The sequence below is a fragment of the Paraburkholderia nodosa genome, from assembly GCF_001718195.1.
Taxonomy (GTDB): Bacteria; Pseudomonadota; Gammaproteobacteria; order Burkholderiales; family Burkholderiaceae; genus Paraburkholderia; species Paraburkholderia nodosa_A.
This window is the reverse complement of sequence record NZ_MCNV01000028.1, coordinates 1-92,280: the sequence shown is the minus strand read 5'-3', so window position 1 is coordinate 92,280 and position 92,280 is coordinate 1. Positions and strand designations below refer to the sequence as shown.

The following is a 92,280-nucleotide window of genomic DNA, read 5'->3' as shown; positions in this document are numbered from 1 at the left end:
CGAGCGGCTTCGATCGTCACGTCAAATTTAGATCTGAGCGAATGGGGCGACGCGTTTCCCGACAACCGCATCCTGGGCGCCGCGACGCTGGACCGGCTACGCCACGGCGCCTATCGCGTCGTGATCGAGGGCGAGAGCTTCCGCAAGCCCAAACCGATGCCGGCGAGCAGTGAAAACGCGGTTGCCAAATCGGGCAAAAAACGGCATTCTTGAAGCCGTTCGAATCTGCGCTTTACCCCCGTTTCTGCTGGCTCCATTACGCCGCCCATCCCCGGCTCGATTACGCCGCCCCGTGACAAGGGCCACCTTTGCCTTGAACGCTGGTGAGTGGGTCCGTCGGTTTCGTTTCGTCATCTTCTGGTTCCTTGTTGCCGGCCATTATGGCCGACTCACGCCCCAGCTTTCCACTCAACGTACTGTCCGAATTCTCGAAGCCACCTCTATACAACAAGCAGGCGCTTCCATTGAAATGGAAGTACACCGATCCATCGCGGCGAATCCGGTGCAATTCAACACAACAACGCGACGAAATCGCCGCCGATGTTAAGCGGTTGGTTGTTACCACTTCTTTTGCCAGTCCTGACAAAAATACCGGGAGTCGGAGGCAGAACCGCCGCCAGACCCTCGCCGAGGCCTTGCATTAACCATTCAATTCGGCAGGTCACTTGGCGACCCACCTGGCGTCGCACCAGTTTCCCGGCGTTCAGGCTCCTCTATCCGTGCCGAGCCCCCGTCCAAGCGCTGCAACAACGTGCTCGGCGACTTGCTTCTATCGACCCTCGTGGCCTTAGAGACCTATCTTACGGCCCTCTCTACGCACGCAAAGTCCAGCAGTCCAAGCGACAAAACCAAGCGCTCATTTCACTGGCACGGCGACGCTACGACGTCCTGTTCGCCATGCGACGGGACCTTTTCCGAACACAAGTCAGCCCTTAACGCTTGATGAACCGCATAGGGGGGCATCCCAACATGAAAACCAAGACATCGATCTACTGGCGACGCATCTTGTCGAGATCGAATAGATTCAGGGTTGACCCGCCCTGACTTGGGCCTACCGGCTTCTGCGGCACGACCGGGTCGTCGTCGTCCTTCATCAGGTTGTTGTCCTGACGATACGCGCCCTGCACACCTTGAATATAGTCGTAGCGGTTCGACGTGACAGCCTGCGCCTTATCCCGATCGTCGATGATGACCGGACGCAGGAATATCATCAGATTCGTCTTTTCGCGGCTCTTCTGCTCCGAACGGAACAGCTGGCCGATCCACGGCACGTCGCCTAGCAGCGGCACCTTGCTGTTGCCGTTCGCGTACCCATCTTTTATCAGGCCGCCGAGCACGATGATCTCGCCATCATCGGCCAGCACCGTCGACTGCACCGAGCGCTTGTTGATTGTCACGCCGCCCTGATTGTTCGTCGATGCCGAATCGACGGACGAAGCTTCGGCATAGATTTGCAGCTTTATGATGCCACCGTCGGTGATCTGCGGCTTCACGTGCAACACGATCCCGACATCCTGTCGATCGAACGTGTTGAATGCGGTCACGGACGTTGCGGCATTCGCGGTCGGCGTGGCGTATGAACCCGTCACTACAGGCACGTTCGAGCCAACGACGATCTTCGCCTCTTCGTTATTGAGCGCGATGAGGTTAGGTGTCGATAGGACGTTCGCGTCGCTCGACTGCGACAGCGCCTGCAACAGCCCCCCGAGACCGAACACGTCGCCGAAGCGGTGCAGCAGGCCTACGTTCAGGCCGTTGTTCAGCAGGTCCGCGCCCTTCGTCGCGAGCGCTGCGGCGGGGGCGTTCGCGATGATCGCCCCCTGCGCAGTCAGGTTCACGATGCCCTGGCTGCCGTTGGAATTGAAGTTGGAGCTGCCGTAGAGACCGTTGTTTCCACCATTCGAAAGCAGCGCACCCTGCCACTGGATGCCGAGGTCCGCGTTTGTCGTCGCCGACAGTTCGACGATTAACGCCTCGATATATATTTGCGCGCGGCGGACGTCAAGCTGATCGATCACGCTGCGCAGATTGCCGTAGACGGCGTCCGACGCGGTAATGATCAACGAATTCGTCTCCGGATCGGCCTGGATCATCCCGCCGGGCTGGTTCTCTTCACTGTCACCGCCTTCCTTTTCGCCAAGAAACGCCGCGTTGTTACCTTGACTGCCGTTGTTGCCGCCGCCTGCAAGTCCATTGCTTCCCATCGACGAGAATGACGAACCGCCCAAGGATCCGCCTGGCAGTGGGGGCTGGCCCGGCGTGCCCGCCGACGAGTCCATGTTTCCTTGGTTGAACGAGTTCGCGGCACCACCGCCCCCTGTGGACATCAAATCATTGCCGCCCTTGCCGAGCATGCCGCGCAGCGTCTTCGCAAGACGCCTGGCATCCGCGCCCCGCAGTTGCACAACGTGGATGTTACCGGGCCGCCCGGTTGCCGCATCAAGCTGCTTCGCCAGCGACTTCGCCCCCGCGAGGCGCACTGCGTTCGACGCTCGCAGCATTAGCGAATTCGTGCGCGGATCGGCCTGCACCAAGACTTTCAGCGTCGCATCCGTATTGCCGATCGACCCAAGGTCGAGCATCTTGGTCATCTGCGTCGCAACGTCGGTCGCATTCGCGTTCTTCAGTTCCACTACCTGCACCTGCTGGCCGGCCGCAGAATCGACGCCCGCGATGATCTGCGCAATGCGGCGGACGTTATCAGCGTAGTCCGTGACGACGATCGTATTATTCGATGGATAGGCCGCAACCATATTGCTCGGCGAGATAAGCGGACGCAGCACTGGCAGGAGGTTGTTCGCCGATTCGTTCCTGAGGCGAAAGATCTGGGTGACGACCTGATCGCCGTGTGCCGAAGGCGCATTTCCAATGTACGTCGGCACACCCTCCACTTTCGCGTCCGCTTCGGGCACGACCTTGAGCACACCGTGATCCTGCACCAGCGAGAAACCCTGCATTCGCAGCGCAGACTGCAGAGTTTTCAATGCTTGATCCTCGGAAACAGGGTGCTCAGAGACGAGATTCAGCCGCCCTTCGACGCGCGGGTCAACAATGATCGTCTTCCCTGTCGCCGCGCCGACCGCCTTGGCGACCTGATCGATGCCGGCATCGACGAAATTGAGCATCACATCTGCCTGCGCGGTATGGGCGGTAATCAATCCAGCCAGCAGTAATGCGGTTGCGATGCGACGTAAAGCCATACGGTTTGTTCTTGTTAGGTTAACAGTCTATGTGGATTTGCCGGCAGTTGAATCAACACGCACAGCGCATTTACGTTGTGGACAGCTGCCGCTTTGTTCGCAAGTCGTCGTCAAACTTCAGCAGGACCGCATGAGGGGAAACACGATCGCTACGCATGCAACGGTGGGAAGCAATCAGTTGCACGGCAGGCCATGGCCGCCACATTGCAGAAGAACGAACGGCGTGGCGATGAACAGCGACGTCAAGAGGCCTTGGCAGACCATGGAACAGCGCGCCCATCCGCCTCATCATCACGATGCAGTTGAGGCAGCCGAGCTGCTGAGCCGATTCCGACCACCAGCTCGGTGAACGAGGTGGTCAAATATCCTGACCGTCGCTACACGGAGCCGCCCTACGACGCAGATGGCGACTGCTATTGCGAGACCGCCCTAGCACACTTTGACCGGTTCGAAGTAGACAGGGCCATCCTTGCGAGGACACACGGACAGTGGCAATCCAGCGCGGCCGCCGCATCACGCTCTCGAGCTCCAAGCTCGCGAACAAAAAAGGCATCGGAGGCGCGCTGAACTAGCTTGTCACGGGCCGCGACAACTCCGCGCACGCTGGATTCGACAGATCGCCGTGTGCGACCAGCGCAAACCCTGTGGCAATGCAATTCGCGTGGACGGCGTCCAACTCCGCGCTCGCACCTAGCCCCGTGGCAACGATGTACGAATCGTAACAGCGCGGGTTCGTTCCGTATAAGTCGCTATTTTTTTTGGATGCATCAAGCACATTTATGAGTCGTGATTTGTGCCAAAAGCGAGCTTACGTTGGCAAGGGCGGTTAGGTTAGGGAACTTAAGGAAAAGCCGAAATAGGTGATCACGGCCACCGGTATTCCATCCGCCGTTGGCGCAATAAGAGGTGTTAACAGAATGACTTTTGCTGGTGTCGCCAACATATGATGCAGCAGCGGAAAGCCTTGTGGATGGAAGCGAGCTGTTCGAAGCGGATGCGCGGTCGGCGGAAGTTGTGAAGCCGCGAGATGGTCCGCTCAACAACCCAGCGTGTTTTGCCTAGCCCACTACTATGTAGGCAGACCACGTCGAGCGATTTCGGTTGCAATGCCGGCAGCATGCAGTGGACGTCGATATTTGTCGTGGTCGTAGCCTCTGTCGCCCTGAACGAACCGAGGCTTTGATATGGTCTGCCATGCTTGGCCGGAAATGCCTCGACCAGCGCTTGAAGTTGAGTGACGTCATTGCGGTTCGCGACGGTCAGAATCACCGCGAGCGGGATACCCTGCGCTTCGGTGATGGGATGGTGCTTTGAACCGGGTCGCGCGCGGTCTGTGGGATTTGGTCCTGTTTTTGACCTGAGCCCACAGCGCGGATTGAACAGGAATCGACGATGACGCGAGGCCAGTCGATTTGCTCGGCTGCGCGCAATCGCCCAAGCAGCACCTCGTGCAAATGCTCCCACACGCCAGCGGCTTGCCAGTCACGTAGGCGCCGCCAGCAACGCATGCCGCTGCCGCACCCCATCTCTCGAGGTAGCAGGTCCCAACGCAGGCCTGTCTGTAAGACGAAGAGAATGCCGGTGAGCACCGCACGATTGTCGAGCGGCTTGCGCCCCGGATAACGGGTTCGCCGTGGTTTGAGAGGGGGCAGCAGCGGTTCGATGAGTGCCCACAGTTCGTCGTCGAGTATTGGCTTGGCCATGTCCTTTATATGGACGCCGCCCTTTTGCGAAGGGCTTTGAGTGTTCTGACGTAACAGGAACGGCTGCAGCTTTATATCTGGCCTTTGCAGCTAGTGTTTCACTGCGGGCCCCTATGGATTCCGCTGACTCGCGCCTCATTTTCGTCGCGGGCTTTTAGCCCGAAAGGACATTCAGGTTTGGCGAGTCCCGGTCCGACATGTTTTGCCATCACTCTCAAGTGCCAGCGCAACCTTTTGACGTCCCATCCTCCGACTACAGAGCTGATTTCATGTGCGTTCGAAAATCGCTCAAACTGGCCTGGCGCCCACATATCCACTCCGATAGGAACAACCATGTGCGAGGATGGCCCAAATGGTACGGGCCATCTTGTCCGCCAGTGCAACGATCACGACGTTCAGTGGCCGGCGCTTCTTCATCTGCTCGATTGCGCGGTTTGCGAAGTACGCGAGAAACTCCGCCCGTTTGATCGGCTTGTTGACGATTTCGCCGGTCTCTTCGTCCACGTGGTGTACCTGAAAGACTTTTTTTGCGATATCGACACCAACTGGCATAGGCTTCACCCGTCAGCATTGGTGAAGCTCAATACTCAGTCCATTCGCTCCGCCGCGTGAACTCCTCCCCCCCGCCGGGCCACCATTGGAGGGTAAAACTCTCTAAAGGGTTTTCCGCATCCTGCCACGTGCATTCCTTATCCGAAGCAGCAGCCAACACCGCCGCCCCGACCAGCGCAGCGACCATCAGAGCACCACACAGCACCCTCTTTAGCTTCTTCATAACTGCCCCCGTCGGTCAACGTTAATATCCCTAATGGTCTTCGTTTCATATCACTCTCCGTACTGCCCACCAAATCACATACATTACGCGATTCTTCCTGCAACCGACAGGGAAACGAATCAAATATACCTACGTCAATCGGAGTCGCCACTGATCCGCACATTCATTCCGGCCCAAAGCAACTGGAATATTCCGCACATTCCCCGCAGCTTGAGGCCCGGCAGACGTTCAACGCCTCGGTCCCGCAAAGTTCCTTGTAGAGAAACTTCTTCCACCTCATGCCGTGAACGTTCTTTTCAGCAAGCGCCGGAAACCAGTACTCGAGAAGCGCCGACAATTCGCCGCGCGAAGAAAGGCGCAACTCCTGCCACAGATGTTTTTTGCCTGCGCAAGCGTAGACCAGCGCGTGAGAAATGCAATTGATCTCGGTCGTTGTGCCTGCCCCCGGATTGGCGTGTGTCTTTAACAACATTACAAGATCGATGTCGTCATAAGACGGTCCTAGCTGTGAATCTGCAGCCGACGCGCCAAAGTAAAGACCCAGAGAACTCTCGGCATCAGGGAACCAGCGAGCAAGCATCCAGTGTGTCTCCGCTGCATCCAGTCCGGGGATAGGCAATCTTTCCGTACCGCCTTCGTCGAGCGCCGCCGCGAGCACACCGGCGACCGCAAGCACCGTCAAGTCGTCCGGGCTTTCCGCATGGCGCATTAACACCGCGTAGTAATCCATAGGAATTCTCGCTTGCTCACACTTGAGCCGCAGCATGTGTGTAGCACCCTTTCGGGCATATCTTCGCACATGCCGTGCAGCCAACGCAGAGACCTCGATGCGCAATTGTCATGACCTTCTTTTCATGCTCGTCCTCCTCTTCATCGTCATCATCCAGTGGAACATGATCGCCAGCTTCATCGATGCCTAACAGTTGAAGTACGCCGCGAGAACAAACCCGGAAGCATCGCCCGCAACCGATGCACTTTTGTTCGTCGAGTGAATCAACAAAGTGAGGTATCCAAGCCTCTCCGCTTGGGAGTATCACACTAAAAGGATGGCTCATTTGAAGGTCCGGAGTTTAATCGGAAGCCGAAACTGCGGTCTGACGTGCCTGCATCAACGCCGCATGCGCGTCGTGACAGCGTTGCGCGACTACCATTATCTGCTCCCAACCCGTTGGTAGATCTTCTGACAGATCATGCAGATCCATCTTGGCCTGCGTGGCCAACGCGTTGAGTTTTTTCAGGCGCGTCTTAAGTTCCCGCGAGTCGTTGCACATCATGTCCTCCTTATCGGACGACGCACTACAGGCGTCACTGGCAACAAGAACCGTCATACTAGGGAGATCGGTTTTAGCCAGGGGGCAACTCGTCATCCCCCGCAAAATCGTACGATGTGCCACGTTCCCTGGTGAGCTTCTTGCGCAACCACGGAGGCGGCGTGCCTTTCAGAACCCTGCTCAGCTTGATTAGAATCTCTTCGATCGGCAATGGCTGCGGCACCTTCACTGGATGGACCTTAAGCGCTACTACGCGCGCAGCCGCCGTACCGCCTATGGCCGCGACATACAAGATCGCGCAGTCGCGGATCACTTCGAGCTTCGGCGCAAGTTTCTCATCATCACCGTCCTGCATCAGCTTGTCGCCGAAATCAAAAATCTGTAAAAGTGAATGTCCTTCCGTCGTCACGTCGTATACCGCAATGCCTTTCGCCCAGCCAAAATGAGCGTCGACGTGCACTTTGTCCTGTGTCGCAAAGGCGATCTTCATGCGCTGGTCTCCTCATCAAGTTCAAGTTACGGCATGTAACACCCTTCTCTTAAACCTAACCCTGAACCGAAACATCAAGGCCGCCCGATGATTGCGGCAGTTTCCAGTCGCCGGGATGAGGTTGCGAGATCCTCTCGAACATAAGATTGGCAATCTCGAAAATAAGATTCATTGTGCCGCGATAACCTATCTGGCAACGATGGGCGTTGCCGACGCGGTCAAACACCGGAAAGCCCGCGCGCATCAGCGGCTTTCCGAGGCGACCGGCCATCTGCCTGCCGTGCGAATGCGTGATCAGCAGGTCGCAGTTACTCGCGCCTCGTTCCATGTCCTCCAAGTCCCCCAATATGACTTCGCTTGCCGGCAACAGCGCATGCGATGCCGAAGCAGTGGTACTGATGCAAACAGATAGTTCCGCACCCATTTCACGGAGCAGCGAACCGATCGAAAGCAGCATGTCCGGCTCCGCACCAATCGCCACTTTTAGACCACCCGTGTAAAAATGGCTGTCGAGCATCGCATCCAGTAGTTGGCTGCGCTGCCGGCGATACCGGGCCGGGACTGCACGCCCCGAAAGTTGTGCAAGACGTTGCAAGAACCGGTCGTTCGGCTCCAGCCCCGTTAGCCGCTCGAGGATCTCGAACGGCACGCCGGCAATTGCTTCGAGCGTCTCGGCGGCGTCGCGCGTTTGCTCACCAACGCCAATTGTGAATGACGACGCCCCCGCCGCACGGATCTGATCAATCGTCGTTCCGCCCAGCGTCGTCCCACGCCACGCAGAATCAAGGTGGCCGTCGAGGGAGCCGGAAACATCTGGAAGCACAATCGGCTCCAGCCCGAATGCGCAAATAATCTCCCGAAGCTCGTCGATGTCACCAGGCGATAGATGACTGCCCGGCACCAGATTGATCTGCTGAGGTATCGTCGGCAACGGCTTCACCAGTGTCTCGACGATCGCGGTCACCGCGCGCCTGTAGCCGTCCTCAAAGGCACCAATATAGTCCGGTGTCGATACGAGGATGAGTTCAGTATCGTCCAGTTCGCGCTTGCGTTTTCGCACCATCGCAAGGTGCCCCTCCACATCTTCGCCGTTCGTCTCAGTCAGGCCAGTCGTGCAGAGCACAATGATCTTAGGCGCCGCGCGCTTGCGAATGTTCAGCAGCGCTGTCTCTACGTTCTCGTATCCGCCGAGAATCGTGGTGACCTCGCTCATCGCCGTTGTTTGCAGCGGAATGGCTTCTTTGAAATGGCGCACCAGTAGTACGAGCGCGAACGACGTACAGCCCTGCGAGCCGTGCATTACCGGCATGCATGCATCAAGCCCCATGGCTGCATACGTCGCGCCGAGCGGTTGACTCATTCTTAGCGGATTAACGGTACAGGCTTTTTCTGACTCGACGACTATCGCCATGATATGTGCTCCACTCCGAAACTCAACTCGATACCGCCGCGCGGAGGTTCCAATCGTATGCCTCACCGTCTGCGCCCCGCGGAATCGGATTGATGTGCGTGGAAGACTTAAGAATCCCCTCGCGATGCACTACCTCTTCGTCGTCCCACGGCGCAGGAATACGCACCTGCTGCCAGACTGGGTTCTGGATTGCGCGGTCGATCTCCTGCACCAATTTAACAATGCCCTCGTAGCCAGCGTACGGATGGTGTCGCTCCTGATTCACGTCGAGCCAGGGCATGCGCGCCTTAAGCGCGACAAACTGCGAGCGCCCGCCAGACAGCATGATGTCCGCCTTCGCATCCCGGAGCATGTTGTACATCTCGCGCGCCGTCAAATTGTCGACCATGCGCGTGTCATTGCCCATGATCTCCTTGATTCTTTCCTTATCCCCATCCGTACTTTTCTTCACACTAGTGCCGACGATCTCGAGCCCGGCCTCCTGCAGCGCCGCGACCACTGACCATGACTTCACGCCGCCCGTGATGAGCAGCACACGTTTGCCATCGAGCCGCTGCCTGTACGGGGCAACGCGCCCCCATACGCGCGCCTCTTCTGCCTTGACAAGGTGCTCGGTGCGCACGATAAGATCGTCCGGCGCACCCTGCTCCACCAGTAGCCTCGCGACCCCGCGCAGCGTGTCGCTCGTGTCGCCAATTCCGTAGAATGAACCCTCGAGGTATGGAATACCGTAGCGCTTCTGCATTTTTGTCGCAACGTTGAGCATGGACTTGGAGCACACCACCAGGTTGACCTTCGCGCGGTGTGCGCTCGCGATCTCGCTGTAGCGGCCGTCTCCCGAGATGCAGGACAGGAGCCGGATGCCGAGCGCCTCGAACAACGGCTTTATCTGCCACAACTCGCCCGAGAGGTTATATTCACCGATAAGATTAATATCGAATGGTGTCTTGTACGCCGGCTCGCGCGTGCCGATGACGTAATCGAGGATCGTCTCCCCTGCGAGCTTGTTGCCGAAGTTTTTGGATCCTGCGAAGCCCGGCGCATTCACCGGTATGATGGGCTTACCGAACTTTGCCGACGCGTGCCTGCATACGGCGTCTATATCATCGCCGATCAATGCGGTCACGCACGTCTGATAGACGAACACGGCAGGCGGATCGTACTTTTCGAAAATTTCACGCAGACTCCTGAAAAGCCGCCTCTCACCGCCGTAAATTACATCGAGTTCATTGATATCGGTTGTGAACGCGGTGCGGTAGAGAGTCGGCCCAGACGATGCCGAATGGCGGTTGTCCCAAGAGTTTCCTTCACATGCAATAGGCCCGTGCACCAAGTGTGCAACGTCGACCACGGGCTGCAATGCGATCCGCGCGCCGTCGAATGCGCATCCGCCAGCGGCCGCCCCCGGCGAAACCTGCTTCGAACAGCCTTGCTTGCGCTCCTTTTCGCTCTTCGCGAGGTTCTTTGCGCAACCCGGTTCGTTGAAGATCTCGACAGCGCTCGTCTTTAGCCACATCGTAGAGTCCTGACAATAGAAGTCCACGACTACAGGCAAATTGCGTACCACCATCGTAGCCCAAGCTAACAGTCATAGTGACGCTATGCCGAAGCCGGATTTGTCGTCCTTGTTACCTGCGTTGAAGGAGTTGAACCAATCACTACAATGTTGCGACACGCGAGAGCCTGCCGGTAGCCTTCTCGCCCAGTCTCTCCAAATGCATCCGCGCAACCGCCGCTGCCTTCAGAAGCGGCGCAGCTTGATCCCGTGCTTACGCAGTGCGTAGCCGATCTGCCGCGGCGTGATATGTAGGAGTCGTGCGGCCTTCGCTTGCACCCATCCACAGCGCTCCATTGCCCACACAAGCTGTTCCCGCTCGCTGCCCGGCATGTCGCTACCGCTTGGCGTATCGAAGCTACGCCCATTCCAATCACCGGCACTTACACTCGCCAGGGCATTCGGCACTTCACTGTTTGTAGCGTCCAACGTGCGGGCAGCACGCACAGCGTCTTCTCGTTCGATGTAATGTAGCTCTTTGGTGAGGCACCGGCCTCTCTCACACAGAAAGGAAAATCGATCTATCGTGTCGTGATCCGCCATGGTCGCGGTACGCTCAACGCAATTTTCCAGCTCGCGCACATTGCCAGGCCAGTAGCAGCTGGAAAGAACCCGAAACGCTTGTTCATTGAAATGCAAAGATCGACGATTGTCGCGGTTAAAGCGATCCAAAAAGTGCTGCGCCATTGCCGGAATGTCCTCACGGCGTTCGCGCAACGGCGGCAAAAGGATACTAACGACGTTGATGCGGTAGTAGAGATCCGCACGAAATTCCCCCGCCTTCACCATTTGTTCGAGGTTGCGGTTCGTGGCAACGATCAGCCTCACGTCGACTCTTACCGGGGTGGTGCCACCCACCCGCTCGAACTCTCGTTCCTGCAAAACTCGCAACAATTTGGCTTGGAACGAAGGCGAGATGTCGCCGATCTCGTCGAGGAAAAGTGTCCCACCGTGCGCCAGTTCAAAACGCCCTTTGCGTTGATATTGCGCACCGGTAAACGCTCCCTTCTCATGGCCGAATAATTCGCTTTCTAGCAGTGTTTCAGTGAGCGCCGCACAGTTCACCGATATGAACGGCCGGCCCTTGCGGGGCGATAACCCATAAATCGCGCGCGCGATCAGCTCCTTTCCAGTTCCGCTCTCGCCGCGCAAAAGCACCGTCGTCCGCGCTGGCGCTACTTGATGAACTTGCGAAAAGACGCGTTGCATGGCGGCAGATTCTCCGAGCACATTGTCGATACGAGACGAAGTCTGGTCTGCGTTGACCGCTCGTCTCATCTCCTGTCGCGCGGTTTGGCCCATCTGTCCCGACGCACGATCAAGCAGAAGTGCCTGGCCCATCGGCGCCGCGACGACCTTCATGAGTTGGAGGTCGCTCGCAAAGGCGCGCTGTCCGTCCGTGTTCTCGCAGAACGCAACAAGTACGCCGAGCGGCCGCCCTTCATACCTGATCGGCGCCCCGAGCAGTGCCACATGCTCACCTTCCAATCCGTCGAAGATATCGATGCTGTCCACGAAGAGTGGTTCATCACGCAGTCTCGCCACCACGACGGCTGAGTCGTTTGTGTGTATTCGCCCCAATACCCCGTCATTGGGCAAGAAACGCAGACGTTCACGCCAGCCCGCTGACAACCCCGTGCCACACAGGCCGCCCAGATGGCCGTCTGGCTCAGTGACCGCAATAAACGCGGAGCGCCATCCACACGCATATGAGAGGTAATGCAAAGATCTCTCCAACGTCCTTTCGGTATCTCGTGACGAGGTCAACGTCTTTACTACTTTGTAGACCACATCAAAATTGAGATGACTCTCATTGACATCGAGCTGCGACATAGATCTGAACTCCGGAAATTGCACGTTAGCGCCGCGGGACCCGGGTCCCAACACAATGAATGGCGGCGCTACATTTGCGCAAGCCACGGTGAATTCTTATCGCAACGGGCACGAAAGCCGACAAAACAGACAGAGACGCGACAATCGGAGTCGCGGTGTCAGAAATACGACAAAAACACGAGGTATCTTTGTGCGCAGATGGGATACTACCGAAAGAAAGCGTTGGTTTTACGACAAATTTAGATTTGTGCGGCAGTCTATGTTTAAATGCATGAGTCGCACTTGATTTGTGGGGAAATAGCATGACTGCGCGTGAATTAGAGAACGCGCTTCACGTAGCGTTGATGCTGGATTCAAAAGACAGGACGTTATCGTCTGAACCTCCATTTGGCGCGCCGAAGTTCGGCCCTTCGACGCGTTTTACCTCAGAGGCTCATTAGTTTGAAGCACGCAGTGGCAAGCCTGATGACGCTCCGTCGTGTACACCGTCTCCAAGAGTACTCAATTGCAGCGAACGGAAGAGAAAACGCTGAAGTGCGTTGGCCGCAGACGAGCGGTCTTCTAATCGCCCAGGACTAAAGAGACCGAATTCCGCCACCGGCGGCAGCGGCAACCCTACTGCGCTGGGATCGATCGCACGCATCGTATCGCGGCGCACCTGCCAATCCAGAAGTAGCGCAACGCCGAGCCCAGCTTCAACGGCTGACTGAACCGCAGAGAGGCTCGTGCTTTTGCAGGCCACGCGCCAAGCGATACCTGCTTCAAGCAACGTGGCAAAATAGCTCTCCTGCCACCTGCATGCACCGCCGAATGCAACAATCGACAGCGGACCGTCTCCGAGATCATCATTGCGCGTGCGCGCAGCCGCCCAGCGAAGGGGATGTCGCCAGGTGACGAGCGGTTCCGCGGGGATCTGGGCTGGATCACCAATCGCGAAATCGAGTGTGTTGCTCATGAGCCGCTGCGATAAGGCCGGACTCGCATCAACGACGATCTCCAGGGCTACATCAGGAAACAATGTCGAAAATTGCCGCAGTGCATGGCGGAGGTGACTCATCGCGATGTCCTCGGGAAGTCCAATTTTCACGGTACCCGCAACTTCACCCGAAGTAAGAGCGGAACGCGCCGCAAGGCCAATTTCGAGCAGCTTGTGTGCATACGGCAACAGAACATTGCCCGCAGAGGTCGGCTTCACGCCGCGCGGTGAACGCTCAAGGAGGCGCTGGCCGACTTCGTCTTCGAGCCGCCGGAGGGCCATGCTGACGGCAGCCTGTGTACGATGCAGCTCCATGGCAGCATTGCTCACACTGCCGGCTTCCACTACCGTCACGAACGTACGCAGTAGTGTGCTGTCGAGATCGCGAATCATCAATTTCCCTCATGCAAACATAAACATTATCAGCTTATACCACGCATACCGCTGCAGTTAGTATCCTTCCGTCGCCCAAGTCGAGAGCATGGGTGAGCAAAAAACGAATGGGAATGGAGCCTAGATACCTGTTACAAAAAGCATTCGCTGTGTTTAAGGAAACGATTGGGTCAGTTGTCGGTTGACAGCAATCATTTCGATGCGATGGCGTTTGCCAAAGCAGACCGCTCTGCAAAGAGCGACCCAATTTGGGGCCACCCGAGAGCGGTCGGCCTTCAACGCCCTCTCGTTGCACGGCGTCCGGTGCGCTGCTTCGAGGCCAAGCGTGGGGACTTTCGCGAAGCTAGCGAGCCACCATTGCTTCGTGCCACGAGCAGTTCGTGTCTCCGGTTTATTCGCCGCTGACCCGCTACGCAGCGCGCCGCGTTCGCTCCTTCTCATCCTATCTGGAGATCACATGAATACACCCAACGATCGGGTTCGCTTCGAGGAGCTTGCCAAGCATGCCATGGACCAGGCACTCGCAATTTCGCCGGAAACCGCTGCGTTCCACTGCGGCGACTGGATCGACAGTGAGTACTATCGGCGCCATCTCGTCGAAACCGTGTTGCGCATCCGGCTCAACAACGAGGTAGGCGCATTCGCGCTTTACAAGATAGGCAGCCAGGACAACTCGCTCGCGCAGATGCTGGCGCAACACCTCGCACAAGAGTATGGGCAAGAATGCCTTCTTCTGCATGACCTCGAGAGGTTCGGCCTGACCGCAGCAAGCGTGGACAGCATTAGACCATTCAATAGCACAGACAAGCTAATCGGATATCTCTACCTCAGCATTGTCCGCGATGGCCCGCTCCCTACGATGCTCTTGAACTGGTTGCAGGCATGGTATTCGGGCCGCTACAACAAGGTCATCGCGGAATCAGCCGCGCGCGCATTCGGGCACGATCACGTAAAGGGTACACTCAGCCACATTGAGTACGCCGAATCGCGCAGCTTGGAAGACTCCACATGGATCGCTCTGAAGCTCGCGATCGGTGGCTGGGGCGGAATGGAGAAAGCAGAAATCTATTTGAACAACTTTGTCGGAATGATTCACGAGTATTTCGAAGAGTTGCGTGTGGCGACCCTACCCCGGCCGGAAACCGGCACTGAACAGGCAGCGATCAAATGACCGCCATCATCGTGATAGAGCCGCGCTCGTCCGGGACCGCACTGGTCGCCTCAGCCGTGCGCCTTGGCGTGGCCACCCACGTATTTTCGGCCAAAAGCGATGAGCCCCCCCTGTCACGCGAACTGCAGGCCGCCGCGGTGTCGTACACGATGGTGGACACTGCCTCGCCGAACGCCGTGGCGGCCGCCGCATGCGCCATCGGCGTCGATGCGATCGTACCCGGTTGCGAATACGCAACCGGCGTAGCAGCTGAATCAGCGGCGCTCCTTGGTCTTCCCCATTTGCAGCCGGAAGCGGCAGCACTCACGCGTGATAAATATCGCAGCCGCATGCATCTCGCCGCCGCCGGACTGGCGGTTCCTGAGTTCGCCCTCATCGCACATCGTCGCGACGTCATAACAGCCGCTTTACACGTAGGTTTTCCAGCCGTCCTCAAGCCTGTCCGCGGCGGCATGCATGTGAGGTACGTCAATTCTCTTTCCCAGTTGCAACTTGCGGTCGAGTGTGCCATGCATCACGGCGTTGTCGATATCGGCCACAAGGCCGGCAACGTGTTGCTCCTTGAACAGTATCTGAAGGGCCCAGAGTACTGCATCGAAGGCTACGTCAGCAGCCAGCACGGACCCCGCGTCGTCGCAGTAACCGAAAATCTTTTGGGCGCAGAGCAGAATTTCGCAAAATTGGGCCACTTTGTCGAAGCCTCTTTGAGCGCGGACCAAGGAGCCGCGCTCGTCAATTACGTCGAGCACACCGCGGCGCAGATTGGACTGACCCTCGGTGTTTTCCACGCCAAAGTGCGCATAACACGCGACGGTCCGGTGCTGATCAAGATCGCGGCCTGCCTCGGAGGTGATCGCACCTATCGGCTCATCGAACTCAGCAGGTCAATCTCTCTGCCGGAATTAGCGATACGCAGCCACCTCGGCGATCCTGATCCAGCCCCCGACGTCGATGCAAGACCTGCCCTGTGTGTCAGCGGCGTGCGGTTCTTCGCACCGGTAGGCGACGCGGCCGCCGTCGAACGCGTTCGCGCCATACCAGTTTTCCAGGAGGTGGTGGTCCATTCTCAATCGGCGGCTCAGTCCCGCGACGAGCGGCCGTGTCGGCCATGTGTTGTTCATCGCGCCTGATCGGTCGACCTTGATTTGCGCCTTGCTGAAGCGCTGAGAGCGCTCGGATCCGGCCGCGCCTGTAACGATATCTGAACGGTTTGCCCTTCATGACAACCAACAAACACGCCCCGCGTAGCCGCATAGTCGTGCTTAACCGATGGTCCGACGGCTTTGCAGCTTACCATCGCTACATCGATCACGCGACGAATAACGTCGCTTACATCTGCACGCCGAACGGCGCGGCTGCGCTCGACGCCTCTCAAACCGCGCATGTCGAAGAGCTAGCAGACATCCTTGATGAAGATGCGCTGCATAAGGCCATGAGCTCCTGTCAATCGGCGCTCGGCGGCATCGACAGGCTGATCGCATTGTCCGAATTCGACCTTCTGAAGGCCGCGCGACTGCGCAATTCGTTCAATATCCCTGGCGATCTGCCAGATACCGTCGTCCGCTTTCGTGACAAGACCGCTATGAAGCATACCGTTGCTGCCGCGGGCCTGCGTGTGCCACGCGTTGCAGCGTTGGAAGATGTGGCCTTTGCGAAAGCAAATTCGTCCCCTGTGATGCGCTTTCCGATCATGGTAAAGCCACGTACCGGCGCGGCAGGCCTAGACGTACCGCGCATCGACACCCGTGCGCGATTGGATATGTTGTGGCCGACACTACCGCTGGTTGAGTACGAGTGCGAGGAGTACATCGAAGGACCCGTCTATCACGTTGACGGTTTCGTGCGAGACGACACATGGGTAATTGCGCGCGCGTCCCGCTACATCAACAACCGTCTTCAGTTTGCACAAGGAAAACCCCTAGGCTCGGTGATGCTCGACCCGGGGCCGCTCAATGATGCGGTGCTTGAATTCGCGGCGGCATGCCTGAAAGCGCTCGCCTTGAGCAATGGACCGTTTCATCTCGAGATAATCGGAGCTTGCGACGGATTCTATTTTCTGGATGTCGGTGCCCGTGTCGGCAGCGGGGAAATTCCCTTTCTCTTCCATGAATTGTACGGCGTCGACCTCTTCGACCTCTGGGTCACTCACCAATCAGGTGACGAAGCGCGGTACGCCGCACGGGCGCAGGCGGCGTTAATCGCGTCAACCTCTATCACACGCGGTGGATTCCTGATGCTGCCAGAGCCAGTCGGCAAGATATTCGTCGACGCACAATTGCCGAACACTATCCCGGGGCTTTACGAAGCTGTGCTCCCGGCGAGACGTCACTTATTCAACGGTTCCAGCTGCTCGGGCAACATCCTCGCACGCTTCCGCTATCGCGGCGCATCGGAGGAAGAAGTCGACAGGGCAATTCGCGCGACGTTGCGCGATTTCCGCTACACGCTGGCAGAGAGTGTGGGCTCGCCGAATAGCAGTACACATGACATCACGCTACGCAAGACTTTGCGCCTCCTCCAGCAATAGCTCGCGCATCCAGATACTTGCAGGATCACCGCTATGCAGCGCAGGCCATTGGATAGCCTCAGTAAAAGTCGATAGCGGAAGCGGTACTTCGGCGATCCGCAGAGGAGAGGCTTCCCCGAGATGCCTAGCGAGCCTCAAAGGGATCGTCGCAATGCGACGGGTACCCGTTAGCACCGACGGAATGAGGTGAAAGGTCGGGACGACGACCTCTTCGCGCCGTTTGAGACCGAGATCCAGTAGGAAAAACTCTTCGATCGAAGGCCTGCGTGCCCGCCCGAACCTCACCGTCACGTGTCCCATGGACATATACCGGTCGAGCGGAAGCTGCTCCGACAACTGCTTGTTGGCAGGACAGCCGACACACACAAGCTTCTCGTCGAAGAGCGGCGCTTTCGGGTGAGTATCCGGCAGGAATAGATCGGGCAGAATCAAAAAATCGACGTCGCCACGCCGCAGCAAATCCCCAGGCTCGTCATCTGGGAAAAGCAATTCGAAACTGACCGCGGGAGCTTCGCGTGCAACGCGCTTAATGACCTTCTGGAAATAGACGAGCGTCATGAAATCAGATAGGCAGACCCTGAACCGGCGATCCGACTTGGCCGGCTGGAAAACGTCGCGCGAGATGATGGAAAGCTGGATATGCGATAGAGCCTCCCGCACCGGTCCGGCAAGCTCTATCGCTCGTGATGTGGGCACGAATTCTCGGCCTCTCATCACGAAGAGGTCGTCGCGAAAATAGTCTCGCAACCGCGACACCGCTGCGCTCATGGCAGGCTGACTCAAATTGATGTCGCGTGCCGCGAGCGTGACGTTACGCTTCGCCATCAATGCGTCCAACGCGACGAGAAGATTCAGATCGAGGCCTTTGAAGCGCATCTTTAATTATCCGCGTTATGGATGACACATATCGAAACAATCGATTGTACAAATTTATTGAGGTACCGCAAAGTTACGGCAATTCAGCTTGACATGCAAGTCATTAATATGAGTATTCATGTCGTTCTACTGAACGACACTCGACATCAACTCCCAGATATTGATCTGCTACGCCGCATTTCGCGTTGCGACTGGGGACGGTTCCAGGGTAGACGGTGACTCATCAAAAGATGAGTGAAAGACCATGAGAAGACTCAGCGATTGGGAAATGCCGCAATTTATTGCGGAAGTGCTAAACGAGCGTAAGCGTAACGGTGAGCGTAAGGTTTACCTTACCTTTGACGACGGACCGCACCCGATATGGACGCCGAAAGTACTAGATCTGCTGGCGCGGCAACAGGTACCGGCAACCTTCTGCGTACTCGGTGCCTACGCGGCGGAGTATCCGGAACTTATCCGGCGCATGGTTTCCGAAGGCCACGATGTCGCGAATCACAGTCTCTCCCATCGGGATTTGTCGAAATGTGAGCCAGATCAGATACGGCACGAGATAGCAGAAGCGAACGCGCTTATCCAGCGTGCTTGTCCAGCGGCAGGGGTGCGATATATGCGTGCGCCATATGGCAAATGGACGAACGACGTTATCGCCGAATCCATGAAATCGGGACTAATGCCACTCCACTGGTCGGTAGATCCACGAGACTGGTCCCGTCCGGGCGCCGAGGCGATTGTCGATTCCGTATTGGCATCAGTGCTGCCCGGCTCGATCGTATTACTGCACGACGGGGCTCCTCCCGAAGAGTGCGACTTGCATCATCGCGATGCTTCGCGCGCGCAGACTGTCATTGCACTATCACGCCTGATTCCAGGATTGAAGAAAAGGGGCTTCGTCATCGGTTCACTTCCGTAAGTTCAACGGAAAATCTCGCTTTACGAGTATCTCTGACCCCAAGCTGGTCGACAAGTGGACGATATGCTCCCCTAGAGACGTTTCACCAACAGCTTCAAGTATGCGCGTGGTCCGCGCGCGGACGATCATGGATAGAACTAAGGAAATACTGACCCAGAAGCAGGCGTTGGCTGATCTGACTTTCAGCCGATACCGATGGAAGCGTCCTGGGCGACCTCGCTACCATGAGGTGCGTTACTGGAAATTTCTCTCGTACGCCACAACAGCGTCTTTCCTGCCCCATGGAGAAACGTCAACTCTACAGGCACGAGAATAATTGCCCCTCGAATCATGCATGAACCTGGATGGTATTACCGCGCCTGACTCCCGCGCCATCGCTCACGGCAGGCCTGTACTGAGAATCCCAACGTCTCCTAGCACACTGACCCGATGAACATTCCTGCCGCAATCAACACGACATCTGTCCTACTATACGCGTCACTTTCGGCCATCTATAAAAGCGCGCAGGTTCTTCACACTCTACCGACTAGCGGCGGCCCACCTGCATGCATCAAGGTATTCGACATAGAGTATTTGCCGGACATCGACGTCATCGTCCCGTGCTTTAACGAAAACCCCGAAACGCTGCGGGCGTGTCTCGACTCGATTGGCGCCCAGGATTACGCGGGCGCTATCAAGGTTCACGTAGTCGATGATGGATCCGCCAACCGCGATGCGTTGAACGTGGTGTATCGGGAGCACGAGCATGATCCGCGATTCAAGGTACTGCTTCTTCCACAGAATGTGGGAAAGCGTAAAGCGCAAATCGCCGCGATACGTTCTTCGACCTCAGATCTCATACTTAACGTAGATTCCGACACCACTCTGGCGCCGGACGCAGTAAAGAAACTCGTGCTGACAATGAGCGACCCATCGGTCGGTGCAGCCATGGGTCAATTGGTAGCCAGCAATCGCAGCGACACGTGGCTGACCCGCCTGATCGATATGGAATACTGGCTTGCGTGCAACGAGGAGCGCGCGGCGCAAGCTCGCTTTGGCGCCGTGATGTGCTGCTGCGGACCGTGTGCAATATACCGGCGCACAGCGCTTCTGCTGCTGCTGGACCAGTACGAAACGCAAATGTTCCGGGGCAAGCGCAGCGATTTCGGCGAAGACCGCCATCTGACAATTCTGATGCTCGCGGCGGGCTATCGGACGGAGTACGTTCGAGATGCAGTCGCCGCGACCGTGGTTCCGGATAGGCTGCGACCATACCTGCGCCAGCAACTGCGCTGGGCGCGCAGTACCTATCGCGACACGCTGCTCGCCCTTCGCCTTTTGCCTCGTCTTGACCGCTACCTAACTCTTGATGTGGTAGCGCAGAACATTGGCTCTCTGCTGCTGGCCATTTCAATGATCTCTGGCTTTCTGCAGATCGCGCTCACAGCCACTGCTCCTTGGCAGGCATGCTTCGTTATTGCTTCAATGACGATGGTCCGTTGCTCCGTTGCGGCCATTCGCGCTCGCGAGCTTCGATTTCTCGGATTTTCAGTGCACACACTCATAAATCTTTTGCTCCTGCTTCCTGTAAAGGCATACGCTCTATGTACATTGGACAACAGTGACTGGCTCTCCCGCAGTTCTGCCGTCCAAGACCGCGACGAGCACCATGTTCCCAAAAGCGAGTAATGCGTAGCATCGCGCGCTACGGAATCTTCCTTAAACAGTGGTCTGTATACATTTCCGGCTCCATGTCTAATGCAGCGATCACCTTCTCCAGCGTAAGGAAATCTTATGGCGGTAAGCTTGCCGTCGACGGATTGTCCTTCCGTGTAGAGCCGGGCGAGTGCTTCGGTCTGCTCGGGCCTAATGGTGCCGGCAAAAGCACTACCACGCGAATGGTGCTGGGTATGGCGCTGCCTGACGCAGGCGTGATTACCGTCCTCGGAGAACCGGTGCCAGCGCGGGCACGCCTGGCGCGGAGGCGCATTGGTGTCGTTCCGCAATTCGACAACTTGGAGCCAGGTTTTAGTGTGAGCGAGAACCTGAAACTCTTCGGGCGCTACTTTGGGATGAGCAAAGGCGAAATCGAGGCGGTCGTTCCATCCTTGCTGCACTTCGCACGTCTTGAGGACAGGGCTCACGCACGCGTCACAGAGTTATCGGGCGGGATGAAGCGCCGCCTAACCATTGCACGCGCGCTCATCAACGATCCGCAACTTATTGTCATGGACGAACCGGCAACCGGGCTAGATCCGCATGCGCGCCACCTCATCTGGGATCGTTTGCGCTGTTTACTCGCACGCGGCAAAACAATTCTTCTCACTACCCATTTCATGGAAGAGGCAGAGCGATTGTGCGATCGGCTATGTGTAATCGACAGGGGACGCAGCATTGCTGAGGGTGCACCTAATGCATTAATCCAGGAGCAGATTGGAAGTCACGTTATCGAGATATACGGCGGCAACCCACATGAACTCAAAGCGCTGCTCATGCCGTTTGCGCAGCGTACAGAGGTTAGCGGTGATGCACTCTTCTGCTACACGGCCGATCCACAACATGTATGCGCGCGACTGCGTGAGCGTAACGGTCTGCGTATTGTGCAACGTCCCGCGAACCTGGAGGACGTTTTTCTTCGGCTGACCGGACGAGAAATGAAGGATTGAATGATGCGCGAAGTGTTTTTGATTACTCTACCCGGCAACGCCTGGAACTGGCGCACAGTATGGCGGCGCAATTATCTGGCGTGGAGAAAAGCGGCACTTATCTCCCTTCTCGGCAACCTGGCTGACCCGATGATGTACTTGTTCGGTCTCGGCTTCGGCGTCGGAATAATGATAGGTCACATCGATGGCACTCCTTACATTGCATTCCTGGCGGCTGGAATGGTTGCGACAAGCGCCATGACCTCAGCGACTTTCGAAACGATTTACGCTGCCTTCGCTCGCATGCAAGTTCAGCGCATGTGGGAAGCCGTGCTCTGTACCCAACTAACAATTGGCGATGTCATTCTTGGCGAATTGGCATGGGCCGCTACAAAAGCCCTTCTCGCGGGCTCCGCCGTGATGGTAGTTGCGGCGACGCTCGGTTACGCGGCGTTTTCGAGCATCGTATCTGTGATCCCTGTCGTTTTTCTGACTGGCCTCGCTTTCGCGAGCGTGGCAATGGTACTCGTTGCGATCGCGCCGAGTTATGACTATTTCGTTTTCTACCAGACGCTTGTGCTTACGCCCATGTTGTTCCTGAGTGGTGTCGTCTTCCCTGTGGGCCAACTGCCCGGCGCGCTTCAAGACCTTGCACAGTTCCTGCCGCTTGCCCACTCCGTTGAATTGATCCGTCCGGCGATGCTTGCACGTCCGGTCGGCGGAATGGGGCTGCATCTGGGCGTGCTTTGTGTCTACACAATACTGCCGTTCTTCCTGTCTGCGACACTGGTCCGCCACCGGCTGATGTCTTGATGCCGACGGCGTTGCGCCTCAGCAGCAGTCTTGTGACAAGCGTCAGACTGGGGCTACACCCGAACCACCGCTTTCAACCTAATGAAATGCACGCCATGACCCACTTGATGCCGAAAACTCAGCCATTCGTGATTCTCGGGATGCCCAGAACCGGCACTCACTATCTGGAAGAACTGCTGAATGCTCATCCGAGCGTCTTGAGCAATGGCGAGTTGCTCAACACCTATGACACCAATTGGCCTGATACCAACCGGCTCAGGTGCAGCAATCTGGAACTTCTCGAGCTTGCCTATCTTCGCTATCCGGTCCAAAAGGGAAAGGCACACGCCACGCATATCGGTTGCAAGATCAATCAGCCGCAATTTCTGGAACGCCCAGGATTCTTTGAGGAATTGGCACGGTGGCCATGCCTGAAGGCAATGCTTGTAGTCCGCAGGAATACGCTGGAATCGCTGCGATCTCTGGTGCAAGCGAGACAAAGTGGTGAATGGCTGAAGTACGGTTCGGACAATGGATCAGCTCCGCCTCCTCAGGTCGCGTTGACCATTGAATTATGCGAAGCCTACTTCAAAGCTGCAGACGATTTTCATCGTCAAGTCGTCGACTCTTTCGCGCCAGAGAATCTGCTTTCAATAGACTATGAAAACCTCCTCGATGATCCCGCCGGATGCATGGAAGCGGTACAGACGTACCTTGGGACTTCCATGCATCCCTGCTCTCACAGGACAGTTCTTCAAAGGCAGGAAGTACGGCCTCTGGAGCAGACCGTACTCAACTTCGACGAGTTGAAATGTCACTTCAGTGGCGGGAAGCATGAGAGATTTTTTGAAACAGCGAGAGGTGGACTTTCCTGTAATGGCAGGATCCATGTTCGCCCATGTTCATTTCCATAGAAGCAGCACCAAATCTATCCTTCAAACAAGTCTGCTATCGAAAGACTAATTTTACGATCTTGCGTTCCCTACTGGCGCAACATCCCGAACGCGAGGCTTCCACCTCCTGGGTAATCGCACGCCACTGGTTGCGCGTAGACGCAATTGAACAAGGTATCTTTCCATGTCTTCAAAGGTGCAGTGGAAACTGTGCTGGGAAAATGAGCTCCAGCTTTCCGATCATCTCGAATTGGCCCAGTTTTTTCGGACGACGTATGGCCCGACCGGACCGTTCAATGCTAAGCCGTTCGATGGCGGTCGAAGTTGGGCCGGGGCGAGGCCCGAACTCCGCGCAATTGCCTACGATTCGCAAGGTGTGGCGGCGCACATGGGTTCGTTGCGCCGCTTCATCAAGGTTGGCACAACCGATGTGCTGGTGGCGGAACTGGGTCTGTATGGAGTGCGGCCAGACCTCGAGGGGCTCGGAATTAGCCAATCCATTCGCGCGATGTATCCTGTATTGCAGGGGCTTCGCGTGCCATTCGCATTTGGCACCGTCCGCCATGCTTTGAAGAACCACTTCACGAGGTTGTGTCGACATGGAATGGGAACGATCATTCCAGGAGTTCGCGTCCGTTCAACGCTTCCCAACGTTCACCTCGATTTGCCGGCAACACGTGTTGAAGATGTACTGGCGGTGATTTTGCCAATTGATAGGGCTATGAGTGAGTGGCCGCACGGGACTGAAATCGAACGCAATGGCCCTGAGCTATGACTCGCCTGCATCTGTACCGGACATGCGGTCAGCGGCTCGATCTGTCCTGCAACGAGATTAGAACGCACACTCTCGGGTAACTAAATTGAAAACCGTAACGCATTTTGACTTGCTGCGACGGGAGTTGGACGCGGACGACCCGTGGCAACTGGACAGTAATCCGTTCGAGCATGAGCGTCATATGCACATGCTTCGATTATCCCTCTCTAAAGGCCCCGTTGCCCATGCCCTTGAGGTTGGTTGTGCGGGGGGCGCGTTCACAGAGAAATTGGCGCCATACTGTGGGCGGCTCACCGTGATGGATGTGATGCCGCAAGCGCTTGCGAGAACACGCAAGCGCTTAAATTACCCGCCGAACGTGAACTGGATCGTTGCAGACGTCCAGCACTTTTCTAGCGCAGAGCGGTTCGAACTGATCGTAGTCGCGGAGGTTTTCTACTATCTCGCCGACATCGCCGAAGTGCGAGATGCTATCCGCAATCTGGCATGCGTACTCGCGCCTGAGGGCCAGTTGATATTCGGTTCAGCACGTGACGCCAATTGTCGACGCTGGGGACATATTGCTGGTGCCGAAACGGTGCTGAAGATGCTAAACGAACGGTTCACCGAGATTGAGCGAGTCGAGTGCGTCGGCCAGTCGTCCAACGAGGATTGCCTGCTCGCACGCTTCCAGAACGCAGTGCATTTTTCCCATCAATCAGATTTACCTCGCTAGGGTGAAAGATACCATGCGCATCTGTGGCCTCAAGCTGACACACGACGGAGCGATCGCCGTTGTCGAAGATGGAAAGCTCCTTTTTTGCATCGAACAGGAGAAGCGGGACAACAATCCGAGATATCACGCTATATGGAACCTCGATGCAATTGAAACCGCATTAGCCGAGCACGGTCTACAGACAGACGACATCGACGAATTTGTGATAGACGGCTGGGACGGCGAAGTGACGTCAAAGTTCCAGGCGCTGAGCGGCCCCACCCCAATCGTCCTCGAGGGTGCCCCCTATACGGAACGAAGAAACGGCGATCTTCTGGCTTCGGTCGACGGCACTGGGCTGCTGATCGGCGGCAAGTCATATCGATACAGGAGCTACCCTCACGTGTCCGGCCATGTCGCCGCCGCATACTGCACGAGTCCATTCGCACAACTAGGGCAACCTGCGTTATGCCTAGTGTGGGATGGCGGCATGGTGCCACGGTTGTATCATGTAGGACGCGACGACGTGCGGCTCATTGACCAGCTGTTCCCCATCATCGGTCAAATGTATGCAGCGGCCGGACATCATTTCGGGCCGTACGCAAAGGCGGCGGGTGCTGAGTGGGACCTGGGAGTGGCTGGCAAGCTAATGGCGTACATCGCGCTGGGGTCAGTCGACGAAGACATCATTGATATATTTCGTCACCTTTACCTGGAACGCTTCGCAGGCGACACAGAACTCGCGCGAAACTATCGCCAGAATCTCCACCTTCCGAGTACATCGCTCGCAGCGATACGCGATTTCTTCCACGCATGCGTGCCGGACCTGCAAGCTAAACCTCCCGAAGACGTACTCGCCTCTTTCCATACTTTCCTTGAACGCCTACTCGTCCGCGAAATGGAGAAGGCCCTGCGGCAGCATTGTATTCCCGGGCCGCGCAACCTGTGCATATCCGGCGGATGCGGGCTCAATATCAAATGGAACAGTGCATTACGCACAAGTGGCTTGTTCGATGCTACCTGGATTCCGCCCTTTCCGAACGACAGCGGTTCGGCGATCGGTACCGCATGCTGCGCGATAGCCGCGAACGAGGGCTTCATGCCGTTAGAGTGGTCGGTATATAGCGGCCCCGCAATGAAAACGGGCACCCGAGTGCCCGGCTGGTCTGCGTCGCCTTGTTCCTTAGCTGAACTTGCACATATTCTCGCCGAAAATAGACCCGTCGTTTTCCTTGCCGGACGCGCCGAGCTGGGCCCACGAGCACTTGGGGCGAGAAGTATTCTCGCCGCTGCGACTTCGCCGAGCATGAAGGCTCTTCTCAACGATGTCAAGCATCGGGAATATTTCCGTCCTGTGGCACCTATATGTCTTGAAGACCGGGCGCCTGCTGTATTTCTCCCCGGCACTCCAGACCCCTACATGCTGTTCGATCATCAAACACGCGACGAATGGCGGGACAAGATACCTGCCGTCGTGCATCTCGACGGTTCTGCGCGGTTGCAGACCATTGCAAGGTCATCCGAACACCCTGTTGCGCAGCTGCTAATCGAATACGAGAAGCTCACAGGCCTTCCCTTGCTGTGCAACACCAGCGCCAACCACCTGGGACGAGGCTTTTTTCCCGATGCTGCGTCGGCGTGTGAATGGGGACGTGTCGAACACGTTTGGTGCAATGGTCTTCTATTTACCAAGACATGCAGAGACGAGATTTCGGCGTCAGTCGATGAGCCGGTCTCTTTTGGACTCGCATGACTTTGGATCTTCACCGCAATGCCGCAACAAGTGAGCGCTAGCTCATGCCCCGACCGGACCGATCTAAGTAGGCAAGTATGGCGAATGAGCCTTCCACTTCAGAGTTGTATGCGCACGGCTTCCGGGTTCCCCCGGAGGCAAGAGCACGCTTGCTTCGGCAAACGCCGGCCATTCTCTGGTTTACCGGCCTATCAGCCGCGGGAAAGTCGGCTATTGCTGACACCGTGGAGGCGCGTCTCCATACAGCTGGCCGACTCACCTACATTCTTGACGGCGACTCCGTCAGGCTCGGTCTATGCAAAGACCTTGGCTTTACCGATGCAGACCGTCACGAGAACGTACGGCGCGTCGCAGAGGTCGCAAAATTAATGGCCGACGCCGGCATCGTAGTTTTGGTATGTCTCATCTCGCCGTTCCGCCGCGATAGGGAACTCGCCCGCTCTACGGCGGGCCGCCGTAACTTCGCCGAAATCCATGTCCACGCGAGTTTAGCCGCGGCGGAAGCCCGTGACCCTAAAGGGTTGTATCGGCTGGCAAGGCGCGGCGCAATCCAGCGCTTCACCGGCATCGACTCCCCGTATGAGGCGCCGACGGATCCGGACGTCTTCATCGACACATGTTGCAAGTCCATCGACGAAGGTGCCGATATGGTCCTGAATTGGCTCCGCAGTTCAGACCGTTGCCATCATTCGTGATTGCATACACGCTCGCAGCAACACCGTTGAAACTGGAGGAGTTCTGCATCCAACAATTGAGAACACCCATCGCTCGCAAGCCAGGTAGATAGATGAATGACGAGGTCCAATGCGGCTCCGGTCGTGCACGTTTGCATCCGCAATCCAGCGCGATAGCTTTTCACTGCACAACAGGCCGGGTTGTCACGCGTGCCGCAGTAATCGCTGTAGTGTTTCCACTCCTCGGCTCGCTGGCCGGCTGCACGGTCGGCCCCGAATACCACACGCCAGCGCCACCCGCGATTCAGCATTACACAGCAACGCCTTTACCTGATCGCACGGCTTCGTCGCAGGGCGAGGCGGGTCTCGAGCAGCGGTTTGCGGCCGGCGGCGACCTGCCCGCTCAATGGTGGACGCTCTATCGCTGCGAGCCGCTCAACACGCTGATAAGCGGAGCACTTAAAAATAGCCCAACGATCGCAGCAGCCAGTGCCGCGCTACGCCAGGCCGCCGAGAATATGAGCGCACAAGCAGGCAGCGCACTCTCCCCGTCTGTCGATATCAAGCTCAACGCGATACGGGAGAAGCTGAACGGCGCGACGTTGGGGCAGCCCAACATCAACAAAATACTGACTCTATACAACACGTCGGTAAGTGTTTCGTATGATCTGGATCTGTTTGGTGCAGTTCGGCGCGAGCTCGAATCGCAGGGCGCGCAGGTCGATTTTGAGCGCTTTCAGCTGCAAGGCGCCTACCTAGCACTGTCGGCAAACATCGTGACGACTGCCGTCAAGGAAGCGTCGCTGCGTGAGCAGATCAGCGCGACCGAGAACATCGTAGCCGACGAGGAGACGCAGCTTGGCGTTTTGCGCAAGCAATTCGAATTCGGCGGTGCGGACCGGATTGCCGTGCTCTCGCAAGAGACGTTAGTCGCGCAAACACGGGCGACGCTACCGCTGCTGCGGCAGTCGCTCGATCGGACTCGACACCAGCTTGCCGTGCTTTCGGGCAGATTACCGAGCGAAGCAGGTGTGTCCGAATTCACGATGTCGATGTTCACACTACCGCAAACCTTGCCGGTCAGTCTGCCTTCCTCGCTGGTCCGGCAGCGGCCGGATATTTTGGCCGCTGATGCCGTGCTGCACCAGGCGAGCGCCGAGGTCGGTGTCGCCACGGCAAACCTCTATCCACAACTCATGCTCTCCGCGAATTACGGCCCACAGTCTTTAACGCCGGCTGGCATGCTGAAGTATGCCGACATGATCTGGAACATCGGCGCGGGACTCACGCAACCAATATTCCATGGTGGGCAATTGACCGCAAAAAAAAGAGCGGCGGAAGCCGCCTTTGACGAGGCCAACGCGCGATATCGGCAAGTCGTGCTGCTCGCATTCGAAGATGTGGCGGACACGTTGCGCGCACTCGATCACGACGCGGCTGCTCTTGCCGCCCAAACCGACGCCTGGCGCGCGGCTAGCAGTTCACTGGATGTGGCGCGCGGACAGTTTCGAGTCGGCGGAGTCAGCTATCTGTCGCTGCTCGACGCACAGCGCCAATATCAGCAGGCCGTCGTGAATCTCGCGCAGGCGCAAGCAGCTCGCTATGCAGATACAGCTGCTTTATTCCAGGCACTGGGTGGCGGTTGGTGGAATGACACGGCGTATGACGAGAAGGGGCATGCTGGGCATGCAAACGCCGGCGCCCGCTCCCAGTGACTGCTCATGACGATTGCTGCCGCCGCATACGTTTCACGGGTAGCGCGCCAAAGACGCTTGTGCCTCGTGAGTTTGCCGTGCAAGGACACTACGATGACGATGAAAAGACTAACAGGAAAACGGATGACCATCATGCTGATCTGCGTGGGCAGTCTACTCGGCACGCTGATCGGCTTCAATCTTTACAAAGCGCATATGATTAAAAAGTTCATGATGCGCGATGGCATGGCCGCCGCCACGGTCACGTCAGCTGTGGTCAGCTATCAGACTTGGCAGCCGCAGCTTTCCGCCACGGGCAGCCTACGCGCGGTGCGCGGCGTCGACGTGACGACAGAAGTCGCAGGCCTCGTGCGCGAGCTCGAATTCAGTTCCGGTGAGGAGGTGAAGGCCGGACAGGTTCTCCTGCGCCTCAACGCCGACTCTGATCGCGCACAGCTCGCATCGCTAAAAGCTGCCGCGGACCTTTCGCAAACGGTTTACACGCGCGACAAGGCACAGTATGACATACAGGCCATTTCAAAAGCCCAGTTGGATGCCGACACAGCCGAACTGAAGAGCAGACGGGCGCAAGTCGAACAGCAAGCTGCCCTCGTCGCCAAGAAAACCATTCGCGCACCTTTCGCAGGACGCGTGGGGATCACCACCGTTAATCCCGGCCAGTACATCAACCCGGGGGACGCAATTGTTACCCTGCAAGTCGTCGATCCCATTTACGTCGACTTTCACCTACCCCAGGAACAACTGGCGCAACTCGAGGCCGGACAGCACGTCTCCGTAAATACAAGCACATTTGCGAGCCTTAGCTTCGGTGGCCAAGTCCGCGCGATAAATCCGCGCGTGGACAGCACAACCCGCAACGTTCAGATCGAAGCGGTCCTGGACAACCACGAGCGCAAGCTGTTGCCCGGCATGTACGCGAACGTGAAGATAGATGTGGGTAGCGAGCAGCGCTATCTGACCTTGCCGCAAACCGCGATCGCGCACAATGCGTACGGTGCAACGGTATTCGTCATTAGACGGCGCGAGCAAAAAAACGCGCACGGTAAAACAATGCCGGTGGCGCAACAGGTATTCGTGACGCCGGGACCCACGCGCGGGGATCAGGTGGCGATCCTGAGGGGTCTCGACGAAGGCGCGCAGGTCGTCACGAGCGGTCAGCTCAAGCTACAGAACGGCACACCGCTCATCATCAATAATCGTGTGCTGCCTGCGGACAGTCCTGCTCCGACGCCTCAGGAGGAGTGAGAGGCCTCCCAATGAAATTCACCGACATTTTTCTCAACCGGCCAGTCCTCGCGTCAGTACTGAGCGTGCTGATCCTCGTACTAGGCTTGCGTTCGCTCTCCACGCTGAAGGTCAGTGAATATCCTCAAACCCAGACGGGCGTAGTCACGCTTACCACTTCCTATTACGGTGCGAGCGCCGACACAATGGCTGGGTTTATCACGCAGCCGCTAGAAGCCGCCATCGCTCAGGTGCAGGGCATTGACTACATGTCGTCGAAAAGCAGCACGGGCGTGTCGACGATCAACGCGACGCTACGCATGAATTATGATCCGAACCGCGCGCTCACCGAGATCAATACACAGATAGCGTCTGTGCGTAACCAGTTGCCGCGCGAGGCCCAGCAGCCGGTGCTGACGATGCAGGTGGGCCAGACCACCGACGCGATGTATATGGGCTTCTACAGCGACGTGCTGCCGCCCAACAATGTCACCGACTATCTGCTGCGCGTTGTGAAGCCGAAGCTCGACTCCATTCAGGGCGTGCAGACCGCGGAAGTACTGGGCGGTCGCCAGTTCGCATTGCGCGCATGGCTAGATTCAACCAAGCTCGCAGCGCACAATGTCACTGCTTCTGATGTCTACACAGCACTCAACAACAATAACTACCTCGCGACACTCGGCACAACAAAAGGCCAGATGACCAGCGTCAGTCTAAACGCGCGTACCGACGTCCGTTCGGTGGAGGACTTTCAGAAACTGGCTGTCAAACAAAAGAACGGAGTGATCGTGCGTCTCGAGGACGTTGCCAATGTCGTGCTAGGCGCGGACAATTATGATTCCAGCGTCGCATTTGGCGGCAAGCGTTCTGTATTTATCGGAATTAAGGTAGCGCCTGACGCAAACGTGCTCGATGTGGCCAGACGCGTTAAATCCGTGTTTCCCGATCTGCAGAAGCAGTTCCCGACGGGGATGGCTGGTGATATCGTCTACGACGCGACAGACTTCATCAACAGCGCGATTGATGAAGTAGTGAAGACGCTCGTCGAGACGTTGCTGATTGTCACGGCCGTTATCTTCCTCTTCTTCGGTCGTTTGCGCGCCGTCATCGTACCCGTGGTCGCGATGCCGCTTTCGCTGATTGGCACGTTCTCCATGATGCAGTTGCTCGGTTACTCGATCAATCTGTTGACGTTACTCGCGATGGTGCTCGCGATTGGGCTGGTGGTCGACGATGCGATCATCGTCGTCGAGAACGTCGACCGCCACATGAATGAAGGCAAGTCTCCCATGGAAGCCGCGCTAACTGCCGCGCGCGAGCTTGGCGGCCCGATTCTGGCAATGACCGCCGTGCTGATCGCCGCATATCTGCCTATCGGCTTTCAGGGCGGCCTGACAGGCACCCTTTTCACTGAATTTGCGTTCACCCTTGCGAGCGCCGTCGCGGTGTCAGGCGTGATTGCGCTAACCCTGTCGCCGATGATGTGCTCGCGCATTTTCCAAAATGTGCACGAGTCCGGGCGTTTCGCCGTTTTCGTCAATCGACAGCTGGATCGTGTGCATGCCGGCTATGCGCGGCTCTTGCATGCGGCCCTCGACACATCTTCCGTGTTCGTCGTCATGGGAGTTATGCTGCTTTGCGGAACCGTTTATCTCTTTTCGACTTCGCAGGCAGAGCTTGCGCCGCAGGAGGACCAAGGCATCGTCCTATCGCTGATCCAGGGGCCGCCGAATGCCACAGTCCAGCAAATGCAGACATACGCCGATCAGGTGTTAGAAATGTCGAAGCGCTTGCCCGAATATGCCCAGCTGTTTCAGCTAACTGGCCTGCCAACATTGAATCAGGGCTTCGGTGGCGTTCTCTTCAAGACTTGGGACAAGCGGAAAAGAGGCGCAACCGAACTACAGCAGGAGCTCCAGCAGAGGTGGAATGGCATTGCTGGTGCTCGTGTCGCCGCGTTCCAGTTCCCGCCTTTGCCGGGCGCACAGGGTTTCCCCGTGCAATTCGTGATCAGCACGACAGAGCCCTTCGAGAATCTCGACCAGGTGACGAAAGCCGTACTCCAGAAAGCGCGTGCAAGTGGCATGTTTCTCTTTATTGATAGCGATCTAAGGATCGACAAGCCAGAAACGGTCGTCATAGTTGACCGCGACAAAATCGCGTCACTCGGCCTCACGCAAAGCGATGTAGGACAGGCGCTAGGCGCTGCACTCGGCGGTAACTACGCAAACTATTTCTCGATCGCTGGCCGCTCATACAAGGTGATTCCGCAAGTCCAGCAAATAGATCGACTGAATCCGTCACAGGTACTCGACTATTACTTGCGCACGCCGGACGGCAGCATGATTCCGGCATCGACGGTTGCGCACCTGAAGCAAGCAGTCGTCCCTGAATCGATCAATCGGTTCCAGCAACTCAATGCGGCAACGATCTCCGCTGTGATCTCACCTAGCGTCTCCCAGGGCGAAGTTCTCGACTTCCTTCGTCAGTCCACGAACGAAGCAGCTCCGGCAGGTTACAACACCGACTACGCAGGGCTATCGCGCCAGTTCATGCAAGAGTCCGGTAACTCCTCGGTCACGCTCATGTTCGCGACGATTATCGTGTTTCTTGCGCTTTCAGCGCAATTCGAAAGCTTCCGCGATGCCCTGGTCATTTTGGTGTCCGTCCCGATGGCGCTCTTCGGTGCTCTCGTCTTCATCAATGCCGGCTTTTCGACGCTCAATATCTATACGCAGATTGGACTTGTCACGCTCATGGGACTCGTCAGCAAACATGCGATTCTTGTCGTGCAGTTCGCGAACCAGCTTCAGCGCGTGGGCCGCGGCAAGCGAGAAGCCTTGGAGGAAGCGGCAGGTGCACGCTTGCGCCCGATCCTCATGACGACGGTCGCCATGGTGCTCGGCGTACTGCCCTTAGTCGTCGCCTCGGGCGCGGGCGCAGCAGGCCGCAACGCAATGGGTCTGGTGATCTTCACCGGACTATCGATCGGCACTGCGTTCACACTGTTCGTGGTACCGGCGATGTATATGTTGCTGGGTGCAAATCATCAGGGGACGCCAAAAGACCAGTCATAACCTGGTTGTCCAACTGTGCAGTAGCGATGTCTTCGTCTATTCAAAATACACACTCCCCGGCACCCGTGCGTCAGCATGATTGCCGTGCGAGGACGAGCGATGCGCTGCTTGGCATTGGATTTCGTCGAGCACGCCTAACCCACCCTTTTGCAGTTAGGGAAGCCAACGCTGGAAGGTCCACCGGTCGTGCTCCTCGAGCGCTCTTGAGCTCACAGGCAATGAGATGGACAAGAGGACGATGAAGCGTCAAACGCTTGCAATGGCACCTAGATCAAGGTGCTGGCGCCGTGACCCTCGCAAACGCGCGGGCGCGACGAGGTTTCTGACCCGATGAAAAGACCATCGTTGTCAGCGCCCTTAAGGTTGACCCAGAGCACATTGTCGGACCTCAGGTATAGCATCTCCATTTTCACACTATCGGCACAACTATCCATAGCCCGCTTCCAGATTGCTACAGACATCAATTTTACTTGCTTGATTTCGCTACAGCAGATTGCTATCGTCGATTGCATAGACATTCCGGCGCGGCATTTTCTACTGACGAGCAACACGTTATCGGAAACGAAATATAGGATCTCGCCCCGTTCTATCGAGATTCGTGCGTCACTTCCCGCCATCATCGTCTTTCGCGTCGATGCATTGCCATTACAGGAGAGGAATTCATGAAAAACTGCGTCGCATCTTCAAAAGTACCATCGACTACCGTCGATCTACTGTATGACTATGCTCCGTTTTTGGACCGGGGCGCATCTGTAGGGGCCATCGGAACTCTCTCCTCGAATATCGCAAGTCCACGCGTTGCTATTGTGGGAGCTGGCATCAGCGGCCTTCTGGCCGCGAACGAACTGATGCGAGCAGGTGTATGCGACGTCACTGTGTTTGAAGCTCGCGATCGTATTGGCGGCAGGTTGTGGTCACAGGCGTTTGATTCAGAGCACCCACATCTCATCGCCGAAATGGGCGCAATGCGGTTTCCCCCAAGTTCGACCGGTCTTTTTCATTACCTTGACCGGTATGATATTCCCACCACAGCATCGTTCCCCGATCCTGGAGTCGTTGATACGGAACTGCATTATCGCGGCGTCCGCCATATCTGGCCGGCCGGAAATCCACCGCCGCCTCTATTCAGGCGTGTACACGAAGGGTGGAGAGCTCTTTTGCAGGATGGATGCGTGATCAATGGCACAGCTCTCGTCGCGCCAGCCGAAATTACTGCCATGTTAAAATCGCAGCGCTTGAACGAAGCACGCACCGCGTGGCAAACATGGCTGGATTTATTTCGCGACAGCTCGTTCTATGCCGCCATCGTCACCATTTTCACGGGTCCTTGCCCGCCTGGAGGTACCGCTTGGGAAAGGCCGTACGACTTCGAACTGTTTGGGTCCCTTGGGATTGGCTCAGGTGGTTTTCTCCCTGTCTATCAGGCCGGATTCACTGAAATTTTGCGTCTCGTCATTAACGGTTACATGGACGATCAACGCCTCATCTCGTGCGGAATTTCAACACTGGCTGAACGCATTGCAGGCGAGAATATTTATGGCAACACCGTTTCCGAACGAGTTCGCTTCAGCGGCGTCGGTCGCATCTACAAAGAAGGTTCAGAGATCAAGATCGTGACCGACGATAACGAAATTTCGACCTTTGACCGGGTGATCGTCACCAGCAACAACAGGGCGATGCAGATGGTTCATTGCTTGACAGATGATGAAACGTTTCTCAGCCGCGACGTATCCAGAGCAGTCAGAGAAACTCATCTGACCGGATCGTCAAAACTCTTCATGCTCACCCGAGACAAGTTCTGGATAAACAAGAAACTGCCCATAACCATCCAGTCTGACAGCTTCGCACGAGGCGTATACTGCCTTGACTACGAACCTCACAACCCAGATGGTCGGGGTGTGGTTTTGCTCAGCTACACTTGGGAGGACGACGCTCATAAGTTGCTGAGCGTTTCGGACAAAAAAGAGCGATGCGAGTGCTTCGTCGACGACCTGTCAACCTTCCATCCAGAACTTGCGCGTCACCTCGTCCCTGCAGATAAGGACTATGAACGCTGCGTCCTCCATCATGACTGGCTGACCGACCCGCATTCGTCCGGCGCCTTCAAGCTCAACTACCCCGGCGAGGACGTCTATTCGCAGCGTCTCTTTTTTCAATTTCAGACGGCAAACGATCCAGCAAGCGATACAGGACTCTACTTGGCAGGATGCGGCTGTTCTTTCACCGGTGGGTGGGTTGAGGGAGCCGTGCAGACAGCGATCAACAGCGCATGCGCCGTTATACGTAGCGTCGGGGGTGATCTTTTGCCTGGCAACCCTCTTGACGATATACGCAGTGCCTACAGCTACTAATATCGCACTCCCCGACCTCCCACTTGCAAAATTTCATGCATTTTCACAACACTCTTGAATCACTTCGCGACGTCATAAGGTCTGGAGCAGTTACAGCGGAAGAGATCCGGGATCGCGCACTGAACGCAGACGCTAACCAGACACATCTAAACTGCTTCATACGTGCTCGCAGTCCGGAGGCTCACTTCGCGAGGGCGAGGGACAATCTGCGAGGCGCGCCACTCTACGGCATTCCTTTTTCTACAAAAGACAATATTTGCGTCAAGGGACTCCCTGTAACCGCCGGGACACCGGGCATGGTAGATTGTATAGCCACACGCGACGCACTTGTGGTCAGAAAGCTCAAATCCCTCGGTGCCGTCGTCGCCGGCAAGAACAACATGCATGAACTGAGCTTTGGAATCACGTCCGTCAATCCCCATTGGGGAACCGTGGGCAATCCGGCGGCTCCGGGCCATTTGGCCGGCGGAAGCAGCGGCGGCTCCGCCGCAGCTGTGGCAGCCGGTATTGTCCCGATGGCGATCGGAACCGACACTGGCGGCTCGGTGAGGATACCCGCAGCCTTTTGCGGCATAGTCGGTTTCAGACCAACAAGTGGCCGGTGGTCTTCATCCGGGATCATTCCGGTTTCACGCACGAAGGATTCACCGGGCCTCCTGACGCGTTCGGCAAAAGACGCATTGTTTCTATACGACTTGCTGAGCTCCGATAGCCAAAGCCCGTCAAAACAAACAAATACTCGCTGTCGAATCGGTCTTCCAAGCTCCATGTGGAACGACTTGGATGATGATGTTCGGAAGCATTCCTGGCAGGCGATCAGGCGTCTCACTCGTGCAGGCTTTCAGTGCGTCGACCTCGATGACGCTGTTGTTTCAGAATTAAATAAGTTCGGCACTTTTACTATTCCAGTTTACGAATTTTTTACGGACTTTCCGCGCGCACTGCTCTCGTTTGGATGGGGAAGCAGGGTTAATGCTGTGTTCGACAACATCCATGACAAGTGCGTGAGGAGCATCATTCATCAACACCTTGACGGAAGTCTGATTTCCGCGAAAGACTATTCCGCCGCAGTGCAGAACATTAACGACTTGCGGCTACAAATGAATGCGCTGCTCAACGCTCGATGGATCGATTTTCTAGCTTATCCCACTGTCCCGCGCAGCACTCCTCACGTTAGCGATGCACAGCGTCCGGGACTGTTCGCAGACGTAATACGCAACACCGACCTCGCAAGCAATGTCGCAATGCCCTCCATTACCTTGCCTGTGGCGCCGAACGATGCATTACCCGTGGGATTGAGCCTTGATGCCGCACGTGGCCAAGACCGCCGGCTCCTTCTGATGGCGGCCGCTGTGGAGGAGATTCTTGCTTCGTAGCGTACGCGACTCTCAATCGCGCTGGCGCTGGACTTCCAAACGCTCACGCACTGCCAGGAGGTAAACAGTTCATGCAGATTTCGTTGCAAAGAGTTGGCATGCTTTTTGATGCGGGTAGCTTTGTCGAACATGATCCAAGAGCGGACGCCCACTTCCTCTGCGGCGAGGGACTAATCAATTCGGTCAAGTCATTTCTGGTCATGAATCGTGGACAAGACTGTATGTTCAATGGAACCGGACAATGGCGTACTGCCGAGCAAATCATAAGCACTGTGAATCAGGCCCGGGACCAGCGGGCTCCGTTGATATACATTCAGGATCATCCGGGAGAGGTGGGCAGTTTCGATACAACGAAAGTAATTTCATCAGATATGTCGAGATTGCTTTTGTCTCCAGCAGGGATGGGCAGGGTCAGCGCGTCGCTCGCAGAGTTAGCAGAAGCCAATCTGCTGATCTCAGCAATACTAGGACCGACGTCAGGCCCGTTGGCTCTTCCGATCATGCTCGCCGATCTGGTTTTGATGACTGAGAAAGGGGCTCTATGTATGGGCCGTCCGGATATGGTGAAGGCGATGCTGGCTGAGCAGTCGGATCTTCATTCGCTTGGCGGAACAGACGTTCACTGCCGGGGCTCGGGGTCAGTTCAGCTCGCGTTCAAAGATGAACGCCATTTGTTTGAATGCGTAAGAGATTTTCTACGCTGCCTCGTCAAAGGCACACCGTCGACCACGCTTGAATATGAGGAACCCGACGCAGTCGATTTTGAAAATTTGATTCCGTCCAATCATCGCACCCCCTATGACATGCATCATTTGCTGCTTTCTTTTGTGGACAAAGGCAGCTTCACTGAAACAAACGCCGAATACGCACGAGAAGCATTGACGGGCTATGCGCGCATTAAGGGACATTTCGCGGCAATCGTGGCAAACAACCCGCGATTCAACAGCGGCGCCATCCACCGGAAATCCGCGGCCAAGATGGCAAAAATGATAAACATAGCTGCAAAGACCAGCATGCCAATCATCTTCCTTGCCGACGTTCCCGGGTTCATGATAGGCAGGGAAGCTGAAAGTAGCGGCATATTTTTGGCAGCAGCGGAGTTGTTCAGAGCACATGTCAGATGCCACGTACCTAAGCTACTCCTTGTCGTCCGAAAAGCCTACACCGGCGGTGTGTATGCGATGAGCGGCCCCGGATTCGATCCAATAGCCGTGCTGGCGTATCCGCACGCACACATCGGCGTTTTTAGCCCGGACACGATGGGCAAACTGATGTCTGGTGCTGAAGGCGCTATTAAAGACACGATGCGGAAGCTATCTGACGAGATCCAGAATCCTAATCTTTTAAAGGCTGATGGACTGATTACTGACGTAATAGGAGTGGAAGAGACTAGACAAGAGGTTGTCAGATATCTGTTTCCGACGTGACACGGTCCGTTCCTCACGGAAGATTTGAGCGGACGGTCGCGCGCAATGGCGCCTCGAAGAGGACCGTTCTGCGCCATCAAAATCCCTCAGAAAGTTTTAGTAAAATCGAGGCATCTGACGATGCGCAATTAGCCAGACCTGATCGCTTACGCGCACATAGAACCAGACTGCACTATCAGCCGCTAATCGTCGGCGTTGTCACGTTGTCAGTCCGGCACCGGGACTTTGGACATTTCCGCCCCGAGGACACCACGTCGCTGGACCATACAGGCCCCTTCACCGAACGGCCGTTGGCTCTTCCGCACTTGCCCATCCGCTCAACTATGATGTAGGGCGATATCGGTGCATCAGGCAGGGAAGTCAAATCGTTGAATGCCAGCTGTGGTTTCTCGCGTCTCCTAGTGCCCAGATGTCCTTGAGAGACGGACTCGCTGCTGTGGGTTTCGTGCCGCGCCAACCCAACTGTGACGGCATAGGAAGGACGGTCGGCCGCGATGAGATTGCCGTCCTATCCGCAGAAGAGCAGGATCGGTGAACAGTGTGGCAATCAACTCCTGCGGCAAGTCAGCTGTGGCTGAATGCCGCCAGTACTTACGACGGAAGCGAAAACGGCATTTAGAATACGAATGTTTCCTATCCAAACAATTGATTTTCGCAATGGCGCGAAGCGATGCATACTAAAACTTACCGTGCAGTCGTCACGGTTATAGTTTGATATGGTTTGAAGTACTACGGTACTGATGTTGCTTGATCTGCTAGGTGCAACCCGCGCACTACCACCCTCACATCGAATGGCATGCCGAATCGGTATTTATAGGATGCGCCGGACCAAATAGTTTCGGACCGGTGAAGCGACAGCTGTAAGGCGGCTGCCTGACGATTACCGCTTTAATCTAGGCTCGCGCATAGAGCGCCGATTCGCCGGAGCAAATGAATGCACGTTGTCGATATTGATCAGATGGCCCGGTTCTTCGTGAGCTCATTAGAGCTCGTGATGGTGTTCGCTAACGTCTGCGTCGTACTCGAGCTGATCTATCCGGCCTACCGCTACAGTTTTGCGTCATACATTCGAGGCGTGCGGAACTGGATAATCCGCATTGGTTGTGGTGCATTAATCTGGCACCTTTACGCTATGGGGCTGCAGTGGCTAGGGGTGAAACCACTCCTGACAGTCGATTTTGGGGCGTTGTTCCATTCCGGCAACACGATTGTCGGCGTGTTTATGGCGGTTCTTTCTGGCGTCCTGGTTGCAATTGCCGGCGACTTCTTTTACTACTGGATGCACCGCGCACAGCACGCAATTCCGCTCCTGTGGCGCTTGCATGCCACTCATCACTCGATCCGCGAGCTGACCGCGTGGAACTGTAATCATCACATTTCCGAACCGCTTGTTTACGCGGTGTTTGTAGCACTGCCACTCGCGCTAATCCACTTCAATTCCGGTGTCGTGCCCGCGATTGCCATGACGCTAATTAGTTTTCAGGCACATCTTTCTCACTCTAGCACGCGCGTGAATCTCGGGCCGCTCCGATACATCATCGGCGATAACCAGTTTCACCGCATTCACCACTCAATGGAGTCGCATCACCGGCACCAAAACTATGGGTTCTTCACCACCATCTGGGACACGGTTTTTCGCACGGCATACTGGCCGGATAAAGAGGAATGGCCGGAAGTGGGTCTTCGCAACCAACCGGAACCGCATACGGTTCGCGACTACGTTCTGTTCCCGTTTGACCAACGCCGCTGGTTCCGACCGGCGGTCAAAAGTGGCAACAGGATGAGTGAATGATAGTTCCGCAAAGTTACCGCTCATATCCCCTAAAAGCCAAGAGAGACCAATCTCGACTGACATCATCCACTGTATAGGAGACAGCAACCTTATGCCGCGAACGCCATTCCTCGCCGGCTGTGCCGCCACAGTTTTGATGGTTTGCAGTGCAGAAGCACAGGCCGATGGCTGGTCTGCAACTTCGCCCGAAGCCTCGTCCTGCTATCCGGCCGATCTCCTTTTTGCTTCTAGCTCCTACGGTAGCTATACGTTCAACAATGACGTTTGGGCGCCCTGCCAAGGTGTCGCCGCAGGCAAGCAGACGATCTGGGCCAAGAGCAACGTTGACTGGGGCGTCTCTTCAAAACAACCCGACACCGGCCACATCAAGTCTTATCCGCACATCGGATACGCGGTCAACAAGCCACTCAGTTCGCTTAACTCGCTGACCGCTGTCGTCTCATCGACCACGCCTTACGGCGGCGCTTGGGAATCGACCTTCGATATCTGGGCCGGAAACAATGCGCACGAAATCATGGTCTGGCTCAACTATACCGGATTGCCTGATGGCTGCGGCAACGTCAAACCGATTTCCGCGAACTGGACGTTCTCCGGCTGTGCGATCCCAATTCAGAAAGATGTCCCGCTGTCGGGTGGTACCTGGAATGTCTACGTGGGCAGCAACGGCCGTAACACGGTCTATTCGTTTCTTCGCACAACAAAGACCGACCACACCACGCTCGACGTGCTGGCGTTCATGAATTACCTCAAGTCGCGGAATTATTTCGATGACGTCGTGCTTGGTGAGGTTCAGTACGGCTTCGAGATCACGTCGTCGCCTAGTGGTCTGTCTTTCGCGTCCAAAAACTTCGCCGTCACCACCGAGTGATGTGGCCGCCTCCCGTCCTCGCGTAAGCGTACGGTGCAGGCCGTTCTTGACACCGGTGAGTGCTTGAGGATTCTCAGGCGTGGTCGTTCTTGAGATGATCGGCAATTACCCACGGAAGCAGTTCGCCGACGCGACTGACTGGATGATCGGCGATACATGCAATGACGTAGCGCAGAGCTTCGGGGTCGAGTCCGTTCAGCTTGGCCGTGGCGACCAGCGCGTAGATTGCGGCAACCCTTTCGCCGCCACTGCCCGAGCCGAAGTGCAGGAAGTTCCGTTCCAGCGCTACCGTTTTGCGTCTTTGCCCTCATGCGATTTGCACGTTTTGATCAAACCATGCTAATCGCCCCCTTAGCGGGAGATGCCAGAATCGCTCGTGCGCTGGATCAAGTCATGCAGAAGATCGAGGTTTCTTTCCAGCGAACCCTTGACGGTGTCGAGACAAAAGGCGCGGCCCGCGGCCTCAGTGACCGTCTTGTTATAGCGGTCCGATTACCATTCGACGAAGCGGTTCCACACCGTCGTCGGCAGCGGGCCGTCGCGTTCGATGCCAAGATACAGTCTGCTGGCGTGGGCCTATGTCTGACGGCCACATCCGATGCTGGCCATCAAGCGCTGGCCGCCTGATCATGCCACCGACCCGCATACACCATTCTTGACGATTTCTCGCAGACCCGATCGGAAACACGAGCGCCCCGAACCAGGGGACCTACATGCCGTCCTGCTGCGCAAGCGGCAGGACGCCGGCCAGCGCAAGCACGGGCCACACTGCATGCGGAACTTGCGGCTACCGACCGAAGGAGAGCGGCCCGAGAAAGCTGATGGCGACTGCAAGACCGAGTGACACGCACGCGCCGGACGGCTTCGAAGTAGCACAGCGTCATGCCCGCCATCGCACTACCGAGGACGATGGCGGCGACCCAGCGCCGCCGGAGAAGGTTGAAGCGGCGGTCGCACCACGATTGACGGTACCACGCCCGCGAAACAAAGGCGCACCCAAGTCGTGCTGAACGTACCATATTGTGCCATCACGGGCCGCGGCAACGCGGCACCAAGCTGTACGCTGCACATCGACGCGATGGCCATGATAGGCGCGGGCCCACTTGCACTACGATTTACGCGGACGGAATCCGATTCTTCGCTCATACACGGCTCAGTGACGATGAGGCACAAATCCTAGCAGCACCAATTCGCTTTATATAAATGGTTATTTCTTCTGGATACTTCAATCATATTGATGCCCCTTTTAGTCCATTGTATCGTTGAAAAAGCACCTTATTTGGTATCCAATGGAACACATGGAAAAGATGAACTTGACCACGCTTGGACGGTCGAGCGTCGCGCCAGGGAAGTTGCTGCGAGCCATGCTAGTCTGGATGCTTTACAGCGTTCGCTCGGAGCGCCAACTGATGGAGCAGGTGGCTACATACCGCGGAGAGTAATGCATGTTGCATGAGCACGCTGCGGGTTTTCGTGCCAAACGGCACGAAAACAAGACTTTTCATGTAGTCATGCAGAGCACTTTCCAAAATCTTAGTAGTCTTATGACCTCCGCAACTAAAAATCTGACAGATCCCTTCGGGCGTCGCTTGATTGTCTGCGCCGCCCTGTCGGTTATCCCTCGCCCGGTAGCCGGGGCCATTGAGCGTCTAACACGCTGTTGAAGCGTTTCGTCTTACCATAAATTGGCGTTGCAGATTATCTTGCAAAGGTTCACCCTGCGACTGTCAAAAAATCTCACCGTCGATGGCCGGCTCTGCCTCGAACTAGCAGCTGCTTCATCCGCCACTTACGCTTCAGTCAAAAAGGACGCGATCATCCCTGCTCAGGATATCATCCTACCGCGCTCGGAATTCCGAGCGTCTCGCACAGTCCCTGCTCGACGCGTCGCAGCTCCGCGCGGCCCTTGATGGCCGTAGCGGGTTAGCTATTGTGCGTGACAGGACGGCGAATCAGGGAAACGGCCACAGGCACAAACCGAAACCGAGATGAACTCCGCGCGGCGGGCGCCTACGTGCGGCCGCACCTGGCCAGAGACTCGCAACGAGGCTCGACGTAGCGCAGGCCGAGAGAGAGTTAACCAGCGCGAACGGCCCGCAGCGTGCCGGCTGGTGCATCGTCGCTCTCGATGAGGAACAGACTGCGATCCTTGCCAGCGATCCAGGCCGGTTCACGGCCCCGGCCGCTCCACTCGCGGCCAGTGGCCGGGTCTCGGTACTTCGCGAGAACCGGCTTCATGTGGTACGTGCCACGTCGATATCGCCGGAGCTCGTTCGAAGTAATATCCCACTCGGTCATCTTCTCACGAATCTCCCGCAAAACGTTTTGCCGTTCGTCCTGCCTCGCACTCTCAATGCGCCGGTTCAACTTTTGCAACTCGGCGATGAGGTGCTTGTACGTATCGCCTTTCACCTGATTCTGTCCTCCGTGCTAGTCGATGCGATCAGTTCGAACCGGCCGCCTTCGGTGCGGTCGGCTTCCACGTCTGGAATGCCTTGTCTGGCTTTGTCAAGTTAAGCGATGGAGTTTGCCAAACCCCATTAACAATAGGCATCCTTATCAGATAACCATGCAGTTCGTACCAGTCCACTCAAACCAGCAGCGCAGGTGCGCCTGAAGTTCAGCTCTATGGCAGGCTGCGCTCATTTGATGCCGGGGCAACGCCGAAATGCTGACGGATCGGTCCGAAGCGCGTAAGAAACGCCTGCGTTCGGTGTGGATCGCGAAACCCCTGCGTTTGACACTAACGCCCGCGCGTGGGCTGGTGGCTATTCTCGGCGCGGTTGTTGACCCCGGCAGAGGCCTTCACGAAGAGGTGCTTCACACCGACCAGCTCGGTCACTTCCGCTTTGGCTGCCGGGTAGCTCCGCAACTGGTCGGTAACGATCTTCGTGGGCACCGGGGGTGCGAGCAGAGCCCCCCTGAAGAAGCGTTTGGCCGCAGCCTTGTCGCGGCGCTCTTGCAGCAGCACATCTAAGCTCTGCTCCATGTTCGTCCACCGCGCGTCACAGCACGTACGACCCGCCGCGCAGCTTCACAAACATTTCATCGAGATGCCAGGTGGAGCCAGGCTTTGCGCGCGCGGCTTTCCCGCGCCGCGTGGGCCCCGAACCGGTCGCACCAGTTTCGCACCGACTCGTAGCTGACCATCACGCCGCGCTCGAGCAATAACTCCTCCACGTCGCTCAGGCTCAGGTTAAAGCGGTAGTACCAGCGTACCGCGCAGCTGATGATCGCGGCCGGAAAACGCAAACCATAGTACGGCGTTTTGTTCCTCTTCACCCTCTCATTCTAACCGCCTTCGACTTGAAAAAGCCAAACAGACGGCCGCCAGCCATCGTTGTGTCTGCTGGTACACGAGTTGCCACGGCGTATAAATTGGTCGGCAGCACTCGCCACGCCGCCCAAGCGCGAGCCATCCAGCGCAACGCATTGAGCATCTCGCGCAAGATCGGTTGATCGCTATTCAATGCCTCCTTGCTTGCCGTCTCGCTCGTGAATATCTTTATCGGACAGATCGTGACGGCGGGCTTTGTCGCATCGATTATTCAGATCCAGACGACAGAATGGGCTCGCGAGGATATCCTCCACGTGACTAGTTGGAAATTGTGAGCGGAGCGCCACCCCAATTGCTTGCCAATTGGTAAAGGCACCGCTTTCGGCGAATTCGAAGGCCTTTTTTCGGATTCGCTCGCGCCGCTCCATCGTGTCGGTGTCGATCATATTCTTCATAGTCGTCCAGCTTCAGTGCGAATTAAAACTTGAACTGCAACGGCGTGAGGCCCCGTACGGCTTGCGCCAGCCAGCGCATCTCCTCGGCAGTGACCTTGGCGCCCGGCCGAGGACCGGCTCGACGAGCAAGGCGCTTTGTCCGCCGTTGGCGAAGTCGGCCAGCCAACGATAGACGCTGCGTTCGTTCACCCCGCAGGCCGCCACTACACTCGCCACGTCCTGTCGTTCGCCAACGGCTTCACTGCTTGCTGGCGCATTGCCTGCAACCTCACGTGATCCAGTTTCCGGCCATAGGGATGACGTTTGGATTTCATGCTCGTACTGTCTCGTCATTGTGACAATACTTTGAAAATGTTAGTAAACGCGGTGCGCCACGCGCTAACGGCTTGCCGCACGCTTGCGCACCTGCATTCGCAAAGATACTCATGCGACTCGACATCGACGTTGATATGCATCATATGGTTCTTGGGAGACGGGCTCACCCGTAGAATTGGCGTTGTCACGTTAAGGTACGAGATGCAAGAGCGCACAGGACGTACATTCGCTCAGAAATTGGACGGATCTTGGGTGAGCCTAGTGAAGCGATGCCACCCGGCAGAGCGTGCGTCGAGCTGTTTGCGATAGAGTGATGCACGCAGTAAATGTCGCTTGAGCGCGAAGTGCTGGCGAATCGGTCCGAAGCTCGATAAGAACGCTTGTGTGCGACCAGGATCGCGGAAACCACGCATCCGGCGTTCGCGCTCACGCGTAGGTTGATGGCTGTTTTCGGCACCGTCTCGTAACTGACAACGACAGCGCGCTCGAACAGCAGTTCTTCAATATCACACAGGCTAAATTGGAACCAGAAACACCACCGAACCGCGAGACTAATGATTGCCGCTGGGAAGCGGTGGCCGTGATAAAGCGATTTTCTTTTCTTCATCGAGACATCTTACGTTACAGTGCCCTCGCTAGTCCTGATAGTCGGACATTAACGCAGTTGGGTCGACATCGGCGGTTATTCCCTTCGCGTCATGCCCACCCGCATGACGCGCCTTTTTTCGCTACATTTACTCCTTGGCAGCATGCTTTCTGCTGAGGTGTGGCTGGCCTGCCGTTAAGAATCTAAACGCGGGTTAGCATCGCTCGCGCCGGGTTTTGACGGCGCCGCACCGATCGACTTCCAGCATGCAAGCATACAGCTCAACGCCATGTGGATAAGACGATTGTCACGCGCGGTGAACGCGAAACCGTCAACTGGAATATCTGAGCGGTCATCTCTCGGCGATGCAATGATTGCGACATTACTATAACTGAACGACATTTCAATTCTTTTGATATTAATTGCCTTGCGTCTCTACTGAACGCGAGGCAGACTTTCTGAAAGTGTGTATAAAGTATTAGATCCGTCGACGAACAATAGATTTGTCAACCCGAGGCCGAACCGCGAGTGCCTATTTGCGCGGGTCTTGCATTCCAACCACGCTAAGCGCACAGGAGGAAAACCCATGGTCCGGCTCACCAATCCCCCGCCTACAGCCACAATTGATGCTTGCCACATAAACCACAGAAATGAACGCACGCTGCCCGTCACAGAACCAATAGCATATAGACTGCAGCCGGGTAGGCGATTAGCACGAGAACCGCGTAATGCTGGTCAATCATGACGTAAGGCGCAACAACTAACCACCGCCGCACTGAACCTGTCATAGGTGAAGGCATGCTCGCTCATTTAATTAATCAGACACATGCTGAAACTAATGAAGCAAAGTAATGCTCTACACGAGTCAGATCGCCCGGTGCCAAAGGGGCATCAAGCTGAAATTCAAGCCCCCTCTGACGACGAGGGCCTGGAGATCTCGTCAGTTGCAGCCGGTCGGATCCTCGACGCGATTCGCGATCTTGCCCCGGACATGCTCGCGCGCGTAACCGAAATCGAAGCCGGACGATGCATGCCGTCCGACCTTATCGAGAAATTGCGATCGATCGGGGTGTTCCGCGTGTTCGTGCCACGCAGCCGTGGAGGATTAGAGTTAGATTTGCCTTGGGGAATGGAAGTGATCAGCGCGTTGGCTCGGCTCGACGGGTCAGTCGGCTGGACCGCGATGATCGGCATTTCATCGGCAATTATGAGCCCTCGATTGCCGAGACAGACTTACGATCTGATGTATCAGGAGAAGTCGGACATCATCATAGCTAGCGTATCCATGCCTGGAGGCACCGCCGAGAAAGTGCCAGGTGGGTGGCAGATCAGCGGCCGTTGGCCGTTCGCCAGTTGTTGCCGCAACGCCGACTGGATGGCGGGTCTGTGTGTCATGTCGGAAGGAGGAAAGCCACTCCTTGGCCCGGCAGGGGATGCCGGGCCAGCCTTGGTCCGGGGTGTCGCCTTGCCGGCCTCGGCTTGGCATATTGAAGACACTTGGCACGCCTCCGGCCTCAGAGGTACCGGCAGTCACCACATAGCCCTACAGAACGTACTCGCGTCGGAGGCCAATTTTTTCGACTTTCCGGCTGGCGCATCATGCGAACCGGGACCGCTTTATCAAGCTTGGCGGCACCTCCAGTCGGTGCTTATTGGCGCGGTCTGCGTAGGCATCGCGGAGGGCGCGTTGTCGGATGTTGCCGAGCTCGCCCAAAGCGGCAGGCAACAACTTCGAGCGCCGGCTCCTATGCGCGACTCGGAGATGGTCTTGGGCGAGCTGGGCCGAATTGAGGCAGATGTGCGTGCGGCGCGGGCGGCCATGCAGGTTCAGGCGGAGAGTCACTGGCGGCACGCCTTGGCCGGCACGCTGAATGGCCAAGCGCTGTACAGCGAGGGCATACAGACTGGAATCTGGATTGCGACGATCTGTGCCCGCGCAGCGCATGCCTGCTTTACCCTGGCCGGCGGTGTCGCAGTGTATGAATCTTCACCACTTCAGCGGCGGCTGCGCGATCTGCAGGCGGCTGCGCAACACGCCATGGTCCACCAGCGGCACTACGCGGAAGCTGGTCGGATGATGCTGGAGCGGGTCGTATGAACGTCAAGGTCGGACAAATGGCCATAGAACGGATCGGGGAACGGCAGGAGGCTTTAGGAGTGGCAGGCCTGCGTATCAGCCTTCCGCATGTCCATACTCAGCGAATTCCAAGCGCGCCAACCTCCCGATCGGTCGGCTTTCCTCCTATATGGTTAGTTATCCGATCGGCGTTGGCAATGCCAGTTCAACCCCTCGCAAGCACACCGGGGCCGCACCATGATGACCGTTATAAGGCGCAACTAAGATGCAGAGTATCCAGCTCGCCCCAAACTACGAGATTTCACGAGTGATCCACGGAGGCTGGCAACTCGCGAGTGGCCACTGCACGCCCCGAAGCGAAGATCCCGTGGCGGACCTGGTGGCCTTCGCGGATGCCGGAATAACCACCTTCGACTGTGCCGACATCTATACCGGGGTCGAAGAACTGATCGGTCATTTTAGAAGGCGCTATCGCGATCTGCGAGGGGAAGAGGCCCTCGCCCGAATCAAAGTCCATACCAAATTTGTGCCGCATTTAGACATACTACGGCGCATCAGCAAGTCTTATGTCGAGAGGGTGATCGACCAGTCACTGCAACGCCTCAACCAGGAGCGGCTCGACCTCGTACAACTCCACTGGTGGGAATACCGAGAGCCACGTTGGATCGAGGTGGCGCTGTGGCTCGATGATCTTCGCCGCGCCGGCAAGATTGATAAGATCGGCGGCACCAATTTCGACACTTACCATATGCTGGAGATCGTGAACGCAGGAGTGCCGTTTACCTGCATGCAGGTGCAGTATTCGCTGCTCGACGGACGTCCAGAGCGGCGGATGGCTGCGGCGGCAGTCGAGTACGGTATCCCCCTTCTGTGCTATGGAACCGTGGCAGGCGGCTTCCTCGCCGACAGATGGTTCGGCGCACCGGAACCGACATGGGAGCTGGAGAACCGTTCGCTGGTCAAATATAAGCGGATTATCGACGACATCGGCGGTTGGGATCTATTCCAGGCCCTTCTGACAATGCTCCGCCAGATCGCGGACCGGCACGGATCCGACATCGCCACAGTCGCCAGCGCTGCGATGCTCGACCGACCGGGGGTGGCGGCCGTCATCATCGGCGCGCGCGACCGCACTCATCTAGCCTCGAACGTCGCCATCTCAGGTCTCACCTTGACCGCCAAGGATATGGACCTTATCACCGGAGTTCTGGCAGAAGCGACGGAGCTTGAGGGGGATGTCTATGGGCTGGAGCGCGACGACCAAAACGGTAATCGCACCCGCAAACCCTGATTCACCTCAATCTAGGCCGGTATCCGGATATAAGTTGGAGAGAGTTGAATGAGAAACGCTTTACCGCCTAAGCGGGCCTTCGGCATCTTGGACGACGACGATTTGCGCAATTGGACAACAATACGTGGACCGCCTCGGGCTAGCCGAAGCCTGTCAACAGCGAGGCTTTTACGCCTACCCTCTGGCGGAGCACCATTTTACGGCGCATTGACGACGCCGTTCCTGTCGAGCGTCGCACAGCGCGCCGCGTAACTTCGTCTCGGCCCTCTAGTCATGCTGCTTATAGCCTTCGTCATCCGCTACTTGCGCTTGAAGAGATCTGCATGCTTTATCACCTGAACGGTGGTGGGTTCGAAACAGCACAGGCTCGGCTCTCTTCCGATCAAGCGAGGTTACTTCGGGATAGATGTGGACGCGGTGCCAGAACGTTACTTCAAAGCAAGCGAGATTCTAATGGAGGCGATAAAAGGTGGCGCCCTTTCGTATCGGGACCACCGTTTTCAGCTAGACAACGGCCCTTTGACTGATGCCCCATCAAGGTCCGTGCCAACCGCCACCAATGGACCAGAGTCTGCGGGCAGGGCCGCTGCAATCGGCGCAAAATTCGCATCCGCAGCGCCCGCGTCGTCTTTCGCAAGACGGCCCCTGAAATGCGAAAACCCGAGGGCACATCACCAGGGGCCAAGACGAGAGCATAACGGTTGCAAAAGCCGCGTCACTCAATCGAAATTAAGAATTCTCAATGAGGCAATATGGGCTACATCATAAAAACGGATGACAGTGCCAGGCTAAGACTCGGCATCCAAAGCCGGTTATACGAACAGTCCAGTGTCGACCTTATAAGCAGAGCCGGCACGCTTCGCGGAAGGAAGATCCTTGAAGTTGGCTGCGGTAGTGGCGCAATGACACTGAATCTGGCGCGCGCGGTTGGACATCAAGGAACGGTGACGGCTATAGATAACAGTCCGGCGCAGCTAGATGCGTCCCGCGAATTGGTAAGAGAAAATGGTTTCAAGAATGTTCGCTTTTTCGAAGGTGACGTTAATTGCCTAAATCATTTGGATAACTCATATGACTTAGTCTATTGTCGGATGGTGCTCCATCATGTGGCGGATGCTGATCACGCGATTCGTGAAATGGTGAATGCGCTCCGCCCAGATGGCCATTTGCTGTGCGAAGAGCCGGTGATTCATGACGGCTCATTCTCTTTTCCACCGTCTGAAGCAATCGATGAGTTTATAAGAATCTTAAGATCTTGTTTTATCGTGAACGGCCGTGATTACAATATCGCCTTCCGTATGGAGAGTGTTATCAGGAATCTCGGTTTGACAATTGAACATTACCGCTTATATCACCCGTTACTCAATTCAGCCAAAGATAGGTTGCTTTACGCGATGAGCTTGAGTGACCTCGCGCCGCAGATGATCAAAAACGGAATAATCGATCCTTCGTCAGCTTCTGAACTTCATGAGAAACTAGTACACGTGGCGAATTCTGAGACAACAATGACTTGGGCGAGGATGCACAGCGTTCTGGCACGGAATTGTTCAAAGGCTTAGAGACGGCTTCATAAAATTGTTGGGCTTGCTGAAAGGTGTTCCAGCAGATCACCCAACAGCCAGCTTAGAAGGCGCTTTGCAGCTCTGTTAAGGGCTGCGCAGTGGAAGAGAATAAGCAGGGAGAACACGACGAAATGCAAACCAGCCAAGGTTTTGGGCAAACCCTCGTAGTTTCTGGCCAGTCGTCTGAGGCGGTTGAGCCAGCCGAAACTGCGCTCCCCCACCCAACGACGCCGCAACAGTACAAAGCCTTCATTTGCCTCCGGCAACCTGACCACGCGAAGCTCGATGCCTTCATCGCGAGCGGCTTCTGTGGGCTCTTCGCCGGTGTAGCCTTGGTCAGCGAACGCGATTCTCACCGTCTCCCCCGTAGCCTGCTCGACCTGTCGCGCCAGTTCCCGATCTATGCACGCTCCTGTTCACTGGGCGGCGTGACATGCGCGCCCAGTGGTTGCCCAAATGTACGCACGGGCAGGGTATATGAGCTTACTACCCGTCATAGCCTGCGCGTGGACCACGCTACCACTTCGACTGCAGAGCGCGTCCATCGAGAATGCCCCCACTGACCCCGGCGATCGTGCGTCACGCAGATAATCAACCGCAGACACTTACCATTTATTTGAAACAGCCTGCCTGGAACCAGCGCTGCGTCTACTGGTAGACCGTCTCCCAAGGCGGAAAGTCATTGGGGGTTAGTTTCCCCAGTCTGGCCTACCGCCGCAGCCCTCTCCCATAGCATCGGACGCCGGATTTCGACGAAGTAATACGATTGATTCGCGAATTATCAACTTCACAAGTCTAACGGACTCCTAGTGTCTGACTATCAAAGCATTCTTGTTTATTACGACGGATCGGAAGAAAGCCAGCAAGCTCTGAATCGTATTCCCGAGCTGCGCTGGCAAGGAGCGGGTGAACTCCATGTGCTTGCTGTTGCCGACATTTCCACTGCACTCATATCGACAGCTGGGATCGTGACCGACCTTGCTTATTCAACATATTTAAGCAATACATCACAGTTGCTGGACAACGCGCTTTGTCGTCTGAAAAGCAAAGGCATTAGGGCGAGCGGCTACCTTTCTCACGGTACAGTGGTCGACAGTGTCGTGCACTACGCGGAGCGATTGAATGCTGGTTTGATCGTGGCGGGATTTCGCCATCGTCAAGGAATTTCGAGGCTATGGCGTGGCCGCCCTTGGCAATTCGATTTGATCGAGCGTTTGGTTGGCCGAATGGTTGTTATTGTCTCTCAAATCTGACGCCAGCATTGAGGTTCCCTCGGTTTTTCGCCTTCCAGAGTTTTCTGGTTACGCGGCCACATCCTTGGCCTGCTGAGCTTTGATGCAGTCTTGCAGCAACTGAACCGGCGATACAAAGCCGAGCGACGAATGAGGGCGACCGCGGTTGTAAAACACTTCAAAGTATCCGAACAGGTCCACCATCGCTTCCTGATGGGTACGGTATCGCGTAGCATGCCCCCGTTCGTTCTTCAGGCTGTTGAAGAAGCTCTCCGTCGGGGCGTGTCCCAACAGTTTCCCTTGCGGCTCATCGAGCAGCACATACCGTATTGCGCCAGCTTGCGCTGGAAGTCGTCGCTGGCATATTCGCTACCCCTGTCCGAATGGTGCAGCGCGCCGGGCTCGGGCTGGCGTCGGAACCATGCCATTGTCAGCGCGTCCGTCACGATGTCAGCCGTCATGCGCGGCTTGATCGATCAGCTGACAACTTCCCGCTTAAACAGGTCCAGCACGATCGCAAGATACAGCCAGCCCTCATCGGTCTAGATGTACGTGATGTCCGATGTATAGACCTGATTCGGCGCTGTCGGCGTGAAAATCGCGCCCCAGCAGATTTTCCGCGACCGGGAGCTTGTGCTTCGAGTTCGTCGTGACAGGGTAACGTCGCTTGTGCCGAGCCCGCATGCCGTTCTCGCGCATGAGCCGCTCGACCCGCTCCTTGCAGGCCGGAAAGCCGCGTGCGCAAACTTCCTCGGTCATCCGTGGTGAGCCATAGGCGTTCTTGACCGCGGCGTGGATAGACTGGATCAGGGCGAGCAACTGGGCCTCTGTGAGACGCTCGCGCCCGGGCGTGCCGCCGCGCATCCACGTCCGATACCGACAGGACCCGCACAGCGCCGACAGCGGATAGTGCCGGCGATGCGAATCAATCCGGGCATACTTCACAGGAGGTCCTTCACGAACAACGCCGCCGCTTTTTTTTCCGATTTCAAGTTCCATCTGCAGACGCTTGTCCTCAGCCCGCAGGCGTGAGAACTCCATCTGTTCCGGCGTGGCAGCCTTTGTCCCCGGGACATTGAGTGTGCCTGCCTCATCGGCCTTGACCCAGTTGCGCAGCGACTGGTGGGAAATCCCCAGTTCACGAGCAACATCCCGCGCGCTTTGCCCGTTCTTCACTCGCTTTACCGCGATCGTCCTGAACTCAGCGGTGTATGCCTGCTTTGGTACCTTGAACATCGATTCTTTCCTTCCTTCGGGTCGAGTTTACACATGACCTACTGGAAGGCGAAAATTCTGGGGAAGCTCATATATCCTTATGTCTTACTGTGTCACATAATTAGTTGCGCGCTCTATTGCCGCGCAGGAAGAGAGCCATCGTTGCATGAGTCTTTGTCCAAGCAGGATGCGCAACGTAGTGATGGAATCAGGAATGTGGCGTTGAGCGCGCTGGACTGCCCCGCGGGATGTAATCCGGAGGAAGGGCAGGCAGCGCGCGTTCAAGGAAGTTTTTTATCGCGTCCATCTGGTCGCATTCGGAGTCGCTGAGCCATCAGAAACGCATACGAGGCGATACTCAGTGTGGCGTGGTGGTGAAAGCCACGCCAGCCCCTCCCTTCATGATGACCGAGCCCAAATTCCTGTTTCAGGTCCTGATAGTCGCGCTCGATGCGCCAGCGCATCTTGGTCACGAACACAAGCTGCTCAAGTGTCGCTTCCTCGGGGGCGGTAGCGAGAAAGTATTTGAGCGGCTCCGTTTTGCCATCGGGCCATTCGATGAGCAGCCATTCTTCGTCGCGGACGGCGCTTCGCCAATAGTCGCGATGTGCGGGACGAACCCGTACGGCGGCAAAGCGTGAGGATAGTGCTGCGTTGCTGCCTTCCCGCCAGGTTACGGATTGCCAGGCGTTCACGGGTAATTGCATGTCCAGCTCCTTCACGGCGATCGGCTCGTGGCCGGGCGCACGGCGCAACAATGTCGGCGGCTTGCCGCGCCCGCTCCAGGGCTTGGGCGGAAGCGGCTCCATACCGGGCGCCCACACTGAAGTGCCAGGCCGGATCCCTACCGCATACAACAAACCCAGTTCAGTTATGCTTTCCCGAAAAGCGGTTTTATCGCCGTACCCGGCATCTGCGAGCACAATGCCCGGTGCAATGCCGGATGCTATAGCCTCTCGAAGTTGGGCCAGCGCAATCTGTGGTTTCGTCTCGAAGGTGAGATCGTCGGGAGTGCCGGCATAACGCGCTCGTTCACGGTCGTCAATCCATTCCTTGGGGACATACAGCTGCCAGGCAATCGGCAGACTGCCGCGTTGCGTCGCGATCGACAGGCTTACGGCGACCTGACAGTTGTCCTGCTTTCCGAGCTGCCCGCCGTACTGACGTGCCACCTCGACCGAATGACGTCCCTTCTTTGGAAAACCGGTGTCGTCAATAATCCAGTAATAACCGTTCTCTTCGGCTGCGTGTGCGTCTAACGCAGGCATCACCCATTCTCGTACCCGCTGCAAGACCGCACGGTCAGACCAGTCTGCCCTGGCTACAAAGTGGTGGAGAGACTAGTGCTTCGCACTCGCGTGAAGTGGGTCAATGTGCGCGGCCATTGGCTCGACACTCTTGCGCGACAGGGGCAAAACCAAGCCCGAACAGTAGCCGCTGAGGCCGGCATGGCGATCGGCATGCCCTAACGCCTGCCCAAGATGATTCGGATATGTCTCAAATTCGTCGACATCTTCTCTCATCGATCGCCCGAAGTCTATAGTATTCAATGCGACCAGGTATCGCTTTGCCGCAAACAGATTTTGTGACACAGTAAGACTTCTATGGTGCAATGGAAGTCAAGCCCTTTCGCGATCCGTTTTCCCGTCAGTTATCTCCCGAGCGCGACAGGTGGTTATCCACGGCCGGCCGGCGGGGTCGTCTGTTACGACCACGACGCTGGCCGTGGACAACCTGCTCGATCAGATGTTTTGCAATCCTCCATATCAAGCGAGAACAGTAGTGAGGTCGGGGTGTCTGAAGTCCGGGCACTTGACCGGACCAACTTCTATCCGTTCCGGCACGAGACCGGGCACCACATACCGCATGCGCAAGGCGCTGGAACCGCCCCTTATGGACGCGCCCCATCTAGAACTACGGTCACCTGCGAAGATGACCCGCTTACTGTCCGGGCGCGCCGAACCTTCAAACGCTGCTGCCGCTCGACGTTGGCTACTCAGGTCGCTGTCACCTTCTTCGCAGGGGCTTGAGGGTTGCCCCGAGGGGAATCTCGCCGAATGCGCCATAGCGCGACCGCCAGACGTCTGGCAAGTGCCACAATGCCGATGCGTCGCATACGCTTGTCGCCGCCTGCAAAGCGCTCGTTGAACCAATCGCTTAGCTGGCTGCTGGGCTGGAAGCGCAACCAGTTCCACCATCAGCCATCGCGCTCGCTTGTTGCCGATCTTGCTGATGCCCTGCTCAACTTCACTGGTGCCGCTGGCATAGGGCGTCGGGGCTAAGCCCAGGCAGCCGGCCACTTCACGGCGGTTGTGAAACTGCCGCCAACCAAACAGTTCCCTGATCAGGACCCAGGCACTGCCGGTGCCGATACCCGCAAGGAGCGCGAGCCGCGCAATCGCGGGTTGCGCACCGCTGCGCACTTCGCGCTGCTGCTGTACCTCGAGCGCCCTGATCTGGCCTGGCAGCGAGCAACAGCCGTTCGAATTCGCGTTCGATCTCGGAGCGCAGGGCAGGCAACAGCTGTGCAGTGTGCTGCGTCCACCAGTGCGCCCACGCGCGGCCACCGATTCGCTCGGGCCGCAGGTTGTGGAGTACAGCAGCGAGCGGATGCGGTTGCTATGGGCAGTGCGCTCCTGCCTCAGGCGAGCGAGTTCACGGTGTACCCGCCGCTCATCTTCCTGTTCGGGGGTGGGGATACGTGCGACCGCCCAAGCCCGGCGCTCACCACCGTAGTAACGCATCAGCATCGACAGAAGCTTGTCGCTGTCGAGACGGTCGGTCTTGACGCGACGTCTGCGCCGGTTCACTTCGATACTGGCTGAATCCACCACCAGGTTCGTGATCTGATGTGCTTCCAGGCAGCGGCGAAGCCAGAAGCCGTCACGCCCGGCTTCATAACAGCTGCGCACCGGGGCATCGATGGTCAGATGACAGCGCGCTTTGGCTTTTGAAATCGCCGTAAAGACCGCGGCCGTATCGCCAGCGGCCACTGTGCAGCGGCTCGGGAGTGCACTCCATCGCCCAGCGAGAGCTTCCAGTTCTTGTCACCCAGTTCAAAGGCGACGTACAGCGATCCGGTGATGGTTGTATCCTGCCCATGAAGGGCCGTGCGAGGCGCATTCATTTGCGTACCACCTCGGAAAACGGGTGTCGGAATCCTCGTTTTACTCCAGGAGGCTTACTTCCGCGGCCCTTCCATAGTATCTAGCAGGCTGTTGAAATACACCTCACTGATGCACGGGATGCCTTTCCAAAGAGTCGCTGCGTCGGTTGGGTTTGTGTCGATTTGTTACCGGGCGCTCCCGCGCAAGCCCACTCCTGCCGAGAAGCGTGCGGTCGGTTCCGTCACTTCACAAGACGTGCATTCTAGCGCTCCGATCTTACCGCGACAAAACCATTTACCTGCAGAACAAGCTTTTTCTGGATCGCGAATCATCGATATGATTGATGCGCTCAAAAATATTAATGGCTCATACGAAGCGGATCTGCGCTGTTAGGATTCTCCCGTCGTTGCCACGAAGCCGAGTATGAGCGAAGATTTAGATGCCGTCCAAGCGAATCGTATCGACACCGGGCTTGAGCCAGTTAACGGCGATGCGTTTGATGCTAACGCCCTTGGTTCTGAGCCGTCTTCGCAACGTTTTTCCAGCGTGCTCGCGCCTGCCATGGCTATCGCATCGATGTGCAGCAGCGTGCAGCTTGGTGCTGCATTGTCGCGACCCGTGATGATCCGATACGGTACGCTCAGCACGACTTGGCTGCGTCTTTGTTTCGCGGGATTGGTACTCGCGATCGCGATGCGACCGCCGCTCCATGCCTACTCCCGACAGCGCTGGATCGCCGCTCTCGTTCTCGGTAGCGCCATGGCCGGCATGATGCTGTGCTACTTCGAAGCCGTGCAACGCGTGCCCCTTGGTCTCGGAGTCGCCATCAGCTTCATTGGCCCCCTCTTCGTCGCGATGGCCGACATCCGCAAATTCCGGATGCTAGTGTGGTGTGGCCCATGGTGGCGATGGTCGGCGTCGTCCTGATTGCGCGGCAGGGCGGCATATGGACCACCTCGCTCGCCGCGCTGGTCTTTCCGATTGGGGCTGCGCTCGGCTGCGCAACCTACATCGTGATGATGAAACGAGTCGGCACGCTGTTCGATGGCCTGCAGGGGCTCTCAATGTCGCTGATCGTCGCGGCCCTTGTCACCACGCCGTTTGGTCTTGCGCAAAGCGGTGGCCATCTGCCCCGCCGCTCAACTGATTGACGCCGCATATCTCGCGGTACTCGTGCCGCTCCTGCCCTACGTACTCGAAATGTTCGCGCTGCGGCGCATGACGGCGTCCGCGTTCGGCATTCTGATGAGCGTCGAACCCGCCATTGCCGCCGCAATCGGTTTTATCGTCCTCGGTCAGCCTATGACGGGCTTGCAAAGCATCGGCACGTTGCTCGTGGTCTGCGCCAGTACAGCCTGCTGTCGCCAAAAATAGGCCAGTGTTGCCGGCAATTGGATCGTCGTCTCGCACTGCATTTTCTTCCAAGTCTTCGAATGTTGCCGAGACACTAACTAGGGATGGTTCGCTTCGTCGTTGTATGTGTCGCGCTCGCGATGCTGTTTCCCTTCATGTAGTTTTACTGGAGACTGAAAATGGCCCACCAAGATCGTGCCCGTTTCGAACCGGTTGCAGACTGTGAAATGCAGGCGCTCTTTTCCGCCTCGCCCGACACCGCCGCGTTTCACCGCGGCGAACGGATCGACCGCGAATACTATCGGCGGCATCTCGTCGAGACAGTGCTGCGCATCCGCCTGAACAATGAAATCGATGCATTCGCGCTCTACAAGATTGGCTTCAAGGACAATCAACTCGCGCAGATCCTCTCGCAATACCTCGCCGAGCAATACGGCCACGAAGGACTCTTTCTGCGCGACATCAAAAAATTTGACCTCACCGCCGAACGGATTGACACCATTCAGCCGCTCCACTCGACCAGCAAGCTGATCAATTACTTGTATCTCAGCATCGAACGCGATGGCCCGTTGCCGACGATGGTGTGGAACTGGTTCGTCGAATGGTATTCGGGCCGCTACAATAAGACGATCACCGAGGCTGCGGGTCGAGCCTTCGGCCACCACACCGTTAAGGGTTCACTTGGCCATATCCAATACGACGAACCGCGCGACCGCGACGGTCTGATGTGCGCCTCCCTCCAGCGGGCGATCGACGGATGGGGTGGCATCGACAAGGCCGAAATGCATCTGCGCAACTTGCTTGGTCGGCGATTACTTCGACGAACTGAAGGCAGAAACCGGGCGCCAGTCGGAGGTGGTCGTCGCATGAGGAGCGCATCATGGCTACTGTCGTAGTAGAGCCCGTCTCATCGGGCACCGCGCCGGTCGCTGCAGCGCAGCGGCTCGGGCATCCGGTACACGCGTTCTGCGCAGATACTCGCATCGTGCCGCCAACGCACCTACGGACCGTCGCGTCGCTGACGAGTGTCGACACTGGCTCGGCTGATGACGTCGCTGCGGCGGTGCGGACAGTCGGAGGCATCGACGCGCTCGTTGCCGGCTTTGAGTACGCGGTCGACATCGTCGCGCAGACGGCCGCACAATTGGGCTTACCTCATCTAGCGCCCGAAGCGGCCGCGCTCACAACGCGACAAATACCGTTGCCGTCGGCGACTTAGCATGTCCGGGCTCGCCGTCCCGCGTTTCGCGTCGATCGCGAAGCGTGGCGACGTCGCCCGCGCGGCGGCGCACGTCGGATTTCCTGCCATAGTGAAGGCGGTCGATGGTTGCGGCAGCCTACTGGTGCGCCGCGTCGATTCCCTCGCGCAGTTGCACGCGATAATCCGCAGCGTTGCGAATCGATCTGTGCCGGACATGGGCCGCGAAGTCGGTCAAGCGATGATGCTTGAAAGTATCTCGACGGCCCCGAGTACAGCGTAGAAGGCTACGTCGGTCCACTCGGTCCGCGCGTGCTTGCCGTTACCGAAAAGATCCTCGGGCCCGAGCCGTACTTCGTCGAGATGGGACATGTGGTCGACGCTACGCTCGACGAGCGCGACCCAGCTCGGCTGAGCGCGTATGTCGAAACGGTGGCGAGACAGATCGGCTTGACGCTGGGCGTGTTTCATGCGGAAGTGCGCATGACGCGCGACGGTCCCACGCTGATCGAAATCGCCGTGCGGCTCGGTGGCGACCGGATCTATCGGCTCGTTGAGCTAGCTAAGTCAATCTCGATTACTGTCAACGCTACGCGCAGACCAGTACTGCCGATGTTCTTATTGGATACACGGCTGCCTGTAGTCGCTGAACGCCTCCCCATGTCAGAGCTCCGCATTGCAGCTCAGAAACCACAATGAGGCCCGGCGCAATAGCTACCAGTATTCGTCTTCTCGAACATTCCAGTGCTTGCACTCCACGCTGGCTCGCCTGTTGCCCACCGCCTACAAGGCAACACCGTCACCGAAAGACCCTTCTTCCGCGGAATCAGTTGACCGCGACAGTTCGCTTTAACGTTGTCCGAGTTTTTGTCGAAGAAGTGCCACATTGCGCGTTATCTATATAACAATCCAGACATTCCCGCCTAGTGCATTCAGGTCGCGGCAGACGCGCTAACTCATTCGGAATCAAGGATCGGGGGCTTCGGTCTGTGGTTATGCCGGCAGACAGAACAATCCCTCGACGAGAAGGACCCGGGACGCACTCTCAGTTAATGCCGAGTGGATTCGGTCCTGCGAAAAAAGACCTGGTACCGGCCTTGTGTCACGCGGCAGCTTTCGCGCTTGCCCGCGTTGCTGGTTTTCTAACTCCTCGCCCGTGGAAACTAGCGCATTCGGATCGCCCCCCCGGCAACGGGCGCGTATATCTTCGATCTCCCTTTCCCGGGACTTCTTCCTCGCCGATGCAATCAGGTCGGCACATTGGCACCGATTTTGCTCTGAGGTAACCCGCCCGGCGGATGCAATAGTGCTCCGGCAAACCAAATCGCGACTTACGAAGGAGACTTGACCATGGCGTTATTGGAACGCGTCGACTGGTACGACATCGCCCGCGCCAACAATTGGACCCCGTCCTACGTGTCGGATTCGGATCTCTTTCCCGACATCATGTCTGGCGCACAAGGTATTCCGATGGTCCAATGGGAGAGCTACGACGAGCCGTACAAGACGTCGTATCCCGAGTACGTCCGTATCCAGCGCGAAAAAGACGCTGGTGCCTATGCTGTGAAGGCAGCCCTGAATTGCTGCCGCAGCTTCGAGGATACCGATCCAGGCTGGCTTTCCATCCTTAAGGCCCATTACGGCGCCATTGCACTCGGCGAGTATGCGGCAATGAGCGCCGAAGCACGCATGGTTCGCTTCGGCCGTGCACCAGGGATGCGCAACATGGCCACCTTCGGCATGCTCGACGAAAACCGTCACGGGCAGTTGCAGCTCTACTTCCCTCACGACTACTGTGCAAAAGACAGGCAGTTTGACTGGGCGCACAAGGCCTGTCACACGAACCAGTGGGGTGCAATTGCCGCCCGCAACACATTTGACGACCTTTTTATGTCCCGCAGCGCGATCGAGATCGCGGTTATGCTCACCTTCGCGCTCGAAACGGGCTTCACCAATGTACAGTTCCTCGGTCTGGCAGCCGACGCAGTCAACGTCGGCGATTTCACTTTCGCAAGCCTGATCTCCAGCATTCAAACGGACGAATCGCGACATGCGCAAATCGGCGGCCCGGCGCTGCACATTCTGATTGCAAACGGCCGTAAGACGGAGGCCCAGAAGCTCGTGGATGTCGCAATCGCACGGACATGGCGCCTGTTCTGTCTGCTCACGGGATCGTCGATGGACTACGCCACGCCGATCGAGCACCGCAACCAGTCGTTCAAGGAATTCGCGCGCGAGTGGATCGTCAGTCAGTTTGAGCGGACACTCATCGATCTCGGCCTCGATTTGCCCTGGTACTGGGACCAGTTGATCAATGAATTCGATTACCAGCACCACGCCTATCAGCTAGGCATCTGGTTTTGGCGTCCCACGGTTTGGTGGGACCCCGCAGCTGGCGTGACGCCCGAATGCCGCGACTGGCTGGAAGAAAAATATCCCGGCTGGAACAACTCGTTCGGCAAGGTATGGGACGTCATTATCGAAAACCTGCTCCTCGGCCGCCGGGAACTTACGATGCCCGAAACGCTGCCTGTCCTCTGCAACATGAGCCAGTTGCCCATTTGCGCCATTCCGGGCGATGGCTGGAACGTGAAGGACTACCCTCTAGACCATAACGGCCGCAGGTATCACTTCAATTCGGAAATCGACCGCTGGGTCTTCCAGCAGGACCCGGTTCGTTACCGCGATCACCTCACGCTCGTCGATCGCCTCCTCGCCGGTCATATCCAGCCACCCGACCTGTTGGGCGCGTTGAACTACATGGGGCTCGCGCCGGGCGAAATGGGCGACGACGCGCACCAGTATGCATGGGTCGAATCGTACCGAGGACCCGTGACAACAAAACAAGCCGCCTGAGGCTGCCACGCAAACGAGGACGACATGGCACTCTTCCATGTGATCTCAAATTTTCAATACGACTTCGTATTGCAGCTGTTGCCGGTGGATACCGGCAATACGATGGATGAAGTTGCGGCCGCCGCCGCGTTCCATTCCGTGGGCCGACGCGTCATCCCACGGCCTGACAAGGTTGTGCGCGTGCGGCGCCAGGGCGCCGGGCAGTTCTACGCGCGCGACGCAAAGCTCCGCGAGACGGATATCAAGCCGATGGAAACGCTCGAATTCATCTTTTGCGACGAATGAGGTCGAAATGAAGTACCAGAAAGTCTGCACGCTCGACGACCTTTGGGCAGGCGAGATGATCGAAGCGGAGGTGGATGGCCGCGTGATTGTGGTGGTGAACTCAGAAGGCGGCGAGCCGCACGCCTTTCGGGGCGCTTGTCCGCATCAGGCGATTCCGCTCGGGGAAGGAAAGTTCGACGGCCGCGTGCTGATGTGCCGCGCGCATCAATGGACCTTCGACGTGAATACCGGCAAAGGAATCAATCCTGGCGACTCCCGGCTTCGCGAATACCCCGCAAAGATCGAGGGCGAAGACGTTCTCGTTGCGGTGGGCAGCGTTGAAACCCTCTTTGCCCATTCCTGAACGTCACAGAGAACCGATCATGACCACCGAAACCACCGCCTTGGCTTACCGCAACAACCGCGTGGGTCCCGTGCTTCGTGCGGGCAACATTACGGCGGGCGTCATCGAAGCCGCGCACGAAGACAACCCCGGCAAGACGATCCGCGTGGACGACAAATTCGCGTATGTGCGCATCGATACGGATGGCGAACTGATCCTCCGCCGCTCCACGCTTGAGGAAACGCTTGGCCGACCGTTCATGATGTGCGAGCTGGAAGTCAGCCTCAGCTCGTTTTCAGGCCGCATCGAAACAACCGAATGCTACGTGCGGTTTTACTACGAGAAAACGCTTTAACCGGAGACGAGCATGACTGAGCCCGAAGTCCTCAAGCCGCTGAAAACATGGAGCCATCTAGCCGCGCGGCGGCGCAAGCCAAGCGAGTATGAGATCGTCTCGACGAACTTGCACTATACCACCGACAACCCCGACGCCCCCTTCGAACTGGACCCTAACTTCGAAATGGCGCAATGGTTCAAGCGCAACCGCAACGCCTCGCCGCTGCGACATCCCGACTGGAACGCATTTCGTGATCCAGACCAGATCGTCTATCGCACGTACAACCTGCTGCAGGATGGTCAGGAAACTTACGTATATGGTCTCCTCGACCAGTTCTCCACGCGCGGTCACGACGCCCAACTCGCCCGGCCATGGGCGGCCTCGCTCGCACGCGTCTATACCCCCGCTCGCTTCCTGTTTCATGCGCTGCAGATGGGCTCAGCGTATCTGGTCCAGATGGCCCCCGCTTCCACGATCTCCAACTGTGCCGCATACCAGACCGCTGACTCTCTGCGCTGGCTCACGCACACCGCGTATCGCACCAAAGAACTGTCCCTGACTTTTGCGGACCTCGGCTTCGGCAGCGATGAGCGGCGCCGCTGGGAACTCGACCCGCCTTGGCAGGGCTGGCGAAAACTAGTTGAAGAAGCACTCACCGCGTGGGACTGGGCTGAATGCTTTGTCGCGCTAAATCTCGTGGTACGCCCGGCAGTGGAAGAGACCGTATTGCGCGGCCTCGGCGTCACGGCGCGCCAAAACGGCGATATCCTACTCGGCCTTCTTACCGATGCGCAGCTCATTGACACCGAGCGGCATCGGCGTTGGGCCAAGGAGCTCGTTCGCATGGCCATCGAACAGGAAGGCAATCACGCCGTGCTGCGTGCGTGGGTGCACAAATGGGAGCCGCTTGCCATTGACGCCATAACAGCATGGTGCGCCGTCTTGCCGGACGCACGCGGAGCTAGCGCACGCGCGAAGGTAGCCACGCGCGAATTCCGGCGTTCGATCCGACTGTGAGTCAATAGGCCTTGAATGAAGGAAGTGTCGTCGGAAGCCCGCCCGCTCCGACAATTTGGGGAACGTCAAACGTAACAACACCTAGAGCGGAGCTTTAGATCATGAGGACAATCCTTGCAGCTTCGGCGATTGTATGCACCCATCTGCACGATTACCTAAGCCAAGACCATCGGCAGCGGGCTCACGGAGGCGGGCACGCTTCGAGCAAATGTATCGGTGTCGTGGCTTGGTGATCCCGGCTAGCCCTTGCTCCGAATGAATGATGTTGCGGCGTGAGCCCGAGCCAAGCGGCAAGTTTCCCTGGGCGTGTCGATGTCTATCGTTTGTAGGATCCGTCCGTCTGCTCCGACATAAGCGACGGGCTAATTAATCAGTATTTCCTTTCCAAATAGGAAAAATATGAGAGTTCTTTGTGAAATTCTTATTCGTGGCACGTTGCTGCTATTTTTTCTTTATGGGGTGCCGGCCCATGCTTACCTCTCAAAAGTTATCCCGGAAGCGGATCGAAGATACGACGTATTGAATAGCAAAATATTCTATACAGGGCCCGTTACAATTCAAAAGGCGAATGACTTGATAGCGGCGCTGGACGAGTTGAACGCGAAGTACCCGAAGCTAAAATCGATCTATCTATACATCGACAGCGGTGGTGGAGATACGGACGCGGGGTATATTACTTACCGCGCCATCCAGAGTTCGAGGGTTCCGGTAATAACAGTTAATTTAGCCACGGTGATGTCGGCTGCTACGATGATGTTTTGCGGCGCTCAGGATCGCCTCTCCTTTCCTGGGGGACGCTTTATTCTGCACCCGCCAAGCATAGACCTGAGCAACAGGTTTCAGCCGGATCAGCTCAATGTTGCCACGGAAAATTTGGATACCGTCAAGCAAATGCTTTCAGATATCTACAGAAGTTGCACCAACCTGAACGGCAAGGAAATAAATTCAATGATTTACAGTGAAAATAACAGAAAGGTTCTCAGTCCAGATGAGGCTTCTGCAAATGGAATGGTGACTGGCATAGCTCATGAGATTATTGATGCACCGGTGTCCTACTATGTAACGGATCGCGCAAAGTAAGCTTTCTGGGATGGACTGGCTTCCGGTCGCTTTGTCATTAAACAAATCGAACTTGCGCCGGCATTCATGTGACCGAATGCCGGCTCGATCGCACCGCAATCTTGTGGCCCCAATGAATAAATGCGCGCCGGCAAGCTGTTTGCGATAAAGTGAGGCACGTAGGACGCGTCGCTTGAGAGCGAAATGCTGATGGACCGGACTGAAACAATCGCCACCATCACGGAACGCGGTTTCCAGCCGTTCGCATTGCGCTAGGCGATCCTCGATCGTGTTGCGGTGTTCATTGAACGCCAGCCGCTGTCGAACTTGCGCGTGCTCAAGCGGCGTCGGTGTGTCGGCCCCCAATCCGCACGTCCAATGTAGTTCACACCATGCTGGAGCAGGAACGATTTCAGCCCGCATCGCAGCTGTTTAAGGTCTTCTCGCGCCGATGACCAAGCACTGGCCAGATCGCGACACGCTTCATCTTCCGCCGCATGGCACATGCACCGCGGACAGATCGCCCGCTCGCAGCGAACGCACCAGCTTGATGGCGTCACGCCGGTCGGTCTTGACGGGCTCGCCGGGTTTGCGCGGGATGAGCGATGGTGCACATACAACATGTCGAGGCCTTCTGCATCAGTCGCCGGCAAAGGCCATAGCCGCGTGGAACTGCTTCGTAGACGATGCGGATGCGCGTCGCTTTGAACTGCAGTCGTTTGCATAAGCGATCATCTTCCATCTGTGACGTGCCGATCTTGCCGAGCAGTTCCACATCGCTCATACCGACCGCATAGGCAACCATGATCGAATCCTTATGAACGTCGCGCCCTACATACAACGTGCTATCGTCTTGCATGCTAGCTTCCGTGCCGGAAACAGTACCTGTTTGGCACCAGTCCCCCGTCCAGGCAGCACACTCGCGCCCGCCGCGAAATGCCTTCTTGACATTCCTGTCTTCCTTTTTCCACTCGCGCATACGTCGCTCGATCCGGGCGATTTGCTCATCAAATCCGCTCAATCCGTTCCACTACTAGCGCAGCGTGTCCGTCCACGCGGCAGGCATCCGCCGCGCTACATAAGGCAGTAGACCTTGCTCACCGTTCCCTGGAACAGTGCTTCGCGCTCATCGGCGCCAGCTTGCGCAGTCAATTTCCTGAAAGCGTTCCAACCGTTTCTGAATGGGTGGCATCCCTTATCGACAGGGAAATCGCTCTCGCACATGCAGCGCTCCGCACCGAACGCTTCGATACACGTATGCATCCAAGGCTTCCACGCGTGCGCCAGCTCATCCGATGACGGCGGACGTTCGCCCTTTTCAAACGCGAAGCCATTCATACGCATGCCGAGGCCACCAAGCTTCACATAAACATTCGGCAACCCGGCGAGCATGCGCATCGAACGGGACCAGGCATCGAACACTTCCACGCGCTGATTCGCATAGCACGCGATGCGGACGACACCGCCGCAATGGTTGATGATGAAAGGTGTATCCGGAAAGGCCTTTGCCATGTCGAACAGCTCCGGCAATTGCGGAAAGAATAGCCATGCGTCGTACGACAGGCCCAGCGGAGCCAGTTGTGCAACGCCCGCCCGATAGTCGGGGTCAAGCAGCAGCCCTCGCGGCGGCGCCGAAAAGGGATTGGCGAGTGTCTGGTCCGCGTCCCATGTAACGAGATGTCGAATGCCACAGAACCGGCCATCGCCGGCGTGCAGTTCCGCTCCGAGAACATCGCGCACCGCCGCGCCCCGTCGAAGATCCGCGTAGCCGATCATACCTTTCGCTACCTGTGGCTTGCCGCCTTGCAACGCCGCGGTGACGCCAGCCACGTATTCGATTTCGCCGACCGGGCGCAACGACTCCGGACCAGAGGCGCGATACCGTGTCAGCGCCTGCATGAACACGGAGGCGGTGATGTTATGACCCGTGCGCGCGTCCTCGAGGTACTCGTCGAGAAGGTAGGTCCAGCCCGGTCGTTCGTAAAAGTGATGATGCGCGTCGATGATCGGCATATCGGGTTCGAGCGCCCCTTCGCCACCGGAGGCGAGCCAGTCGGCACTAACGGGGCAGCTAGTTGTTGGTTATACTCACGGAATGCGTTTCCTCTTTTGCAAATGCAAGACGCGCGCTGATAGCGGGCAACAACATCGATGTTGCGAGAGCGCCGAGGACCTGAGGGCGTCGGAACGAGGGACGTGGCTCCATTCTTAATCTCCGCGACCGAAGGCGTAGAGGGAAAAGGTCAGCAAGGTCGTGATACCCAGCACGATCGAAAGACCAGAAGCCGGCCTCGCCGATGCCCAGCAGCAGCCGGATCGCGTAAAAGCTCTTTGGGCCCACGGCCAGCGCTGTTGCCGCTGCGAAGAAGCCCCACGTGATCACGATTCGCGCGAGCCAGCGCGGCCCACCGAAGCGGTACAACGCCAGGTTGCTCGGAACCTCGAACACGCAGTACCCGGCGAACATGATGCCCGCGCCCCACCCGAACTGTGTGGCGGTCAAACCAAGATCGCGATTCATCGTCAACGCCGCGAAACCGACGCTCGTGCGATCCAGGTCGTTGAAGAAGTACGCAAGCGCGATCAGCGGAATGAAACGCCACGCCGCCTTCCTGACCGCGGACTGCACATGAGCGGACGCGAACGCGCTGCCCGTTGCGATGTTTGATGAGATGGATGTCATGTCGTTTCTCCGCGCGGCGGCCTCTCCTGCTTCCGCGGCTCGATGATTCCATGTGTCTTTCGTGTTACGTGGCTGCTTCAGGCGCTGGCGAGTTCGTTCGCCGAAGGCTTCGACGCATCGCCAGGCTGCCTGTACGCACACTTGAGGACACCGAACTCGGTCAATTGCCTCACATCCTCCGGCCTGTATTCGAGACCCATCAGAAGCGCTCGCGTGTCCTGACCCAGTGAGGGCGGTCCCGCGCGCAGTTGCAAGCGCTCGCCGCCGAGCGTCAAGGGCCGCAGCGGCGTCCTCGTCTCGATGGGCCGCCCTGCGCCACTGGCATCGGACGGCAAAGTCACCTCGGCGAGCCCGAAAGCGTCGCAGAACAGTGCCCATTGGGTATCGGAGACCACCACCAAAAAATCTGCTCCCCGTTCTTGACCGAAAACACGTCGTAGACAGCCCACGCGAAAATGCGGTTCGGCATCGGCGCCGCGGCCTGGCCCGTCACGGCAAACTGCATCATGTGCTGGGCTACGAGGAACACATTGTTCTCGAACAACGCGCTGGGCACTTCCTGACCGCGGCCCGTGCCTTCGCGTTGAGCCAGCGCCGCCATTGCGCCGAACATACCGCCCATGATGTCGTTGACGCTCGTCCCGGCGCTTAGCGGTCTGCCCTCGGGCCCCGTCATGTAAGCGAGTCCGCCCATCATTTGCACGACTTCGTCGAGCGCGGTGCGATGATCGTACGGGCCGGGCAGAAACCCCTTGTGCGACGCATAGACGAGACGTGGATTGACCCTGGAAAGCGCGACATACCCGAGGCCTAGCTTGTCCACTCTTGAAGTTTTCGCTGAACACCGCAGCCGCGGCAAGCAGCTTGTGGACGATTTCCACGCCACGCGGGTCTTTCACATCGACCGCAATGCTTTTCCTGTTCCCGTTGAACGTGCCGAAGAAGTCCACTCCGGAGCCGCACAAGGCACGTTCGCTGGCACCGATCCCTGCCCCCCGCGAAATCAATACTTCCCCAACCGGTCGGATAATCCCAGCCTAGGCCGACGCGGTACCCGTGACCCAGAAAGCCGTGGTTACCTTTGACTACATCGTGAAACGCCGGCGGATTAGCGGCCGCAGTCTTATATATCGATGCGCCGGGGAAACCGAATGTATTGTCACTGGCTGACAGCAAGCGAGCGAAGAGCCCGACGAATCTCGGTGAGGCCAAGCTTGTTCCGCCAAACGGCGAGGCATTGCCGTGCCGTAGATAAGCGCCCCAGTTTCCGCCTTTGCATCAAAGGGAATGTCGGGCACGCCGCGCCCAGATGGACCCGCAGAGGACCTTAGCGCAGATTGCCACGGCGGCATTGGTCCGTAGGGGCGAGTGCCGCCCCCTGTCGCCCACAGGACTCCTTCTTCCACCCATCGTTCCAGACGCATAAGCTCCGCTATGAGTTGTGTAAAGCGCTGTTCCGCCAACAGAAATGACGTGCGGGGACGAAGACGGCAATGAAAGCATCGAAACCGCTCCTGTCCGCTCGTCAGCCGGACTTGAGGCTGCTGATGGACCACTCCCGGCAGATGTTCAAAAGACAAGTCAACCGAAGTTCACAACGTGCATCAAGCGATGAGTCGCATCGTGACGACTCAGACAAGCACCAATATGACTCGCTCACCAACTTCAATTGTTAGCCCGAGCCGGCAGGGATTCACGCAGGCTATCAAGAGAGATATGACGCTCTCCGTCGGCTTCCTGAAGAACTCTGAACACCTTTTGCTCAGCGGGCGTGGAAATGACAAAGTCGTTGTACGCTTTCAGCAGGAGATTTCGATAAACCAAGAATAAGGTTGCGTCGTGATCCGCGGACAGGTCCTCCGACTGTCTGATGTACTGGAAGAAACGCCTTAGTATATGTAATCGACTTACGTCCACCACCTTGTCGTCATATGAGATGGCGAAGAATCGGAAGAAGTCCTCAGCCGACGAAAGCCGGTGCAGTTTATCGATCAGTACTTTCATGTTGTTGCTCCGCATGACAAAGTTGGCCGCAAAGCCGTGCGTAGCGAGGCGGCGAGTTTTATATGCCATCGTTAAGCGCTTTCAAATTGACGAAAGGTATTAACTTGTCTGCGCCTTCTAACTTAGCGGCCGACGGCACGCAAGGTCCGTGCCTGTCCCACCTAAACCTGGAAGGTGTTGTGGCATGCATCGCCATTCCCGATCACCGTAACAGGGGGGGCCGGTCTCACGTTGCCTTTGTCTGAATCGTCGGGATTGTCTGGATTGTGACAGCGTGGCGCGTTGCGCGAAGCGCATCCGCTTCGGTTGCCGGCGAAACTTTACTGAACATGAGTTGGGACGTTGCTGGCGCAACTCAGTCTGCTCGGGCCACTAAGAACGGACTTGGTCGCCGGATAGGTCAATAGTTTATCCGTCACGAGTTTGGTCTGCGAAAGCCAGCGGGGCGATTCGAAGCGTGTCGTTTGGTTACGACTAGAACCTGTCTGATGAGTGACACAGGTCAAGACTACCTTTCCAAGCGTTTGCGGTTACAGCGGTATCGCCTGCGTCGATAAGACTTCCTTTAACACCTTGAAGCTATGCAGTTCCCGTACTCCCGGCAGTTGCAACGCTTGTGCAGCATGCAACCGGTTGAAGCTTTCGTTGCCGCGCGCTCGAACGAGCAAGATATAGTCAAACCTCCCGCTCACTGCGTGGCACGCTACGCAGCCAGACACCTTCTGCGCCGCTTTCTCGAATGAGGCAAACGCCTCGGGCGTCGAGCCGTCCAGCACGATCCCGATTACGGCGAACATGCCCGCGCCTAGAGCCTTCGCGTCGAGCAGTGCGACGACTCTTCGTATCAGTCCCGTCTCCTTGAGTCGTTCCACACGCCGCAGGCACGCAGGAGCACTGCGTTTCACTTTCGCTGCAAGGCTGACAATCGATAGCGAGGCGTCTTGCTGCAAGTGTCTGAGGATCGCGCGGTCTACGGAATCCAAGACGGCTATGCCCTTCTGGGCCACGACTGGATGCTCTATCAATTTCATTTCACTCATCTCCCATCCGAAGAATTAGATGTCATCCAAAAAATGTATCGTTGTTTCATGCGTTATCCGTGCAACTCGCTCTCCCCAAGCGAGAGTCGCCTGCGCCAACCATTCTATTTCTGCTAACTTCGCGCCGTTGTTCCGCCTGCGTTTCCCGAGCGTGGCGCTAGTTTCTCTGTGTATAGGATAAACTTAGTTTAACGTCGAATGTAGACGTCCAAGATCGCAAACTTCAACTGGTTAAAGAGGACGTGTATCGACTCGCGATGAGTCGCAAGGCTCGCGCCCCGGATCTCGCTCACTTGTTTGCTATGGCGCAAGGAGATCTCCACCTTGGCGTTCCGCGCATTGCTTCACTCTTGCACACTCACCTCAGCAATCTAATTCCGTATCTGAGCGATAGTATTGCGAGCGATGTGGCGCAGTACTTGCTTTCCTTCCTCGTGCAGATTCACATTGTAGAGACGGATATAGTTCTCTATTAATTTTCCAGGAAAATCTATGATCTCCCAACGATCAAGCATATCGACAGAACCCGCGTGTGAATTTTTTACGTTCACGGCCCGAGCAGCAAAAGAAGCCGCCGAGCTTGTCGCGCAGAGCCACGAAGCGCCGCTTTATATTCGACTGCGTGCCGAATTTCATGCGGGAAGACAGCCGGAATATTTTATTGTCCTGGTTGACTCCGTAAGCGATTCCGACACGAAGGTGCTTACACAGGGCCTCACTGTGTTCGTGGACGAGACTAACCTACGTTATTTTATCGGCACGCAGATCGACTATGAGGAAGATACCCCGCTTCCGCGCTTCGTGATTGAAAGTCCGATCGCATCAACATCCTGCGGCCGAAGTGAATCATTTTCCTCATGTCCGCGCTAACATCGTAGCAGCCTGATATTTATCCCGCTTGCACGTGGTCTCGATGCAGAACAAGATGGTGAATCGGCGACGCGCGGACCACCGAATGCAATGAGAGTCGTGCAAGCCTAGGTTGGTTTGCGCGCTGGTATCAACAGTACCAGAATGAACGCACTTACGGGTTCGTTCAGTCACCTAACACCCGTTGCCCAGCCATATGTGAGTACCGCTGGGCAAGCAATCATGCTGGCATCAGCCTGCGGAGCACCAGTCGCAACTGCGCTGGATTGACGCCATACCGTGGCGCGCACACGCGTACCGGGTTCAATCTCGATGCCAGACGCTGTCGGCAAGAGCCGCGGACTCGACAAGGGTCTCGTCGCTCGCCAGCTTTGATTGGATCCGCAATGCACAGAACCTGATCCTGACAGGGCCACTGGCGCCGGAAAAGACTGCTTGCCTGCGCCTTCGGCCAGCAGACTTGCCGACACGTGCCTTTCCGTGCTTTACGTGGGCTTCGCCCGGCTATTTGAGGTATTGAAGCGACAATCACGCCGGCACGCGGTACTCGATCATTACCAACCAATTTCCCCCAAGCACTGGCGCGCCCGGCTCAAATCGCCCACGCTTCCCGATACGAATTGAGCATCCATTGAGCACCCAAGCTTGCAGCGAAGAGGCGATTCGATGTGCAAGAATGACGCGCCTAGTCCGATCTCGAACAGTCGCGGTAGAATTGAACTCTACGCCGCACTCCCCCTAGCCTGGTCGACTTCACCAAAACGGCCGCTCAACTCGCCGGAAATAGGCAGCTGCACCTCAGTCCTGGACGACGGTTCGAAATCGCAACAAACTTCACGGCGATCAAATTGATCGGGATCGACGTGGCGAACGGGCGGAGCTTCCAGTTCTTCTCGCCCAGCTCAAGAACCATGTCCAGGCGGACACCTAGCGTCGTATTCGTCCACGGAGGGCTGTGTCAGACGCGTCCGTTTGCGTGCTCCTCGGAGAAGATGAGCGCGCGAATCCCGCTCTACACCAGCAGGGCTTACTTCCCCTGCCCTCTTTCATTGCATCAAGTCAATTCATCGAGATTTACAACTTCCAGCAGGGGCTTTTAGAGGATAGTTGCTAATCGGACTACGGAGCGCGGCCATACCCGCGTGCTGTGGACAACTAGTAAAAAATCGTGCGGACCGCGATCCGCCGAGCGGCCGCGCACGATCGCCCACGTCGAGGGCCTGGGCAAACCAAGTCTAGGCAACAATCATTCTGTCATCAGCGAACAATGTCATAACTGTAATCAGTCTTTGCAATGTCGATTGTACTTGCATCGAGCTTTTCGAAGAATTCGTCAAGTAGTGCCAATAGAACGCGCAATCCTCCCTCATATCCCCACGTCGGGAAACGGTGATAGTGGTGCCGGTCAAAAATAGGAAACACGAGTCGCACTAGCGGTGTTCGCGTATCACGCTCCAAGTATTTCCCATGAGTGTTGCCGATCAGGAAATCGACTGGTTCGGTAAATAGCAGCGAGCGCAGATGCCAGAGATCGCGCTTCGGATAGGCGCTGCATCCCGCACCGTATGGCGACGCGTCCAACAACGCCTTGACCTTCTCGGCCCAGCCGTCGTTACCGTTTGTCGACACAATATGCACCGGCTCTGCACCGAGCTCGAGCAGGAATTGCGTGTAACCTAGCATCTGATCGGGATCGCCGTAGAGCGCATAGCGTTTGCCATGGAGAATAGCCTGACTGTCCGCCATTGCATCAACGAGTTGCCCCCGCTCCCTTTCCAGTTCAGGCGGAATCGGTCGGCCCGTGACACGCGATATCTCCATGAGGAAATGGTCGGTACCAGAAACGCCGACTGGCGAATTAAGCACAATTACCTCTTGGCCGTGTTCCGCGATATACTTCGCCGTCTTTTCGCAGCAATATTCTTGAAAAATGAACGTTGCTTTCGCATTCAGGGCACGTTCAACTTCTTCCTTCGTGGTCCCACCCTCGTACATGCGGAATTCGCCATCCGTTGGTGTGTTCCATGTGTCGGAAGGATCGCAGATGATGTTGACGTTCACGCCGAACAGATCGAAGATACGTCGAACCTCCTTGATGTTGCCCACCACGAAACCGTCAAAGCCACCGATAAAGTTTACACTCTCGTCCTGCACACGTATGAGTGGTGTTGCGGTACCGGCCTTGCCGTCCCAGAAGTGTTTGAGAATGCCCAGTAGAGCGTTGTCGTAACCCGTCACATGACTGCCGACAAACGCGGGCGTGTGAGCGAACGGCACGTCGTAGTCTTGCGGAACGCTTCCCTTCTGCTTACTATTCTTGATGAATGCATCGAGGTCGTCACCGATGACCTCTGCCATGCAGGTCGTCGATACGGCGATCATCTCGGGCTTATAAAGGTTGTATGCATTCGCCAGACCGTCGATCATATTATTGAGACCCCCGAAAACCGCCGCGTCTTCGGTCATTGACGAACTCACGCACGACGTCGGCTCCTTGAAGTGCCGCGAAAAGTGTGAGCGATAATAGGCCACGCAGCCCTGAGAGCCGTGCACGAACGGCAGTGTCTTATGAAAGCCGTTTGCCACAAATACCGCCCCCAGAGGCTGGCAGGCCTTCGCTGGATTGATGGTTAGCGAGTCGCGCGCGAAGTTTTTCTGCTTGTAGTCTTCAGTCTTTGTCCATTCGGCAACCTCTCTCACCGCCTCATCAGGATGGTTAAACTCAAAATGTTGCTTCTTGTTTCGCAAAAGCTCCTGATATTCCGGCTCGCGAAAGAGCAGTTCGTGATCGAGAATTTTGTCGCTTGATTGGGGCATGACTCGCTCCTGAATCGATTTCCTGAAGAGCCGTCCGGCGACACGGCCGTACCGCCAACGGGGCCACCTGGCTCACGCTGCCTTTTTCCAAGGTGACTTGGAGAGATTCCAGACAGGACTCGAAATTGCCATGTCCATGTCGCGCGCAAAGATCGCGAATCCGTCGTAGCCGTGGTACGGTCCTGAATAATCCCAACTGTGCATCTGGCGGAAAGGAACACCCATCTTCTGAAAGACGTACTTTTCCTTGATTCCTGAACCTACGAGGTCCGGCCGCATGCATTCGACGAACCGCTCGAATTCGTAGCCGGTCACGTCGTCGTAAATTAGCGTGCCGTCGTGAATGTGATGCGTAGTGCGCTGATAGTCATCGTTGTGGGCAAACTCGTAGCCTGTGCCAATGACTTCCATGCCGAGGTCTTCGTACGCCCCGATGACGTGGCGCGGGCGAAGGCCGCCTACAAAAAGCATCACTTTCTTACCCTCGAGGCGTGGCTTATATCTCGCGATTACCGCATCCGTGAGCAGACGGTATTTGGCGATCACTTTCTCGGCCTTGGTCTTGATCGTGTCGTCAAATCGGCTCGCAATCTCTCTCAAGCTCCTTTCAATCATTGTGGGACCAAAAAAGTTGTATTCGAGCCAAGGGACACCATACTTCTCTTCCATATGCCGGCTTATGTAATTCATTGACCGGTAGCAGTGGAGCAGGTTAAGCTTTGAGCGCGGCGTATTCTCCAGTTCAGCGAGCGTGCCGTCGCCCGACCACTGCGCAATAACGCGCAAACCCATCTCCTCAAGGAGAATGCGGCTTGACCATGCGTCGCCACCGATATTGTAGTCACCGATGATCGCAACGTCGTACGGAGTTGACTCGAGCGCGGAATATTTATTCGGATCGACACGGTCGAACACGCAATCGCGAATCGCATCGTTTGCGAGATGATGCCCAAGCGACTGCGATACGCCGCGAAATCCCTCGCAGCGTACGGGTACGATTGTGTGCCCGCCATACTGTGCGCTCTTCTTCTTCGAAACTGCCTCGATGTCATCGCCGATCAGACCGATCGGGCATTCGGTTTGAACTGATATGCCTCTGTTGAGCGGAAACAGCTCCTGAATCTCATCGACGATTTTGTCGAGTTTCTTGTCGCCACCGAACACAATGTCCTTCTCCTGAAAGTCAGAAGTAAATTGCATTGTGACAAACGTATCGACTCCGGTTGTTCCGACATAATAATTGCGGCGCGAACCCCACGAATACTGGCCGCAGCCGACTGGTCCGTGACTGATGTGAATCATGTCCTTGATCGGCCCCCAGACCACGCCCTTCGAACCGGCATATGCGCAGCCGCGAATCGTCATCACACCAGGCAGCGACTTAATGTTGGACTTCACCCCACAGTCCGGCTTACCCTGCTCGAAAGTGCATAAATGCTTGGCCCGCCGCTTGGCCATCTTCTCCGGGTAAGCTCGCAGCACTTCGTCAATGAGAGCCTTGTGAGCGGCCTTACGTTCTTCAACCGTTTCGGTCATTACATATCCATAAGTGGAGAAATGGGATCGCCGGGATCGGTTGCCGTACGCCGCACGGCAACCGTCATCCCCGCAGCCGTCAAGCGGTCAGCTCAGCCGCTGTCTTGCCAACCTTCGCCTCATCGACCTGCGACATGATTCCTTTTTCCATCAGGAGATCTTCGAGTTCGTCCATCGTGATCGGCGTTGGGATCACGCCATTGCCGGCGTTGTTATGCACCTTCTCTGCAAGCGCACGATACTGGCCGGCCTGTGCGCTCTCTGGCGCGTACTCGATCACAGTCATGCGGCGTAGTTCCGCATGTTGCACGACGTTGTCGCGCGGCACGAAGTGGATCAGACGTGTGCCGAGCATCGCTGCGAGCGATTCCGCAAGCTCGAGTTCCTTGTCGGTCTTGCGCTCGTTGCAAATGAGGCCGCCCAAACGCACACCACCGCTGTTGGCATACTTGAGAATCCCTTTTGAGATATTGTTCGCAGCGTACATAGCCATCATCTCGCCTGACATCACGATATAAATCTCCTGTGCCTTGTTCTCGCGAATTGGCATTGCAAAGCCTCCGCACACCACGTCGCCCAGCACATCGTATGAGACGTAGTCCACTCCGTCGTAGGCGCCATTCTCCTCCAGGAAATTGATCGACGTAATCACACCGCGACCCGCGCAGCCGACACCCGGCTCGGGACCGCCCGACTCCACACAGCGTATGTCTTTGTAGCCAATCTTCATGACATCCTCGAGTTCGAGGTCCTCCACAGAGCCGGCTTCCGCCGCGAGAGAGAGAATTGTGTCCTGCGCCTTCGCGTGCAGTATCAGCCGTGTCGAGTCTGCCTTCGGATCGCAGCCGACAATGAGGATCTTTTGCCCAAGGTCGCTGAGCGCCGCGAGCGTGTTTTGCGACGTGGTCGATTTTCCAATCCCGCCCTTTCCGTAGAATGCGATCTGCCGAAGTTGAGCCATCGTGGTACTCCATTGAGATAGAAGGATTAAACCAAGGTTGCCAATCAAGGCTGCAAAGCCGCGATCATGTCCTCAGCGTGCAGTGTCCATATGATCTTCTTCTGTGGAGTCACGCATTGGCCGGATGGTGTCCGCGCGGATCGCTATAGTGCAGTTTCTATGCCAACACTCCAGAATCGTTGAAATGCCATGCACATCGCGCTTTGAGAAAACATGTCGGCATGGCGCCTACCGACGTTCGCAGCGTCGGCTTCCTGACAAATCGTGCGTTGTTGTCGCAAACCAGATTTTCACCACCATTTTCGGCCCACCTCGCTCAATGGCAGTGGGCCAGAAAGGGAGGGAGGGAGGGAGGGAGGGAGGGAGGGAGGGATGTGGTGGTACGAAAGTTGCAAGTGAAACTCCATCCTTCTTGACCGATTGCGAACTGTCACTGCCAATTCACAAGTTATTCAAACTTAAGAGGAGAACCTAATGAACGATATGACTATTGACAAGGAACTTGACCAGACCGTTTTCGCCCGCTTGCAACTCGAGGGCCGTTTACTCAATGCAGTGTTCAAGGGTCCAACCAGTACACCTCGGCGCATCGGTTTTCGCGGCGAACTCGCGCTGCGCTTCGGACCGCAACTCGCTGATGAAGCGCGCCCGCCAGAGCTGTCTTGCGAGCAGGTCATGGCAGTGGCCGACGTCGGCAACCCGCATCTCATATTTTTCGCGGGGTGGTTATTGAGCTTCGAACATCTGAAAGACGTCGCCGAAGTGTTGGGAGACGCACTCTCGCCCAACGGAAAGTACTTTCTGTTCTGCGACAACATCGATCTCTCGAGCCGCTATCAGGCGCACTATCAGGGCGCAGTATTCTATGTCCTCCCTATCGTGGAATCGACGGTCTACAACGAAATACTTGAGCTCCTGTATCTCGACAAGGCAGAGCTGAAGAAAAAGGACACAGCGGGAAAACTCGACGCCGTCGCCGACGCCGGGTCGAAGTTCGACTTGTGTTTCGATCCCATCAGTTACGCGCATGGACTCGAACTGATGGGCCCAGTCCGTGATCCTAACGAAAACAGACCGGTCTAGGTTGCATTCCGCAGCGGTGCTTCCTCATGAAGAATCCACCATGCACACAAGCTATCACAACGCTCACGTAATCTAACTGGAGAATTTCCATGGCACTGCTAATCGATGATGCCGCACGTCGAAAAGGGAACGCTCAAAGCCTCCCGCACGCTGATGAGGGTCTGCAAGCTCGTGCACGTTCGTCAGTCGCTAGATGGCTGTCGGCACACGACTTTCCGGATGCTCATTCCTGCAGCGTTGACGGAATAACGCCGCTGATGCTCGCAGCGATGCATGGGGAAGACCGTATCGTCGCCGCGTTGCTCGACGAAGGTGCACCCGTCAGTGCGCTCGACGACAACGGAAACGATGCGCTATGGTACGCATGTCTATGCGGAACGCCCGGACCGATTCTACGGTTGATCAGTGCCGGTCTTAATGTCGATCATGCCAATGCGCACGACGTCACATACCTGATGCAGGCAGCCGCCAACGGCAGAGTCGACGTCATGTGGTTGCTAATATCCCTTGGTGCGAGTAACAGCTTGGTCGCGCCAGATGGGCGAACCGCTTTCGACATGGCCACGGATTTTGGACTACAGCTGCTGCTAACGGTAGACCGACTCAAAAACGGCATGTGCGAATCGTCGCGTTTCGCCGATGATGCTCCGTCGCACAACCTTGCCCATTGAGGAAAACTTCTCATGCCGCTTTACGACTATGTATGCCGCAACTGCAATTTTCGGTTCGAGACACTTGTACGCACCAATTCGTTGGCGTCTTGTCCGCGCTGTAGCAGTAATGCGATGGATAAGCAGGTCAGCGCACCGTCCGCCCCTCCACGCAACAAGGCACTCATTACGGCAGCACGCCGCCAGGCCGCTCGTGAAGGGCATTTGAGCAATTATTCCGCGGCTGAGCGCATGCAATTATTGAATCGACCTTGAAACGCCACAATGAGCCGGCGCCTGTCATTCCATATCTGGCTTGCAAAAAAGTTAAGTCCAAGGAAAATCATATGTCGCCGCAGTCTATTTACCTCTGTGCACAAGAATTCCTCGTTGTAAATCCTCGCAACGGGAAACAACTCGGTAGACTTGCAAACACAATTCAATATGTCTCTTCTGCGTTCCTGATCGGGATATCAACATGGACAATGCCCGCATACTCGCAGAGCATGGATTCCCATATGGAATCATTTGACAGATTCATGGCTGACACGAAAGCTGCCGCCGCTCAGGATTTTATTGGCCACCCTTGCCGAGGGTCCGGGGCGCATCTTGAGTCAGACAATCAGCCTCCAATATCGCGCACCTACAAAGTCAATGATCCGTCTGCTTTCGAAGTGATGCGCCAAGCGATTATTGAACGTTACAACGGAGTACACGTCTCAGGGAGCTTTATTGCGAACGGCCAAACCTATGACTGCGTTCCGGTGATGGAGCAACCTGCTGTCCGGAGATATCAAATAAGGAAAATAGCAACACCTCCACAGTTAGCGTCAGCGACAAACCTCAACGGTGACTTATCCAGCCGATCGGTAGGGTCGTCGGAACAGTTGCAAAACGGCGTGAATACGCCAAGCTGTGGTACGGGCAGCGTCCCCTTGAATAGAGTCACACTGGAAGAGCTTAGTCGATTTCCGACAGTAGATGCATATCACAGAAAGGCGCCTCCACCGATGACCAGGCTCCCGTCAAGCAGCGAATCAGCGAATGCACCCTTTATCGCGAGTCAATTACTCTCCGCGGATACCTATACACACAAATATGCGACATTCGAGCAAAACGTCGAGAATCTCGGGGGCAACGTCACGTTCAATGTCTGGAATCCGAAAGTGGATGCTGCGGCGGGTCAGTTCTTTAGTTTGTCCCAGATCTGGATTATTGGTGGAGACAGAGCCGGCGGTGCAAACCCTTTACAGTCAGAAGAGACTGGCTGGGTAGTCTCGCCTTCCAAGTTTGGGGACAATCTGCCGCACTTCTTCATCTACAGCACCGCCGATAACTACGTGAACACCGGATGCTGGAACAACAGCTGCGGGGATTTCGTGCAGGTTTCGGAGAAAGCGGTACTCGGGGGCGCGTTAGTTGACATCAGTTCTCCCGGCGGTCAACAGCACGAGTTCAGTGCCGGATATCATCGCGACGCACACGGGAACTGGTGGCTCTTTCGTGACGGCGTGGCGATTGGTTACTACCCCGCGGAGTTCTATCAAGGCGGACAGAACAGTCATAACGCGACCTTGATTTCGTTTGGTACAGAAACAACTGGGCTTACGTCTTGGCCAGGCGCCGGTAGTGGTAGTTGGGACAGCCCACTATATGGCCACGCAGCTTATCAGCGCAACCTCTACTACTACAACCCAGCGCAACCTCTACTACTACAACCTCGCTGACACTGCTGCCTGGGATGATCCGCACTTGTCGGTGCGATCGACCTGCTACCACGCGGCCGGTCCATTCAGCAACGGAGATGGCGGTTATATTTCCGCCGATAACCACAATCCAAGTTGGTGGACCCGATACGTCTTCGTTGGCGGCCCAGGCGGAACACAGTGCAGGTGAAGACGGCATAGAGCGCGTGATTCCTATTGTTCTATGATGCATAGCACCGCCTAACATCCCGACGCCTCGCGCTAGCGAGGTTTCCACATGTTGCGTTTGGCAGTTGGTTCATCGAGGCATCCTACGTGCGCGATGCCGAACGAGGCGGCGAGCTGACCCGGAGCCAGCCTTAAACGGCACACGAAAACCGCGAGACACCGACGGTCAACCCACCTTCCCGTGACCGAAAACCGGTATTGCAATTCGTAGGCCAAGCGTTCGCCGTCACTGACTAATTGCGTACGTCCGCTCACCGATATTCTGCACTGTCCTCCTCACGTCGAGGCAGTTGATATCGGCAAATACATGCGAGGCCCTAAGCCGGCCAAGATAATCCATGTGCAATCTATGGGATGAGATGTGCAGGGTGCGCTGGTAATTGCGTCACCCAGCCCGATGCCCAGCACACGCAGGGTCATCGAGCTGCCGAGCGTCGATTCACCGTGACAACGGCATCGCTGCGCCGAGCGACCGTAAGCTCGAACGAATCGAGCGTCGGACCACCGCTCCAACGACTCAAAAGCCCGGGAAAACACTAGATCGCCGTAGTGTGGTATGCAAGCTCGCAAAGTGCGAATTCTTCAGTCGCCATCGCAAAACGCCTCTTCTGCCAATATTAGCATATCCGCTTGCGCTGCCTCCGTGGTCACATTAATGCAAAAGCCGGTCCATGTCGCTAGATAGACCCGGCGACCACGGAACTCGAGGAAGGGCTTCTCATCGCTTAGCTCGACTGCGGTGATCCGAATGATACGCACATCGGGATAGCGCTTTCGCCAAATTACCGCGGCTTCCTGCAGCGTCGGTTCGGTACAAACCAGCTCAGTTATCGCATGAATCTGCTCCACAGTAAGGCCCATGTCATTCCCACCCGCCTGACACGCGCCGCGCCTCGACAGTTACCGGAAGCGAGGTGTCGCTCGCAAGTTCGGGCAACTGAAACTCCCAGCCGTTAGCAAGCGTAATACGTCCACCCCAAAGCTGCGCTCCATCGATGTAGACGATTGGCTCCTCGACATCCTTCTTCGGAACATAGGCCCTGAATACGCCATTGTCATCCTTTCGGATTGTGACCTTCACGTTGATATCTCCCGGGTTGGTTAAGCGATTCGCGCCACCAGACGTATGGCTGCAACAACCGGCGGACATGCCGCACGTGCGCAGTACGATCCCGCCTTATCCCACACAAACTGGCTGAGTTAAGGGAGTCCACCATCATCGAACGGCTCGCTAATGCGCTCAGCGCTTAGCGTCGGCATCTGCGCGCAGTTCTCCTTCTCCATATCGGCGTGCCACGAACCGATCCAGCGAAGCGCGTCGGCGCGGCTCCCCAGTTGGGCGAGCACGTCCTGCGGCAGGCGATCGAGCGTGCAGAGCTCCTTCGCGCGCATTCCAACGCGGCGGTCTCCTTCGAAAAAGTGAACCGCATAGACGTAGAACCGCTGCAGAAACGTGCCGATTGCAGTGACATAACCGGCATCGCCCTGGCTCACGAGCAGCTCCCCCATAGCCTTACCGTTGTATGTACCGTCGTTACGAATCACGGCACGTGCAATCACTCGCTCGCCAACGGCGAACCGTGGTGGAAAAGCAAGTTCGACTGCATCGTCGCTCTCGACGTCCCTCACGCCCAGCTCATTTAAATACCGGGATGCACGCTTCATGACACCTCCCGTGGCAATGAGTTACGTCGGCGTCCGATCGCACTCGCGTCGATGCGCGAGACGCTCAACTCGCCTGCGCCGCCGCGCGCGCGCGGCGGCGCCAAATGCATGATTGCCACTCTTGAATGCAAGGCCACACCTGTCTTGTGTTTCGACGAAGTCGACGGTAAAGCCGTCGAGCAACAGCCGAGTTTCTGCCGGCAAGAAAATCCGCAGTCCATTGATCTCCGTAGTCTCATCACCGGGCTGCGCATCGGCCGTGGCGCTCAGTCCGGCTTCGTATCTGGAGCAACCGCAAGTACTCACACAAATACGAACGCCCGCACCGGATGGCAGACCGGAAAAGCGCACGATACGGTGAAGGAACTCTTCGGCGGCGGGTGTCACTGCAAAATTTGGCAACATGATTTAAAAATCGTCGAATTGAACAATCGTCGGGTACACTGCGCAAGGCAAGCGGAACAGAGCGCTAGGCCGGCACGATGCACCCGTCCACAGGGCACGCCGCCACGCATTGCGGACTATCGAATTGCCCCTCGCACACGGTACATTTTCTCGGATCAATTGCGAAGACGCCGCCTTTCTCGATGATGGCGACGTTTGGGCATTGTGGCTCGCAAGCCGAGCAGCCAGTGCAGGCGGAGGAAATGATCTTTAGGGCCATACCATGCACTCCTTGTGATGATTTTCGGTGTAACCGAGCACGTCAGGACGACTGCGCTACCTGCCGCTCAAACAGGGGCGTCTTCTCCCACCTTAGTCAACCCGATCTGTGGGATTGTCGCGTCGCCGCGGTCCGCGTGGTCAATTTCGCCAGTCGTGAGACGGCCACAATAATCGGTGAGCCATGCAAGCGCGGCTTTTTCGATTGGTTCGTGGGCGTACATATCCACGGGTTCGATTCCCGCTTCTAATAGCGACTTCCGTGGGCACAAGCCAATCTTTGCAACCAGCACAGCATGGCAATCGTTGATCGCGTGTACGATCGGCCGCAAGTCATCCTCATCGCCATCGCCGCCGCGGCAATAGGCGCCCACGCGGCGGTGCGCGACAAAGAGGGCTCCAGCGGCGCTGACCTGGAAAATCTGGAACTCGGAAGCGTGGCCGAAATGTGCGTTGACGAGCCCATCTCCCTTCGTCGCAACGGCAATCCGCACCTCGACATCGCCTAGCACCTGGGTCGCTCCTGACAAGCTTCGTGTCTTATGTTTCATCTCGCGCTCTCCATCGCTTGCGGCGTCCACGCGGCGTTGACGTGTACTGCCAAGATCAAGCTTGTCCACGGCGTCCATGTGTTCGATGCTTGCAAGCGAAAACTCGTGATGGCGGTCTTCGCCCAGAAGGCCTACGGCATCTGCACGACATTGCCGGCAATGGCGCATTAGGGCCGCGCCGCCCATGCAGGCGTCCTGCACGGCCTTCAACTCGCGAGCGGTAGGCTCGCGCTGGCCACGGCCACCGAAATACGTGCCGTGCGTAGGATCCGAGATCAGCGGCATGATGTTGTGCAAAAACGCACCCCGCCGCTTTACTTCACGATTCACTTCGACCAGGTGCTCGTCATTGATGCCAGGGATGAGTACCGAGTTGATCTTCGTAAGTACGCCACGCGCGCTCAACATGTCGAGCCCTAGCATCTGCCGCTCGTGCAGAATTCGCGCGGCCTCTTCGCCCGTGACTCTGCTGTGATCCCAAAAGATCCATGGATAGATCTTTTCGCCGATGACAGGGTCGACCATGTTGATAGTGATCGTCACGTGATCAATGCCGTAATCGCAAATTTCGTCGACATAGTCAGGCAGAGAAAGGCCGTTCGTCGAAAGACATAGCTTAATTTTCGGCGCGAGTTCGCGAAGCATACGAAAGGTGTCGAACGTTTTGTTCGGATTGGCCAGTGCATCCCCCGGGCCCGCGATCCCGACGACAGTCAATTGCGGAATCCTCGAGGCGACGGTCATCACCTTTTTCACGGCCTGATCCGGCGCGAGCTTCTCTGATACCACACCAGGCCGCGACTCGTTCGAGCAATCATACTTTCGGTTGCAGTAGTTGCATTGGATATTGCAGGCGGGCGCCACTGCGACATGCATGCGCGCATAATGGCGATGCGCTTCCTCCGAATAACACGGGTGATCTCTGATCCTTTCCCACACCTCCGCATTGATGTTCTCTGGTGCGTCGGTCGAACAGCAACTTGACCCGGCTGGTGCGCCATTTGAATCGGGGCGGCCGTATCCGGCAAGTGGATCCGCGGCCGACACCGATGGCATGATGTGTGTGACTCTGGCGCCGTCGGCCAAGATCAGAGCGCCGGCATTCGCGCAGTCGTGCATGGTATCTCTCCGCAATGAACGGTGGGTGTGCCATTGCTCCCAGCGAAATCCATGCCATCGCGAAAACGCACGATGTGCGAGTGGACGATACTTGAAGCCGAGAGCATCGCCGTGTGCTCCGTCACCATGACACATGGGTAGTCCAGCCACGCTGGCGCTGTGTCTCAGTTCTTATTCATTTGAATTACTCGCGATCAAAGCAACCGCTTTCGCGTTCGCCGATAACCCGATCGGCCAGATTCAAGCGCGACACTGTTGGGAATGGCACATTCCCGACGCGACTTATCACACCAAGTACTCCGAATCCCGACATGATGCCTTTCAGGTTCAAACAGAACCATACTCCGGCCGGAACGTCCCATTGGCACGATGTTTGCGGCGCAATCGACACCTCTGGAGAGACTTGACATGCATCTTCCAATTATCAATGACACGACGCTCCGCGATGATGAGCAGACTGCAGGAGTCGCATTTCGCGCCGAGAAAAAATGCGCGATCGCGAGCGCCGTGTCTCAGGCCGGCGTGACGGAACTCGAAGTCGGGGTTCCCGCAATGGGCGACGAGGGAATGGCGTGCATAGCGGAAATTTCCGGCTTAAGTCTCGACTCTCGTATAGTCGTTTGGGGACGCCTCACCGAAGGCGACCTCGCGGCGGCATTGCGTTGCAATGCCGATATCGCTCACCTCTCCATCCCTGTTTCGGATATTCATCTGCGCCACAAGCTGCAGCAGTCCCGTACGTGCGTTCTGCGTCAAATTGACCGCATAGTCGACATAGCAATCGGAAGTCGCGCAACCATTTCTCTCGGCATGGAAGACGCCTCGCGCGCGGATCCTTCCTTTGTCATCGAAGTGGCTCAATGCGCACAGCAGCAAGGGGTTCAGCGCTTGCGTTTCGCAGACACGGTCGGCGTGCTGGATCCGTTTAAGACATACCAGGCGATTGCGGCGCTGCGCGTTGCCGTGGACCTCGAGATCGAAATCCACGCGCACGACGATCTCGGGCTTGCCACAGCCAACACGTTAACGGCCCTTGCGGCAGGCGCAACACATGCCAGCACCACCGTCAACGGTCTAGGCAAGCGAGCCGGCAACGCGGCGCTAGAGGAAGTCGTGATGGGAGCACGTCATCTTCTGCGACGAGATACCGGCGTCGACACTAACGCGCCGCCCGGTATTTCGTTGCTGGTCGAACATGCGTCGGGCCGAGCCGTCTCCTTTGGAAAAAGCATCATCGGTCGAGGCATTTTTACTCACGAAGCGCGAATTCACACAGACGGCCTTTCCAAACACGTCGCAACCTACGAAGGATTCGATCCTGCAGAGGTCTGCCGGCAACGGTCTACAGTGCTAGGCAACCATTCTGGGTCTCAAGGCGAACGTGACGCATATGACGCTTCGGGCCTGAAGGTATCGGAGCGGCTTGTGCCGCTACTGCCGCCGCACATCCGCGCCTTCGCCACGCGACATAAGAAGGCGCCTAGCGCAATCGATCTCCGCCGCTTTTTGAGTGAGGTACGGAGCACGCGAGTCAGAGCGTCCTGGAGGCCGCTCATAGCGAGAAACGGACTTAGGAGGAGCAAACCCATGGAAGGACTTATCCGAGACTTCGTCCGTTTTCATCTATGGAGGATTTCCGCGTCTCTTTTGCATTGCCCTCGACAAAAGGATAGTGAAGTTGAACCGCCTGCACATCATGAAACGTTTCTTTCGGTACATCGAACAACAGGACGACGCGCCGCCCTCCACGACGGCTGATCTATCACGGCTTGCTGCGGAAGGCCTGCGACGACTTCGTTGTATCCGCGCCCCCTAAACAACGAGTGTTTAAAGTCTTTAGAAGGCCGCCGACCGCCATGTCGTCTTCCTGAAAAGCCTGTGCGCGTCGCAGTCGGCACCCAGCGGCGTCTGATTAGGAGAATCTCAATGCATATTGTCGTTTGCATCAAGCAAGTACCGGATTCTGCCCAGATTCGGGTTCACCCTGTGACCAACACCATCATGCGGCAAGGCGTGCCGGCAATCGTCAATCCTTACGATCTCTTCTCGCTAGAAGAAGCGTTACGGCTAAAAGACCGCTTCGACGCATGGGTCACGATACTTTCTATGGGACCACCACAGGCCGAGGACGCACTGCGTAGATGCATCAGCTACGGTGCAGACGACGCCGTGCTCATCACCGACCGGTCGTTCGCCGGCGCCGACACGCTCGCCACTTCTTATGCGTTGGCCGCCGCGATCCGCCAGATCGCGAGTGAACGCTCAGTGGATATGATCTTTGCAGGCAAACAAACGATCGACGGTGATACAGCCCAAGTCGGCCCGGGCATCGCGACGCGCATGGACATCCAACTGCTTACCTACGTGTCGAGAATCCTCGAGATCGACCTCGGCAGACGCACGATCATGGCCGAACGCCGTGCTGAAGGGGGCGTTCAGGTACTCGAGACGGCGTTGCCGTGCCTTGTCACGATGCTTGAGAACACGAACGATCTGCGTTTCGCAACACTGCCCAGAGTAATCCATGCCGCTGGCTTCCCCGTGCGCAAGTGGAACCGCCAGCAGGCCGGGATCGATGACGCCAGCAAGATCGGGCTGAAGGGTTCACCTACCGTCGTACGTAAGGTGTTCGGCGCAACGCCGCGTGCAGAAGATACCGAGATGATCGAATTCGACGAGTCGAGTCTCCAGGACGCGGCGGCTCAACTTGTGCGTAAGATCTTTACTCGCCATCCGACGCTAGAGATGGACCTGCGGCTCACGGAGAGGAATGCATGAATTCGCTTGTTGCTTGGAAACAAAAACCGGCCGAGCCGATCGCACACGCTAACGGCTGCAACGTAGAACTCCGCGACCGTATGAAAGACTATCGGGGCGTGTGGGTCTTCATCGAGCACGATCGTGGCCGTGCGCACAGCGTATCGTGGGAACTGGTCGGTGAGGCTCGCAAGCTCGCCGATAAACTCGGCAGCGACGTCGCTGTCGCGGTACTCGGTGGTACTGAAGAGCCACTCGAGCAGTTTGCCGCTGAGGCGTTCACCTTGGGTGCGGACAAAGCGTATGTCATCCACGATCCGGTGTTGCGCGGTTATCGCAACGAACCGTTCACGAAAGGCCTGTCAGATCTGGCTAGCAAGTACTGCCCCGAGATACTGTTGCTCGGTGCGACTTCAATGGGCCGAGATCTCGCGGGCTCGGTCGCAACACGGCTTCTGACTGGCCTTACAGCCGACTGCACTGAGTTGAATATCGATCCCGCCTCGCGTGTACTAGCTGCGACGCGGCCGACCTTCGGCGGCTCTCTGCTTTGTACGATCATGACGCTCGAATCCCGCCCTCAGATGGCGACTGTGCGTCCACGAGTCATGCCCATGCCGCCGGCGCAGCAAGGCCGCAGTGGCGAGATCGTGCAGGAAACGCTCGGGATGATCGAGGCCAATATAGTAACCAAATTGCTTGACTTCATCCCTGACGAGACAAGTGATCAAATCAACCTTGCCTACGCGGACGTGATCGTGAGCGGCGGCAAGGGACTCAAGAATCGCGAGAACTTCATGCTGCTATTCGAGCTGGCGCAGGTGCTCGGTGGCGAAGTCGGCGCGAGCCGCCCATGCGTTCAGGCGGGTTGGGTCCGAGCCGAACGCCAGATCGGACAGACCGGCAAAACTGTCAGGCCCAAGCTTTATATCGCCGCGGGAATCTCTGGTGCGATCCAGCATCGGGTCGGAATGGAAAGCTCTGACGTCATCGTCGCGATCAACACCGACCCAAACGCACCGATTTTTGATTACGCACACTACGGCGTTGTGGGGGACGCAATGCGCGTACTACCGGAACTAACACAGGCCTTTAAGCAGCACCTGATACCGCAGCGGCTAGACTCGTAAGGAAAACAAACATGATAACCTCCCCCAAATTCGACGCCATTGTGGTCGGAGCTGGACCATCAGGCAACGCCGCAGCCTACGTTATGGCGAAAGGCGGCCTGAAAGTGCTTCAGATTGAACGCGGCGAGTATCCCGGAAGCAAAAACGTTCAGGGCGCGATCCTTTACGCCAATGCACTGGAACAGATCATTCCGGACTTCCGTGACGATGCCCCTCTCGAGCGCCACATCATCGAGCAACGCCTGTGGATGCTCGACGATACCTCGTTTGTGGGCACGCACGCGCGCAGCGAAGACTACAACAATCCCCCATATAACCGTTACACGATCATACGGGCACAGTTCGACAAGTGGTTTTCGTCGAAAGTACGTGAAGCAGGCGCTTTGCTGATCTGCGAGACCACCGTGAATCGCCTGATAATGGACGGAGACCAGGTTGTCGGCGTGCAATGCGACCGCCAACACGGTGAAGTTTATGCGGACATCGTGGTCCTCGCGGACGGCGTCAATTCGACATTGGCGCGTAAGGCAGGTTTTCACGGCGAAATCAAGGCGGGCAATGTCGCGCTGGCTGTGAAGGAGATTCTCTTTATGCCTGAGGAAACAATTTGCCAGCGGTTTAATGTTGCCGATAACGAAGGCGTCGTCATTGAGATGGTCGGCCGAATCACCGATGGCATGGCTGGAACCGGCTTCTTGTACACTAACAAGGAGTCGCTGACAATCGGCGTCGGCTGTATGCTGAGCGACTTCAAAAACAACTCGAACCGTACAAGCCCATATGTGTTACTTGAAAAAATGAAGCGTCATCCGTCCATCGCCCCGCTCATCGCCGGCGGTGAAATGAAGGAGTACTGTGCGCATCTGATCCCCGAGGGGGGCTTCAATGCAATCCCGGAAGTGTACGGGAACGGCTGGATGATCGTCGGCGATTCCGGTGGCTTCGTCAATTCCGTACATCGCGAAGGTTCTAATCTTGCCATGACGACAGGACGTCTCGCCGCGGAGACCGCGATAACCACAAAAGCCTCCGGAGGCCACAGCTATCGGGCTAGCGCCCTCTCCGGGTACAAGGCCGCGCTCGACAAGAGTTTCGTGATGAAGGACCTGTTCAAGTACCGAGACATGCCGAAGATCTTGCATCACAATCCGCAGTTTTTCACCACATATCCTGATCTAGTCGCTAAAGCGGCTCGGACAATGATTACGGTCGACGGCGTGGACAAGCAGACAAAGAAAGTGGATGTCATGGCGAGCTTCCGCAAAAGTCGCTCACTAACAGGCCTGGTGGGCGACGCATACAAACTCTGGAGGGCCTTCCGATGACCAGACTTACTGTGAACATCGACGAGAAGCTATTCCAAAACCGTTACCGCGTTGACGTTGGCCGGCCACACGTCCAAATAAGAAATCCCGAAACCTGCATTAATGAATGTAGCGATAAAAGCTGTACGTTCGTCTGCCCCGCTTCCTGTTATCGGAATGAGAACAACGGCGCCGTGACACTAATTACCGACGGTTGCCTTGAATGCGGCAGTTGTCGCATTCTATGCGGGGAACACCACAACCTTTCCTGGGAGTATCCGAGGGGTGGTCACGGAATCCAGTTCAAGTTCGGATAGACGAAAACGACCTCGTCATTTCGGCTTCCGCCTACCACAGGAAGGTGCAGAAGGCTTATCGCTTCGGAGCAAATCAATGAATATCCTTACTGGCATTGAGTCGGCAGATCTGTTTGGCGGCGCCGTGCCTCCTTCCGTATTGCGCTTAATCGAGGACACACGTGGCGGCCGCTGGGACGATGTGACCGCTGCATTGTGGACCGCCGTTCTTTCTCACCCGCGCTGCCTGCCACCCTACTATCTGCTATACAAGTTTCACGCGAACCGGGGCGAACTTGGCGAGGCGAAGGAAGTTGCAACCAAGGCTTTGACAGCTGCAGCCCGGGAAGCGTCAATTGACATTGACTGGTGTGCCGTACAGCCAGGCGACACAGATTTCACGATTCCTGGACCGGCACGCTTTTGGCTCTTCACGCTGAAGGCGCTGGCCTTTATCAGCGTTCGCCGCTGCGAACGCGCGGTTGCCCTGAGGCTCCTTGCGAAGCTGCGCCGGCTGGATCCGGCCGACTGCGTCGGCTTCAACGTGGTGGAAGCCCTTCTCGCGCAGTCCGGGCGTCGATAAGCCCTACCGGCAGGCCAGCCGTCGGCTCTGATGTGATGGACGACCCCCGCTACCCAGCGAGGGGTTTATGCCAAAGTGGAGAAGTCGTGACGTTCACGGCAAAGGAGCGTTCATCATGAATATAGCGACTGTTGGACTGGATCTGGCCAAGAGCGTGATGCAGGCTCACGCAGTGAATTCGCAAGGCGAAATCGTTGTACGCAAACAGCTAAGACGCGCGAATGTACTTCGGTATTTTGCTACGCTCGAACCGTGTGTAATCGGCATGGAAGCGTGCGCCTCGTCGCACTACTGGGGCCTTGAGCTCACCAAGCTCGGACACACCGTTCGACTGATCGCCCCGCAGTTCGTCCGGCCTTACGTAAAGAGCAACAAGACCGACGCGGCCGACGCCGAAGCAATCTGCGAGGCGATAACGCGACCAAACATGCGCTTTGTACCGCTCAAGACGCAGGCGCAACAGACAGTGCTGTCGCTGCATCGCGCACGCGCCGGCCTAGTCAAATCACGCACAGCACTTGCCAACCAAATACGCGGGCTTCTTGGCGAATTCGGCATCGTGGTGCCACAGGGTATCCAACTGCGTGGCCAACGGGCCATGGCCGCTCCTTCCACACGTGATGATGGACATTCTCAGCCGTTCCGGGCGTTAATCCAAATGCTCGTCGAGCACTTGCGCGAACTTGGCAGCAAGGTGGCTGAGCTCAAAGGTCGTATCCGCGCGATCCATCGCACGGATGCGCCCGGTCGGCTTCTCGAAACAATACCCGGGATCGGGCCACTTACCGCGTCGGCCCTCGCAGCCTCGATCGGCAACGCCGGATCTTTTCGCAGCGGCCGCGAACTTGCTGCATGGCTGGGTTTGGTGCCGCGTCAGCATTCTTAGGGCGGCACGCCGCGTCTGCTGGGCATCAGCCTCGATCCGTGCACGCGCGCAGGTCTTCGTCGATCCCCGCTCGATCGAACTGCTTGAGCGGATCCAGCTGGTCGCGCCCAGCGACGCAAATATCCTGATCATCGGCGAGACCGGCACGGGCAAGGAACTGATCGCGCGCCACGTCCACAGCCTGAGCGGGCGGCGCGACAAGCCGTTTGTCGCGGTCAACTGCGGCGCGTTTTCTGAAACGCTGGTCGAAAGCGAACTGTTCGGCCACGAGAAAGGCGCCTTCACGGGGGCGTTCAACGCCAAGCCGGGCTGGTTCGAGGCGGCCAACGGCGGCACGCTCTTCCTCGACGAGATCGGCGACCTGCCGCTGTCGATGCAGGTCAAGCTGCTGCGCGTGATGCAGGAGCGCGAGGTCGTGCGGCTTGGATCCCAGCACGGTATTCCGATCGACGTGCGCGTGGTGGCGGCGACGAATGTCCACCTGCAGCACGCGGTGGCGGCCGGGCATTTCCGCAGCGACCTCGGCAATCGCGCTCTGGCCGCGTGCGGAATCCAGTTCGGCGTCGACGTTCGCCTCGTGGCTGGACCTGCGGATCTTGCGCGAACGAAGGCGCATTGCCATGACTAAAGATGCGCCGGCGCGAACGCACCTCCTGCGAGATGTCGCGCAGCGCGGCGCGGCCCGTGCCCGCGAGCACGGCGAGCAGCACCAGCTGGTAGAACGCGGTCTGGTATTTGAAGCGCGTCGAAAAATCGATGATGTCGATCTCGTCCACCTCGGCGGCGACAAACGTGGTCGTGCCGCTGCCCGTCGTGCGCTGGCCAAAGCCATCCCAGTCGTCGTGATGTGTCACGCCGGGCTGCCTCGCGCGCACGGCCGCGATCACGTCTTCGCCCGTGTCGTCGCGGCGCGCAAACACGTCGATCCAGTCAGCGAAGATGCTGCCCGTGCTGTAGTACTTCTCTCCGTTCACCACCCAGCGTGCGCCATCACGTGACACGCGCGTGATCACGTCGCCGATCGCCACGCTGCCGACTTCGGTCCAGGCGTTTCCCACCAGTTCGCCGTCGACAAATC

The 92,280-nt window shown here is 57.0% G+C and carries 68 protein-coding genes and 25 pseudogenes; 52 read left to right on the top strand and 41 right to left on the bottom strand.

The features are described from left to right. Nucleotides 1-213 (top strand): ATP-binding protein (locus BFD71_RS32435; protein ID WP_176732986.1); only part of this gene is annotated, 213 nt, incomplete at its 5' end. A 302-nt stretch (nt 214-515) separates the two neighbouring features. After that, nucleotides 516-936, top strand: a pseudogene (locus BFD71_RS42905) (transposase); the annotation flags it as partial. 53 nt (nt 937-989) lie between these two features. On the opposite strand, the gene gspD reads toward BFD71_RS42905, so the two are convergent. From gspD to BFD71_RS32385, 12 genes and pseudogenes are all read right to left on the bottom strand, one after another. Beyond that, nucleotides 990-3,200 carry a type II secretion system secretin GspD gene (gspD, locus tag BFD71_RS32430; protein ID WP_069268343.1) on the bottom strand — a complete coding sequence of 737 codons (2,211 nt, stop codon included), beginning with the start codon at nt 3,198-3,200 and terminating at the stop codon, nt 990-992. Nucleotides 3,201-4,109: 909 nt separating this feature from the next. Then, nucleotides 4,110-4,903: pseudogene (locus BFD71_RS39635) on the bottom strand (IS5 family transposase). Nucleotides 4,904-5,191: 288 nt separating this feature from the next. Then, nucleotides 5,192-5,329, bottom strand: a pseudogene (locus tag BFD71_RS40935) (IS110 family transposase); the annotation flags it as partial. Then, nucleotides 5,330-5,455, bottom strand: a pseudogene (locus tag BFD71_RS40930) (IS110 family transposase); the annotation flags it as partial. It lies immediately after the preceding pseudogene. A gap of 386 nt (nt 5,456-5,841) precedes the next feature. Further along, nucleotides 5,842-6,408, bottom strand: coding sequence for a nitrogen fixation protein NifQ (locus BFD71_RS32415; RefSeq protein WP_069268350.1), 567 nt, complete (start codon nt 6,406-6,408; stop codon nt 5,842-5,844). Nucleotides 6,409-6,424: 16 nt separating this feature from the next. Beyond that, entirely contained in the window at nt 6,425-6,733 is a 309-nt protein-coding gene (gene fdxB / locus BFD71_RS39630) for a ferredoxin III, nif-specific (RefSeq protein WP_083245591.1), read from the bottom strand. Nucleotides 6,734-6,748: 15 nt separating this feature from the next. Next, nucleotides 6,749-6,949, bottom strand: coding sequence for a CCE_0567 family metalloprotein (locus BFD71_RS32410; RefSeq protein WP_069268349.1), 201 nt, complete (start codon nt 6,947-6,949; stop codon nt 6,749-6,751). A gap of 73 nt (nt 6,950-7,022) precedes the next feature. Next, nucleotides 7,023-7,439 carry a nitrogen fixation protein NifX gene (gene nifX, locus BFD71_RS32405; protein ID WP_069268340.1) on the bottom strand — a complete coding sequence of 139 codons (417 nt, stop codon included), beginning with the start codon at nt 7,437-7,439 and terminating at the stop codon, nt 7,023-7,025. Between the two features lie 55 nt (nt 7,440-7,494). After that, nucleotides 7,495-8,850: a nitrogenase iron-molybdenum cofactor biosynthesis protein NifN gene (nifN, locus tag BFD71_RS32400; protein WP_069268339.1), complete on the bottom strand. Its 1,356-nt coding sequence runs from the start codon at nt 8,848-8,850 to the stop codon at nt 7,495-7,497. Between the two features lie 22 nt (nt 8,851-8,872). Beyond that, nucleotides 8,873-10,366, bottom strand: a complete 1,494-nt coding sequence (gene nifE, locus BFD71_RS32395; RefSeq protein ID WP_069268338.1) for a nitrogenase iron-molybdenum cofactor biosynthesis protein NifE — start codon at nt 10,364-10,366, stop codon at nt 8,873-8,875. A 225-nt stretch (nt 10,367-10,591) separates the two neighbouring features. Next, nucleotides 10,592-12,238, bottom strand: coding sequence for a nif-specific transcriptional activator NifA (gene nifA / locus BFD71_RS32390; RefSeq protein WP_069268337.1), 1,647 nt, complete (start codon nt 12,236-12,238; stop codon nt 10,592-10,594). Between the two features lie 436 nt (nt 12,239-12,674). After that, complete coding sequence (locus BFD71_RS32385; RefSeq protein ID WP_069268336.1) at nt 12,675-13,607, bottom strand: LysR family transcriptional regulator; 933 nt, start codon at nt 13,605-13,607, stop codon at nt 12,675-12,677. 457 nt (nt 13,608-14,064) lie between these two features. Between BFD71_RS32385 and BFD71_RS32380 the strand changes: the two genes are divergently transcribed. The 3 genes from BFD71_RS32380 to BFD71_RS32365 all read left to right on the top strand — a co-directional run bounded on the left by BFD71_RS32380 (nt 14,065) and on the right by BFD71_RS32365 (nt 17,305). Then, nucleotides 14,065-14,778 (top strand): hypothetical protein, encoded by a 714-nt coding sequence (locus BFD71_RS32380; RefSeq protein ID WP_069268335.1) that lies wholly within the window; start codon nt 14,065-14,067, stop codon nt 14,776-14,778. Continuing rightward, the gene (locus BFD71_RS39625; RefSeq protein ID WP_256095001.1) at nt 14,775-15,908 is read left to right on the top strand and encodes an ATP-grasp domain-containing protein; all 1,134 of its coding nucleotides are present in this window, start codon (nt 14,775-14,777) and stop codon (nt 15,906-15,908) included. Before BFD71_RS32380 ends, BFD71_RS39625 begins: the two co-directional genes overlap by 4 nt. Nucleotides 15,909-15,997: 89 nt before the next feature. After that, on the top strand, nt 15,998-17,305 hold the full coding sequence (locus BFD71_RS32365; RefSeq protein ID WP_069268332.1) for an ATP-grasp domain-containing protein: 1,308 nt from the start codon (nt 15,998-16,000) through the stop codon (nt 17,303-17,305). On the opposite strand, the gene BFD71_RS32360 is transcribed toward BFD71_RS32365, so the two are convergent. Continuing rightward, nucleotides 17,273-18,181, bottom strand: a complete 909-nt coding sequence (locus tag BFD71_RS32360) for a LysR family transcriptional regulator (RefSeq protein ID WP_069268331.1) — start codon at nt 18,179-18,181, stop codon at nt 17,273-17,275. The two genes, BFD71_RS32365 and BFD71_RS32360, sit on opposite strands and share 33 nt — an antisense overlap. Nucleotides 18,182-18,425: 244 nt before the next feature. Between BFD71_RS32360 and nodB the strand changes: the two genes are divergently transcribed. The 17 genes from nodB (at nt 18,426) to BFD71_RS32270 (ending at nt 41,126) form a co-directional block, all read left to right on the top strand. After that, nucleotides 18,426-19,091 carry a chitooligosaccharide deacetylase NodB gene (gene nodB / locus BFD71_RS39620; RefSeq protein ID WP_083245590.1) on the top strand — a complete coding sequence of 222 codons (666 nt, stop codon included), beginning with the start codon at nt 18,426-18,428 and terminating at the stop codon, nt 19,089-19,091. 429 nt (nt 19,092-19,520) lie between these two features. Further along, nucleotides 19,521-20,759, top strand: a complete 1,239-nt coding sequence (nodC, locus tag BFD71_RS32355; protein ID WP_083245589.1) for a chitooligosaccharide synthase NodC — start codon at nt 19,521-19,523, stop codon at nt 20,757-20,759. Beyond that, entirely contained in the window at nt 20,759-21,736 is a 978-nt protein-coding gene (nodI, locus tag BFD71_RS32350) for a nodulation factor ABC transporter ATP-binding protein NodI (protein ID WP_256095000.1), read from the top strand. Before nodC ends, nodI begins: the two co-directional genes overlap by 1 nt. Beyond that, nucleotides 21,737-22,528, top strand: a complete 792-nt coding sequence (locus BFD71_RS32345) for an ABC transporter permease (RefSeq protein WP_305120853.1) — start codon at nt 21,737-21,739, stop codon at nt 22,526-22,528. A gap of 95 nt (nt 22,529-22,623) precedes the next feature. Further along, nucleotides 22,624-23,421, top strand: coding sequence for a sulfotransferase (locus BFD71_RS39615; protein WP_083245588.1), 798 nt, complete (start codon nt 22,624-22,626; stop codon nt 23,419-23,421). A 163-nt stretch (nt 23,422-23,584) separates the two neighbouring features. After that, nucleotides 23,585-24,175, top strand: a complete 591-nt coding sequence (locus BFD71_RS32330; protein WP_069268327.1) for a NodA family N-acyltransferase — start codon at nt 23,585-23,587, stop codon at nt 24,173-24,175. A gap of 85 nt (nt 24,176-24,260) precedes the next feature. After that, nucleotides 24,261-24,890, top strand: a complete 630-nt coding sequence (gene nodS, locus BFD71_RS32325; RefSeq protein ID WP_069268326.1) for a nodulation methyltransferase NodS — start codon at nt 24,261-24,263, stop codon at nt 24,888-24,890. 1 nt (nt 24,891) lies between these two features. Further along, a complete protein-coding gene (nodU, locus tag BFD71_RS32320; RefSeq protein ID WP_305120852.1) occupies nt 24,892-26,622 on the top strand; it encodes a nodulation protein NodU in 1,731 nt (576 codons plus the stop codon). Nucleotides 26,623-26,699: 77 nt separating this feature from the next. Then, a complete protein-coding gene (cysC, locus tag BFD71_RS32315; protein ID WP_069268325.1) occupies nt 26,700-27,317 on the top strand; it encodes an adenylyl-sulfate kinase in 618 nt (205 codons plus the stop codon). 92 nt (nt 27,318-27,409) lie between these two features. Beyond that, complete coding sequence (locus tag BFD71_RS32310) at nt 27,410-29,011, top strand: efflux transporter outer membrane subunit (protein ID WP_069268324.1); 1,602 nt, start codon at nt 27,410-27,412, stop codon at nt 29,009-29,011. Between the two features lie 93 nt (nt 29,012-29,104). Next, nucleotides 29,105-30,256, top strand: a complete 1,152-nt coding sequence (locus BFD71_RS32305) for an efflux RND transporter periplasmic adaptor subunit (protein WP_069268323.1) — start codon at nt 29,105-29,107, stop codon at nt 30,254-30,256. Between the two features lie 11 nt (nt 30,257-30,267). After that, on the top strand, nt 30,268-33,312 hold the full coding sequence (locus tag BFD71_RS32300; protein WP_069268322.1) for an efflux RND transporter permease subunit: 3,045 nt from the start codon (nt 30,268-30,270) through the stop codon (nt 33,310-33,312). A gap of 662 nt (nt 33,313-33,974) precedes the next feature. After that, entirely contained in the window at nt 33,975-35,663 is a 1,689-nt protein-coding gene (locus BFD71_RS32290; protein WP_069268320.1) for an NAD(P)/FAD-dependent oxidoreductase, read from the top strand. A gap of 35 nt (nt 35,664-35,698) precedes the next feature. Continuing rightward, nucleotides 35,699-37,039, top strand: a complete 1,341-nt coding sequence (locus tag BFD71_RS32285) for an amidase family protein (RefSeq protein ID WP_069268319.1) — start codon at nt 35,699-35,701, stop codon at nt 37,037-37,039. 71 nt (nt 37,040-37,110) lie between these two features. Next, a complete protein-coding gene (locus tag BFD71_RS32280; RefSeq protein ID WP_069268318.1) occupies nt 37,111-38,466 on the top strand; it encodes a carboxyl transferase domain-containing protein in 1,356 nt (451 codons plus the stop codon). Nucleotides 38,467-39,400: 934 nt separating this feature from the next. Beyond that, nucleotides 39,401-40,258, top strand: coding sequence for a sterol desaturase family protein (locus tag BFD71_RS32275; protein WP_069268317.1), 858 nt, complete (start codon nt 39,401-39,403; stop codon nt 40,256-40,258). A 91-nt stretch (nt 40,259-40,349) separates the two neighbouring features. After that, nucleotides 40,350-41,126: a GH12 family glycosyl hydrolase domain-containing protein gene (locus tag BFD71_RS32270; RefSeq protein ID WP_069268316.1), complete on the top strand. Its 777-nt coding sequence runs from the start codon at nt 40,350-40,352 to the stop codon at nt 41,124-41,126. Between the two features lie 73 nt (nt 41,127-41,199). On the opposite strand, the pseudogene BFD71_RS39610 reads toward BFD71_RS32270, so the two are convergent. Continuing rightward, nucleotides 41,200-41,403 (bottom strand): annotated as a pseudogene (locus BFD71_RS39610) (transposase domain-containing protein); the annotation flags it as partial. 116 nt (nt 41,404-41,519) lie between these two features. Between BFD71_RS39610 and BFD71_RS41630 the strand changes: the two are divergent. Next, the gene (locus BFD71_RS41630; protein WP_176732985.1) at nt 41,520-41,753 is read left to right on the top strand and encodes a hypothetical protein; all 234 of its coding nucleotides are present in this window, start codon (nt 41,520-41,522) and stop codon (nt 41,751-41,753) included. Between the two features lie 698 nt (nt 41,754-42,451). Then, nucleotides 42,452-42,547: pseudogene (locus BFD71_RS41805) on the top strand (transposase); the annotation flags it as partial. 655 nt (nt 42,548-43,202) lie between these two features. On the opposite strand, the gene BFD71_RS32255 reads toward BFD71_RS41805, so the two are convergent. The 6 genes and pseudogenes from BFD71_RS32255 to BFD71_RS39600 form a co-directional block, all read right to left on the bottom strand. Beyond that, nucleotides 43,203-43,538, bottom strand: a complete 336-nt coding sequence (locus BFD71_RS32255; protein WP_069268313.1) for an H-NS histone family protein — start codon at nt 43,536-43,538, stop codon at nt 43,203-43,205. A gap of 147 nt (nt 43,539-43,685) precedes the next feature. Next, nucleotides 43,686-44,408, bottom strand: a pseudogene (locus BFD71_RS32250) (IS6 family transposase). 37 nt (nt 44,409-44,445) lie between these two features. Continuing rightward, nucleotides 44,446-44,635 (bottom strand): annotated as a pseudogene (locus tag BFD71_RS42900) (transposase); the annotation flags it as partial. Next, complete coding sequence (locus BFD71_RS40910) at nt 44,589-44,858, bottom strand: hypothetical protein (protein ID WP_069268312.1); 270 nt, start codon at nt 44,856-44,858, stop codon at nt 44,589-44,591. The gene BFD71_RS40910 and the pseudogene BFD71_RS42900, both read right to left, overlap by 47 nt. A 25-nt stretch (nt 44,859-44,883) precedes the next feature. Then, a pseudogene (locus BFD71_RS40905) lies at nt 44,884-45,172 on the bottom strand (helix-turn-helix domain-containing protein); the annotation flags it as partial. Nucleotides 45,173-45,403: 231 nt separating this feature from the next. Further along, nucleotides 45,404-45,780: pseudogene (locus BFD71_RS39600) on the bottom strand (transposase). An 805-nt stretch (nt 45,781-46,585) separates the two neighbouring features. On the opposite strand from BFD71_RS39600, the gene BFD71_RS32240 reads away from it, so the two are divergent. The 3 genes from BFD71_RS32240 to BFD71_RS39595 all read left to right on the top strand — a co-directional run bounded on the left by BFD71_RS32240 (nt 46,586) and on the right by BFD71_RS39595 (nt 50,686). Further along, the gene (locus tag BFD71_RS32240; protein ID WP_218108682.1) at nt 46,586-47,857 is read left to right on the top strand and encodes an acyl-CoA dehydrogenase family protein; all 1,272 of its coding nucleotides are present in this window, start codon (nt 46,586-46,588) and stop codon (nt 47,855-47,857) included. Between the two features lie 244 nt (nt 47,858-48,101). Then, complete coding sequence (locus BFD71_RS32235) at nt 48,102-49,127, top strand: aldo/keto reductase (protein WP_069268311.1); 1,026 nt, start codon at nt 48,102-48,104, stop codon at nt 49,125-49,127. 752 nt (nt 49,128-49,879) lie between these two features. Beyond that, on the top strand, nt 49,880-50,686 hold the full coding sequence (locus tag BFD71_RS39595; RefSeq protein ID WP_083245587.1) for a class I SAM-dependent methyltransferase: 807 nt from the start codon (nt 49,880-49,882) through the stop codon (nt 50,684-50,686). Between the two features lie 107 nt (nt 50,687-50,793). Here BFD71_RS39595 and BFD71_RS43060 read toward each other — a convergent pair. After that, nucleotides 50,794-51,045, bottom strand: a pseudogene (locus BFD71_RS43060) (transposase); the annotation flags it as partial. 453 nt (nt 51,046-51,498) lie between these two features. On the opposite strand from BFD71_RS43060, the gene BFD71_RS39585 reads away from it, so the two are divergent. Beyond that, on the top strand, nt 51,499-51,942 hold the full coding sequence (locus BFD71_RS39585) for a universal stress protein (RefSeq protein ID WP_083245585.1): 444 nt from the start codon (nt 51,499-51,501) through the stop codon (nt 51,940-51,942). A gap of 48 nt (nt 51,943-51,990) precedes the next feature. On the opposite strand, the pseudogene BFD71_RS32230 reads toward BFD71_RS39585, so the two are convergent. The 3 pseudogenes from BFD71_RS32230 to BFD71_RS39580 form a co-directional block, all read right to left on the bottom strand. Next, nucleotides 51,991-53,157, bottom strand: a pseudogene (locus BFD71_RS32230) (IS3 family transposase). 187 nt (nt 53,158-53,344) lie between these two features. Further along, nucleotides 53,345-54,659 (bottom strand): annotated as a pseudogene (locus BFD71_RS32225) (IS701 family transposase). 484 nt (nt 54,660-55,143) lie between these two features. After that, nucleotides 55,144-56,263 (bottom strand): annotated as a pseudogene (locus BFD71_RS39580) (IS110 family transposase). A 439-nt stretch (nt 56,264-56,702) separates the two neighbouring features. On the opposite strand from BFD71_RS39580, the pseudogene BFD71_RS32215 reads away from it, so the two are divergent. From BFD71_RS32215 to BFD71_RS39570, 10 genes and pseudogenes are all read left to right on the top strand, one after another. Next, a pseudogene (locus tag BFD71_RS32215) lies at nt 56,703-57,617 on the top strand (EamA family transporter). Between the two features lie 158 nt (nt 57,618-57,775). Beyond that, nucleotides 57,776-58,492 (top strand): hypothetical protein, encoded by a 717-nt coding sequence (locus BFD71_RS32210; RefSeq protein WP_256094997.1) that lies wholly within the window; start codon nt 57,776-57,778, stop codon nt 58,490-58,492. Nucleotides 58,493-58,816: 324 nt separating this feature from the next. After that, nucleotides 58,817-59,077, top strand: a complete 261-nt coding sequence (locus BFD71_RS42380; RefSeq protein ID WP_069268308.1) for an ATP-grasp domain-containing protein — start codon at nt 58,817-58,819, stop codon at nt 59,075-59,077. A gap of 29 nt (nt 59,078-59,106) precedes the next feature. Then, the gene (locus BFD71_RS42375) at nt 59,107-59,493 is read left to right on the top strand and encodes an ATP-grasp domain-containing protein (RefSeq protein ID WP_069268307.1); all 387 of its coding nucleotides are present in this window, start codon (nt 59,107-59,109) and stop codon (nt 59,491-59,493) included. 651 nt (nt 59,494-60,144) lie between these two features. Next, on the top strand, nt 60,145-61,650 hold the full coding sequence (locus BFD71_RS32190; protein ID WP_069268306.1) for a toluene monooxygenase: 1,506 nt from the start codon (nt 60,145-60,147) through the stop codon (nt 61,648-61,650). A 24-nt stretch (nt 61,651-61,674) separates the two neighbouring features. Continuing rightward, complete coding sequence (locus BFD71_RS32185; RefSeq protein WP_069268305.1) at nt 61,675-61,935, top strand: toluene-4-monooxygenase system B family protein; 261 nt, start codon at nt 61,675-61,677, stop codon at nt 61,933-61,935. A 7-nt stretch (nt 61,936-61,942) separates the two neighbouring features. Continuing rightward, nucleotides 61,943-62,278, top strand: coding sequence for a Rieske 2Fe-2S domain-containing protein (locus BFD71_RS32180; protein WP_069268304.1), 336 nt, complete (start codon nt 61,943-61,945; stop codon nt 62,276-62,278). 19 nt (nt 62,279-62,297) lie between these two features. After that, nucleotides 62,298-62,612, top strand: coding sequence for an MmoB/DmpM family protein (locus tag BFD71_RS32175; protein ID WP_069268303.1), 315 nt, complete (start codon nt 62,298-62,300; stop codon nt 62,610-62,612). 12 nt (nt 62,613-62,624) lie between these two features. After that, complete coding sequence (locus tag BFD71_RS32170) at nt 62,625-63,611, top strand: aromatic/alkene monooxygenase hydroxylase subunit beta (protein ID WP_069268302.1); 987 nt, start codon at nt 62,625-62,627, stop codon at nt 63,609-63,611. 399 nt (nt 63,612-64,010) lie between these two features. Next, nucleotides 64,011-64,691: an ATP-dependent Clp protease proteolytic subunit gene (locus BFD71_RS39570; RefSeq protein WP_083245584.1), complete on the top strand. Its 681-nt coding sequence runs from the start codon at nt 64,011-64,013 to the stop codon at nt 64,689-64,691. Nucleotides 64,692-64,907: 216 nt separating this feature from the next. Here BFD71_RS39570 and BFD71_RS32165 read toward each other — a convergent pair. The 7 genes and pseudogenes from BFD71_RS32165 to BFD71_RS32135 form a co-directional block, all read right to left on the bottom strand. Continuing rightward, nucleotides 64,908-65,529, bottom strand: a pseudogene (locus tag BFD71_RS32165) (IS110 family transposase); the annotation flags it as partial. A 42-nt stretch (nt 65,530-65,571) separates the two neighbouring features. Further along, nucleotides 65,572-65,700, bottom strand: a pseudogene (locus tag BFD71_RS42370) (IS110 family transposase); the annotation flags it as partial. 44 nt (nt 65,701-65,744) lie between these two features. Continuing rightward, nucleotides 65,745-66,819, bottom strand: a pseudogene (locus BFD71_RS32160) (amidohydrolase family protein). A gap of 60 nt (nt 66,820-66,879) precedes the next feature. Next, nucleotides 66,880-67,353 (bottom strand): annotated as a pseudogene (locus tag BFD71_RS32155) (MFS transporter); the annotation flags it as partial. A 77-nt stretch (nt 67,354-67,430) separates the two neighbouring features. Then, nucleotides 67,431-68,369 (bottom strand): annotated as a pseudogene (locus tag BFD71_RS39565) (CoA transferase); the annotation flags it as partial. Between the two features lie 649 nt (nt 68,370-69,018). Continuing rightward, nucleotides 69,019-69,357: a nitrogenase stabilizing/protective protein NifW gene (nifW, locus tag BFD71_RS32140; RefSeq protein WP_069268345.1), complete on the bottom strand. Its 339-nt coding sequence runs from the start codon at nt 69,355-69,357 to the stop codon at nt 69,019-69,021. Between the two features lie 530 nt (nt 69,358-69,887). Then, nucleotides 69,888-70,388, bottom strand: a complete 501-nt coding sequence (locus BFD71_RS32135) for an Lrp/AsnC family transcriptional regulator (protein WP_069268299.1) — start codon at nt 70,386-70,388, stop codon at nt 69,888-69,890. 501 nt (nt 70,389-70,889) lie between these two features. Between BFD71_RS32135 and BFD71_RS39560 the strand changes: the two genes are divergently transcribed. After that, on the top strand, nt 70,890-71,267 hold the full coding sequence (locus tag BFD71_RS39560; protein WP_083245583.1) for a HesB/IscA family protein: 378 nt from the start codon (nt 70,890-70,892) through the stop codon (nt 71,265-71,267). Nucleotides 71,268-72,524: 1,257 nt separating this feature from the next. Here the strand turns inward: BFD71_RS39560 and nifK are convergent. From nifK to nifH, 3 genes are all read right to left on the bottom strand, one after another. Further along, complete coding sequence (gene nifK / locus BFD71_RS32125) at nt 72,525-74,084, bottom strand: nitrogenase molybdenum-iron protein subunit beta (RefSeq protein WP_069268297.1); 1,560 nt, start codon at nt 74,082-74,084, stop codon at nt 72,525-72,527. 72 nt (nt 74,085-74,156) lie between these two features. After that, nucleotides 74,157-75,620, bottom strand: a complete 1,464-nt coding sequence (gene nifD, locus BFD71_RS32120; RefSeq protein WP_069268296.1) for a nitrogenase molybdenum-iron protein alpha chain — start codon at nt 75,618-75,620, stop codon at nt 74,157-74,159. A gap of 79 nt (nt 75,621-75,699) precedes the next feature. Next, nucleotides 75,700-76,581 (bottom strand): nitrogenase iron protein, encoded by an 882-nt coding sequence (nifH, locus tag BFD71_RS32115; protein ID WP_069268295.1) that lies wholly within the window; start codon nt 76,579-76,581, stop codon nt 75,700-75,702. Between the two features lie 474 nt (nt 76,582-77,055). On the opposite strand from nifH, the gene BFD71_RS32110 reads away from it, so the two are divergent. From BFD71_RS32110 to BFD71_RS39550, 4 genes are all read left to right on the top strand, one after another. Continuing rightward, nucleotides 77,056-77,664 (top strand): hypothetical protein, encoded by a 609-nt coding sequence (locus BFD71_RS32110; protein ID WP_069268294.1) that lies wholly within the window; start codon nt 77,056-77,058, stop codon nt 77,662-77,664. Nucleotides 77,665-77,753: 89 nt separating this feature from the next. Next, nucleotides 77,754-78,335, top strand: a complete 582-nt coding sequence (locus tag BFD71_RS32105; RefSeq protein ID WP_069268293.1) for an ankyrin repeat domain-containing protein — start codon at nt 77,754-77,756, stop codon at nt 78,333-78,335. A gap of 12 nt (nt 78,336-78,347) precedes the next feature. After that, nucleotides 78,348-78,590 carry an FmdB family zinc ribbon protein gene (locus BFD71_RS39555; RefSeq protein ID WP_083245582.1) on the top strand — a complete coding sequence of 81 codons (243 nt, stop codon included), beginning with the start codon at nt 78,348-78,350 and terminating at the stop codon, nt 78,588-78,590. Then, nucleotides 78,587-80,041: a neprosin family prolyl endopeptidase gene (locus BFD71_RS39550; protein WP_141710871.1), complete on the top strand. Its 1,455-nt coding sequence runs from the start codon at nt 78,587-78,589 to the stop codon at nt 80,039-80,041. Before BFD71_RS39555 ends, BFD71_RS39550 begins: the two co-directional genes overlap by 4 nt. Before the next feature lie 789 nt (nt 80,042-80,830). Here BFD71_RS39550 and BFD71_RS32095 read toward each other — a convergent pair. The 6 genes from BFD71_RS32095 to nifB all read right to left on the bottom strand — a co-directional run bounded on the left by BFD71_RS32095 (nt 80,831) and on the right by nifB (nt 84,246). Continuing rightward, nucleotides 80,831-81,109: a hypothetical protein gene (locus tag BFD71_RS32095; protein ID WP_069268291.1), complete on the bottom strand. Its 279-nt coding sequence runs from the start codon at nt 81,107-81,109 to the stop codon at nt 80,831-80,833. 1 nt (nt 81,110) lies between these two features. Continuing rightward, nucleotides 81,111-81,329 (bottom strand): putative nitrogen fixation protein NifT, encoded by a 219-nt coding sequence (gene nifT / locus BFD71_RS32090; protein WP_069268344.1) that lies wholly within the window; start codon nt 81,327-81,329, stop codon nt 81,111-81,113. Between the two features lie 119 nt (nt 81,330-81,448). After that, complete coding sequence (locus BFD71_RS32085) at nt 81,449-81,913, bottom strand: nitrogen fixation protein NifZ (protein WP_141710870.1); 465 nt, start codon at nt 81,911-81,913, stop codon at nt 81,449-81,451. A gap of 21 nt (nt 81,914-81,934) precedes the next feature. Further along, nucleotides 81,935-82,318: a HesB/IscA family protein gene (locus BFD71_RS39545; RefSeq protein ID WP_141710869.1), complete on the bottom strand. Its 384-nt coding sequence runs from the start codon at nt 82,316-82,318 to the stop codon at nt 81,935-81,937. Between the two features lie 64 nt (nt 82,319-82,382). After that, a complete protein-coding gene (locus BFD71_RS39540; protein ID WP_083245579.1) occupies nt 82,383-82,577 on the bottom strand; it encodes a 4Fe-4S binding protein in 195 nt (64 codons plus the stop codon). A 67-nt stretch (nt 82,578-82,644) separates the two neighbouring features. Next, the gene (gene nifB, locus BFD71_RS32080; protein WP_176732983.1) at nt 82,645-84,246 is read right to left on the bottom strand and encodes a nitrogenase cofactor biosynthesis protein NifB; all 1,602 of its coding nucleotides are present in this window, start codon (nt 84,244-84,246) and stop codon (nt 82,645-82,647) included. A gap of 408 nt (nt 84,247-84,654) precedes the next feature. On the opposite strand from nifB, the pseudogene BFD71_RS39535 reads away from it, so the two are divergent. The 9 genes and pseudogenes from BFD71_RS39535 to BFD71_RS32045 form a co-directional block, all read left to right on the top strand. Next, nucleotides 84,655-85,773: pseudogene (locus BFD71_RS39535) on the top strand (homocitrate synthase/isopropylmalate synthase family protein); the annotation flags it as partial. 145 nt (nt 85,774-85,918) lie between these two features. Further along, a pseudogene (locus tag BFD71_RS42365) lies at nt 85,919-86,117 on the top strand (nitrogenase-stabilizing/protective protein NifW). A 55-nt stretch (nt 86,118-86,172) separates the two neighbouring features. Next, nucleotides 86,173-87,024 (top strand): electron transfer flavoprotein subunit beta/FixA family protein, encoded by an 852-nt coding sequence (locus BFD71_RS32070; RefSeq protein ID WP_069268289.1) that lies wholly within the window; start codon nt 86,173-86,175, stop codon nt 87,022-87,024. After that, a complete protein-coding gene (locus tag BFD71_RS32065; protein ID WP_069268288.1) occupies nt 87,021-88,133 on the top strand; it encodes an electron transfer flavoprotein subunit alpha/FixB family protein in 1,113 nt (370 codons plus the stop codon). Before BFD71_RS32070 ends, BFD71_RS32065 begins: the two co-directional genes overlap by 4 nt. 11 nt (nt 88,134-88,144) lie before the next feature. After that, nucleotides 88,145-89,458, top strand: coding sequence for an FAD-dependent monooxygenase (locus BFD71_RS32060; RefSeq protein ID WP_069268287.1), 1,314 nt, complete (start codon nt 88,145-88,147; stop codon nt 89,456-89,458). Next, nucleotides 89,455-89,754 carry a ferredoxin family protein gene (locus tag BFD71_RS39525; protein ID WP_083245578.1) on the top strand — a complete coding sequence of 100 codons (300 nt, stop codon included), beginning with the start codon at nt 89,455-89,457 and terminating at the stop codon, nt 89,752-89,754. The genes BFD71_RS32060 and BFD71_RS39525 overlap by 4 nt, the downstream gene beginning before the upstream one ends. A gap of 76 nt (nt 89,755-89,830) precedes the next feature. Beyond that, on the top strand, nt 89,831-90,316 hold the full coding sequence (locus tag BFD71_RS32055) for a hypothetical protein (RefSeq protein ID WP_069268286.1): 486 nt from the start codon (nt 89,831-89,833) through the stop codon (nt 90,314-90,316). 115 nt (nt 90,317-90,431) lie between these two features. Next, nucleotides 90,432-91,199 (top strand): annotated as a pseudogene (locus BFD71_RS42360) (IS110 family transposase); the annotation flags it as partial. Further along, nucleotides 91,162-91,725, top strand: a pseudogene (locus BFD71_RS32045) (sigma 54-interacting transcriptional regulator); the annotation flags it as partial. The pseudogenes BFD71_RS42360 and BFD71_RS32045, both read left to right, overlap by 38 nt. A gap of 61 nt (nt 91,726-91,786) precedes the next feature. Here the strand turns inward: BFD71_RS32045 and BFD71_RS39520 are convergent. Further along, nucleotides 91,787-92,280 (bottom strand): annotated as a pseudogene (locus BFD71_RS39520) (acyl-CoA dehydrogenase family protein); the annotation flags it as partial.

Bases quoted from the DNA above. Each gene is read 5' to 3' on its own strand.
- nifN (WP_069268339.1), bottom strand. From the start codon at position 8,850: ATGGCGATAGTCGTCGAGTCAGAAAAAGCCTGTACCGTTAATCCGCTA.
- BFD71_RS32110 (WP_069268294.1), top strand. From the start codon at position 77,056: ATGAACGATATGACTATTGACAAGGAACTTGACCAGACCGTTTTCGCC.
- nifH (WP_069268295.1), bottom strand. From the start codon at position 76,581: ATGGCTCAACTTCGGCAGATCGCATTCTACGGAAAGGGCGGGATTGGA.
- BFD71_RS39625 (WP_256095001.1), top strand. From the start codon at position 14,775: ATGACCGCCATCATCGTGATAGAGCCGCGCTCGTCCGGGACCGCACTG.
- BFD71_RS32360 (WP_069268331.1), bottom strand. From the start codon at position 18,181: ATGCGCTTCAAAGGCCTCGATCTGAATCTTCTCGTCGCGTTGGACGCA.
- BFD71_RS32285 (WP_069268319.1), top strand. From the start codon at position 35,699: ATGCATTTTCACAACACTCTTGAATCACTTCGCGACGTCATAAGGTCT.
- gspD (WP_069268343.1), bottom strand. From the start codon at position 3,200: ATGGCTTTACGTCGCATCGCAACCGCATTACTGCTGGCTGGATTGATT.
- BFD71_RS39595 (WP_083245587.1), top strand. From the start codon at position 49,880: ATGGGCTACATCATAAAAACGGATGACAGTGCCAGGCTAAGACTCGGC.
- BFD71_RS32085 (WP_141710870.1), bottom strand. From the start codon at position 81,913: ATGAAGCGTGCATCCCGGTATTTAAATGAGCTGGGCGTGAGGGACGTC.
- nifB (WP_176732983.1), bottom strand. From the start codon at position 84,246: ATGCACGACTGCGCGAATGCCGGCGCTCTGATCTTGGCCGACGGCGCC.
- BFD71_RS32095 (WP_069268291.1), bottom strand. From the start codon at position 81,109: ATGGGCCTTACTGTGGAGCAGATTCATGCGATAACTGAGCTGGTTTGT.
- nifE (WP_069268338.1), bottom strand. From the start codon at position 10,366: ATGTGGCTAAAGACGAGCGCTGTCGAGATCTTCAACGAACCGGGTTGC.
- BFD71_RS32240 (WP_218108682.1), top strand. From the start codon at position 46,586: ATGCTGAAACTAATGAAGCAAAGTAATGCTCTACACGAGTCAGATCGC.
- nodI (WP_256095000.1), top strand. From the start codon at position 20,759: ATGCGTAGCATCGCGCGCTACGGAATCTTCCTTAAACAGTGGTCTGTA.
- BFD71_RS32065 (WP_069268288.1), top strand. From the start codon at position 87,021: ATGAATTCGCTTGTTGCTTGGAAACAAAAACCGGCCGAGCCGATCGCA.
- BFD71_RS32310 (WP_069268324.1), top strand. From the start codon at position 27,410: ATGAATGACGAGGTCCAATGCGGCTCCGGTCGTGCACGTTTGCATCCG.
- BFD71_RS39615 (WP_083245588.1), top strand. From the start codon at position 22,624: ATGACCCACTTGATGCCGAAAACTCAGCCATTCGTGATTCTCGGGATG.
- BFD71_RS41630 (WP_176732985.1), top strand. From the start codon at position 41,520: ATGCAGAAGATCGAGGTTTCTTTCCAGCGAACCCTTGACGGTGTCGAG.
- BFD71_RS39560 (WP_083245583.1), top strand. From the start codon at position 70,890: ATGATCTCCCAACGATCAAGCATATCGACAGAACCCGCGTGTGAATTT.
- BFD71_RS39545 (WP_141710869.1), bottom strand. From the start codon at position 82,318: ATGTTGCCAAATTTTGCAGTGACACCCGCCGCCGAAGAGTTCCTTCAC.
- nodC (WP_083245589.1), top strand. From the start codon at position 19,521: ATGAACATTCCTGCCGCAATCAACACGACATCTGTCCTACTATACGCG.
- BFD71_RS39570 (WP_083245584.1), top strand. From the start codon at position 64,011: ATGAGAGTTCTTTGTGAAATTCTTATTCGTGGCACGTTGCTGCTATTT.
- nifK (WP_069268297.1), bottom strand. From the start codon at position 74,084: ATGCCCCAATCAAGCGACAAAATTCTCGATCACGAACTGCTCTTTCGC.
- nifW (WP_069268345.1), bottom strand. From the start codon at position 69,357: ATGAAAGTACTGATCGATAAACTGCACCGGCTTTCGTCGGCTGAGGAC.
- BFD71_RS32365 (WP_069268332.1), top strand. From the start codon at position 15,998: ATGACAACCAACAAACACGCCCCGCGTAGCCGCATAGTCGTGCTTAAC.
- BFD71_RS39540 (WP_083245579.1), bottom strand. From the start codon at position 82,577: ATGGCCCTAAAGATCATTTCCTCCGCCTGCACTGGCTGCTCGGCTTGC.
- cysC (WP_069268325.1), top strand. From the start codon at position 26,700: ATGGCGAATGAGCCTTCCACTTCAGAGTTGTATGCGCACGGCTTCCGG.
- BFD71_RS32385 (WP_069268336.1), bottom strand. From the start codon at position 13,607: ATGATTCGCGATCTCGACAGCACACTACTGCGTACGTTCGTGACGGTA.
- BFD71_RS32055 (WP_069268286.1), top strand. From the start codon at position 89,831: ATGAATATCCTTACTGGCATTGAGTCGGCAGATCTGTTTGGCGGCGCC.
- BFD71_RS32275 (WP_069268317.1), top strand. From the start codon at position 39,401: ATGCACGTTGTCGATATTGATCAGATGGCCCGGTTCTTCGTGAGCTCA.
- BFD71_RS42380 (WP_069268308.1), top strand. From the start codon at position 58,817: ATGTCCGGGCTCGCCGTCCCGCGTTTCGCGTCGATCGCGAAGCGTGGC.
- nifD (WP_069268296.1), bottom strand. From the start codon at position 75,620: ATGACCGAAACGGTTGAAGAACGTAAGGCCGCTCACAAGGCTCTCATT.
- fdxB (WP_083245591.1), bottom strand. From the start codon at position 6,733: ATGAGCCATCCTTTTAGTGTGATACTCCCAAGCGGAGAGGCTTGGATA.
- BFD71_RS32345 (WP_305120853.1), top strand. From the start codon at position 21,737: ATGATGCGCGAAGTGTTTTTGATTACTCTACCCGGCAACGCCTGGAAC.
- BFD71_RS40910 (WP_069268312.1), bottom strand. From the start codon at position 44,858: ATGAAGAATATGATCGACACCGACACGATGGAGCGGCGCGAGCGAATC.
- BFD71_RS32060 (WP_069268287.1), top strand. From the start codon at position 88,145: ATGATAACCTCCCCCAAATTCGACGCCATTGTGGTCGGAGCTGGACCA.
- BFD71_RS32190 (WP_069268306.1), top strand. From the start codon at position 60,145: ATGGCGTTATTGGAACGCGTCGACTGGTACGACATCGCCCGCGCCAAC.
- BFD71_RS32135 (WP_069268299.1), bottom strand. From the start codon at position 70,388: ATGAAATTGATAGAGCATCCAGTCGTGGCCCAGAAGGGCATAGCCGTC.
- BFD71_RS32380 (WP_069268335.1), top strand. From the start codon at position 14,065: ATGAATACACCCAACGATCGGGTTCGCTTCGAGGAGCTTGCCAAGCAT.
- BFD71_RS32175 (WP_069268303.1), top strand. From the start codon at position 62,298: ATGACCACCGAAACCACCGCCTTGGCTTACCGCAACAACCGCGTGGGT.
- BFD71_RS32415 (WP_069268350.1), bottom strand. From the start codon at position 6,408: ATGGATTACTACGCGGTGTTAATGCGCCATGCGGAAAGCCCGGACGAC.
- nifA (WP_069268337.1), bottom strand. From the start codon at position 12,238: ATGTCGCAGCTCGATGTCAATGAGAGTCATCTCAATTTTGATGTGGTC.
- BFD71_RS32270 (WP_069268316.1), top strand. From the start codon at position 40,350: ATGCCGCGAACGCCATTCCTCGCCGGCTGTGCCGCCACAGTTTTGATG.
- BFD71_RS39525 (WP_083245578.1), top strand. From the start codon at position 89,455: ATGACCAGACTTACTGTGAACATCGACGAGAAGCTATTCCAAAACCGT.
- nifX (WP_069268340.1), bottom strand. From the start codon at position 7,439: ATGAAGATCGCCTTTGCGACACAGGACAAAGTGCACGTCGACGCTCAT.
- BFD71_RS32305 (WP_069268323.1), top strand. From the start codon at position 29,105: ATGACGATGAAAAGACTAACAGGAAAACGGATGACCATCATGCTGATC.
- BFD71_RS32330 (WP_069268327.1), top strand. From the start codon at position 23,585: ATGTCTTCAAAGGTGCAGTGGAAACTGTGCTGGGAAAATGAGCTCCAG.
- BFD71_RS32210 (WP_256094997.1), top strand. From the start codon at position 57,776: ATGGCCCACCAAGATCGTGCCCGTTTCGAACCGGTTGCAGACTGTGAA.
- BFD71_RS32105 (WP_069268293.1), top strand. From the start codon at position 77,754: ATGGCACTGCTAATCGATGATGCCGCACGTCGAAAAGGGAACGCTCAA.
- BFD71_RS32170 (WP_069268302.1), top strand. From the start codon at position 62,625: ATGACTGAGCCCGAAGTCCTCAAGCCGCTGAAAACATGGAGCCATCTA.
- BFD71_RS32185 (WP_069268305.1), top strand. From the start codon at position 61,675: ATGGCACTCTTCCATGTGATCTCAAATTTTCAATACGACTTCGTATTG.
- BFD71_RS32300 (WP_069268322.1), top strand. From the start codon at position 30,268: ATGAAATTCACCGACATTTTTCTCAACCGGCCAGTCCTCGCGTCAGTA.
- BFD71_RS32280 (WP_069268318.1), top strand. From the start codon at position 37,111: ATGCAGATTTCGTTGCAAAGAGTTGGCATGCTTTTTGATGCGGGTAGC.
- BFD71_RS32180 (WP_069268304.1), top strand. From the start codon at position 61,943: ATGAAGTACCAGAAAGTCTGCACGCTCGACGACCTTTGGGCAGGCGAG.
- BFD71_RS32410 (WP_069268349.1), bottom strand. From the start codon at position 6,949: ATGTGCAACGACTCGCGGGAACTTAAGACGCGCCTGAAAAAACTCAAC.
- BFD71_RS32290 (WP_069268320.1), top strand. From the start codon at position 33,975: ATGAAAAACTGCGTCGCATCTTCAAAAGTACCATCGACTACCGTCGAT.
- BFD71_RS32235 (WP_069268311.1), top strand. From the start codon at position 48,102: ATGCAGAGTATCCAGCTCGCCCCAAACTACGAGATTTCACGAGTGATC.
- BFD71_RS39555 (WP_083245582.1), top strand. From the start codon at position 78,348: ATGCCGCTTTACGACTATGTATGCCGCAACTGCAATTTTCGGTTCGAG.
- BFD71_RS32070 (WP_069268289.1), top strand. From the start codon at position 86,173: ATGCATATTGTCGTTTGCATCAAGCAAGTACCGGATTCTGCCCAGATT.
- nodB (WP_083245590.1), top strand. From the start codon at position 18,426: ATGAGAAGACTCAGCGATTGGGAAATGCCGCAATTTATTGCGGAAGTG.